We start from the raw sequence: 81,103 nt of genomic DNA on the forward strand, positions 1-81,103 counted from the left end.
GCTATCAAACGCGCTCGCTACCTGTCCCTGCTGCCGTACACTGATCGTCATCAGTAATCGGGCACGGTCCATTAATACGACTTTAAGAGGATAAGGTAATGCAAGTTATTCTGCTTGATAAAGTAGCAAACCTGGGCAGCCTGGGTGATCAGGTTAACGTTAAAGCGGGTTACGCACGTAACTTCCTGGTTCCACAGGGTAAAGCTGTTCCAGCTACCAAGAAAAACGTAGAGTTTTTCGAAGCACGTCGCGCTGAACTGGAAGCCAAACTGGCTGACGTTCTGGCGGCTGCTAACGCTCGCGCTGAAGCAATCAACGCACTGGGCACCGTTACCATCGCGTCTAAATCAGGCGACGAAGGTAAACTGTTCGGTTCCATCGGTACCCGCGATATCGCTGATGCAGTAACTGCTGCAGGCGTTAAAGTGGCTAAGAGCGAAGTTCGTCTGCCGAACGGCGTTCTGCGTACCACTGGTGAGCACGAAGTTGACTTCCAGGTTCACAGCGAAGTGTTCGCTAAACTGGTTGTTAACGTTGTAGCTGAGTAATTTTTACTCTGCTCACGTTGAAACGCCGGCCTTGTGCCGGCGTTTTGCTTTTTACAGCTCCGGGCCCTTAACGCGCCCTGATAAAACTGCCGTCTGGCTGGCGGGTAAACAGCACCTGTTGTCCGTTTCCTGTATCAATCGTTAATCCTGTCACCACACCGCTGGCATTCTGACGAACCTGCACCATCTGTCCATTCTGCAGGTTACTGAGCGGCTTACCTGCACCTTCTACCTTCGCCATGGCATATACGTCGGTTGGCGGCAGGTTATGGTCGCGGAACAGCTGTGCCAGGGTTTTGCCCGGCTCCACGCGATAGGAACGCCACTGTTGCTCAATGCCGGTAGGCTGTTGCGTCTGAGGCTGAGACGGGGCGGCGGCTTGATCCTGCGGCTGTTCATCCTGAATGGGCTCTGGCTCAACCGGTGCAACCTGACCCGGATCGTTAGACGGGGTGACAAGCTGCGTTTGCATCGGCTGTGCATCAGGCTGCGGTCGCGTCTGCGACTGAATGTCCAGTTGGGCATTCCGGGTAACGGGTACGGTATCGACATCATCGCTCCCGGAAGGAAGCAGGAAGCCCACGATCACCATCAGCGCGCCAATGATAATCCCTCTGCGATGCAGAGGAGGCAGCGGGTCCATGATGCGAAAATTGTCCGGCGCCTGCCAGATTTTCGCCAGGGTAGGTTTCAGTTCAAATCGCCCGGGCATGGCACTCCTCCTGCTCCGCGTCTTTTTTATCCTGTGTTCCGAAGTATAGTTTGCTAACTGCCTGAACGGCGTAGCAAACCCGACATCCGTGACATCAGTTCGGGATTAATCCTGGTTATCTCTATTGTTTCTGTTTCGTCGCGGTTTGTCACCTTAACTTCAGACAAAGTTTTACCCATAAGTGCATGGCTGATATGCTGCCCGCTACTTTAAATGTGATGGAAGGAAAACCCATGACCACCCCGACTTTTGACACTATCGAAGCGCAGGCAAGTTACGGTATCGGCTTGCAGGTAGGACAGCAGCTGAGCGAATCCGGCCTGGAAGGTCTGTTACCAGAAGCGCTGGTGGCGGGTATCGCTGACGCACTGGAAGGCAAACAGCCTGCCGTTCCGGTTGACGTTGTGCACCGTGCGCTGCGTGAAATCCACGAACGTGCTGACGCCGTGCGTCGTGCGCGCTTCGAAGAGATGGCCGCCGAAGGTGTGAAATATCTGGAAGAGAACCGTGAGCGTGAAGGCGTGAACAGCACCGAGTCTGGTCTGCAGTTCCGCGTGATCAATCAGGGTGACGGCGCAATCCCGGCGCGTACCGACCACGTTCGCGTACACTACACCGGTAAGCTGATCGACGGTACCGTGTTCGACAGCTCCGTGGCGCGCGGCGAACCGGCTGAGTTCCCGGTGAACGGCGTTATCGCAGGCTGGATTGAAGCGCTGACCCTGATGCCAGTCGGTTCCAAATGGGAACTGACTATTCCGCATAACCTGGCCTACGGCGAGCGCGGCGCTGGCGCGTCCATCCCTCCATTCAGCACCCTGGTCTTTGAAGTCGAGCTGCTGGAAATTCTGTAATCGACTTTTCTTATTTCCTCTCTCCGGTTGGGGAGAGGAAAATAGTGTTAAAACCTATAGTTATGGTGCAATCAACATTTTATCTTGCAAACGAAACTGTTGCGTGTATTTTTGTGAGCTGTTTCGCGCTGCATGAGTGATATGACACTCACTTTCAACATATTATTAACATAATATCTAAATCATAGTATTCATCCCGCCGATTCTTACCTAATATCGATTAGCCCTTACAAGGGAACGTCATCTTTTGACGTATTTAAAGGCCAGAAGAGCCTTAACAACACAGACAGGCATAAACAGGAAAATATCACATGGTAGATCAGGTTAAAGTCGTCGCCGACGAAGGGGCGTCGTCTGAACAGTCGCTACGACGCAATCTCACAAACCGTCATATTCAGCTCATTGCCATCGGGGGTGCCATCGGTACCGGGCTGTTTATGGGGTCAGGCAAAACTATTAGTCTCGCCGGGCCGTCAATCATATTCGTTTATATGATTATCGGTTTTATGCTGTTCTTCGTGATGCGTGCAATGGGTGAACTGCTGCTCTCGAACCTCGAATACAAATCCTTTAGCGACTTCGCTTCTGACCTGCTCGGGCCGTGGGCGGGCTATTTCACCGGCTGGACCTACTGGTTCTGCTGGGTTGTCACCGGTATGGCGGACGTCGTGGCGATTACCGCCTACGCGCAGTTCTGGTTCCCGGGTCTGTCGGACTGGGTCGCCTCGCTGGCGGTTATTGTTCTGCTGCTGAGCCTGAACCTCGCCACCGTTAAAATGTTCGGTGAGATGGAGTTCTGGTTCGCGATGATCAAAATCGTGGCCATTGTCGGGCTCATCGTGGTGGGCCTGGTGATGGTGCTCACCCACTTCCAGTCACCAACGGGCGTTCAGGCGTCGTTTACCCATCTGTGGAATGACGGCGGCTGGTTCCCGAAAGGCATCAGCGGCTTCTTTGCCGGCTTCCAGATCGCGGTGTTCGCGTTTGTGGGAATTGAGCTGGTCGGAACGACCGCTGCGGAAACCAAAGATCCGGAGAAGTCCCTGCCGCGCGCCATCAACTCCATTCCGGTGCGTATCATCATGTTCTACGTCTTCGCGCTGATCATCATTATGTCCGTGACGCCATGGAGCTCGGTGGTGCCAAGCAAGAGCCCGTTCGTTGAGCTGTTCGTGCTGGTAGGCCTGCCTGCTGCCGCGAGCCTGATTAACTTCGTGGTGCTGACCTCTGCGGCATCTTCCGCGAACAGCGGCGTGTTCTCCACCAGCCGTATGCTGTTTGGCCTGGCGCAGGAAGGCGTGGCGCCGAGCGCGTTCGCCAAGCTCTCTAAGCGTGCCGTACCGGCAAAAGGGCTGACCTTCTCCTGCATGTGCCTGCTGGGCGGCGTGGTGATGCTCTACGTGAACCCAAGCGTGATTGGCGCGTTCACCATGATTACCACGGTCTCAGCGATCCTGTTTATGTTCGTCTGGACCATCATCCTCTGTTCATATCTGGTGTACCGCAAGCAGCGCCCACATCTGCATGAGAAATCGATCTACAAGATGCCGCTGGGCAAGCTGATGTGCTGGGTGTGCATGGCGTTCTTCGTCTTCGTGCTGGTTCTGCTGACGCTGGAAGATGATACTCGTCAGGCACTCATCGTCACGCCGCTGTGGTTTATCGCGCTGGGGCTGGGCTGGGTGTTTATCGGTAAGAAACGTATGGCAGGCGTACGGTAAAAGCAAAACGGCAACTTCGGTTGCCGTTTTTAGTTTTTGCACCCTCTTCCGTGGCAGAGGGGCGGGGTGGGGGCATCAGGCCGCAGCGGCCTTTTTTATTCCCCCGCTAATGCCCGCGGGAACAGAACGTTGTTCTCGAGACTGATGTGTTCCATCAGGTCGTCAATCATCTCGTTAATGCCGTTGTACATCGCTTTCCACGTTGTGCACGCTTCTGGCGGCGGCGTAACGTTGTGGGTGGTGTGTTTGATCACTTCCAGCAGTTCGCCCGCGTCATCATGCTCGCTTTCCATCACGCTGATGGGCCCCATCGCCTGGCTTCCCATACCCTGTTTAATCATCGGGAAGAGGATCTGCTCTTCCTTCATCATGTGGCTTGAAAGCTCTTCGTGCAGCAGGGTCAGGTACTTTGCCAGACCGCGCGGTACGGAAGGTTTGTCGGCATGGACGCGCTCGACTTTGGTCGCCTGAAGAATCAGTTCCGGCAGTTGCTCACGGTGACGGTCATGATAACGCACGATGATATGGTCGATGATTTCCGCGAGCGGAGCGGTTCGCCAGTCTTTATCGACGGGCTGCTCGGCCAGCTGCGCCAGCTCTGCTTCAATAACCTCAACGTCCAGCTCTTTGCGTGAGGCCGCACGCTCCAGTGTTTGCTTACCGCCGCAGCAGTAGTCCATATCGTATTTACGGAACAGCGCAGAAGCGCGAGGAATGGAGAGCGCCAGCTCGCCAAGGGGTTGGTCGCGAAAGGCCATAGCAGTTACCTCGTCATCAATAATATAAAGTGCATATTAAATACATCTTTAGGCCAGCGCTATAACCCTTTAGAGGGAAGGGGGAAAGTGAGATGTGGATCACAAAAAAATCCCACTTTTAACTCTCTGAATGGGCTCAGGAAAGTGGTTTCGAAACTTTTTAAAGGTGGAGGAACAGTAAACAACCCGCCGCGCCTGCCGATATATCCACGTCAGACAAACCTGCATAAAACAAAGGCAACGCATGTTTAAACGTATAAAAGTCATTACCCTTCTGATTTCGGTGCTGCTTGTGCTCGGCATCATGCAAGTGATTTCCGCCGGTATCTTTATCAACGCCCTGAATAACGATAAAGACAACTTCACCGTGTCGCAGCTCTCCAGCAAGAACGTGGCGGAGTTTACCGATGCGTGGATCAGTCTGAACCAGGCTCGCGTCACCCTGAACCGCGGGATGCTGCGCCTGCAAAGCAGCATGGCCTCTCAAATTAACGGCGGTCAGCTGAATGAGCTGGTTACCACGGCGAAAAATCTGCTGACTGAAGCGCAGGTTCATTACGATAAATACTATGCCCTGCCGAACACGCCAGGCCTGGATGAGAACCTGACCAACCAACTCGAAGAGCAGTACCGCATCTACTCTGCAACGCTGACGCAAATGAACGTTCTGCTGAGCCAAGGCAATCTGGAAGATATGTTCAAGCAGAATGCCGAACAGAAACAAAACGCGATGCAGACGGTTTATCGTGAATGGCGCGAAGCGCAGGCAATGCTTACCGATAAAGGCATCCAGGACAATGAAAGCGACTACAAGCGCATCCTGTGGATCCTTTCTGCGGTTATGCTGCTGGTGATTGTGGTGATTATCTCCAGCTGGATCGCCATGCGCCGCGTGCTGCTGCTGCCTCTTGAAGAGGTGATTAACCATATTCGCGCCATTGCGGCAGGCGATCTCACCCAGCCGATTCAGGCAGACGGTAATAATGAAATGGCCATCCTGGCGCGCAACGTGCAGGAGATGCAAACTTCGCTGGCAAACACCGTGGGCGTGGTGCGTGAAGGCGCAGATACCATTTACACCGGTGCAGGCGAAATCTCTGCTGGCAGTAACGACCTCTCTTCCCGTACCGAGCAGCAGGCCGCGTCTCTGGAAGAGACGGCAGCCAGCATGGAACAGCTGACGGCGACCGTGAAGCAGAACGCCGATAACGCGCGTCAGGCTTCCCGTCTGGCACTGGATGCCTCCTCAACGGCGAAGAAGGGCGGTAACGTGGTTGAAGGCGTCGTGCGGACGATGGACGAAATCGCCACCAGCTCCAGCAAAATTGCGCAAATTACTAACGTGATCGACGGCATTGCCTTCCAGACGAATATCCTGGCGTTAAACGCGGCGGTGGAAGCCGCGCGTGCGGGCGAGCAGGGCCGTGGTTTTGCGGTTGTTGCAGGCGAAGTGCGTACTCTTGCCCAGCGTAGCGCCCAGGCGGCGAAAGAGATTAAAGCGCTGATCGACGACTCCGGTGAACGCGTGAACGCGGGCTCTCTGCTGGTTAACGAAGCTGGGGAAACGATGGCAGAAATCGTTAATGCGGTTACCCGCGTCACCGACATTATGGGCGAAATTGCTTCGGCCTCTGACGAGCAGAGCCGTGGTATCGATCAGGTGGGCCAGGCGGTAGCCGAGATGGACCGCGTGACCCAGCAGAACGCCTCGCTGGTGGAGGAGTCTGCGGCCGCGGCGGCGGCGCTGGAAGATCAGGCTGCACGCCTGAACGAAGCGGTGGCGGTGTTCAAAATTACCCGCAACCAGGCGGTAAAAGCGGCGCCGGTAAAAACCTATGTGCCAAAAGCGCAGCCTGTCGCGGCGGCGTCTGAAGGGAACTGGGAAACGTTTTAAGGGCTTGCCCGGTGGCGGCTACGCCTTACGGGGCCTACGGTTTTGTAGGCCCTGCAAGCGCAGCGCCGCCGGGCAATACTCACATCTCCGATGCCGGAACAACCCTCGGTTTTTCCGGCTTCGCTCTCACCGCCATCACTACCCCCACCACCAACAGCACGATCCCACAGGTCGTGAACAGCGGCGGTACGCTCTGGCGCATCAGAAAGGTATAAAGCAGTCCGGCCAGGGTTTCGAAGACAATCAGCGGCCCTAATATCACCGTCGGCAGCTTCTGGCTGGCAATATTCCAGCACAGCGCGCCCACCCATGAACACAGCACGGCGATCGCAACCATCAGCCCAATAAATACCCACGGTCTTGGCCCGAAGGGCTGGGCGAAGTCCGGCTGCTGATGGCCCAGCCAGAGGCATGCGCCGAGATATCCCACGACGGATACGGGCAACGTGACCAGCGCCTGCGCCGTCGCCCACATCATCGGATGTTTGTCCGGATTCTCCCGCAGCCAGCGCGCGTTGCGCAGGGCATACCATGCCCAGCACGCCACGGAAATGAACGCCAGCACAATGCCAGAACCGTAACGCCACAGGTCAACATCCGCCTGCCCATGACGCAGCTCGGCAATATTGACGCATACCAACCCCAGGGCGGTGCATATCAGCGCCGGCGCCATTTTAGTCCACGCCAGTTTGCCATCGCGCTGGCTGTAGAGCAGGTTAGCAAAGACGGGGATGACGACCGGCAGCGTGCCGATAATCATGGTTGATACCGGCGCACCGGTACGCTGAATGGCACTCGCGAGGCAAACGTAATAGATAAGATTACCCATCATGGTCAGCGCCAGCGCGGTCCCCCAGTCCTGACGGCTGAGCTGACGCAAGCGCGCGCGTCCCAGCCACGCCAGAGGCAGGGCAATCAGCCCCAGAGCCAGATAACGTCCGGTCGACTGCAATATTGCCGGATACTCGGGCACGATCAGCGGGCCGACGAAAATCAGCCCCCACATCATCCCGGCCAGCAGGGCATACAACACTCCACTAATCATTTTTCCATCCACAGATATTTACGCTGTATGCAGTGTAGGAGGGGAAAATACGCGCGTATTGTATGAGATTGCGCATTAGCGCCGGATGACCTGCTTCTGGTAGCGCACGGGCGTAATGCCGTAGCGGCGGGTAAACGCGCGGGTGAGATGCGACTGATCGGTCAGCCCGGTTGCGGCGGCGACCTCTGCGGCGGGCATGCCGTGCGTGAGGAATGCTTTGGCGCGCCAGAGGCGAATGGCCATCAGCATCTGATGTGGCGTCACGTGAAAATGGGCTTTGAACTGGCGCTGAAAATGATACGGGCTGAGTGAAACGACGCTGGCCAACTCGTCCAGAGTCAGGGGGTGCATGTAGTTGTCGTGCAGGTACTCGCGTACGCGTTCGAAGCGGTGCGCGCCCTCCTGAATCACCGGCGCGTGATGGGCCAGAGGCTGGAAGGTCTCAATCAGATCCAGCAGTAATCCTTTTTGCGCAAGCGGATCGTCCGTGTGCCACAGGCCGTAAATCAGCCTGCCGATTTGCTGTGAGCGCAACGGGTCATGGCGGGTCACGTCGCTAAACCACCAGTGCCTGAGGCCGGTCACCTCTTCAAGCAGATCGGGTTCGATATAGACCATCCGGTAGCGCCAGCCGCCCTCGGTGGCGGATTCACCGGTGTGGATCTCGTCCGGGTTCATGGTGACGACGGATTTTTCCGCCGCGAGATGCTGGGTACCGCGATAGCGAAAGCGTTCGGCACCGGTTTCAATCGTGCCGATCCCGAAGGCTTCATGGGTGTGAGGCTCAAAGGCGTAGTCAGAAATGTGCGCGTGATACAGTTCCAGTCCCGGCAGCTGCGCCAGATGGCGAAAGCGCGCGCTGTCTCTTTCATCATTAAACTGTTCCGGTACGCCTTGCACGTTGAGCCTCCTCGTGGTCATCTTTTCATTATCAGAGATGACCGGAGTTTATGCACTAAACATCTTTGCCCGGACGGTCTTACGGTAATCTCCCGGTGAAACCGTGGTTTTATGCTTAAACTGGCGATTAAAGTGCGCAATATCCTGATATCCCACCGCATTCGCGATCTCCTGAATGCACAGATTGGTGGATTGCAGCATTGTCATGGCGGATTCAATTCTGGCGGTTAATAAATACTGCAGCGGGGACATGTCGGTGGCATTTTTAAAGCGACGGTTGAAGTTGCGCAAACTCATGCCAGCCATAGCGGCAAGATTCTGCATGGATATATCCGAGGCGCAGTTGGCTTTTATCCAGGTTTGAATTTGAACAATATCTTCATCCGGATGCGGTTTGTTTTCTTCACTGTAACACTGGCGATCGAACTGACTACGAATTTCATGGAAAAATGTCCGTTGTGTATGTGTGGCCACACGTTTCCCGTATATCGTTTCGATAAAATGAATCGTCAGATCTGACAGGGCCTTAACGCTGGCGGCACAGTAAATATTATCGGCCTGCGTGAGAAAATGTTTGGTTTGTAATTTTACGCTGGGGTAGTCGCGCGAGAATTGTTTGAAGTAGTGCCAGTGGGTGGTGGCGGGCTTTCCGTTGAGCAATCCCGACTCCGCCAGAAAACAGCAGCCCGTTCCGACAGCGGCGATACGAGTTCCTCGCGCAGCCTGCTCGGTCAACCATTTCAGAAGTTCAGGCTGTTGTCTGACCACTGCTCGAGGGTTGCGCCACAGGGCAGGAAGATAGATAACGTCATAGTGCCTGTCTGCGGCAAGCGTGGTATCGGCGGTAATGCTAAACCCACTTTGCGTCAGGAGAGGCTCGTTATTTATGCCAATAGTATGAACTTTCAGTATATTCTCCGAACGACAGAGCCTGAACGCAGATGTCTCCGTTTTGTGCGTGTCTGCGTGGGATGTTGTTTTTTGCTCGGCTAAATAGCTGCTGGCTGCGGCTTTCCACATTTCAATCGGCAGACTGAGACCGGAACTTAGCATGCGTTCACATAACACAAATCCAATTTGCGTATTTGTCATTTTCGATTAATACCTGTTTTGACTATTATTTTTGGTGACTCATCGTTGCCCTGGCCAAAAAATTCAGCATTTTGGCTGGATTTTCATATTAGCTTTTGTCGGTAATTTGTAAACTAATATCTGAAATTATCGCACTTGCACAAAATAAATCTACGACCACTACAGGATGAGTTATGGTGAAATTACCCGTAATAACGGCTTTTGGCGGCTATAGTCCAGCTGGTCGTAGTTCTTTTCATCATGCATTTCGCCGAATGATTATTGATTCATTATCGGAAGAGGAAAGGCAGGAGACGTTATTATCGTTAGCTATTCTGATGGGCGTACTTAAATATGATGAAGGTGGGTATTGCGACATTTCAGGTAAAAGATTTACGCCCGCTCAGGCTGCCGCGCAGATAAAAGACGAGACGCTGGAAGGAACCCTTATCAGAATAATTACGCGCGACTATTTTGATGTCGATGCTATCACCAGCCATGCAAAATTGAATATGGTTTCTGGCGAAAAAGGATTCAGCTTTAATATCTCAGCCAGACAGTTACCGCATCCCTTACCGGCGGGATGGCAGGTTGAGGAATTACCGGATCGGCGCGTGCGTATTACCGTTCAGGGAGAAATGGACTGTAAAATTGAGGCGTTGTTGCGCACGGAGATTCAGGCTGCAGGTTTGCTGCCGCAGGGATTCCGGCCGGGTGACCATTACAATTCGCAGTTCCATCCGCGGGCGTTACAAATGGCGATTGTCGGGGCATCGGACGCCATCAACGCTCTGGGGATGCCGTGGCGCGAGATACAGGCAGCGATCGCGCCGGATCAGCTCGGGGTCTATTCGGGCAATATCATGGGACAGCTCGACGATTATGGCTTTGGCGGTATGCTCCAGTCGCGCCTGAAAGGCCAGCGCGTCAGCGCCAAACAGTGTCCGCTGGGCCTGAACAGCATGTGCGCTGATTTCCTCAATGCGTATGTGCTGGGTAGCGTTGGCCATACCAGCGCCACGCTGGGGGCGTGCGCCACGTTTCTGTATAACCTCAATGCGGCAGTCGAAGATATAAAAGCGGGACGCATTCGCGTGGCCGTTGTGGGCAGCGCCGAAGCGCCGGTCACCTCCGAAGTGATTGAAGGATTCGACGCCATGGGCGCCCTGGCAACGGAGAGCAAGCTTAAGCATATTGATGAAACGGAAACGCCCGACTGGCGCAGCAGCAGCCGTCCTTTTGGCGACAGCTGTGGTTTTGTGATCGCAGAATCCAGCCAGTATGTCGTGTTAATGGACGACGAGCTGGCGCTGCAGCTTGGGGCAGAGATCCATGGTTCGGTGGGGAATGTCTTTATCAACGCTGATGGCTTTAAGCGTTCTATTGCGTCACCAGGGCCGGGGAACTACATCACCATGGCGAAAGCCGTGGCTTCGGCAGTGTCGATGGTCGGAATGGAGGCGGTGCAAAAGGGATCGTTTATTCAGGCGCACGGTTCAAGCACGCCGAAGAATTGCGTCTCCGAAGCGGATATTTTTGACCGCGTTGCGCAAGCCTTTGCGATCCGCGACTGGCCGGTGACGGCGGTGAAATCGTATCTCGGTCACTCCCTGGGACCCGCTAGCGGCGACCAGCTCATCAGCTGCCTCGGCGTCTTCCGCTATGGCATTTTACCGGGAATTAAAAGCGTAACCCAGATCGCGCCGCAGGTGAATAACGCACGCTTATCCATTCCTCTTCAGGACTACAAATTAGAGGAAGGCCAGGGGCAAATTGCCTTTATTAATTCAAAAGGCTTTGGCGGTAATAATGCCACGGGGGTGGTTTACTCGCCAAAGCTTACCCATCAATGGTTGCGCAAACGCTACGGGGACGCGGTATTTGCGGATTATCAGCAGCGTAACCGCGAGGTGCGACATCAGGCGAACGCGTACGACGAGTCGGCTTCGCAGGGTGAACTCAACGTTATTTATCTGTTTGGCCAGCAGGGGATAAATGAGGAAGATATTGAGATTGACAGGGATGGCATCACCATTCCCGGATTTGAAAAACCGATAATGTACGCGACGGAAAAAGAATACCCGGACTTTTAATCGTTATATCTGTTTTTATTATTAATCAATATGTGTGGGCCGGGTAAGGGAAATCACCCGGCCGCAGGAAAGAACGGTGACACCGTTAAAGAATGGCTTTAATGCTCTGCGCCAGCGGCGTGGTGGCGCGCCCGATCAGTTTGCTCAGCGTATGGCTATCGTCAAACAGTCCCCCTTTGGATGCGCCCACATCGGAATCCGCCAGCATATCAGCCAGCCCGGCAGGCAGACCGACGCTTTTAAGCGCGGCGGCAAAATCTGCTTCACTGAGATTCTGATAGGTTACCGGTTTCCCGCTCTGTTTGCTGAGTTCAGCCGCCAGTTCGCTCAGCGTCCAGCCGTGGTCGCCCGCCAGTTCATACACTTTGCCCGCATGGCCCTCTTCAGCGATCACTTTGGCTGCCGCCGCGGCATAGTCTGCGCGGGTAGCAGAGGCAATTTTGCCATCGCCTGCCGCACCGATAAACACGCCGTGTTCCAGCGCAGGCGGCGCGCTCGCCAGATAGTTTTCGGTATACCAGCCGTTGCGCAGCAGGGCATAAGGAATGCCGGATGCCGCCAGCGCTTTTTCAGTGGCAACGTGTTCAGCGTGCAGGCCGAGCGGCGATGTATCCGCATGCAGCAGGCTGGTGTAGGCGATAAATTTCACGCCTGCCGTTTTAGCGGCGTTAATCACGTTCTGGTGTTGGGTCGCGCGCTGTCCGACTTCGCTGGAGGAGATCAGCAGAAGCTTTTCCACGCCGCTCAGCGCGGCGGCGAAGGTGGCTTCATCCGTGTAGTCTGCCTGACGCACCACAATACCCTGCTGGCTTAAGGCTTGCGCTTTCGCCGGGTTACGTACGATGGCCACAATCTGGCTGGCCGGTACGGTTTTCAGCAGCTGTTCAATAACGAGATGGCCAAGCTGGCCGGTAGCGCCGGTAATCGCGATCATGATGAATCTCCTTCGTGTTTGTCTGATGTTGTGGCACACTAGCACCATAGCTAACTTTTAGTAAGTACGTACAAAAAGGTAAGTATGAAAACAACGATACCGACGCTCAGCGAACAAATGCGCGATGGCAATCTTTTCGCGGAGCAGTGCCCTTCACGAGAGGTGCTCAAACACGTAACCAGCCGCTGGGGGGTACTGATACTGCTGGCTCTTCGCCAGGGAACCCACCGCTTTAGCGATCTGCGCCGCAAAATGGGCGGGGTGAGCGAAAAGATGCTGTCCCAGTCGCTTCAGGCGCTGGAGCAGGACGGGTTTGTCGATCGCGTATCGTATCCGGTCGTGCCGCCGCACGTAGAGTATAGCCTGACGCCGATGGGTATCGAGGTCAGCGAGAAAGTTGCCGCGCTGGCTGACTGGATTGAGGTGAATACGCCGAAGGTGATGGCGAATCGGGACGATCGCGCGGCCTAAAAGCCGGGCATGTGCGGCCCGATGCCCTCACCCTGACCCACTCCAACGGGGAGAGGGAACAAACACCAAAAGCGGCAACGTGTGTTGCCGTTTTGTTTTACTTACTCAAATCCACCTGATAAATCGCGAACCCAATATCATCCGTCGCGACCTGTTTCATCGGATACTGCGCCTTCTCCTTGATAAACGTGGCTGCCTTGTCGGATGGCGACGTTTCAAAGCGAATATCCAGTTTCGTATCGCTGTGGATCGGTGCCAGACGCCAGTTGTTATCCACCGCAGGATGAATTTCGCCCGCCTTCTTCGACTCCGCGCTGATCCACGCCGCAAGCACCGAGCGGTTCTCGTCCGGCGAGGCAAAGGCGATATGGCTATCTCCCGTACCGGCAAACTTACCGCCGTAGGCACGGTAGTTATTGGTCACCACCAGGAAGGTGGCATTCGGGTCGATCGCCTTGCCGTTGAAGGTCAGGTTTTTGATGCGCTCCGCCTGCGGGTTAACCGCCTGGCACTCGCCGTCATATTTCGCCGGCTGGGTGACGTCAATCTGGTAGTTCACGCCGTCGATCACGTCGAAGTTATAGGTACGGAAGCCGTCCCAGTTAATCAGCGACTGCGGCTTGCTGCTGTGGGGGTCAATCTGGTTAAACTGTCCGGCAGAACACTCAAGCCACTCTTTTACCTCTTTCCCGGTGGCTTTAACCACCACCAGCGTGTTCGGGTAGAGGTAGAGGTCGGCGGCGTTACGGAAGGTCAGCTGGCCCTTTTCGACTTCAACATAGCTGGCCGGGTCATTCTTACGCCCGCCCACTTTGAATGGCGCAGCGGCTGACAGGACCGGCAGTTTTGCCAGATCCGGATCGCCCTGCACAAAGTGTTCGGCATAGGCTTTCTGCGCCATGTTGACGACCTGAACGGTCGGGTCGTCCTGAACCAGCGCCAGGAAGCTGTACATGTTATCGGCGGATTTGCCGATCGGCTTGCTGACGAATTCGCGCGTGGCGTCGTGATCGTGCTTCAGCACGTTGACCAGTTTTTTATCTTCAGCCGCCAGAGATTTTTTCGCTGCAGCGTCGTAAATCGGGCGCGCTTCGGCTTTTGACTGCGTCACCTTCCAGCTGCCGCCGTCGTTATTCAGCACCAGATCCACCACGCCAAGATGGTCGCCCCACATGCCCGGCATCACTGCCGGCACGCCGTTGAGCGTCCCTTTCTCAATGTCAGCCCCTTTGATGCTGACGAAATCTTTACCCGGGAAGACCGCGTGGGCGTGGCCGAACAGGATCGCGTCGACGCCCGGAACTTCACTCAGATAGTAAACGGAGTTTTCTGCCATGGCCTGATACGGATCGGCGGAGAGACCCGAGTGGGCGACAACGACCACCAGATCGGCGCCTTTTTTGCGCATTTCCGGCACGTATTTACGCGCGGTTTCGGTGATGTCGTTGACGGTCACCTTACCGTCGAGGTTGGCCTTATCCCACGTCATGATCTGCGGCGGGACAAAACCGATATAGCCGATTTTGAGCGTTTGTTTTTTCCCGTCCCGATCGACAACCTCGGTATTTTTAATCAGGTATGGGGTAAAGAGCGGCTTTTGCGTTTTAACGTCGATGATATTGGCGTTAACGTACGGGAATTTCGCGCCGGCCAGGGCATCGTGAAGGTATTTCAAACCGTAGTTGAATTCGTGGTTGCCGAGGTTGCCGACGGTGTAATCCAGGGTGTTCATCGCTTTATAAACAGGATGGATCTCGCCTTTTTTCAACCCCCTGGTCGCCATGTAGTCCCCAAGCGGGCTGCCCTGAATGAGATCGCCATTGTCGACTAGCACGCTGTTTTTCACTTCGCCACGCGCCGCATCGATCAGGCTTGCCGTGCGTACCAGGCCGAATTTTTCCGTCGGGGTATCTTTGTAGTAATCGAAGTCCATCATGTTGCTGTGCAGATCGGTCGTTTCCAGAATACGCAGATCTATCGTCTCCGCCTGCACGCTCGCTGCAATCAGCGTCGCCAGAAGCGTTGCACTAAACTTAATCATCAGAGGAGTCCTTTTTTCGATGCAGACCACAAAAGAGTATGTATCTATAGCTTGTTGCTTACAGAAATGTGAATCCTGACAGAAAAAAGTAACCTGAAACCGGAATTGCTTCACAGATAGCGGAATTGTTCACATTACGATATAACTAAAACAAAGAGTTAACCTCACTGCGTTAACAAAGAGGTGGAAAATGCTAGAAAAAATTTGTCAGCTCGCACGGGATGCGGGAGATGCCATCATGCAGGTGTATGACGGTATTAAACCTATGGAGGTTGTCAGCAAAGCCGACGATTCTCCGGTCACGGCGGCGGATATTGCCGCGCATAAGGTGATCCTCAAAGGGTTACAGGCCTTAACGCCGGACATCCCCGTCCTGTCAGAAGAAGCGCCGCAAAGCTGGGACGAGCGCCAGCACTGGCAGCGCTACTGGCTGGTCGATCCGCTGGACGGGACAAAAGAGTTCATCAAGCGCAACGGTGAATTCACCGTCAATATCGCCCTGATTGAGAAAGGGAAAGCGGTGCTGGGTGTGGTTTACGCGCCGGTAATGAAGGTGATGTACAGCGCCGCAGAAGGGAAGGCGTGGAAGGAAGAGTGCGGCGTGCGCAAGCAGATCCAGGTGCGCGATGCGCGTCCGCCGCTGGTGGTAATTAGCCGCTCGCACAGCGACAGCGAACTGCAGGAGTACCTGCAGCAGCTGGGTGAACACCAGACCACCTCGATCGGCTCGTCGCTGAAGTTCTGCCTGGTGGCGGAAGGCCATGCGCAGCTGTACCCTCGCTTTGGGCCAACCAATATCTGGGATACCGCCGCCGGGCATGCCGTTGCTGCGGCCGCCGGGGCGCATGTTCATGACTGGCAGGGCAAACCGCTGGACTACACCCCGCGCGAATCCTTCCTTAACCCCGGCTTCCGCGTCTCTATTTATTGAGCCAGCAGCTTATGCAGCAGGTCGACAACCTGCTGCACCTCTTCCTGGGTCAGCGCCCCGTCTTTCACCCACTGCACGCGACCTTCCTTATCCAACACAATAATCGCTGAGCTTTCTTCCTCCAGCTGCCAGGCCTTACGGGTGACGCCGTTGCTGTCGACGATAAACTGCGACCACGGATAGAGCTTTTTATTGCTCTCAAGGCTTGAGCGCACAAACATCCCGGAGCCCGGAATGGCGTCATCGGTATTAACAATAGTGGTCGTCTGGTAGCGGTCGTGCGGGAATTTCGCGGCCTTGATCGCTTCCACCAGGTTGGCATTTTTCTCTTTTGCGGATGTACGACCGGCAATATGTTGTACAACTCTCACTTTGCCCGCGAGCTGCGCGCTATTCCAGGGTTTGTAGCTAAACTTATCATTGTCGAGAATCAATTCTCCCCGGTCAGCAATGCCGACTGGCGGTACACGTTGTCCTTTTTCAATGTTGTGAGCGGAAGCCCACAGAGGCAGCAGCAGGCAGGCTGCTGCAAGGATATTACGTAGGGTCATGGCGTTTCCTTATTGTTTGCAGGTGATCCGACCACTTGGTCTTACGCTTTAATCATAAGTGCGATCAATGTGGTTTTCCCGCAATCCCGATGCCAGTTTGCGGGTGAACGCACATATCCATGAAAAAACGACGGCTTATACTGCGCCCGGTCACGCTTTGCAAAGATTATTCTGAATAATTGTAATCAAACGGTAAATAAACTTATGCACACTGGGTAACACCGTAGTTCTGGTCTATAGTCATTGGGCATTAAAATTTGCGCTCAGGACAGTCGGGCCGATTGTGGCACCGCAAGAGCGTATGATTCGCAGGAGATACAAGAATGAAAATTTTCCAACGCTACAACCCGCTTCAGGTGGCGAAGTACGTGAAGATCCTGTTCCGTGGACGGTTGTATATCAAGGATGTTGGCGCTTTTGAGTTTGATAAGGGCAAGATCCTTGTCCCAAAAGTGAAGGACAAACAGCACCTGTCTGTGATGTCCGAAGTCAACCGTCAGGTTATGCGTCTGCAAACTGAGATGGCTTAACCAACGTGCTATGCAGTAGTTAAAAAAACGGCTCCCAATGGGAGCCGTTGATGTTTGTGGAGGCTGGAACCTTACGCCGATACCTTCTCTTCCGCATCCGGCAGCTTCGGAACCAGTACGGTCGGTTTGTTGTCGATGCGCGTCACCAGCAGCTGGTCGATGCGGTAGTTATCAATATCCACCACCTCAAACTTGTAGCCGGAGAACTTCACCGAGTCGGTACGTTTCGGGATTTTACGCAGCATAAACATCATAAAGCCGCCGATGGTCTCGTAGTTACCGGACTGTGGGAACTCGTCGATATCCAGCACGCGCATCACGTCTTCAATCGGCGTGCCGCCATCAATCAGCCATGAATTATCGTCACGCTGAACAATCTGCTCTTCCAGCCCCTGGCCAACCAGGTCGCCCATCAGCGTGGTCATCACGTCGTTCAGGGTGATAATACCCACCACCAGGGCGTATTCGTTCATGATAACCGCGAAGTCTTCCCCGGCGGTTTTGAAACTTTCCAGCGCTTCTGAGAGCGTCAGAGTGTCCGGCACAATCAGGGTGTTGCGGATCTGCACGCCGCTGTTGAGCGCCAGGCTCTGGTTTGCCAGTACGCGGTTCAGCAGGTCTTTGGAGTCGACGTAACCGATGATGTGGTCGATATCTTCATTACAGACAAGGAACTTAGAGTGTGGATGCTGCGCCACTTTGTTCTTCAGGCTCTGCTCATCTTCATGTAAATCGAACCAGATAATGCTTTCACGGCCCGTCATGGAAGACGGTACGGTACGGGATTCCAGTTCGAACACGTTCTCAATCAGCTCGTGTTCCTGCTTGCGCAGCACCCCGGCCAGCGCGCCGGCTTCCACTACCGCATAGATGTCGTCAGACGTGATGTCGTCTTTACGCACCATAGGCAGCTTAAAGATGCGGAAAATCACGTTCGCCAGGCCGTTGAAGAACCACACCAGTGGACGAAACACGTACAGACAGAAGCGCATCGGGTTGATGATACGCAAAGCCACAGCTTCTGGCGCAATCATACCGATGCGTTTCGGGGTCAGGTCTGCAAAGAGGATGAACAGGCCGGTTACCAGCGAGAAGGAGAGGATAAAGCTGAGCTGTTCGGCCAGTTCAACGGACATGTACTTAACAAACAGGCTGTAAAACGCCGGAGAAAACGCCGCATCACCCACGATACCGCCGAGTATGGCCACCGCGTTGAGGCCAATCTGCACCACGGTGAAGAACATGCCAGGGTTTTCCTGCATTTTCAGGATGCGGGTGGCATTGATGTTGCCTTCATCGGCAAGCAGCTTCAGTTTGATTTTACGGGACGCGGCCAGCGAGATCTCAGATATCGAGAAAAATGCGCTGACGGCAATCAGACAAAGTATTACTAAAATACTGTTTAACATAGTTTATCCGGCTTCTCGCCAGATCCTCAGAAGGGGAGTTGATACCATTTGTGTGAAAACACATTGAACACCAGCTCGTAGCGTTGAGCCGATTATTTCAGCGGGTAGTATAGCGTAAAGAGATGTAAATCTGCCAGAGGTCACATTTTGGCGAAGATAGCCGGAGGGGGCGGCCAACTCGTGGTGGTTAGGTTATGAGACAACGCTGTCGCTGCCGTGTGCGCCACGCTGTTCGCGTGGCGCTGGATCGGAAATCAGGCAAGCTGTGGCGGCAGGCAGACGCCGATGCCCCCGATACCGCAGTAGCCGTACGGGTTTTTATGCAGATACTGCTGGTGATCGTCTTCCGCATAGTAGAATGGTTTCGCGGTTGTGATTTCCGTCGTCACCTCGCGCGTGTCGCCCGCTTCACGCATGGCCTGCTGGAAACGCTCAAGGCTGGCGCGCGCTGCGGCATCCTGCTCCGGCGTGAGCGGATAAATGGCCGAGCGATACTGTGTGCCGTGGTCGTTGCCCTGACGCATGCCCTGCGCCGGGTCGTGGTTCTCCCAGAAGACCTGCAGCAGCTGTTCGTAGCTGATTACCGCAGGGTCATAGACCACGCGCACCGCTTCCGCATGCCCGGTTTCGCCGGAGCAGACTTCGCGATAGGTAGGATTCGGCGTGTAACCGCCCGTATAGCCAGCCGCCGTGCTGTAAACGCCGGGGAGTTGCCAGAAGAGGCGCTCAACGCCCCAGAAACAGCCCATGGCGAACAGGGCGATTTCCATTCCCTCCGGCACGTTGGTCATGGAATGGTTATTGACGGCGTGTAAGGTCGCCACAGGCATAGGGGTGTTGCGTCCCGGTAATGCATCAGCTTGTGAAACCAGATGCTTTTTGTCGAATAAACTCACGATGGGGCCTCCCGGGGTGCGATGTTTCAGTTAAGGTTGTCACGAAGCGTTTAATTGAACACAATAAATGCGCTGAATCAGTCTAGATTTAATCATAAGAAATATTTGGGTATTACACCCATTTTCAACCCGCGATTCGGGTTTTTGGCCACAGGCCGTATTTTGCCGCGGAGCGGCACTTCATTTGCTTCCAGGGTGGAAACAGGGATATTCAGGAGAAAACGTGACAAAAATCCGCCAGTTATGTTTAGTCAGTGTGTTGCTGACAAGCGGGATTGCCAGCGCGGCGAATGTCCGTTTGCAGGTTGAGGGGTTATCCGGGGCGCTACAAAAAAACGTGCGTGCGCAGTTGTCGACCATCCAGAGTGATGAGGTGACGCCGGACCGGCGTTTTCGCGCGCGCGTAGATGATGCGATCCGTGAAGGGCTGAAAGCGCTGGGGTATTACGAACCCACCATTGATTTTGACCTCCGTCCGCCGCCAAAGAAGGGGCGCCAGGTCCTTATTGCCCGCGTTTCGCCGGGTGAGCCGGTACTGATTGGCGGTACGAACGTCATCCTGCGCGGCGGGGCGCGTACCGACCGGGATTATCTGGACCTGCTCAGCACGCGGCCGAAAATCGGTAGCGTGCTTAACCACGGTGACTACGACCATTTCAAAAAAGAGCTGACGAATGTTTCCCTGCGTAAGGGCTACTTTGACAGCCAGTTCAATAAAAGCCAGCTGGGCATTGCGCTGGAGAGACGTCAGGCCTTCTGGGATATCGACTACGACAGTGGAGAGCGCTACCGCTTTGGCGACGTGACGTTTGAAGGTTCGCAAATTCGCGAAGAGTACCTGCAAAACCTCGTGCCTTTCAAAAAAGGGGATTACTACCAGTCGAGCGATCTCGGAGAGCTGAACCGACGCCTCTCCGCTACCGGCTGGTTTAACTCCGTAGTTGTCGCACCGGAATTTGAGAAGTCTCGCAAAACCAAGGTGTTGCCGCTGCATGGCGTTGTCTCGCCGCGCACCGAGAACACCATTGAGACCGGTGTTGGCTACTCGACGGATGTCGGACCACGCGTGAAAACCTCGTGGAAAAAACCGTGGATGAACTCGTACGGCCACAGCCTGACCACCAGCCTGAGCCTCTCTGCGCCCGAGCAGCAGCTGGATTTCAGCTACAAAATGCCGCTGCTGAAAAATCCGCTTGAGCAATATTACCTTCTGCAGGGCGGTTTTAAGCGCACCGATTTAAACGACACCAAGCAGGACTCTACGACGCTTGCGGTCTCCCGCTTCTGGGATCTCTCCAGCGGCTGGCAGCGCGCCATTAACCTGCGCTGGAGCCTGGACCACTTTACCCAGGCCAACGTCACCAATACCACCATGCTGCTTTATCCGGGCGTGATGATCAGCCGCACCCGCTCGCGTGGGGGCCTGATGCCGACCTGGGGCGACTCACAGCGCTACTCGATCGATTATTCCAACTCCGCCTGGGGCTCCGACGTGGACTTCTCCGTCCTGCAGGCGCAAAACGTCTGGATCCGCACGCTGTATGACAAACACCGCTTTGTGATGCGCGGCAATCTCGGCTGGATTGAAACCGGAGACTTCGAGCGCGTTCCGCCGGATCTGCGCTTCTTCGCCGGGGGCGACCGCAGCATTCGTGGATATAAGTACAAATCGATCTCACCTGAGAACGAAAAGGGCCAGCTAACCGGTGCGTCAAAACTGGCGACGGGATCGCTGGAGTATCAGTACAACGTCAGCGGAAAGTGGTGGGGCGCCATGTTTGTTGACGGCGGTGAAGCGGTGAACGATATCCGCCGCAGCGACTTTAAAACCGGCGCGGGCGTGGGCGTACGCTGGCAGTCGCCAGTCGGACCCATCAAGCTCGACTTCGCCGTGCCTGTCGGCGACAAAGATGAACACGGATTACAGTTTTACATCGGTCTGGGGCCTGAATTATGAGTTTATGGAAGAAAATAAGCCTCGGGGTGCTGATTTTTATCGTGCTGCTGCTCGGTACGGTGGCGTTTCTGGTTGGAACGACGACCGGGCTGCATCTGCTGTTTAACGCCGCGAACCGCTGGGTGCCGGGGCTGGAGATTGGTCAGGTGACGGGCGGCTGGCGCGATCTGCGTCTGAAGAATATCCGCTACGAGCAGCCGGGCGTGGCGGTGAACGCCGGGGAGTTTCATCTCGCGGTGAAGCTGGGCTGTCTGCGTGACAGTAAGCTCTGCGTCAACGACCTGTCGCTTAAAGACGTTAACGTGGCGATAGATTCGAAAAAAATGCCGAAGTCTGCGCCGGTCGAGGAAGAGGACAGCGGCCCGCTGAATCTCTCCACGCCTTACCCGATCGCGCTCTATCGGGTGGCGCTCGATAACGTCAATATCAAAATCGACGACACCACCGTGTCCGTGATGGATTTCACCTCCGGCCTGCGCTGGCAGGAGAAAAACCTCACCCTGACGCCCACGTCGTTGCAGGGCTTGCTGATCGCGCTGCCGAAAGTGGCCGACGTGGCGCAGGAAGAGATCGTCGAGCCGAAGATCCAGAACCCGCAGCCGGAAGAGAAGCCGCTGGGCGAAACGCTGAAAGATCTCTTCTCGAAGCCTGTCCTGCCGGAAATGACCGACGTTCACCTGCCGCTGAACCTCAATATTGAAGAGTTCAAAGGCGAGCAGCTGCGCCTGACCGGCGATACCGATCTGACGGTCTACAATATGCTGCTGAAAGTCAGCAGCATTGACGGCAGCATGAAGCTCGACGCGCTGGATATCGACACCAACCAGGGCTCGGTGAATGCGTCAGGCAATGCCCTGCTGCGCGATAACTGGCCGGTGGACATCACGCTTAACAGTGCCCTCAACATCGATCCGCTGAAAGGCGAAAAGGTGAAGGTTAAAGTGGGCGGAGCGCTCCGCGACAAGCTGGATGTCGGGGTCAATCTCTCCGGCCCTGTGGACATGGTCCTGCGCGCGCAAACCCAGCTGGCGGAAGCCGGGCTGCCGCTCAATCTTGAGGTGGTCAGCAAGCAGCTTTCCTGGCCGTTCACCGGCGAAAAACAGTTCCAGGCCGATGACCTGAAGCTGAAGCTGAGCGGCAAGATGACCGACTACACGCTCTCGTTCCGCACCGCGGTGAAGGGGCAGGGCGTGCCGCCCGCGAACATTACGCTGGATGCGAAGGGCAACGAACAGCAGGTCAACCTCGACAAGCTGACCGTCGCGGCGCTTGAAGGCAAAACCGAGCTGACCGCGCTGCTCGACTGGCAGCAGGCGATCAGCTGGCGCGGCGAGCTGAAGCTGACGGGCATTAATACCGCCAAAGAGGTGCCGGACTGGCCGTCAAAACTGGATGGCCTGATCAAAACCCGCGGCAGCCTGTACGGCGGTACGTGGCAGATGGACGTGCCGGAAATTAAGCTCACCGGGAACGTGAAGCAGAACAAGGTTAACGTTGAAGGCTCGGTGAAAGGCAACAGCTATCTGCAGTGGGTTATCCCAGGGCTGCACGTGGCGCTGGGCCGCAACACGGCGGATATCAAAGGCGAGCTGGGGGTGAAAGATCTCAATCTGGACGCCACCATCGACGCGCCGAATCTGGATAACGCCCTGCCGGGGCTTGGCGGCACGGCGAAAGGACTCGTGAAGGTGCGCGGCACGGTAGACGCGCCGCAGCTGCTGGCGGACATTACCGCCAATAACCTGCGCTGGCAGGAGCTGAGCGTTGCCCGGGTACGTGTGGAAGGGGATGTGAAATCCACCGATCAGATCGGCGGTAACCTGAACCTGCGCGTGGAGCGCATTTCTCAGCCGGACGTGAACATCAGCCTGGTCACCCTGGATGCCAAAGGGAACGAGAAGCTGCACGATCTCCAGCTGCGCGTGCAGGGCGAGCCGGTCTCCGGCCAGCTTCACCTCACCGGCAGCTTCGACCGCAAAGAGGAGCGCTGGAAAGGTACGCTGGATAACACCCGTTTCAATACGCCGGTCGGGCCGCTGGCGCTCTCGCGCTCCATCGCCCTGGACTACCGCAACGCTGAGCAGAAGATCAGCATTGGACCACACTGCTGGACCAACCCGAATGCGGAGCTGTGCGTGCCGCAGACCATCGATGCGGGCGCGGAAGGGCGGGCGCAGATCAACCTCAACCGCTTCGATCTGGCGATGCTGAAGCCGTTTATGCCGGATACAACTCAGGCGAGCGGCGTCTTCAGCGGAAAAGCCGATGTCGCCTGGGATACCACCAAAGAGGGGCTGCCGCAGGGTAGCGTCACGCTGTCCGGGCGTAACGTGAAGGTGACGCAGGAGGTCAACAACGCGCCCCTTCCAGTGGCGTTCGATACTCTGAACCTGAGTGCCGATCTGCATAACAATCGCGCACAGCTGGGGTGGACAATCCGCCTGACCAACAACGGCCAGTTGGACGGGCAGGTCCAGATTACCGATCCGCAGGGACGGCGTAATCTGGGCGGTAACGTCAACATCCGTAACTTCAACCTGGCGATGGTGAACCCGATTTTCGCCCGCGGGGAAAAAGCCGAGGGCATGCTGAACGCTAACCTGCGCCTGGCCGGCAACGCGCAAAGCCCACAGCTGTTCGGTCAGATGCGGCTTAGCGGCGTGGATATTGACGGCAACTTTATGCCGTTTGACATGCAGCCCAGCCAGATCGCGATGAATTTCAACGGCATGAGCTCGACGCTGAGCGGCTCGGTACTGACGCAGCAAGGGCAAATCAACCTGAGCGGCGACGCGGACTGGAGCCAGCTCGATAACTGGCGCGCGCGTATTGCCGCGAAAGGCAGCAAGGTGCGCATCACCGTACCGCCAATGGTACGCCTGGACGTCTCGCCTGATGTGGTCTTTGAAGCCACGCCAAGCCTCTTCACGCTTGACGGACGCGTCGACGTGCCGTGGGCGCGCATCGTGGTTCACGACGTGCCGGAAAGCGCGGTCGGCGTCTCAAGTGATGAAGTTATGCTCAATGAAAATCTGAAACCTGTCGAACAGAAGAGCGCGGGCATACCGATTAATAGTAATCTTATCGTGCACGTGGGGAATAACGTGCGGTTGAATGCGTTTGGGCTGAAGGCGAGGCTCACGGGCGACCTCAAGGTGGCGCAGGATAAACAAGGGCTTGGCCTGAACGGGCAAATTAATATTCCTGAAGGGCGTTTCCATGCGTATGGTCAGGATCTGATCGTCCGTAAAGGCGAGCTGCTATTCTCCGGTCCACCGGATCAGCCTCTGTTGAACATCGAAGCGATTCGTAACCCTGAAGCGACGGAAAACGACGTTATTGCTGGCGTACGCGTTACCGGTTCCGCCGACGAACCGAAGGCGGAGATCTTCTCTGACCCGGCGATGTCGCAGCAGGAAGCCCTCTCTTATCTGCTGCGTGGACAAGGTCTGGACAGCGGTCAGAGCGACAGCGCGGCGATGACCTCGATGTTAGTGGGTCTGGGGGTTGCACAAAGTGGGCAGGTTGTGGGTAAAATCGGCGAGACGTTCGGCGTAAGCAATCTGGCGCTGGACACCCAGGGCGTGGGTGACTCCTCGCAGGTGGTGGTCAGCGGCTATGTACTGCCGGGTCTGCAGGTAAAATATGGTGTGGGGATCTTTGACTCACTGGCAACACTCACGTTACGCTATCGCCTGATGCCTAAGCTATATCTGGAAGCAGTGTCCGGCGTAGACCAGGCACTTGATCTGCTCTATCAGTTTGAGTTTTAGCAATGCGAATATTTGTCTACGGCAGTTTACGAACCAGGCAAGGCAACAGTCACTGGATGACCAATGCCCAGCTACTGGGGAATTACGATATCGAGAACTACCAGTTGTACAGCCTGGGCCACTATCCAGGCGCGGTTCCGGGCGAAGGAACAGTACAGGGTGAAGTTTATCGTATTGATAACGCGACACTTGCCGAACTTGATGCCTTGCGCACCAGGGGCGGTGAATACGCACGCCAGTTGATCCAGACGCCGTACGGAAGCGCGTGGATGTATGTCTACCAGCGTCCGGTCGAAGGGTTAACGCGGATTGTAAGCGGTAACTGGTTAGACAGAGACCAGTACTGAAAAAAAACAGCGCCACCGTGAGGTGGCGTTGTTTTTTTGCGTCTCTTGCCGGGTGGCGCTGCGCTTACCCGGCCTACATGTTCACTGTAGGCCCAGCTGCGCGCCCGCCACAAAAAAAGCCCCGACGTGCGGGGCTTTCATCAATCGGCAGTAAGAATTACTTCTTAGCAGCGCGTTCGAAAGAGGAGATGATTTCCGCTTTCGCTGCTTCTGCGTTGTCCCAGCCGTCAACTTTAACCCACTTGCCTTTTTCGAGGTCTTTGTAGTGCTCGAAGAAGTGAGTGATCTGCGCTTTCAGCAGCTCTGGCAGGTCGTTCACATCTTTGATGTGATCGTACTCTTTGCTCAGCTTGGTGTGCGGTACCGCAACCAGCTTCGCATCTTCACCGGATTCGTCGGTCATTTTCAGCACGCCAACTGGACGGCAGCGAATGACGGAGCCTGGCTCCAGTGGGTATGGCGTTGGGACCAGCACGTCAACCGGGTCACCGTCCAGAGACAGGGTATGGTTGATGTAACCGTAGTTGCACGGATAGAACATCGCGGTAGACATGAAACGGTCTACGAACAGGGCGCCGCTCTCTTTGTCCACTTCGTATTTGATCGGATCTGCGTTAGCCGGGATTTCGATAACTACGTAGATGTCTTCTGGCAGTTCTTTACCCGCTGGGACGTTGAGTAAGCTCATGTCGGTGTCCTTTAAAATGGATGGTAAACAAGTGGCAGGTATTATAGCCAACTCGCGCTGAATGTCTCCGCCTGTTTTCGCCTTCTCTCCACGTTCTTCCCACTTTTCAGACCGATTCCATGACAGAAAAATCCATAAACTCAGCCGCATTTTTCATGGGGAAATGAAAGCGATTACAAACTTGTGATTAACGTTTTATTCACTTTTCTGAAGTGTGATGTAACGCAATTCGTTACATATTTCATGGGCTATAGTCATTCCGCAGAACATCTTTTAACCAACAATAACTCACCCTACGAGGACGTTCATATGTGGAAGCGCTTACTCCTGGTCACAGCAGTTTCGGCAGCCATGTCGTCTATGGCGATGGCCGCTCCCTTAACCGTAGGTTTTTCGCAGGTCGGCTCTGAATCTGGCTGGCGAGCGGCAGAAACCAACGTGGCGAAAAGCGAGGCTCAGAAACGCGGCATTACCCTGAAAATCGCCGATGGTCAGCAAAAACAAGAGAATCAGATCAAAGCCGTGCGCTCCTTTATCGCCCAGGGCGTGGATGCCATCTTTATTGCACCCGTCGTGGCAACCGGCTGGGAACCCGTCCTGAAGGAAGCGAAAGACGCTGAGATCCCGGTCTTCCTGCTCGACCGTTCCATCGACGTCAAAGACAAATCCCTTTATATGACAACCGTCACCGCTAACAACGTGCTTGAAGGGCAGTTGATTGGCGACTGGCTGGTGAAACAGGTCGACGGCAAGCCGTGTAACGTCGTTGAGCTGCAGGGCACCGTCGGCGCGAGCGTGGCCATCGACCGTAAAAAAGGCTTTGCTGAAGCCATCGCGAAAGCGCCAAACATCAAGATCATCCGCTCTCAGTCCGGCGACTTTACCCGTAGTAAAGGTAAAGAGGTCATGGAGAGCTTCATTAAGGCTGAAAACAACGGCAAGAATATCTGCATGGTTTACGCCCACAACGATGACATGGTAATCGGCGCGATTCAGGCAATTAAAGAAGCAGGCCTGAAGCCGGGCAAAGATATCCTCACCGGCTCTATCGACGGCGTGCCTGATATCTACAAAGCGATGATCGACGGCGAAGCCAACGCCAGCGTGGAGCTGACGCCAAACATGGCGGGCCCGGCATTCGACGCGCTGGAGAAATTCAAGAAAGACGGCACGATGCCGGAGAAAGTGACGGTTACCAAATCCACGCTCTACCTGCCTGACACGGCGAAAGAAGAGTTAGAGAAGAAGAAAAATATGGGCTACTAAGCCTGTCTGAACATGCCGGGGGGCGCTGCGCCATCCGGCTTGATGCAGGGGGAAACCATGACCACTGAACAACACCAGGAAATCCTCCGCACAGAGGGCTTGAGCAAATTCTTCCCCGGCGTAAAAGCGCTGGATAACGTTGATTTTAGCCTGCGGCGTGGGGAGATCATGGCGCTGCTGGGCGAGAACGGCGCGGGAAAATCGACGCTGATTAAATCCCTGACCGGCGTTTATCACGCCGACCGCGGCACCATCTGGCTGGAAGGCAACGCCATTTCGCCAAAAAATACCGCCCATGCCCAACAGCTGGGGATCGGGACGGTCTATCAGGAAGTGAACCTGCTGCCGAATATGTCGGTGGCGGATAATTTGTTTATTGGCCGTGAGCCGCGACGCTTTGGCCTGCTGCGCCGCAAAGAGATGGAGGCGCGGGCGACAAAGCTGATGGAATCCTACGGCTTCTCCCTGGACGTTCGCGAGCCGCTGAACCGCTTTTCCGTGGCGATGCAGCAGATTGTCGCCATTTGTCGCGCGATCGATCTCTCCGCGAAGGTACTCATCCTGGACGAACCCACCGCCAGCCTCGATACCCAGGAAGTGGAGATGCTCTTTACCCTGATGCGCCAGCTGCGCGATCAGGGCGTAAGCCTGATCTTCGTTACCCACTTCCTCGATCAGGTATATGAGGTGAGCGATCGCATTACGGTGCTGCGCAACGGCAGCTTTGTTGGCTGCCGCGAAACCCGCGAGCTGCCGCAGATCGAGCTGGTGAAAATGATGCTGGGTCGTGAGCTGGAAACCAACGCCCTCCAGCGCGCAGGGCGCACGCTGCTGAGCGAGAAACCGGTCGCCGCGTTCAGCGATTACGGCAAAAAAGGAGTGATATCGCCGTTTAACCTTGAGGTGCGGCCGGGCGAAATTGTCGGGCTGGCGGGCCTGCTAGGCTCGGGCCGAACCGAAACCGCCGAGGTGATCTTCGGGATCAAGCCCGCGGACAGCGGCAGCGCGCTGATCAAGGGCAAACCGCAAACCCTGCGATCGCCGCATCAGGCCTCCTGTCTGGGCGTTGGATTCTGCCCGGAAGATCGGAAAACGGACGGTATCATTGCCGCGGCCTCGGTGCGGGAGAATATCATTCTGGCGCTGCAGGCCCAGCGCGGCTGGCTGCGCCCGATCCCCCGTAAAGAGCAAAATGCCATAGCCGAGCGCTTTATCCGCCAGCTCGGCATCCGCACCCCGAGCGCGGAACAGCCGATCGAGTTCCTCTCCGGCGGCAACCAGCAGAAGGTGCTGCTGTCTCGCTGGCTGCTGACCAAACCGCAGTTCCTGATCCTCGACGAACCGACCCGCGGCATTGACGTGGGGGCGCACGCCGAAATTATCCGACTTATCGAAACCCTGTGTGCAGACGGTCTGGCCCTGCTCGTCATTTCGTCCGAGCTGGAGGAGCTGGTAGGTTATGCCGATCGCGTCATTATCATGCGCGATCGCAAGCAGGTGGCAGAGATCCCGCTGGATAAGCTGTCCGTTCCGGCGATCATGAATGCCATTGCGGCATAAGGAGTGAATCGTGATGTCCCGTTCGCTTTCGCAAACCGGTGAGTCAAAGCGCCGCTTCAGCTGGCCAACCGGCACGCCGCAAATCGCGGCGCTGCTGGTGGTACTGCTGGTTGACAGCCTTGTCGCACCGCATTTCTTCCAGATTATCGTGCAGGATGGTCGCCTGTTTGGCAGCCCGATAGACATCCTGAACCGTGCTGCGCCCGTGGCGCTGCTGGCCATCGGGATGACGCTGGTCATTGCCACCGGCGGGATTGATCTCTCCGTCGGTGCGGTGATGGCTATCGCCGGGGCCACTGCAGCCTCCATGACCGTGGCCGGGCATAGCCTGCCGGTGGTACTGCTGGCGGCCTTAGGCACCGGCGTGCTGGCCGGATTATGGAACGGCATTCTGGTGGCGGTGCTGAAAATTCAGCCTTTTGTCGCCACGCTTATCTTAATGGTGGCCGGGCGTGGGGTGGCGCAGCTGATTACCTCCGGCCAGATTGTCACCTTTAACTCCCCGAGCCTGGCGTGGCTTGGTAGCGGCAACCTTCTGTTCTTCCCGACGCCGGTGATTATTGCCCTGGCCACGCTCGTTGTCTTTTGGCTCTTCACCCGTAAAACGGCGCTCGGCATGTTCATTGAAGCGGTTGGGATCAACATTCGCGCCGCGCGCAACGCCGGGGTCAACACGCGGCTGATGGTGATGCTGACCTACGTGCTGAGCGGTATCTGCGCCGCCATCGCAGGGGTGATCGTCGCGGCGGATATCCGCGGAGCCGATGCCAACAACGCCGGGCTTTGGCTGGAGCTGGACGCAATCCTGGCTGTGGTCATCGGCGGCGGGTCGCTGATGGGCGGGCGCTTTAACCTGCTGCTCTCGGTGATCGGCGCGCTGATCATTCAGGGCATGAACACCGGGATCCTGCTCTCCGGTTTTCAGCCGGAACTCAACCAGGTTGTGAAAGCGGTGGTCGTACTCTGCGTGCTGATCGTCCAGTCGCCGCGCTTTGTCAGCATCATTAAGGGGATCCGTGGCCATGATAAAACGTAATTTACCGTTGATGATCACGCTGGGCGTATTTGTGCTGGGGTATCTCTACTGCCTCACCCAATTCCCCGGCTTTGCCTCGACGCGCGTGATCTGCAATATCCTGACCGATAACGCCTTTTTAGGCATCATCGCCGTCGGGATGACCTTTGTGATCCTCTCCGGCGGGATCGATCTCTCCGTCGGCTCGGTGATCGCGTTTACGGGCGTGTTCCTCGCGAAGGCGATCGGCTTCTGGGGGATCTCTCCGCTGGTGGCGTTTCCGCTGGTGCTGGCGATGGGCTGCGCGTTTGGTGCCTTTATGGGGCTGCTGATCGACGCGCTGAAAATTCCTGCCTTTATCATCACCCTCGCCGGGATGTTCTTCCTGCGCGGCGTGAGCTATCTGGTGTCGGAAGAGTCGATTCCCATTAACCATCCGGTGTACGACACGCTCTCCAGCCTGGCGTGGAAAATTCCCGGCGGCGGTCGCCTGAGCGCGATGGGGCTGCTGATGCTGGGCGTTGTGGTGATCGGCATCTTCCTCGCCCACCGTACCCGGTTTGGCAATCAGGTTTACGCCATCGGCGGTAACGCTACGTCGGCAAACCTGATGGGGATCTCGACCCGCAGCACTACCATCCGCATCTATATGCTCTCGACAGGCCTGGCGACGCTGGCGGGTATCGTCTTCTCGGTGTATACCCAGGCGGGCTATGCCCTTGCAGGCGTTGGCGTTGAGCTGGATGCGATTGCTTCTGTGGTCATCGGCGGTACGCTGCTTAGCGGCGGCGTGGGTACGGTGCTGGGGACGCTGTTCGGCGTGGCGATTCAGGGACTGATACAAACCTATATCAACTTTGACGGCACGCTCAGCTCGTGGTGGACGAAGATCGCCATCGGCATTCTGCTGTTTATTTTTATTGCCCTGCAGCGTGGCCTGACGGTGCTCTGGGAGAACCGTCAAAGCTCACCTGTTACCCGCGTAAACACATCGGTAACAGAGCGATAACACGCTGAATTTGCTTAAAGTCTAAACATTTTCCGGTAGCGGCCGATACTCTTTTTTTATGCCCAGAAATATCTCGCTACCGGAAATAATATCATGCTTAAAACGCTATCGATTCGTACCGGCTTGCTCTCTTTACTGGCCGTTATGACCCTTCTGCTGCTGATTGTCAGCGGCATTGGCATTTATGCCCTCACACAGAGTTCTTCTTCGCTGCAGCGCATTAATCACCTTCAGGGTGAGCAGATGGTGCAGCTAAATTCAGGCTATACGCTGATCCTGCGCGCCCGCAATGAAGCGGGTCAGGCCGTCCGCATGATGGAAATCGGCATGCTGGACGATGCGGCCAAAGCGGTAAAAAACATCAATCAGGAAGTTGCCCTGGCCCAGAAAACGCTGAAAGGCGTGATTGACGCCGGCGTGGCTGACGAGCAGGGGCAACATCTGCTCGACAAAGTGTCAGCCAGCCTGGCGACATATAACCAGCAGGGGATCAGCCCGATGTTGAAAACCCTGAACGACCAGAGCGCGGACGGGTATTACGATCTGCTGGAGAAGACGCTGATCCCGGTGGCAAAACAGTTTGATAACGATATGCAGGCGTTTCAGAAATGGAGCGAAGCGCGTGGTCAGGCGGAAGTAAGTGCCGTACAGTCGAGTAAAACCCGCGTGCTGATCCTGATTATCGTCGCAGCGCTGCTGACGGCGGGCATTATCGTGCTCGCGTGGCTGGTGCTGCGCCATATGCTGCTCCAGCCGCTCTCGGCCTCCATTGCTCAGCTGGAGAACGTGGCGGCGGGGGATTTAACCCATACGCTTGCCGAGCCCGCGAGTCAGGAGTTTAACCGCCTCAACGCGGTGATAGAGGAGATGCGACAGTCGCTGATGAACTCGGTAATGCGGGTACGCGATGCCAGCTCGCAAATTGACACCGGCAGCCGCGAACTGACCCTGGGAAACCGCGATCTTGCCGAGCGTACGGAATCCACCGCCACGTCGCTGGAGCAGACGGCGGCCAGCATGGAACAAATCACCGCGACGGTGAAACTCAACGCGGATAACGCCGAGCAGGCGCACCAGCTGGCGAAGTCGGTGTCCGATACGGCCGATCACGGCAGCGAAATGGTCTGCTACGTGATTGAAAAAATGCGCGATATCTCCGGCAGCTCGGCGCGCATCGCCGACATCCTGAGCGTGATCGACGGTATTGCCTTCCAGACCAATATTCTGGCGCTTAACGCCTCCGTGGAAGCGGCGCGCGCGGGCGAGCAGGGGCGTGGGTTTGCCGTCGTCGCGGGCGAAGTGCGAAACCTTGCCAGCCGCAGCGCCGACGCGGCGAAAGAGATCCGATCGCTTATCAGTGATTCGCAGACCCACGTTAACGAGGGCAGCGAGCTGGCTCAGCAGGCTGGCGAAACGATGGATGAGATCGCAACAGAAGTGCTGCGCATGACCAAACTGATGCGTGAGATTGCGACCGCGTCCCAGGAGCAAAGCCGCGGCATTGAGCAGGTGAATATTGCGGTGAATCAGATGGACGAAACCGCGCAGCAGAATGCGGCGCTGGTGCAGCAATCCTCCGCTGCGACCCGCTCCCTTGAGGAGCAGTCGCGTCAGCTTATGGAAGCGATGTCATCATTCAAAGTGACGACTCAGACCGCTGCATAATATTACTCAACCCCGGTACGTTCTGTGCCGGGGTTTTATTTTCCCCGGAATTAACTGCCGCAATATTATCGTGAATTTCACCCATTAATATTTCCAGCGAGCTGGTTAAGGCTAACGCTTTTTCCGTCGGTTCAAGATATAAACCTTTTCGGAAAAATAATGGTTCATCAAAGAGTTGATTAAAACGCTTTAAGGCCAGACTCACCGCGGGGCGTGACATCTCCAGACGCAAAGAGGCTTTTGCCATGCTACCGCAGCGGACGATTTCAATAAATACAGGGATAAGATTTAAATCAATGCCGGTATTAGCACGGGAATAATTGTTCATTGCGATTCTGCTCCACGAAATATCTGTCAAACTGTTATGGAAATAATGCAGGAGCAGTGGTGAATATTAAAGCATGTTTTTTATAAACACTTATACGGTAAAATATATAAATGACAGGGGAGCCAGAACGGCTCCCCTGAAGAGAGGTATTACGCGTCCGGGTACTCACGGATAAAACGTTCAACGTCTTCAACCATGTGGTTGTTACCGACGAAGAATGAACGGCGCTGGTGAAGACTTTCCGGCACGATATCCAGAATACGCTCTTTACCGTCGCTCGCCTTGCCGCCCGCCTGTTCGGCGAGGAATGCCATCGGGTTGCACTCGTACAGCAGACGCAGTTTCCCGTCCGGATGGCTGGCGGTGCTTGGGTAGAGGTAGATACCGCCCTTCAGCAGGTTACGGTGGAAATCCGCGACCAGAGAGCCGATATAGCGGGACGTGTAAGGGCGCTGAGTCGCTTTATCTTCTTCCTGGCAGAATTTAATGTACTTCTTCACGCCGTTCGGGAATCGGATGTAGTTGCCTTCGTTGATGGAGTAGGTGTTGCCCTTTTCCGGGAAGCGCATGCGTTCCTGGCTCAGGCAGAAAACGCCCAGTGAAGGATCGTACGTAAAGGCGTGAACCCCGCATCCGGTGGTATACACCAGCATGGTGGAGGAGCCATAAACGACGTAACCGGCAGCAACCTGATTAATGCCAGGCTGCAGGAAATCTTCTTCGGTCACCGGCGTGCCAACAGGCGTGACGCGGCGATAGATGGAGAAAATGGTACCGACAGAAACGTTAACGTCGATGTTTGAGGAACCGTCGAGCGGATCCATCAGAACAACGTATTTAGCGTGTTCACACCCTTCGAAAACAACAATTTCATCTTCTTCTTCAGAGGCGATACCCGCAACGATGTCGCGCGCGCGCAGTGCAGCTTTCAGTTTTTCATTTGCGAACAGATCGAGTTTCTGTTGAACCTCGCCCTGAACGTTCTCGGCACCGCTGGCACCCAGGATATCGACCAGACCGGCCTTGTTGATATCACGGTGGATGATCTTAGCGCCCAGCTTTATTGCCGACAGCAAAGCAGTGAGTTCACCGGTAGCATGAGAGAACTCGTGCTGCTTTTCGACAATAAATTCACCTAACGTTTTCATAACACTTTCCCTGCATCTTTGTGAGTAGAGCGATTGTATGTTCACTAAAACGACTAAAGCCCAACAATCTTAACAAATATTCAAATAGTAGCGCAGAGGTGAATCGCGCCAGCAACATACGGATTTACCTGAAATGCGTTTCACAGCCGCTAACATGTGAGTAAAATGTGCGCCACATTGAAGAAGGATAGTGACGTATGCGCATTCATATATTGGGGATTTGTGGCACTTTCATGGGCGGACTGGCAATGCTGGCGCGCTCGCTGGGCCATGAAGTGACAGGTTCGGACGCCAATGTGTATCCGCCAATGAGCACACTTCTGGAAAAACAGGGCATCTCTTTAATTCAGGGCTACGATGCCAGCCAGCTGGATCCCGAGCCGGACCTGGTGATCGTTGGTAACGCGATGACCCGCGGCAATCCGTGCGTCGAGGCGGTACTGGAACGCAATATTCCGTTCATGTCCGGCCCGCAGTGGCTGCATGACTTCGTCCTGCGCGACCGCTGGGTGGTTGCCGTTGCCGGTACTCATGGCAAAACCACGACCGCGGGCATGGCAACCTGGATCCTCGAAGCCTGCGGCTATAAGCCGGGCTTCGTGATCGGCGGCGTACCGGGTAATTTCGACGTTTCTGCGCGTCTGGGTGACAGCCCGTTCTTCGTGATCGAAGCCGACGAATACGACTGCGCGTTCTTCGACAAGCGCTCCAAGTTCGTGCATTACTGCCCGCGCACCCTGATCCTCAACAACCTTGAGTTCGACCACGCGGATATTTTTGACGATCTGAAAGCGATTCAGAAACAGTTCCACCATCTGGTGCGCATTGTTCCGGGTCAGGGGCGCATCATCCTGCCGGAGAACGATATCAACCTGAAGCAGACTCTGGCGATGGGCTGCTGGAGCGAGCAGGAGCTGGTGGGCGAGCAGGGCCACTGGCAGGCGAAGAAACTCAACGCCGATGCCTCCGAGTGGGAAGTGCTGCTCGACGGTGAAAAAGTGGGTGAGGTGAAGTGGGGCCTTGTGGGCGAGCACAACATGCACAACGGCCTGATGGCCATTGCTGCGGCGCGTCACGTCGGCGTTCTGCCTGCGGATGCAGCCAACGCGCTGGGCTCGTTTATCAATGCCCGCCGCCGTCTGGAACTGCGCGGTGAAGCCCACGGCGTTACCGTGTATGACGATTTCGCGCACCACCCAACGGCCATTCTGGCAACGCTCGCCGCCCTGCGTGGCAAGGTCGGCGGTACCGCGCGCATTCTGGCGGTGCTGGAACCGCGTTCGAACACCATGAAGATGGGCATCTGCAAAGACGATCTGGCGCCGTCGTTAGGGCGTGCCGATGAGGTCTTCCTGCTGCAGCCGCAGCATATTCCGTGGCAGGTGGCTGAAGTAGCCGATGCCTGCATTCAGCCTGCGCACTGGAGTGCGGACGTGGATGCGCTCGCGGATATGGTGGTGAAAGCCGCTCAGCCCGGCGACCATATTCTGGTGATGAGCAACGGCGGGTTCGGTGGGATCCATCAGAAGCTGCTGGACGGTCTGGCGAAGAAAGCGGAAGCGGCAGCCGACGCGTAAAAAAAAGCCCGGTGGCGCTCGCGCTTACCGGGCCTACGCTCTTTTCTCCCTCGCCTCACTGGGGTGAGGGGAACGAATTACTCTTCGTTCTCAGACAGCTCGCGCAGATACTGGAAAATCAGGCGCGCGGACTTCGGCGGCTTATTCCCTTCTTTCTCTTTCTTCGCGTTGCGGATCAAGGAACGCAGCTGCTGGCGGTCGGCATCCGGCCACAGGTTCAGCACTTCCGGCACGGCATCATCACCCTGTTCAATCAGACGATCGCGGATCTGCTCCAGCTTATGAAACAGCGCAACCTGCTGGTTGTGGCGGTTTTTCAGCTTGTCCAGCGCCTGGCGGATCGGATCGACGTCGCGCTGACGCAGCATTTTCCCGATAAGCTGAAGCTGGCGACGACGGCCTTCTTTTTTGATTTTCTGTGCCAGTTCAATGGCATCGCGCAGATCCTGGTCGAGCGGGATCTTGTCCAGCGCGTTTTTGCCCAGCTCTACCATTTCCGCGCCAAGCTGTTTTAACTCTTCGGCGTCACGTTTAATTTCACTTTTACTGACCCAGATGATCTCATCATCTTCGTCTTCGATGTCATCACCGGGAACGTCGTCGAGCCAGTCTTCGGGCTGCTTAGTCATGTCAGGCTCCTTAAAAAAAGAGGCTAATGTTACCAGTTAAGACGCGCACTGAAAAACGGTTCTCTGTTAGACTTCAGATAACTCTCTCTTACAGTATGGCATTTGCGATGAAAGTAACCTCACAAGTTGAAGCGCAGCGTAAGATTCTTGAAGAAGCCGTCTCCACCGCGCTGATGCTTGCTTCAGAAAAATCAGATGGCGCCGAAGTGGCGGTCAGCAAAACCACCGGCATCAGCGTGAGTACCCGCTATGGTGAAGTGGAGAATGTAGAATTCAACAGCGATGGCGCGCTTGGGATCACGGTGTATCACCAGAATCGCAAAGGCAGCGCGTCATCCACCGATCTCAGTCCGGATGCCATCGCCCGTACGGTGCAGGCCGCGCTGGATATCGCCCGCTACACCTCGCCGGATCCTTACGCAGGCGTGGCGGATAAAGATCTGCTGGCGTTTGACGCGCCGGATCTCGATCTGTTCCACCCTGCGGAAGTGAGCCCGGACGAAGCGATCGAGCTGGCCGCGCGCGCGGAGCAGGCTTCCCTGCAGGCGGATAAGCGCATCACCAATACCGAAGGCGGCAGCTTCAACAGCCACTACGGCATCAAAGTCTTCGGCAACAGCCACGGCATGCTGCAGGGCTACTGCTCTACCCGCCACTCGCTCTCCAGCTGCGTCATCGCCGAAGAAAACGGTGACATGGAGCGTGACTACGCCTACACCATTGGCCGCGCGCTGGGGGATTTGCAGTCTCCTGAGTGGGTGGGTAAAGAGTGTGCTGAACGTACGCTGTCTCGCCTGTCGCCGCGTAAACTCTCCACCATGAAAGCGCCGGTTATCTTTGCCAACGAAGTGGCGACCGGTCTGTTTGGCCATCTGGTGGGCGCGATTGCGGGCGGCTCCGTTTACCGTAAATCGACCTTCCTGCTCGACTCGCTGGGCAAGCAGATCCTGCCGGAATGGCTGACCATCGAAGAGCATCCGCATCTGCTGAAGGGGCTTGCCTCCACGCCGTTCGACAGCGAAGGCGTGCGCACCGAACGTCGCGATATCGTTAAAGACGGCATTCTGACCCAGTGGCTGCTGACCAACTACTCCGCGCGCAAGCTGGGGCTGAAAAGCACCGGGCACGCGGGCGGCATTCACAACTGGCGTATTGCCGGACAGGGCCTGAACTTTGAGCAGATGCTGAAAGAGATGGGCACCGGTCTGGTGGTCACCGAGCTGATGGGCCAGGGCGTAAGCGGCATCACCGGAGACTACTCGCGCGGCGCGGCGGGCTTCTGGGTGGAAAACGGCGAAATCCAGTATCCGGTGAGCGAAATTACTATCGCCGGCAACCTGAAGGACATGTGGCGCAATATCGTTACGGTCGGTAACGATATTGAAACACGTAGCAATATACAGTGTGGTTCTGTACTTCTGCCGGAAATGAAAATCGCCGGTCAGTAATACCCGTAATGGCGTTTTAATAATAAAAAAGGAAGTGAGCAATGCGTAAACATCTGTTAGCGATCGTCGCGGCTTCAACGCTGGTTCTTGGCTCTTCTGCGTTTGCTGCCGATCTTGAAGACGACATGGGCATCCTCGGGCAAAACCTGAAGGTGGTGCAGAAAACCGACAATGCGGCGGAAATGAAAGACGCGCTGACCAAAATGCGTGAAGCGGCGCTGGACGCACAAAAAGCGACGCCTCCAAAGCTGGAAAGCAAAGCGGCAGACAGCGCAGAGATGAAAGACTACCGCCACGGCTTTGACGTGCTGGTCGGCCAGATCGACGGCGCGCTGAAGCTGGCTAACGAAGGCAAAGTGAAGGAAGCCCAGGCGGCAGCCGAGCAGTTTGTGACGACCCGTAATACGTATCACAAGAAATACCGTTAACCGATCGCGCATCTGACAAACAACCAGCGGGGGCCAGCGGCCCCCGTTTTTTTTACGCGGTAATAAGTAAACCCTATCGCCATCACATTTTTGCGTCACCAGGCCTGAACGTTTCGTTTCCCCGGCGCGCGTTTTGCCGCTGGAATACGTGATATTCATCACGCAAATACCGTCATTAATTCAGATTCACCGCATTTATGTGGCACAGATCACTGCCGCGGCTCGCCTTTCCACTTCGAAGTGGAAAACAACTCGCTACAAACAATTCCCCCCCAACGTTAGTTTTATTCCAGAGCCATTAACGGGGTAAGACCAGTGATTAACGGAGCGGTAATGAACGACGTTGGGGAACAGGCGGAGCAAACAGAACAGCTCGCGAACACCATGCTGCAGCAGGTTTATGCCCTGCTGTCCCGGAACAACATCATCCCCAATGCGGTACAGGAGCAGATGCTCACCTCCCACGTGCGCGCCATGGCGCACCGGTCCGTGACCGGCGAGCCGCTGCCGGAGGTTGAAGCAGAGCTGTTTGACGAAATTTCACCGGATTCAATGCGGCTTGCCCGTGAAGTGGTCGCGCAGTTTGGCAACCTTCCTGATGAAGAAGCCTGGCTGCTCTCCGTTCACTTTGAAGTCGCGAAAGACAACCTTTAAGGAGCAACACATGGAACAGATTACAGTCGTGATTGGCGATCGCCTGGGTAAAGGTCAGAAAGTGGCTGCCGGTGTGGAAAAAGCAGGTGGACGCGCGGTTGTCGTACCGGGCATGGCGGCAGACATGAAGCTCGGCGACATGATGAAAGCAGAAAACGCCACCTTCGGTATTTCCTTTTGCGGCAGCGGCGGTGCGGGTGCCATCACCGCCCAGACCAAATACGGCTACAAGGCCAAATACGGCATGCGTTCCGTGGAAGAGGGCGTGACCGCCATCAACGAAGGCTGCAACGTGCTGGGCTTTGGCTTTATGGATAAAGAAGAGCTGGGCGAGCGTCTGGTGCAGGCGTGGCAGAAGAAATACGGCGCATAAGCATGAAAGAACAGTTCACAACCACGGTGAGAGTGAAGGGGAAGGGCGACGCCAAAGCGCGCGCCTTTGCCGACGCGCTCAACCACGTTCAGGCCGCGGTGATGAAAGCCTCACCGCATATCTTACTGCGTATTGAGCCACAGGATGTGCAGGTCGTTCAGGCGCAAGAAGCGGTGCGTAAAGAAGCGTTTCTGTTCTTCTTTCTGCGCCGGGAAAGACGCACCTACAGCGTGGAGCTGGATGTGACCGTCAACGTGACCGCTATCAATCTTGACCAGGTGGATTTCGTCACGCAACGCTGATTATTCATAAAAGGGCAGACTGATGTTCTTAATTATATTAATAAAATCGCTCATCATTGGCGGCCTGGTTGGCGTCGGTGTCGGAGCCGGGGCTGCACGCATGTTTCATGCGCCTACCACTCAGGGTATGGGCGCGTTTCGTACGTTAGGGGAACTGAACTCCTGTGAAGGGGATCCGGCGTCCCACTTCTCCTTTGGGTTAGGTTTCTTCTTTAACGCCTGGGCCTCTTCCGTAGCCGCAGGTGCCTTCACACAGGACGTTGACCACCGCATCATCCCGAACTGGGGTGCTGCTGCACTGATGATCAAAAACCGTAACGTCGGCGAAACGCTGCACGACCCGCGCAAAATGGCGATTGCCTGCGGCCTGATCGGCATGATTGTCGTGACCTTCCTTAACCTTACCGCCTCCTCCGTGCCGGCTGCCCTTCAGGTCACCGCTGTGAAGGTGCTGGTGCCTGCGGCAAACCTGCTGGTGAACACCGTGATGCCGGTGATCTTCTGGCTGGCGGCCATCGACGCGGGTAAAAAATCGGGCTTCTGGGCCACCATTTTTGGCGGCGCGGCGCAGCTGATTATGGGGAACGCCGTACCGGGCCTGGTGCTGGGGATCCTGATCGGTAAAGGCGTAGAAGAGAGCGGCTGGAACCACGTCACTAAAGTGATGATGGCGGCTATCGTCCTGCTCTTCGTGCTGAGCGGCTTCTTCCGCGGCTTCGACATGAAGATGATTGAATCCTTCCATCTGACCGTGCCGAACTGGCTCGACATGATCCACAACTCGCTCAGCGGTAAATAACAGGAGCCTCTACATGGAACAGAATAAAGGTTTTTGGTATGCCGACTGGTCGTTCCCGATCTTCGTTGGCCTGCTCTCCTCCGGCGTGTTTGCCGGGACGCACATGTACTACCTCTACGGCATCGGCGCGTTTAACGAAGTGGCCTTCGTGGCGATGCTGAAAGCGGGCATTGATACCGGCGTTTACGGCGCGGTGGCGGCGTTTGGCGCGAGCTTCCTGTTCGCCCGTATTATCGAAGGGTCGCTGGTTGGTATTCTCGACATCGGCGGCGCGATCCAGACCGGCGTGGGCCTTGGCGTTCCGGCGCTGCTGCTGGGCGCGGGGATCATGTTCCCGGTGACCAACTTCATTGCTTCGCTAATCACCGGCCTGGTGATTGGCCTGGCGATTGGCTACGTCATCATCCTGGCGCGTAAGTTCACTATCAACCAGAGCAACTCCACCTACGGCGCAGACGTGATGATGGGTGCTGGCAACGCCTCCGGCCGCTTCCTCGGGCCGTTGATTATTCTCAGCGCCATGACCGCCTCCATTCCAATCGGCGTCGGTTCGCTGGTGGGTGCGCTGCTGTTCTACATCTGGCAGAAGCCGATTACCGGTGGCGCTATCCTCGGCGCGATGATTCTGGGCTGGCTGTTCCCGGTCGCCCTTTAATACCCGCGGGCGCTCCGGCGCCCGCCTTTTCAGGAGATCCTCATGTTTGATTTACTCCTGCGCCGCGCGCGCCTCGCCGACGATACCCTGACCGATATCGCGATTCAGGACGGGAAGATTGCCGCGACGGGCGACATTGACGCTCCCGCTCGCAAGACGGTTGATCTTAACGGTGACGTGTTCGTCAGCGCAGGCTGGATTGACTCCCATGTACATTGCTATCCGAATTCCCCGATTTACCACGACGAGCCGGACAGCGTGGGCATTGCCACCGGCGTCACCACCGTAGTGGACGCGGGCAGTACCGGGGCCGACGACGTGGACGATTTCTATGACATCACCCGCAGGGCCTCCACTGAGGTCTTTGCCCTGCTGAACATCTCCCGCGTGGGGCTGATTGCCCAGAACGAGCTGGCCAACATGGCCAATATTGACGCCGACGCGGTGAAGCAGGCGGTGACGCGCCACCCTGATTTTATCGTCGGCCTGAAGGCGCGCATGAGCAGCAGCGTGGTCGGTGAAAACGGCATCACGCCGCTGGAGCGTGCCAAAGCCATTCAGAAAGAGAACGGCGACCTGCCGCTGATGGTTCATATTGGCAACAACCCGCCGAACCTTGACGAGATTGCCGAGCTGCTGAGTTCTGGCGACATTATCACCCACTGCTATAACGGCAAGCCTAACCGCATTCTTACACCGTCCGGCGAGCTGCGCGCCTCCATTTCCTCCGCCCTGAAGCGCGGCGTGCGTCTGGATGTCGGCCACGGTACGGCGAGCTTTAGCTTTGAGGTGGCGAAACGCGCCATCGCGATGGGTATTCTGCCGCACACCATCAGCTCGGATATCTACTGCCGCAACCGCATCAACGGCCCGGTGGGCTCGCTGGCAAGCGTGATGTCGAAGTTTCTCGCCATCGGCATGTCCTTACCGCAGGTGATTGACTGCGTCACCGCGAACGCCGCCGACGGCCTGCGCCTGGCGCGCAAGGGCCGCATTCAGCCGGGTCTCGACGCCGATCTGACGCTATTCACCCTCAAACATCAGCCGACGGTGCTGACGGATGCCGAAAACGACAGCCTGCAGGCTGAACACATTCTGGTGCCGCTTGCCGCGATCCGCGCGGGCAAGGGCTACATGACCGAACAAGGGAGCACGGAACATGCCTTCGATTTATGAGAAGTACCATTTAAAGCAGGTTATCAACACCTCTGGCCGCATGACGGCGCTCGGCGTTTCCACGCCGCGCCCGGAAGTCGTGCAGGCGGCGATGGACGGCATGAATCACTATTTCGAGATGAAGGATCTGGTCAACAAAACCGGGGAATACATCGCGAAGCTGCTGGACGTGGAAGGGGCGACGGTGGTTTCCTGCGCGTCGGCGGGCATTGCCCAGTCCGTGGCGGCGGTGCTGGTAAAAGACAGCGACTGGCTGCTGGAAAACCTGCACGTCACACCGATTGAAAATAACGAAATCGTCCTGCCGAAAGGCCACAACGTGAACTTTGGCGCGCCGGTGGGCACCATGGTGGCGTTGGGCGGCGGCAGGCTGGTGGAAGCGGGCTACGCCAACGAATGTTCCGCCGATCAGCTGGCGGCGGCGATTACCCCGCGCACGGCGGCGATCATGTACATCAAATCTCACCACTGCGTGCAGAAAAGCATGCTCAGCGTCGAGCAGGCGGCGGTTGTCGCACGTAAACACGACTTGCCGCTCATCGTGGATGCCGCGGCGGAAGAAGATCTGCACGCGTACTACCGTTCCGGCGCGGACCTGGTCATCTACAGCGGCGCGAAGGCGATCGAAGGCCCAACCAGCGGTCTGGTGATCGGCAAAACCCGGTACGTTGAGTGGGTTAAGCGCCAGACGGCAGGCATTGGCCGCGCGATGAAGGTCGGCAAAGAGGGCATTCTCGGCCTGACCTGCGCCATCGAACACTACCTGACGGCCACTAAAGAGAGCGGCGCCGAGATGGTGGCGAAAATGACGCCGTTTATCGAGGCGCTCAATACCCTGAACGGCGTTAGCGCACGTGTGGTCTGGGACAGCGCCGGACGCGATATTGCCCGCACCGAGATTAAGTTCGACGAAGTCACGACCGGCGTCGGCACGGGCGATCTGGTGGCGAAGCTGAAGCAGGGCGAATACGCCATTTACTTCCGTGGCTACAAGGCCAACGAAGGGATAATCGAAGCGGACGTGCGCAGCGTAAATGCTGACCAGCTGAACATCGTGTACCGCCGCATTAGCGAAGTATTAGGACAGGAGAAAAACGCATGAAACTGACCCCCAACTTTTACCGTGACCGCGTCTGCCTGAACGTGCTGGCTGGCTCAAAGGCCAACGCCAGCGCCATCTACGAGGCGGCGGAAGGCCACGTGCTGGTGGGCGTGCTCTCCAAAAACTACCCGGACGTGGCGAGCGCTGTTGCCGATATGCGCGAATACGCGAAGCTGATTGATAACGCGCTGTCTGTTGGGCTGGGCGCGGGCGACCCAAACCAGTCGGCGATGGTGAGTGAAATCTCCCGCCAGGTGCAGCCGCAGCACGTTAACCAGGTCTTTACCGGCGTGGCCACCAGCCGCGCGCTGCTGGGGCAGAATGAGTCCGTGGTCAACGGTCTGGTCTCTCCGACAGGCACCGTTGGCATGGTAAAAATCTCCACCGGCCCGCTGAGCAGCAAAGCGCCGGACGGTATCGTGCCGGTTGATACCGCGATTGCCCTGCTGAAAGATTTCGGCGGCAGCTCCATCAAATACTTCCCGATGGGCGGCCTCAAGTGCCGTGACGAGTACAAGGCGGTAGCGGAAGCCTGCGCCCGCCACGACTTCTGGCTGGAGCCGACCGGAGGTATCGATCTGGAAAACTATGAGGAGATCCTGCAGATCGCCCTCGACGCGGGCGTGAGCAAAATCATCCCGCATATCTACAGCTCGATTATCGACAAAGCCAGCGGCGATACGCGTCCGGAAGACGTGCGTACGCTGCTGGCGATGACGAAGAAGCTGGTTAAATAAAACAAAACTAAACCGCACATACCTGAAGGAGCCACCATGCACACCCGTACCCTGCTTGTCGCTTCACTCTCAATGTTCGCCACCGCCGCTGTCGCCCAGACGCAATACGCCTGGGTGGGCACCTATAATCCGAACGGTGAAGGGCTGTACCGTTTTACTGTTAACCCGCAAACCGGCGCGCTGAAAGATAAAGCGCTGGTGAGCAAACTGCCGAATGCGGCGCAGTTGACCCTTTCACGGGACGGCAGAACGCTGTATCTGGCAAGTGAAGTAGAGCAGGGCGTGGTGCAGGCGCTGCGCGTCGGCGATAACGGTGAGCTGAGCGAGCTGAATCAGGTGGCCTCCGGCGGTGCGGGACCGGTGTATCTCTCCCTGACGCCGAACGGCAAGCATCTTCTGGTGGCGAACTACGTCAGCGGATCGATTGCCATTTTACCCGTCAACGCAGACGGCAGCCTGGGTGAAGCCACGGACAAACGTCAGGATCAAGGCGAACCAGGCGCGGCGAAGCCGGAAGCTGCCGTCGAGGGCAGTTTCGCGATCAGCGATCATAACGGCCCGCATGCGCACATGATCGCCGCCGATCCGAGCGGGAAATACGTGTTTTCGACCGATCTTGGGCTGGATCGCATCTATCAGTACCGCTTTGACGATCGGACAGGAAAGCTGACGCCGAACGATCCGCCGTTTATCAGCGCCTCCTCAAAAGGGGCCGGGCCGCGCCACTTTGTCTTTACGCCGAAGGGCGATGCCCTGTGGCTGATTAACGAAGAGGCGTCTACGCTCACCCGGTATACCGTGAACGCCAACGGCACCTTAAAAGAGGGCAAAACGCTTTCAGCCCTGCCTGAAGGTTACAAAGGCACCAGCTTTGCTGCCGGTCTGGCGTTAAGCGATGATGGCAAACAGCTGTATGTGGCTAACCGTTTGCATAACAGCATCGGGCACTTTACCGTAACGGCGGAGGGCACGCTGACGCATCAGGATGACGTATGGACCCGTGGTGATTACCCGCGCACCCTGACGCTTGATAAGCAGGGACGCTGGCTGTACGTCATGAACCAGCGCAGCGACAACATTACCCGTTTCCGCGTGGCGCAGGACGGGAAATTGAGCTTCGAACCGGACTATACCCCGGTCGGCAGCCCATCCCAGATGGTCATTTCACCTTAAGCCGTAAGAGGACAACGACGTGCGATTTCCGAACCAACGTTTAGCGCAACTTTTCGAACTGTTGCAAAACGAGACGCTGCCGCAGGACGAACTGGCGCAGCGGCTGTCGGTTTCCACGCGAACCGTCCGTGCCGATATCACCGCCCTGAACGCGCTGCTGGCAAGCCACGGCGCGCAGTTTATCTTGAGCCGGGGCAACGGCTATCAGCTCAAAATAGATGATGCCCAGCGCTACCAGCAGCTACAGGCATCCCACCCGCGCGCGCTGCGTATCCCGCGGACCGGTCCGGAGCGCGTGCATTATCTGGTGGTGCGTTTTTTGACCTCGGCATTTTCTCTTAAGCTGGAGGATCTGGCGGACGAGTGGTTTGTCAGCCGCGCCACGCTGCAAAGCGACATGGCCGAAGTCCGCGAGTGGTTCCATCGCTATAACCTGACGCTGGAAACGCGTCCGCGCCACGGCATGAAGCTGTTTGGCAGCGAGATGTCGACCCGCGCGTGCCTGACCGATCTGCTCTGGGAGCTGGCGCAGCAGGACAGCCTGAACCCGCTGGTGACCGACGTGGCGCTAAATGCGGGTGTGGCGGAGCAGATGGTGCCGGTGCTGCACGACGCCCTGACGCGTCACCACATTCGCCTGACCGATGAAGGCGAGCTGTTCCTGCGCCTGTACTGCGCGGTGTCGGTACGGCGCATCAGCGAGGGCTATCCGCTGCCGGAATTCCACGCCGAAGACGTGGAAGAGAACGTGCGCGAGGCGGCTAAGGATATCGCCGTCACCATCCAGCAGCTGGCGGGCAAGGCGCTTTCGCCATCAGAGGAGAGCTGGCTGTGCGTGCACATTGCGGCGCGGCAGATTCAGGAGATCGCGCCTAGCGCCATTAACGCTGACGACGACGAGGCGCTGGTCAACTACATCCTGCGCTATATCAACACTCACTATAACTACAACCTGCTCAGCGACGCGCAGCTGCACGCGGATCTGCTCACGCACATCAAAACCATGATCACCCGCGTGCGGTATCAAATCATGATCCCCAATCCGCTGCTGGATAACATCAAGCAGCACTACCCGATGGCGTGGGATATGACGCTGGCGGCGGTGTCGAGCTGGGGCAAATACACGCCGTATGCGATCAGCGAAAACGAGATTGGCTTCCTGGTGCTGCATATTGGCGTCGGGCTGGAGCGCCACTACAACATCGGCTACCAGCGCCAGCCGCGAGTGCTGCTGGTATGCGACGCCGGTAACGCGATGGTCCGCATGATTGAGGCGGTGCTGCAGCGTAAATATCCGCAGATTGAGGTGACGCGCACGCTCACCCTGCGCGAGTACGAGGTTGCGGAAACCATTGGCGAAGACTTTGTGATAGCCACCGCACGCGTCAGCGAAAAGTCGAAACCGGTAGTAACGATCGCCCCGTTCCCGACCGACTATCAGTTAGAACAGATTGGCAAACTGGTGCTCGTGGACCGCACCCGCCCGTGGATGCTGGATAAATACTTCGACGCGGCCCATTTCCGCATTATCGACAAGCCAATCGATCAGCAGACGCTCTTCCGCGAGCTGTGTGAACAGCTTGAGGCAGAAGGCTTTGTCGGCGCGGAGTTTCTGGATTCGGTTGTTGAGCGTGAAGCCATCGTCAGCACCATGCTCGGCGACGGCATTGCGCTCCCGCACTCCCTCGGCCTGCTGGCGCAGAAAACGGTGGTCTACACCGTGCTCGCCCCGCAAGGCGTTCAGTGGGGCGACGAAACCGCGCACGTTATCTTCCTGCTCGCCATCAGCAAAAGCGAGTACGAAGAGGCGATGGCGATTTACGATATCTTCGTCACCTTCCTGCGCGAGCGGGCGATGTCGCGGCTCTCTAGCTGCGGAGATTTTGCCGGGTTTAAGGCGGTGGCTATGGAGAGTTTGAGTCGGTTTTGAGGTAAGGGCGGACGGATAACATCCGCCTTTGCTCATCGCAGATGATGCACTACCTGGTTACTGCTGCCGCGCCAGATCAAAGACGGGTCTTTTAAATCCTGCACGAACTTGCCGTCGACCAGCACGTTAATCAGATCCACCACTTCCATCTGCTGCGTATTCAGTTCATCCAGCCTGTAGCCTGTCCAGACCCAGATATCTTTTCCCGCACACTCTGCACGAATGCGCTTCACCAGCTTCAGGATATCCGGCACGTTTTGCGGGTGCAGCGGATCGCCGCCGGAGAGCGAAATCCCCTGGCGGTGAATACGCGTGTCATTCAGGTCGCTGATGATTTTATCTTCAATCTCCGCGGTGAACGGCATGCCAGAATTGAGTCGCCAGGTGCTTTTGTTGTAGCAGCCGGGGCATTCATGGACGCAGCCTGAAACAAACAGGGTGCAGCGGGTGCCGGGGCCGTTGACGATGTCGACAGGGTAGTACTGGTGATAGTTCATAGCGAATAACCACGCCGGGTGGCGCTGCGCTTACCCGGCCTACAAAAGAGAGCGGTCCGTAGGCCCGGTAAGCGCAGCGCCACCGGGCATTAACGTGGCTGAGGATTAACCGATCTGCCCATTCCCCAAATGCTTCACGCGACGCCTCACCTCTTCCTGCTTGCCGGCGTTAAACGGACGCGCGTCCGGGCTACCGAGATAGCCGCATACGCGACGGGTCACGGATACGCGGGCCGCATCGTGGTTGCCGCATTTCGGGCAGGTGAAGCCTTTACTGGTACATTCAAACTCACCGGTAAAGCCGCATTCGTAGCATTCGTCGATGGGCGTGTTGGTCCCGTAATACGGCACGTGCTGGTAGCTGTAATCCCACACGTCCTCCAGCGCCTTCAGGTTGTGCTGAATGTTCGGGTACTCGCCGTAGCAGATGAAGCCGCCGCTGGCGATCGGCGGATACGCCGCTTCGAAGTCGATCTTGTCGTACGGGTTGACCTTCTTCTCGACGTCGAGGTGGAAGCTGTTGGTGTAATACCCTTTGTCGGTCACGCCTTCCACAATCCCGAACTCAGCGGTGTCCAGACGGCAGAAGCGGTCGCACAGGTTCTCACTCGGCGTGCTGTAGAGGCTAAATCCGTAGCCAGTTTCCTCTTTCCACTGGTCTACCGCGTCGCGCAGGCGCTGAACGATGGCGATCCCTTTTTCGCGCAGGGCTTCGCTGTCGTACATGTGCGTGTCGCCAAACAGCGCGTTGATGGTTTCGTGAATACCGATATAGCCCAGCGAAATGGACGCGCGACCGTTTTTGAAGATCTCAGACACGTCATCGTCCGCTTTCAGGCGTACGCCACAGGCCCCTTCCATATAAAGGATCGGCGCGACGCGGGCTTTCACCCCTTCCAGACGGGCGATACGGGTCATCAGCGCCTTACGCGCCAGCTGCAGACGTTCATCCAGTAGTTTCCAGAACTCAGCTTCATTACCTTTCGCCTCCAGCGCGATGCGCGGCAGGTTGAGGCTGATGACGCCCAGGTTGTTGCGCCCGTCGTGGATCTGCTCGCCGTTTTCATCCTCGTACACGCCGAGGAAGCTGCGGCAGCCCATTGGCGTTTTAAACGAACCGGTAACTTTCACAACCTGGTCGTAGTTCAGGATGTCCGGATACATGCGCTTGCTCGCGCACTCCAGCGCCAGCTGTTTTATGTCGTAGTTCGGATCGCCAAACTTGTGGTTGAGGCCGTCGCGGATGGCGAACACCAGTTTCGGGAACACCGCCGTTTTGCGGTTCTTGCCGAGGCCGGAAATACGGTTGCGAAGGATCGACTGCTGGATCAGGCGTGATTCCCAGCTGGTGCCCAGGCCAAAACCGAAGGTCACAAACGGCGTCTGGCCGTTGGCGGTGTGCAGCGTGTTCACCTCATATTCCAGCGACTGGAAGGCATCGTAGCACTCTTTCTCGGTGCGGGAATGGGCGTAGCCGTCAGCGTCCGGGATCTGCCACTCTTCGGCCGTTTTACGATGCTTGTTGAAGCTTGCCGTCACGAACGGGGCCAGCACTTCATCAATGCGGTTAATGGTGGTGCCGCCATAAATATGGCTGGCGACCTGGGCGATGATCTGCGCCGTGACCGCGGTGGCGGTGGAGATGGATTTTGGCGGTTCAATCTCTGCGTTACCCATTTTAAAACCGTGGGTCAGCATCCCTTTCAGGTCGATCAGCATGCAATTGAACATCGGGAAGAACGGCGAATAGTCGAGATCGTGGTAGTGAATTTCGCCGCGCTCGTGCGCAGAGACTACGTCGCGCGGCAGCAGATGCTGACGGGCATAGTGTTTGGCGACGATGCCGGCCAGCAGGTCGCGCTGGGTCGGGATCACTTTACTGTCTTTGTTGGCGTTTTCATTGAGCAGGGCAGAGTTGGTCTGCTCTACCAGACCACGGATCTCCTGGTTCAGACGCCCGCGCTTCTCACGCTGCACGTCACGATCGTGGCGGTACTCAATGTAGGCGCGCGCCAGCTGCTTGTAAGGCCCCGCCATCAGCTGGTTCTCAACCGCGGTCTGGATCTCGTTGATATCGACCTGGCTGCGTTCGTTCATCTGGCTGCTAACGACTTCTGCGACGGTGGCGCAGTAATCTGCGTCATCGACTCCCGCTGCTTTAGCTGCACGCAGAATGGCTTCCTGGATGCGCTCTGATTTAAACGGCACTTTACAGCCATCACGTTTCATCACATGCGGTGTCATGATCACTCCATTTTTTGAAAACAGGTTATCCACAGAGGTGGAGAAGTCTTCTCCGGGCGTATTCCCCGCCAGGCCAAAGACTTCCCGCGTTCCCAGCTCGTGTTATCCACAATTCCGGCCAGCGTAAGCGCCGTCTTGTTGTTGGAATAGTAGACGATAAATACAAGATGTTGGGTTGGCGTGCATTTTAAGTGCTACATATAGTGATTTGCATCAAACATGTTTGCGATTTATTTGATGCAGAACAAAGTAAAAAAACGAGAGTACAAACGACGGGCGCTTCAGCGATTGTAAAGGCGCGAGAGAAAAATCTGATTAATTACTCAACAAAAACAGTTAAGTAAGCCGGGTGCTGAGCCACACCCGGCAGGGAATGCTACTGCTGTAACCACCAGACGGCTTCAAACGGACGCAGCGACGTCGTTTGCGGTGTCGGGTAGTTACTCATCAGCACCTGCAACTTACCGCTGAGAAGGTCTGTCTGCCATTCCTGAGGCGTATTACTCAGGTTTGCCGCAACAATCAGGGTCTGTCCCTGCCACTGGCGGCGATAGCACCACAGAGAAGGATGCTCCGGCAGGAGATCTTCATAATCTCCCCACGTCAGCACCGGCAGGGTTTTGCGCAGGCTAATCAGCGACTGATAGGTATAGAAGACGGAATCCGCATCGTCGAGCGCCGAGCGGGCGTTCACGGTTTCGTAATTATCGCAGACACCAATCCACGGTTCGCCCTCGGTAAAGCCCGCGTTGTGCGACGCGTCCCACTGCATTGGGGTTCGCCCGTTGTCGCGAGACTTACTCGCCAGAATCGCCAGTAATTCATCCGGCTCGCGGCCGCTGGCGCGCAGTTCCGCGAACATGTTCAGGCTTTCCACGTCGCGGTAATCGGTGATGCGGCTGAAGTGCGGGTTGGTCATGCCAAGCTCTTCACCCTGATAGATATACGGCGTGCCCTGCATGCCGTGCAGCACCATGCCGAGCATCTTCGCGGCGTAAACCCGGTATTCTCCTTCGTCACCGAAGCGCGACACGATGCGCGGCTGATCGTGGTTACACCAGAACAGCGCGTTCCAGGCTTTGTTGTGCATCCCCTGCTGCCAGTGGCGGAAGAGGGTTTTGAGCGCCACGAAGTCCGGCTTCGCCAGCGTCCACTTTTCGCCGCCCGGGTAGTCCACCTTCAGGTGGTGGAAGTTAAAGGTCATCGACAGCTCGCGCCCGTCGAGCGACGCGTACTGCTGGCAGTTTTCCAGCGAGGTCGAGGACATCTCGCCCACCGTCATCAGGTTGCGCGGGGTGAAGACGTCGCGGCTCATTTCCTGCAGATATTCGTGGATGCGCGGCCCGTCTGTGTAGAAGCGGCGACCGTCGCCCGTCTCGTCATTCGGGAAATCCTGATCTTTCGAAATCAGGTTAATGACGTCGAGGCGCAAGCCGTCGACACCGCGGTCGGCCCAGAACTCGCACACCTTTTTCAGCTCGGCGCGCACCGCCGGGTTTTCCCAGTTGAGATCGGCCTGCTCCGGCGCGAAAAGGTGCAGGTAATACTGCTCGCTCTCCGCGTGCCAGCGCCAGGCGTTGCCGCCAAACTTGGAGCGCCAGTTATTGGGCAACTGCTCCGGCGTGCCGTCTCGCCAGATGTAGAACTGGCGGTACGGGCTCGCTTTGTTCAGCGATTCGCGGAACCAGGCGTGCTGCGTGGAGGTGTGGTTAAACACCATGTCCAGCACGATGCGAATGCCGCGCGCGTGCGCCTCAGCGACCAGCTCGTCGAAATCATCCAGCGTGCCGTAGGCCGGGTCGATGGCGGTGTAGTTTGCCACGTCGTAGCCGTTGTCCACCTGCGGGGAGATATAAAACGGCGTCAGCCAGATGGCGTCGATGCCGAGGGTTTTCAGGTAGTCCAGACGCTGCGTCACGCCGCGCAGATCGCCGGTGCCGCTGCCGGTGGTGTCCTGGAAACTCTTGGGGTAAATCTGGTAGATAACGCCGTTTTGCCACCAGTGAGGAAGGGTATTCATAGTGTGTTCCTGCAAATGCGAAGGGGCGCAACTGCGCCCCGAAAGAGAGAGTTAAACAATCTGCAGCGAGCCCTGACGGAACTTACGCTGGTAAACCACGGTGGTCAGCGCCATTGGGACGATAATGGCGATGGCCATTGCCAGGGCGAACACCTGCCAGTAAGCGGGCTGGATGGAGAGGATGCCCGGCAGGCCGCCGACGCCAATCCCGTTTGCCATTACGCCGTTCAGTCCGCACACCAGGCCAGCCAGACCGGAACCGATCATCGCGCAGAGCATCGGGAAGCGGTATTTCAGGTTGATACCGTACATCGCCGGTTCGGTGACGCCGAGGTAGGCGGAGATGGCCGCCGGAACGGAGATCTCGCGTTCGTTGTGCTTGCGGCTGACGATAATGATGCCGGTCACCGCTGACGCCTGAGCAATGTTAGACAGGGCGATAATCGGCCAGACCGGTGTGCCGCCGAGGCTCTGGATCATCTGCATATCAATGGCTAGCGTGGTCTGATGCACGCCGGTGATCACCAGCGGGGCGTACAGGAAGCCAAACAGCGCGGCACCGATTGGCGCGAAGCTGCCGGTCATCAGGTGACGCACCGCGAAGGCCACGCCGTCGCCAATCATGCGGCCAAACGGACCGATAAAGGCGTGCGCCAGAAACACCGCCAGGATCAGCGAGCAGACCGGCACCACCACCAGATAGAGGTAATCCGGCACGATGCGTTTCAGGCGCGTTTCAATAAAGCCCAGCGCTAGACCCGCCAGCAGGGCCGGAATGACCTGAGCCTGATAGCCCACTTTGGCGATGGTAAACAGGCCGAAGTTCCACACCTCAGGCACCTGCTGACCAAGTAAGTAAGCGTTCATTAACTGTGGAGAGACCAGCGTGACGCCCAGCACGATTCCGAGAATCGGCGTGCCGCCCATTTTACGCACCGCGGACCAGCAAATCCCGACCGGCAGATAGAAGAAGATCGCCTCGCCAATCAGCCACAGGAAATCGTAAACGGTTTTCAGCGCCGGATACATCTGCGCCAGGGTTTTACCGTCGCTCATCGGCACATCGCCGATGACGTTACGGAAGCCTAAGATCAAGCCTCCGCTGATCAGCGCGGGCAGCAGCGGGAAGAAAATTTCCGCGAAGTGGGAAATCAGCTGCTCGTGCCACTTCATGTTCTGGCGCGCGGCCTTCTTCGCCTGCTCTTTATCGGCGGAGGAGTGCCCGGTTGTCGCCAGCAGAGCCTGATAGTAATCGCCCACTTCGGTACCAATCACGACCTGGAACTGACCGGCGTTGGTGAAGCAGCCTTTGACCATGGAAAGTTCTTCAATGGCCTTCGGGTTGGCTTTGGCCGGATCGTTCAGCACGAAGCGCAGGCGGGTAATGCAATGGCTGACGGTGGCGATGTTTTCGCGGCCGCCGACCAGGACGATCAGCCGATCGATATCTGCTTGTTTGACTTTACTCATCATGAAACCTCATGACAGATGGTGAGGGGGGGAATGACCTGAGCGCAAGCCTACTCCTTCAGCGTGACGGCGAAAATGGGAACGTTCCCGAAATCGGGCGAAGATCACAATAATCTGTTTTATGGCGATTACGAAAGGTGAGCGGGAATGACGATCTGACGCGGCTCAGCGCGCCCGTTTATCTGCTCGATCAGCTGCGCGGCGGCCTGTCTGCCGGATTCGGCGTAGCCCGGGTCGACGGTGATGATCTCCGGGTGCAGGAACTTCATCAGCGGCGTGCTGCCGACGCTCGCCACCTGCAGGTTATCGATACGCTGCTCCTGCAGATATTTGCTGGCACCCAGTGCAAGGGTATCCGTGGCGCACACCAGCGCGGTGGTCTGCGGCGTCAGTACGCTGGCGACCTGCTCGTAGCCCTGCTTCATGCCCAGACCCGGCAGGGAGGCCACGGCGGAAAGATTGTGCTTTTTGCAAAAGGCCAGGTAGGCCTCATGACGACGCTTGCCGGTGGTGACGTCCGCGTGCGGGACGCCGAGGAAGCTGATGTGGCGATGGCCTTCGTCAAACAGGCGCTGCATCAGGGTGATAATCGCGCCCTCGTCGTCATAGCAGACGGAGGCAAACCCGTGGGCATCGCGTGCCAGCAGAACCAGCGACGGCTGCCAGGGTTTTAGCATCTCGTCTTTGATGCCGGTAAAGCCGAACAGCACCACGCCGTCAATGTTGCGCCGCTGGAGCATGCCCAGATGCTCTTCCACCAGCTGTGGCGAGAACTGGCTCTCCATCATGATCGGATCATATCCCTGCTCGTAGAAGGCGGGCAGCATCGTCTGCACGGCGAGGTTTTCAGACAGAGAGTCCAGACGCGAGACAATGATGGCGACGACTTTGTCACTCTGCCCGCGCATGGCGCGCGCGGAGCGGGAAGGGGAAAAACCGTGCTGATTCATAACCGCCTCGACGCGCTCGCGGGTGCGTTCGCTGACGCCGCTTTCGTTATTCAGCACGCGTGAGACGGTCGATTTCCCCACGCCGCTTAAACGCGCGATGTCTTTAATCGTAAGACGGTTCTGCATGCTGTATTCCCTGTAACAACGACGATGTAGTGAATTGAGCCTAATGCTATAGCGCGATTTCGCTATGGGCAAAGTCTGGTTTACTTTCGGTTTATTTGCAGGGGGGTATAATACCGCCCGAATCGTCATAAAGGGTATGCCTAAATCCCTGGACTACGCGGCGACACCCTGTTTTTTACTTACCGGAGGCTTCATGGATCCCGATCCCACACCTCTCCTGAACGGGAGAATGCGTTCTTTCCGGTAAGCCAGCTTTTGCTGTCTCACCGGCGTGAGGCAGCAACGTCTTAAACGTTCCTGCTTGAAAAATTAAGTGCCTCTCAGGTACGGCTTTGCCACGCCTGAAGGAATTGCTGCATCCGCCCTGGCGGATGCGGAGGAATGACTATGTTTAAAAATATCACCCGGCAGCTGCAGGCCCTGCTGAGCCGCCACCTGCCACACCGTCTTGTTCAGCGCGACCCGCTGCCTAATGCCAAAAACATGGCGGGGGCGGCGATCCCCGCGTCCCTGACCGAACGCTGCCTGAACGTGGCGGCGATGGATGAAAACGAAGTCTGGAGGGCCTTTGGCGGACATCCGGAAGGGCTGAACGCGGCAGAAGTGGAAAAAATCCGCGCCGTGCATGGCGATAACCAGATCCCGGCGCAAAAGCCGTCTCCGTGGTGGGTGCATCTGTGGCTCTGCTACCGCAACCCGTTCAACCTGCTGCTGACCGTGCTCGGCCTCATCTCCTACGCGACGGAAGATCTGTTTGCCGCAGGCGTCATTGCCCTGATGGTGGGTATCTCCACGCTGCTGAACTTTATTCAGGAGGCGCGCTCCACCAAAGCGGCGGACGCCCTGAAGGCGATGGTCAGCAACACCGCGACCGTCTCGCGGGTGATTAACGATCTCGGCGAAAACGCCTGGGTGGAGCTGCCGATCGACCAGCTGGTGCCGGGCGATCTGGTGAAGCTGGCCGCGGGTGACATGATCCCGGCGGATTTACGCATCATCCAGGCGCGCGATCTGTTCGTCGCGCAGGCCTCCCTTACCGGGGAATCCCTGCCCGTTGAAAAGGTGGCGCGCAGCCGCGACCCGCAGCAGATGAATCCGCTCGAGTGCGACACCCTGTGCTTTATGGGCACCACGGTGGTCAGCGGTACGGCGCAGGCGATTGTCACCGCTACCGGGGGCAACACCTGGTTTGGTCAGCTTGCCGGACGCGTCAGCGAGCAGGAGAGCGAGCCGAATGCCTTCCAGAAAGGAATTGGCCGCGTCAGCATGCTGCTGATCCGCTTTATGATGGTGATGACGCCAATCGTGCTGCTGATCAACGGCTACACCAAAGGCGACTGGTGGGAAGCGGCGCTGTTTGCGCTCTCCGTGGCGGTCGGCTTAACGCCGGAAATGCTGCCGATGATCGTCACCTCCACGCTGGCGCGCGGGGCGGTGAAGCTCTCTAAACAGAAGGTGATCGTCAAACATCTCGACGCCATCCAGAACTTTGGCGCGATGGACATCCTTTGTACCGATAAAACCGGCACCCTGACGCAGGACAAAATCGTGCTGGAGAACCACACCGATATCTCCGGCAAAACCAGCGAGCGCGTCCTTCACAGCGCGTGGCTGAACAGCCATTATCAGACCGGGCTGAAAAACCTGCTCGACGTTGCGGTGCTGGAAGGGGTGGATGAGGAATCAGCCCGCACGCTCTCCGGCCGCTGGCAGAAGGTGGATGAGATCCCGTTCGACTTCGAGCGCCGCCGCATGTCGGTGGTGGTGAGCGAGCAGCAGGACGTCCACCAGCTGATCTGCAAAGGCGCGCTGCAGGAGATCCTCAACGTGTCTACGCAGGTTCGCTATAACGGCGACATCGTGCCGCTGGACGACACCATGCTGCGCCGCATCAGGCGCGTCACCGATAACCTGAACCGTCAGGGGCTGCGCGTGGTGGCGGTCGCGAGCAAGTTCCTGCCCGCGCGCGAGGGTGATTACCAGCGTATTGACGAATCCGATCTGATCCTCGAGGGTTACATCGCCTTCCTCGACCCGCCGAAAGAGACCACCGCACCGGCGCTGAAGGCGCTGAAGGCGAGCGGTATTACCGTCAAAATTCTCACCGGCGACAGCGAGCTGGTGGCGGCTAAAGTGTGCCATGAAGTGGGGCTGGACGCAGGCGACGTGGTGGTGGGGAGCGATATTGAACATCTCTCTGATGAAGAGCTGGCGAAGCTTGCCCAGCGTACCACGCTGTTTGCCCGCCTGACGCCGATGCACAAAGAGCGCATCGTCACCCTGCTCAAGCGCGAAGGGCACGTGGTGGGCTTTATGGGCGACGGCATTAACGACGCGCCCGCGCTGCGTGCGGCGGATATCGGTATTTCCGTCGACGGGGCGGTGGACATCGCCCGCGAAGCTGCGGATATCATTCTGCTGGAAAAGAGCCTGATGGTGCTGGAGGAGGGCGTGATTGAAGGTCGCCGTACCTTTGCCAACATGCTCAAGTACATCAAAATGACCGCCAGCTCTAACTTCGGTAACGTCTTCAGCGTGCTGGTGGCGAGCGCGTTTCTGCCGTTCCTGCCGATGCTGCCGCTGCACCTGCTGATCCAGAACCTGATGTACGACGTGTCTCAGGTGGCGATTCCGTTTGATAACGTGGACGACGAGCAGATCCAGAAGCCGCAGCACTGGAACCCGGCAGATCTTGGGCGCTTCATGCTGTTCTTTGGCCCGATCAGCTCCATCTTCGACATCCTGACCTTCTGCCTGATGTGGTTTGTGTTCCATGCCAACACGCCGGAACATCAGACGCTGTTCCAGTCCGGCTGGTTCGTGGTAGGCCTGCTGTCGCAGACGCTAATTGTGCATATGATCCGCACCCGCCGCATTCCGTTCATCCAGAGCCGTGCCGCGTGGCCGCTGATTGTGATGACGGGGATTGTGATGGCGCTGGGCATCGCGCTGCCGTTCTCACCGCTGGCAAGCTACCTGCAGCTGCAGGCGCTGCCGCTGAGCTACTTCCCTTGGCTGGTGGCGATCCTCGCCGGTTATATGGTGCTGACGCAGATGGTGAAAGGGTTCTATGCGCGTCGGTATGGGTGGCAGTAAGTTATGTTTGCCGGGTGGCGGCTTCGCCTTACCCGGCCTACTCCCGAAACGTAGGCCCGGTAAGCGCAGCGCCACCGGGCAATAGCTTTCCTCCCAAATTCAATAACCTGTGATCTCCGTCGGCGCATTCGCTTGACGACAAATTGAGCGCATGTTAACAGAATGTTTTGCCTTTATTTGGCCCGTCAGATAAGGAACATTCATGTTACGGTACAGTCTCTTAACCGCCGGGCTGATGCTCGGCGCCTCTGCCTTTGCCGCCCCGGCAGGGGATCTCCCTTTAATGCCCTGGCCTGCCAAGGTCGAACGCCCGACGACTCAGGGCGCGCTGGTGCTCAGCAACAACGTATCCATTAGCGTCAGCGGGGACGATCTCGGTGACGCCGTCAACCGCCTGCGCCAGCGCATCGCCCTGCAAACCGGCTGGACGCTGCAGCCTCAGGCTGAAAAGCCAGACAAACCAACTATCCGCATCGCGATTGCCAAAAAGGTCAAGCCGCAGCCGCTGCCGGACAGCGATGAAACCTATAAGCTCACGGTGGACGCCAGCGGGGTGAATATCTCCGCCAACACCCGCTTCGGCGCGCTGCGCGCCATGGAAACCCTGCTCCAGCTGATGCAGAACGGGGCGGAAAACACCTCGATCCCGTGGGTTACCATTGAAGATTCGCCGCGCTTCCCGTGGCGCGGGCTGCTGCTCGATTCGGCACGTCACTTTATCCCGCTGCCGGATATCAAACGCCAGATCGACGGCATGGCTGCGGCGAAGCTCAACGTGCTGCACTGGCACTTAACCGACGACCAGGGCTGGCGCTTCAGCTCGAAGCGCTACCCTAAGCTGACGCAGCTTGCCAGCGACGGGCTGTTCTACACGCCTGAGCTGATGCGTGAGGTGGTGCGTTACGCCGCCGAACGCGGTATCCGCGTGGTGCCGGAGATCGATATGCCGGGCCACGCCTCGGCGATTGCCGTGGCCTACCCGGAGCTGATGAGCGCCCCGGGGCCGTACGCCATGGAGCGCCACTGGGGCGTGCTGAAGCCGGTTCTCGATCCCACCAAAGACGCAACTTACGCTTTTGCCGACGCGATGGTCAGCGAACTGGCGGCGATCTTCCCCGATCCGTATCTGCACATCGGCGGTGATGAGGTGGACGATAGCCAGTGGAAAGCGAACCCGGCCATCCAGCAGTTTATGCGCGACAACAGGCTGGCGGACAGCCACGCGCTGCAGGCTTACTTCAACCGCAGGCTGGAAACGATCCTCGAGAAGCATCGCCGCCAGATGGTCGGCTGGGATGAGATCTACCATCCCGATCTGCCGAAAAGCATTCTGATCCAGTCCTGGCAGGGTCAGGACGCGCTGGGGCAGGTGGCGCAGAACGGCTACAAGGGCATTCTCTCCACCGGTTTCTATCTCGACCAGCCCCAGTCCACCGCCTATCACTACCGCAACGAAATTGTCCCGCAGGGGCTGAACGGCGTGGATGTGATTGCCGACACCGACAGCGTCCAGAGCTGGGCCTTTTCCATGCCGCGCCTGAAGGGCAAGCCGGTGGAGGGGAGCTTCACGCTGGTGAAAGGGGATGCCGGCTGGCGCGGGTTTATTGATTTTGCCGGGAAATCCCGCCGCGCGGTGCAGAACATCGAATGGCGCGATGATAGCCAGGTCACATTTACCGTTGATACGTGGATGGGCGAAACGCGCCCTGTCGTCACCGTCGATAACGACAAACTCGCCGGTTATTTCCTTGTCGGGAATACGCGCTACCCAATCAGCGGCACGCGTCTGGACGAGGTGCCGAAAGGCATTCCGCCGGTCGTGCCGGACGCGGCGAACCAGGCCAACCTGCTCGGCGGTGAAGCCGCGCTGTGGGCGGAAAACGTGGTGGCGCCAGTGCTGGATATTCGCCTGTGGCCGCGCACCTTCGCGGTGGCAGAGCGGCTGTGGTCCGCGCAGGACGTCAACGACGTCGATAACATGTACACCCGCCTGCAGGCGATGGACAGCTGGTCGACGGTGTCGGTTGGGCTGCAGCAGCATACCCAGCAGCAGGTGCAGTTCACGCGCCTTGCCGGTAATGCCGACACGCTGCCGCTGCAGATCCTCGCTCAGGCGGTAGAGCCCGCGCAGTATTACACCCGCCAGCACCTGAAGTTCCAGGCGGGAAATTATCATCAGTTCGAGCCGCTCAACCGCTTCGCCGATGCGCTGAACGCCGAAAGCGCCACCGTGCGCCAGATGCACAAATGGGCGGACCGTCTGGTGAGCGATGCGGAAGATACGGAAAGCGCCGACGCCCTGCGCCACGTGTTTAACCGCTGGCAGAGCAACACCAGCGACGCGCTGGCGTTAAGCGAAAACAGCTATCAGCTCAAGGCGATGAAGCCGGTGATCCAGGAGGTGGATAAGCTGGCCACGATTGGCCTGAGGCTGACGGATCTGGTGGCGCGCCAGGGGACGCTGGATGATAAAGAGATCGCGTCGATTCAGAGCGAGCTGGATAACGCGGCGAAGGTGCAGGACGAGGTGGTGATTGCGGCGGTATATCCGCTGGAGACGCTGCTCAGGGCGACGCGGAATCAGTAGCAAGCAACAAAAAAGGCAGCCTCGGCTGCCTTTTTTATCGCCAAAGCGAATTAGCGACGTACGGCGATCGCTTCGATTTCAATTTTCACGTCTTTTGGCAGACGGGCCACTTCCACGCAGGAGCGCGCCGGGAAGGTGGCGTTGTGCTCGGTGAAGAACGCTTCGTAGGTGGCGTTAACGGTCGCGAAATCGTTCAGATCTTTCACGAAAACGGTAGTTTTCACGATATCACCTACTTTCAGACCGGCAGATTCAACGATAGCCTGCACGTTTTCCAGCGACTGACGCGCCTGTGCCGCGACATCTTCCGGCACCGCGCCGGTTTTTGGGTTCACCGGGATCTGCCCGGAAGTGATGATCATGTTACCCAGATCAACGCCCTGAACGTAAGGGCCGATAGCCGCTGGTGCATTTTCCGTCGCGAGTACTTTGCTCATGTTTTCTCCAGAATTACAGCGTTAAGAATGTTCCCGGCCATTATAACAGCCGGGATTTCATTACCAACCTCAATTAGTTGGCCAGCACCACATAATGAGAAAACTCTTTTTCGCAGTATTTGCATTTGAGTGCGATGTCATCGGCGCGTTTTTTCACTGCAAAGCTGGAGGAAACCGGCTCAGCGTGACTGATGCAGTTGCTGTTCGGGCAGACCAGCACGCTTTCAATGCGATCCGGCAGGCTCGGGCGGGATTTACCGACCACTTCATACTCGTCGATGCGGTTGACGGTGGCGTCCGGTGCGTACAGCGACAGCTGGTTGACCTGCTCGTCGGTCAGGAAGGTATTCTCGATTTTAATCAGGTCTTTGCGGCCCATCTCGCCCGACGGTAGGTTCAGGCCGATGGTGATGCGCTGGTCGGTTTCCGTCAGTTTGAACAGCGTCAGCAGCTTAAAGCCCACCTGCGCAGGGATGTGGTCAATCACGGTGCCGCGCTTGATGGCTTCAACCTGGAGTTTGTTATCGTGTGTCATGGTCGTTTCCCCTTACAGTGCCAATTCGCGATTCAGAACCAGTGCCAGTAACGCCTGGCGGGCGAAGATGCCGTTCCCGGCCTGCTGGAAGTACCAGGCGTGCGGCGTTTTATCCACGTCTGTGGTGATCTCATCGATGCGCGGCAGCGGATGCAGGACCTTCATGTTGTCGCGCGCGCCCTCGAGGTCGCTGGCGCGCAGCACGAACTGCGCCTTCACGTTGGCATATTCGGACGGGTCCAGACGCTCTTTCTGCACGCGGGTCATGTAGAGAATATCCACGTGGCTCATCACCTCTTCGATGCTGGCATGCAGGCTCCACTGAATGCCTTTCTCGTCCAGCATGTCGAGAATGTACTGCGGCATCGCCAGCGCGTCCGGGGCGATGAAGAAGAAGCGGTTGCCGTTAAATTTCGCCAGCGCCTGGGTCAGGGAGTGAACGGTGCGGCCGTATTTCAGGTCGCCAACCATGGCGATGTTCAGGTTCTCAAGTTTGCCCTGCGTCTCCTGAATGGTGAACAGGTCCAGCAGCGTCTGCGTTGGGTGCTGGTTGGCACCGTCACCGGCGTTCAGCACCGGAATGCCGCCGGAGAACTCGGTCGCGAGGCGCGCCGCGCCCTCCTGTGGATGACGCATCACAATTGCGTCGACGTAGGTGCTAATCACTGAAATGGTATCCGCCAGGGTCTCGCCTTTTTTACCCAGCGACGTGTTGCTGCTGTCCGAGAAGCCCACCACGCTCGCGCCCAGGCGGTGCATGGAGGTCTCAAAGGAGAGGCGGGTGCGGGTTGAGGCTTCAAAGAAGCAGCTCGCAATCACCTTGTGCTTCAGCAGCTCCGGTTGCGGATTGGCCTTCAGTTTTGCCGCGGTTTCCAGAACCAGTTCCAGCTCTTCACGGCTGAGGTCGTTTATGGAAATGATGTGTTTTTGATAAAGCGGATTCATGTTTATCTCCTGACGCCGGGCAAAAAAAAGCCCCTCAAATGAGGGGCTCTGGGAATAGGTTTAGCAACGGGAAGAAAAACGGCAGGCCAGCGTCTGATTTCAGACGCGGTAAGACGTTATGTCGTACACGCTTGACCATGCTTCCTCCCGGCAAATTGTCGGGCATTATACGCAGCTCGCTTTTCGGATCAAGCGATTTAATGCACGCTTTACTCAATGCAAACGGTTCTTTGTGAATATTAATGCGTTCTGAGTAAATAATTAATTTGCTTATGCACCAGCGCGGTGCGCTTCACGAGCCGGGGAGCGACCCAGACGATACTGCTGCCGGCCACCACGCCTAAAATTTCCGGAAGCTGGTGATAATCCAGAATACGCGCCACCGCGCGGCCATATCCGGCGACGGTATGAACAAGGATAAACTCGCTATTATGCTCGACGCTGACCACCATTTCGGACACGGTACGCGCGGCGTCGGGGGCAGGGCGCAGCTGGGGATTCAGCGAATAAATCTTTAGCCCTTTGGCATTTCGAATTTTTATGACACCGAGCAATTTAAGCAGACGTGAAACGGTGGACTGGCTGATGGTCTCAAAACCACGCTCCTGTAAATCCCGGCGGATCTCCTCCTGAGAGAGGTAACTCTTTTCTGCGATCAGGCGCTGGCAGACCGTCAGCTGTAGTTGCTCTTTGGGAGAGTACTCTTCGTAATCCATCATAGTTCCCATATCAGTTCCCGAAATAACCGGTGGCACCGCACCGATCCGTAGGCCGGATAAGCGCAGCGCCATCCGGCAAATTACAACAACGCCCCCAGACTTAACGCCACCATAATCACCACCGTCAGGATCGCCAGCAGCGGCGCCACCCATTTCAGATAGCGCACGTAAGGCACCCGGGCGATAGCCAGCCCGCCCATCACGACGGCAGAAGTGGGCGTGACGAGATTAACGATGCCGGAGGCCGACTGGTAAGCCGTCACCACCAGGTCGCGGTTGACGTTAGCGAAATCGGCAAGCGGCGCCATGATCGGCATCGTCAGAACGGCCAGGCCGGACGAAGAAGGCACAAGAAACGACAGCACCACTTCCAGCCAGTACATCACATTGATGAACGCCACCGTCGACAACCCGCTGACCAGCCCTTCAGCGCTGTGCAAAATGGTGTGGGTAATCATGCCCTTATCCATGATGACTACGATACCGCGCGCGATGCCGATAATCAGCGCGACGCCCAGCAAATCTCGCGCGCCGTTGATAAACGTCGACGTCAGCTCCTCTTCGCTCATGCGGGCAATCAGGCCGACAATAATCGCGCTGGCGAGAAACACCGCGGAGATCTCCGCCATCCACCAGCCCAGTACCGCCACGCCGTAAATCATTACCGCGAAGGCGAGGGCAAAAATCACCAGGATGATTTTGCGCACCGGGGTGAATTCAAGCGACTGTTCGCCCTTGTTGCCGAGGAAATGGGCGCGGTTCTCTTCCTGTTTATCCGCGACGATCGACAGCGACGGATCCTGGCGGACTTTGCGGGCATAGCGCATCACCCACGCCACGCAAATGACCCAGCCGATGACCAGCAGCGCCACGCGCAGGGCGATACCGTTGGTAAAGGGGATCCCGGCGGCGTTGGCGGCGATCACCGTGGCAAACGGGTTGATGGTGGAACCCAGCGTGCCGATCCCCGCCCCGAGCAGCACGGTGGAGGCGGCGACAACCGGATCGAACCGGGCGGCCAGCATCACCGGCACCAGTAAGGTATAGAAGGGCAGTGACTCTTCGGCCATGCCGTAAATCGTGCCGCCCGCGGCGAACAGTGCCATCAGGATCGGGATCATCCACTCCTCCCGCCCGCGTAACCGGGTGGTGACGCGCTCGATCCCGGCGTCAATCGCCCCGGTTTTGGTGACGATCCCGAGGAATCCCCCGATGATCAGAATAAACAGCGCCACGTCGATCGCCCCGGCCTGGCCGGAGACCGGATCGTACAGCCCGGCGATGGGCGCCATCAGGACGGAAACCAGCCCCTGCGGATGTGCCGCCACGTGCGCGTAGGTGCCGGCAATCGGGACTTCTTTACCGAGGGTTTCGTTCATCGCCATCTGGTACTGACCGGCGGGGACGACCCAGCTCAGCGCCGCCACAACGGCAATCAGGAAAAAGAGAATGGTGTAAGCGGAGGGAAACTTGAACTTGCCCATGATGTTCTCCTTAAACCCGGCGCACCCGCGGCGCGCCGGGCGGTGATTAGTCGCCGAGTGTCGCCACCATGACCGCTTTGATGGTGTGCATGCGGTTCTCTGCTTCGTCGAAGACGATGGAATTCGGCGATTCGAAGACCTCTTCCGTCACTTCAAGCCCCTTCAGGCCGTACGCCATCTCGATCTCGCGGCCCACTTTGGTGTGTTCGTTGTGGAACGCCGGCAGGCAGTGCATGAATTTGACGTTCGGGTTGCCGGTGGCCTTCATTACCTGGGCGTTAATTTGATATGGCTTCATCAGGCTGACGCGCTCAGCCCAGGCTTCCTTCGGCTCGCCCATGGAGACCCACACGTCGGTGTAGAGGAAATCGGTCCCCTGCACGCCTTCTTCCACGTCGTCGGTGAGGGTGATGCGCGCGCCCGTCTCTTTCGCGATGGCGCGGCACTGCTCAACCAGCCCCGCTTCCGGCCAGAAGGATTTCGGCGCGACGAGGCGGATATCCATCCCCATCTTGGCCGCGCCTACCATCAGGGAATTGCCCATGTTGTTGCGCGCGTCGCCGAGATAGGCAAAGCTCAGCTCCGGCAGGGTTTTGCCCGGGGAGTGCTCCAGCATGGTCATCAGGTCGGCGAGAATTTGCGTTGGGTGGAACTCGTCGGTCAGGCCGTTCCACACCGGCACGCCCGCGTACTCGCCCAGCTCTTCGACGATGGCCTGACCATAGCCGCGGTATTCGATGCCGTCGTACATGCGGCCCAGCACGCGGGCGGTGTCTTTCATCGACTCTTTATGGCCAATCTGCGATCCGCTTGGGCCGAGATAGGTGACCTGCGCGCCCTGGTCGAACGCGCCCACTTCAAAGGCGCAGCGGGTGCGGGTGGAGGTTTTTTCAAAGATCAGGGCGATGTTTTTCCCGACCAGGGTTTGCTTCTCGCGCCCGGCTTTTTTGGCGGCCTTGAGCTCAATGGCGAGGTCGATCAGGTACTGGATCTCCGCCGGGGTGTAGTCCAGCAGTTTGAGGAAGTTGCGGTTTTTCAGGTTGATGGTCATGGCTAAATCCTTTTTAAAATGAGTGTTCAGTTACGAATCAACGTGCCTTTCTCGCCCGCGAGGATCTCCGCGCCGTCGGCCAGCGCGCCGATCCCGGCTATCCCATTGCAGGCTTCAACGAACTCGCGGCAGGCGGCCACTTTCGGCCCCATCGATCCGGCGTCGAATTGCATGCCTCTGAGCAGCTCCGGCGTGACCTGCGCCAGCGGGCGCTGGGACGGCTTGCCCCAGTCGAGGTACACCGCGTCGGCATCGGTCAGGATCAGCAGGGCGTCGGCCTCGATCTGGCGCGCCAGCAGGGCGGCGGAGAGGTCTTTGTCGATCACTGCCTCAATGCCGCGATAGCCGTTGGCGTGTTCCACCACCGGCACGCCGCCGCCGCCGTTGCAGATCACCAGGTGGTCACGCTGGATAAGCGCCGTGATGGCGTCGCTCTCGATGATGCGCTTCGGCTGCGGTGACGGCACCACGCGGCGGACGTAGCTGCCGTCGGCCTTAAACACCCAACCTTTCTCCGTCGCCAGCGTTTTTGCCTGGGCTTCGCTGTACACCGGGCCGATGTACTTGGTCGGGTTGCTGAAGGCCGGGTCGGCGGCGTCCACTTCCACCTGCGTGAGCAGAACGCTCACCTCCCGCTGCGGTAGATTGTTTTTCAGCGCCTGCTGGAGCATGTAGCCGATCATTCCCTGGCTTTCGGCGCCGAGAACGTCCAGCGGGTAGGGCGTGACTTTGTCGTAGGCGCTGTTCTGCAGCGCCAGAAGCCCGACCTGCGGCCCGTTGCCGTGCACCAGCACCACGCGCCACTGCGCCGTCAGCCCGGCGATGGTGCGGGCGGCCTGCTCGATGTTCTGGCGCTGGATCTCCGCTTCCAGCGGCTCGCCGCGCTTGAGCAGCGCGTTGCCGCCCAGGGCCACAACCAGAGTGGGTTTTCGTTCCATGATGGCTCCTTTAAATTCCGTCGCGTTCCAGCGGGCAGCTCATGCAGCGCGCGCCGCCGCGGCCGCGTCCGAGTTCGTCGCCCGGAATGGGCAGCACGGTGATGCCCGCTTTGTCGTACTTCTCGTTGGTCCAGACGTTGCGCTCGTAGCCGATCACCACGCCGGGGCGGATGGTCAGGACGTTGTTGGCGTCGTTCCACTGCTCGCGTTCCGCTTCAAAAGCGTCGCCGCCGGTGGTGATCAGGCGCACCTGGCTAATGCCGAGCGCTTTCTCGATGGCGTGGAGCAGGTCGGTTTCCTGGGTGCGCAGCAGGCCGCCGCGTCCGTCCGGGGTGAGCGTCCAGCACTGGGCGTCCTTGCGCACCACTTCCGGGTAGACGGAGAAGGTGTCCACGTCGATGTGGGTCATGACGGTGTCGAGGTGCATGCAGGAGCGGTGTTTTGGCAGCTCAACGGCGATCACGCGCTCGGCCTGGCGGTGTTTGAACAGGCTGTTGGCGAGGAACTCCACGCCCTGCGGGGTGGTGCGTTCAGACATGCCGATCAGGACCGCGCCGCGGCCAATGACTAATACGTCGCCGCCTTCTAAAGTGGCGTGGTCGTAATTAATATTCTCGTCGCCGAAATACTTAATAAAATCGCCGTCGGCGAACGCCGGGTGCCAGCGATATATTGCCCGCAGGTTATTGGTTTCACGCTGACGGGCCGGTTTGGCCATTGGGTTAATAGAGACGCCGTTATAGATCCAGCAGGAGGTATCGCGGGTAAATAAATGGTTCGGCAGCGGCTTCATAATAAAATCATTCGCCGTGTGGGTATCCACCACCATATTTTTAATGGCTGCCGGAATTTCACCGTAGGTTAATCCGCCGCTCAGCCTGCGCGCCAGTTCGCGGTGCGGCATATCCGCCAGCCAGCCGCGGACATCGCCGGCAAAGGTGGGGCCGAGGCGGTAGTCGGAGATTTGCGTATCCAGCAGCCAAGCCTTCGCCTCTGCAATATCAAGGGTTTGTGTCAGAAGGTCGGTCAACAGCAGGACTTCCACACCCTGCTCGCGCAGCGTGTTTGCGAAAATGTCATGCTCTTCACCCGCACGCTCAACCGAGAGCACGTCATCGAAAAGCAGCTCCTGGCAATTCGATGGCGTTAAGCGTTTCAGACTTAAATTTGGGCGGTGCAGCATAACGCTACGCAATTGACCAATTTCAGAACCGACGTAATGCTTTTCCATAATTATTCCTTTAACTGTTTTTCAGAATAAAAAGGGCATGCGCCATGTGATGAATTTAATTTCATGGCGGCTAAGCTCAATTGATTTCGTGATTCATACTAGGCAGTTAAATAATCTGTATTGTGATATTGCTCACGTGAAAATGGATATTAAGGGGTTTGTTTTCATTTGCATGATTCGCATCAGATAATGATTAATTTCATATTATTGAAGGGTGAATAGCTAAGCATGATCCGGTGGCATTATTTGAGGTTGTTATTATTTTGTAGACTTTAATATTTTGACATGTATTGTTATGTGGCTGATTTTAAACAATAAGTTTCATAGGAAAGAATGGCTATGCAATTAACGTAATTAACTATTTTTGACTTAAGAAAAATCAATAAATAATTATGGTTTTTTAGAGCAAATTATCAAAACAGTAAAGTGTGAGGCGGCAACGGGTTTTGTTAATTAAAGAGCATGATCAAGAGGTTAGAACAGCCGCGCGATAAGCGCCGATCGAGGTTATGCATAACCCCTGCATAATTGCCTGGGCAGGATTAACAGCAAATTAACACCATTCCCGATAAACATGCGCTCGCGCAAACCTCGTCCAAAAAGGGCTGGTATGGCAGACGGGATTCTCGTATAAAAGGTAAAAATGAAACGTTGTTTTATATCGAGGGTTTTCTGATGATTATCGGCAACATCCACCATCTGCAGTCCTGGCTACCTGACGAACTGCGACAGGCCATCGAGCATATTAAAGTCCACGTCACCGACGCGACGCCGCTCGGCAAGCACGACGTCAACGGCAACAGCCTGTTTTATCTTGTGTCAGAAGACATGACCCAGCCGTTCGCCGAGCGCCGCGCCGAGTACCACGCGCGCTATCTGGATATTCAGATCGTGATGAAGGGTCAGGAGGGGATGACCTTCAGCACCCTGCCGCCCGGCGCGCCTGATACCGACTGGCTGGCGGACAAAGACATCGCGTTCCTGCCGGAAGGCGAGCAGGAGAAAACCGTGGTGCTGAGCGAAGGGGATTTTGTGGTGTTCTGGCCGGGTGAGGTGCACAAGCCGCTGTGCGCGGTGGGCGCGCCGGCGAAGGTGCGAAAAGTTGTGGTGAAGATGCGAGTTGAGTAGTTTCCCCTCACCCCAGCCCTCTCCCAAGGGGAGAGGGTGTAAAAGTTCCCTCTCCATGTGGCAGAGGGTTAGGGTGAGGGCACCAGACCGCACCCTTAATATGTGATCCAGCTTAAATTTTCCGCACTCCCTCTTCATCTCTCATTTACCTGCACTTTTCCTGCGTCATAGTATGATCGTTAATTTAATGAACGCCGTTCTATAATGTAGAACAAAATGATTCAGCAAGGAGATCTCATGCCGCAGTCCGCGTTGTTTACGGGAATCATTCCCCCTGTCTCCACCATTTTTTCCGCCGATGGCCAGCTCGATAAGCAGGGCACCGCCGCGCTGATCGACGATCTGATCGCGGCAGGCGTTGACGGCCTGTTCTTCCTGGGCAGCGGCGGCGAGTTCTCCCAGCTCAGCGCCGAAGAGCGTAAAACCATTGCCCAATTTGCTATCGATCGCGTCGATCGTCGCGTACCGGTGCTGATCGGCACCGGCGGCACCAACGCCCGGGAAACCATTGAGCTCAGCCAGCACGCGCAGCAGGCGGGGGCGGACGGCATCGTGGTGATCAACCCCTACTACTGGAAAGTGTCGGAAGCGAACCTGATCTGCTATTTCGAGCAGGTGGCCGACAGCGTCACGCTGCCGGTAATGCTCTATAACTTCCCGGCGCTGACCGGGCAGGATCTGACCCCGGCGCTGGTGAAAACCCTCGCCGACTCGCGCAGCAACATTATCGGCATCAAAGACACCATCGACTCCGTCGCCCACCTGCGCAGCATGATCCACACCGTTAAAGCCGCCCATCCGCACTTCACCGTGCTGTGCGGCTACGACGATCATCTGTTTAATACCCTGCTGCTCGGCGGCGACGGGGCGATCTCGGCCAGCGGCAACTTTGCCCCACAGGTGTCGGTGAATCTTCTGAAAGCCTGGCGGGATAAAGACGTGGCGAAAGCGGCTGAGTATCATCAGACCCTGCTGCAAATCCCGCAGATGTATCAGCTGGATACGCCGTTTGTGAACGTCATTAAAGAGGCGATAGCGCTCTGCGGTCGCCCGATCTCCACGCACGTGCTGCCGCCCGCCTCGCCGCTGGACGAGCCGCGCAAGGCGCAGCTGAAAACCCTGCTGCAACAGCTCAAGCTCTGCTGAGCCGGACGATAACCATGGCCATCGAGAAAATTTTCACCCCACAGGACGATGCGTTTTATGCGGTGATCACCCATGCCGCGGGGCCGCAGGGCGCGCTGCCGCTGACCCCGCAGATGCTGATGGAATCCCCCAGCGGCAACCTGTTCGGCATGACGCAGAACGCCGGGATGGGCTGGGACGCCAATAAGCTGACCGGCAAAGAGGTGCTGATTATCGGCACCCAGGGCGGCATCCGCGCCGGGGACGGACGCCCGGTTGCGCTGGGCTACCACACCGGGCACTGGGAAATCGGTATGCAGATGCAGGCGGCGGCGAAGGAGATCACGCGCAACGGCGGGATCCCGTTTGCTGCCTTCGTCAGCGATCCGTGCGACGGGCGTTCTCAGGGCACAAACGGCATGTTCGACTCCCTGCCGTACCGTAACGATGCGGCGATCGTGTTTCGCCGTCTGATCCGCTCTCTGCCCACGCGGCGGGCGGTGATCGGCGTCGCCACCTGTGATAAAGGGCTGCCCGCCACCATGATTGCCCTGGCCTCGATGCACGACCTGCCGACCATTCTGGTGCCGGGCGGGGCGACGCTGCCGCCGACCGTGGGGGAAGACGCGGGCAAGGTGCAGACCATCGGCGCGCGCTTTGCCAACCACGAACTCTCCCTGCAGGAGGCCGCCGAGCTGGGCTGTCGCGCCTGCGCGTCGCCGGGCGGTGGGTGTCAGTTCCTCGGCACGGCGGGTACCTCGCAGGTGGTCGCGGAAGCGCTGGGGCTGGCGCTGCCGCACTCCGCGCTGGCTCCGTCCGGGCAGGCGGTGTGGCTGGAGATCGCCCGCCAGTCGGCGCGGGCGGTCAGTGAGCTGGATAACCGCGGCATCACCACGCGCGATATCCTTACCGACAAAGCCATCGAAAACGCGATGGTGATCCACGCGGCGTTCGGCGGCTCCACCAATTTACTGCTGCACATTCCGGCCATCGCCCACGCGGCGGGCTGCACGATCCCGGATGTTGAACACTGGACGCGCGTTAACCGCAGGGTGCCGCGCCTGGTCAGCGTGCTGCCCAACGGCCCGGACTATCATCCGACCGTGCGCGCCTTCCTGGCGGGCGGCGTGCCGGAGGTGATGCTCCATCTGCGCGATCTCGGCCTGCTGCACCTCGATGCCATGACCGTGACCGGCCAGACGGTCGGCGAGAACCTCGACTGGTGGCAGGCGTCCGAACGCCGGGCGCGCTTCCGCCAGTGCCTGCGTGAGCAGGACGGCGTGGAGCCGGATGACGTGATCCTGCCGCCGGAGAAGGCAAAAGCGAAAGGGCTGACCTCAACGGTTTGCTTCCCGACGGGCAACATCGCGCCGGAAGGTTCGGTGATCAAGGCCACGGCGATCGATCCGTCGGTCGTCGGTGAAGATGGCGTTTACCGCCACACCGGCCGGGCGAGGGTGTTTGTCTCGGAAGCGCAGGCAATCAAGGCCATCAAGCGGGAAGAGATCAAGCAGGGCGATATCATGGTGGTGATCGGCGGCGGGCCGTCCGGCACCGGCATGGAAGAGACCTACCAGCTTACCTCCGCGCTGAAGCATATCTCGTGGGGCAAGACGGTATCGTTAATCACCGATGCGCGCTTCTCGGGCGTGTCGACAGGCGCCTGCTTCGGCCACGTGTCGCCGGAGGCGCTGGCGGGCGGGCCGATTGGCAAGCTGCGCGATAATGACATTATCGAGATAGCCGTCGACCGACTGACATTAACGGGCAGCGTGAATTTTATCGGCACCGCGGACAACCCGCTGACGCCGGAGGAGGGCGCGCGCGAGCTGGCAATGCGGCAGACGCACCCGGACCTGCACGCCCACGACTTTTTGCCGGACGACACCCGGCTGTGGGCAGCATTACAGTCGGTCAGCGGCGGTACCTGGAAAGGCTGTATTTATGACACCGATAAAATTATCGAGGTAATTAACGCCGGTAAAAAAGCGCTCGGTATTTAATTATTTTTCACGCGATTGTCGTCTACGGAATATATTCCGTGGACGGCTTTTGCTTGTCTTTATTTTATCAATCTAAACAATAAGTTGAGATATATCGTTGGCGTCACAAAAGCAAAATAACGTAATTCAGAAATAAGATATGACCATTGCTGGTTAATTGAGCAGCTCATTACACTCCATTAACACGATGTTGTAATTCAGCACACTATATAAGGGTGTAATTCTGATGACGCAATTAACCATGAAAGACAAAATTGGCTACGGGCTGGGTGACACCGCCTGCGGCTTCGTCTGGCAGGCCACGATGTTCCTGCTGGCCTATTTCTACACCGACGTCTTCGGCCTGTCGGCGGGCATTATGGGCACGCTGTTTTTAATCTCCCGCGTGCTCGACGCCGTGACCGACCCGCTGATGGGGCTACTGGTCGACCGTACCCGCACGCGGCACGGCCAGTTCCGCCCGTTCCTGCTGTGGGGTGCCATCCCGTTCGGCATCGTCTGCGTGCTGACCTTCTACACGCCGGACTTCTCCGCGCAGGGTAAAATCATCTACGCCTGCGTGACCTACATTCTCCTGACCCTGGTCTACACCTTCGTTAACGTGCCGTACTGTGCCATGCCGGGCGTCATCACCGCCGACCCGAAAGAGCGCCACGCCCTGCAGTCCTGGCGCTTCTTCCTGGCGGCGGCGGGATCGCTCGCCATCAGCGGCATCGCCCTGCCGCTGGTGAGCATCATCGGCAAAGGGAACGAGCAGGTGGGCTATTTCGGCGCCATGTGCGTGCTGGGCCTGATCGGCGTGGTGCTGCTCTACGTCTGCTTCTTTACCACCAAAGAACGCTACACCTTTGACGTGCAGCCGGGCTCGTCGGTATCCAAAGATCTCAAGCTGCTGCTCGGCAATAGCCAGTGGCGCATCATGTGCGCGTTCAAGATGATGGCCACCTGTTCCAACGTGGTGCGCGGCGGGGCGACGCTCTACTTCGTCAAATACGTGATGGATCACCCGGAGATGGCGACCCAGTTCTTACTCTACGGCAGCCTCGCCACCATGTTTGGCTCGCTCTGTTCGTCCCGTCTGCTGGGACGCTTCGACCGCGTCACCGCCTTCAAGTGGATCATCGTCGCCTACTCGCTCATCAGCCTGCTGATTTTCGTCACCCCGGCGGAGCATATCGCCCTGATTTTTGCCCTCAACATCCTGTTCCTGTTCGTCTTTAACACCACCACGCCGCTGCAGTGGCTGATGGCCTCTGACGTGGTGGATTACGAGGAGAGCCGCAGCGGTCGCCGCCTCGACGGGCTGGTGTTCTCCACCTACCTGTTCAGCCTGAAGATTGGCCTGGCGATTGGCGGGGCGGTGGTGGGCTGGATCCTGGCGTACGTCAACTATTCCGCCAGCAGCAGCGTGCAGCCGGTCGAGGTTCTTACCACCATAAAAATTCTGTTCTGCGTGGTGCCGGTGGTGCTCTACGCGGGCATGTTCATCATGCTGTCGTTCTACAAGCTCACCGACGCCCGCGTGGAGGCCATCAGCCAGCAGCTGATCAAGCACCGCGCGGCGCAGGGCGATGCCGTTCCCGACGCTGCGACAGCCGCATCCCATTAACCGGAGGCAATATGGAAATCACTAACCCAATCCTGACCGGCTTCAACCCGGACCCGTCCCTGTGCCGCCAGGGCGAGGACTACTACATCGCCACCTCCACCTTCGAGTGGTTCCCGGGCGTGCGCATCTACCACTCCCGCGACCTGAAAAACTGGTCGCTGGTCAGCACCCCGCTGGATCGCGTGTCGATGCTGGACATGAAGGGCAACCCGGACTCCGGCGGCATCTGGGCGCCGTGCCTGAGCTACGCCGACGGCAGGTTCTGGCTGCTCTACACCGACGTGAAGATTGTCGACTCGCCGTGGAAAAACGGCCGCAACTTCCTGGTTACCGCGCCCTCCATTGAGGGGCCATGGAGCGAGCCGATCCCGATGGGCAACGGCGGGTTTGACCCGTCCCTGTTCCATGACGACGATGGCCGCAAATATTACCTCTACCGCCCGTGGGGGCCGCGCCACCACAGCAACCCGCACAACACCATCGTGATGCAGGAGTTTGATCCGCAGACCGGCACGCTCTCGCCCGAGCGTAAAACCCTGTTTACCGGCACGCCGCTCTGCTACACCGAAGGGGCGCACCTGTACCGCCACGCGGGATGGTACTACCTGATGGTGGCCGAAGGCGGCACCAGCTACGAGCACGCGGTTGTGGTGCTGCGTTCAAAAACCATCGACGGGCCGTACGAGCTGCACCCGGACGTGACGATGATGACCAGCTGGCACCTGCCGGAGAACCTGCTGCAGAAGAGCGGGCACGGCTCGCTGCTGCAGACCCACACCGGGGAATGGTACATGGCCTACCTCACCAGCCGCCCGCTGCGCCTGCCCGGCGTGCCGCTGCTGGCCTCCGGCGGGCGCGGCTACTGCCCGCTGGGGCGCGAGACCGGCATCGCCCGCATTGAATGGCGCGACGGCTGGCCGTACGTGGAAGGCGGCAAGCACGCGCAGCTGACTGTGAAAGGCCCGCAGATTGCCGAGCAGCCCGCTGCCGTTCAGAACGGCTGGCGGGACGATTTCGATGGCAGTACGCTGGACCCTGAACTGCAGACCCTGCGCGTTCCGTTCGATGATACCCTCGGCTCGCTCACCGCACGCCCCGGCTATTTACGGCTCTACGGCAACGACTCGCTCAACTCGACCTTTACCCAGTCGACCGTGGCGCGCCGCTGGCAGCACTTCGCTTTCCGCTCAGAAACGCGGATGCAGTTCTCGCCGGTCCACTTCCAGCAGAGCGCGGGGCTGACCTGCTACTACAACAGCAAAAACTGGAGCTACTGCTTTGTTGACTACGAGGAGGGGCAAGGCAGAACGATTAAGGTGATCCAGCTCGACCACAACGTGCCGTCGTGGCCGCTGCACGAGCAGTCGATTCCGGTGCCGGAACATGCGGAGAGCGTATGGCTGCGCGTGGACGTGGATACGCTGGTCTACCGCTACAGCTACTCGTTTGACGGCGAGACGTGGCACGCCGTGCCGGTGACGTATGAGGCGTGGAAGCTGTCGGACGACTACATCGGCGGGCGCGGCTTCTTTACCGGCGCGTTTGTGGGGCTGCACTGCGAGGACATCAGCGGCGACGGCTGCCACGCGGACTTCGACTACTTTACCTACGAGCCGGCATAACGGCTCAGGTCGGGTAGCCCAGCGCGCGTGACAGCTCGAGCCCGGCCTGCTGAAGCTGCTCGCGGAAGCGGGCCAGCTCGGCGTCGTCCACGCGGGAGGTCAGCGTCGACAGGCTCAGGGCGGCGATGACGCGGGATTCGTGGTTCCACACCGGCACCGCCACGCAGCGCACGCCCTGCTCGTTCTCTTCGCGGTCCAGGGCGTAGCCCTGCTCGCGGGTCTGCGCCAGGGCGGCCATTAATGCTTCGCGAGAAGCGAGGGTAGCGGGAGTAAAGGTGGTGTACTGATAGCCCTCCAGCAGGGCGTTCAGCTCGGTCTCGCCCAGCCAGGCAATCAACACCTTGCCGATGGCGGTGGCGTGAACCGGCAGGCGGCGGCCAATGCGCGAATAGGCGATGGCGGCCAGCTTGCCTTCAATCTTCTCGATATAGACTCCTTCACGCCCGTCCAGAATCCCCAGATGGGTGGTCTGCCCGGTACGTTGGGACAGCTCCGTCAGCCAGCCTTTCGCCTTCTGACGAATATCGATGGAGCCCACGACAAAATGACCGCGCTCGACCAGCTTCATGCCGAGGCGATATTTGCCGTTCTCCGGGTTCTGATCGATATAGCCGTGAAGCTGCAGGGTTTTCAGCAGCGAGTGGAGGGTACTCTTGCTCAGCCCCATCAGTTTGCTGATGTCGGTGATCTTAAGCTCGGTGGCCTGCTCGTTGAACAGGTCGAGGATCTGCAACGCACGTTCAACAGACTGAATAATCGGCATAATGCTGGCATGTCCACGCTGGAATTAAGGCGAAAACGTACCTTTTTCGGGGTGAAAAATCAATGAAATGGAGCCGGTGTTCTCCCTCTCCCCGTGGGAGAGGGCGGGGTGAGAGCTCCAGACCGCAGAGGAGCCCATCACTCCCCAAGCGTCGCCACCATCACCGCCTTAATCGTATGCATCCGGTTTTCCGCCTGGTCAAACACGATGCTCGCTGCCGACTCAAACACTTCGTCCGTCACTTCCATCCCGCCGTGCAGATCGAACTCTTTCGCCATCTGCTTGCCGAGCGTGGTCTGGTCGTCATGGAACGCCGGCAGACAGTGCAGGAACTTCACGTCCGGGTTGCCGGTGAGCGCCATCATCTGCGCGTTCACCTGATACCCGCGCAGCAGCGCAATCCGCTCCGCCCACTTCTCTTTGGCTTCGCCCATCGACACCCACACGTCGGTATAGATAAAGTCCGCGCCCTTCACGCCCGCCGCCACGTCTTCCGTCAGCGTGATCTTCCCGCCGTGCTTCTCAGCCAGCGCGCTGCACTCCGCCACCAGGCTCTCTTCCGGCCAGCAGGCCTTCGGAGCCACCAGGCGCAGATCCAGCCCGGTCAGCGCCGCCGCCTCCAGCATCGAGTTGCCCATGTTGTTGCGCGCGTCGCCCGCGTAGACCAGCGTCATCTCGTTAAACGCCTTGCCCGGCAGGTGCTCCTGCATGGTCAGCAGGTCAGCCAGCAGTTGCGTCGGGTGGAACTCGTTGGTCAGCCCGTTCCACACCGGCACGCCCGCATACTGCGCCAGCGTTTCGACCACTTCCTGGCCGTGACCGCGATACTGAATGCCGTCGTACATCCGCCCGAGCACGCGTGCGGTGTCCTTAATTGACTCTTTATGCCCAATCTGGCTGCCGCTCGGCCCTAAATAGGTGACACGCGCGCCCTGGTCAAATGCGGCAACTTCGAAAGAGCAACGTGTACGGGTCGAGTCTTTTTCGAAGATGAGCGCGATATTTTTACCGGTAAGCTTTTGTACTTCCTTGCTCTTTTTTTTATCGGCTTTGAGCTGTGCGGCAAGGGTCAGCAGAGAAGTGAACTGTGCAGGGGTAAAGTCGAGCAGTTTCAGAAAGTGTTTCTTGTATAAATCGGACATTTTATCCTCGCATGGCGAACGCCACTTATTGAATTAAAATTCACTTTATATGTGTAATTATTCATTTGCAACCCCGTTTCACAATTCTTTCTTACAAAGGTGGAGGCAAACCCGTCCGTGTGTGAAAATAGAAGTATCTGCCGCACTTTAAAGAGGATTGAGCCATGGCAAACCCGGAACACCTGGAAGAGCAACGCGAAGAGACGCGTCTGATTATTGAAGAACTGCTGGAAGACGGTAGCGATCCGGACGCGCTCTACACCATCGAGCACCATTTCTCTGCGGATGATTTCGACGCGCTGGAAAAAATGGCCGTAGAAGCCTTCAAGCTGGGTTACGAAGTGACCGAGCCGGAAGAGCTGGAAGTGGAAGAGGGCGACACCGTTATCTGCTGTGACATCCTGAGCGAAGGCGCGCTGAAGGCGGAGCTGATCGACGCGCAGGTAGAACAGCTGATGAACCTGGCCGAGAAGTTTGACGTGGAATACGACGGCTGGGGAACCTACTTTGAAGATCCTAACGGTGAAGACGGCGAAGAAGGCGACGACGAAGATTACGTCGACGAAGACGACGACGGCGTGCGTCACTAAGTGATTCAGGCGGTGGCGCACGCCACCGCTTTTTCAAGGCAGAACCATGGATTACCCGCAGATACTCGCCCCCGTACTCAACTTCCTCCAGTGCCCGACTCCTCAAGCATGGATTGATAAAGCCCGCGACCCGGCGAACCTGCCGCTGCTGCTCACCGACCACATGGTGTGTGAGCTCAAGGCCGCCCAGACCGCGCTGCTGCTGGTGCGTAAATACGTCGCCGACGAAAGCGGTGCCGACGCGCTGCTCGACTGGCTCAAACCCTACGAACAGTTCACCTTCCGCGACGGCCCGGAGCCGGACTTCATCGCCCTGCACAGGCAGATTGGCAAAAGCGTGATGCCCAAAACCGACGACCCGTGGGGCCAGCGGCTTATCGACAGCATGGTGCTGCTGATTAAAGAGGAGCTGCACCACTTCTGGCAGGTGCGCGAGGCGATGCTGGCGCGCGATATTCCCTACGTCAAAATTACCGCCAGCCGCTACGCCAAAGGGATGCTGAAGGAGGTGCGTACCCACGAACCGCTGACGCTGATCGACAAGCTCATCTGCGGCGCCTACATCGAAGCCCGCTCCTGCGAACGCTTCGCCGCGCTGGCTCCGTTCCTCGACGACGACCTGCAGAAGTTTTATCTCTCGCTGCTGCGCTCGGAAGCGCGCCACTATCAGGACTACCTGATGCTGGCACAGCAGGTGAGCGACGACGATATCTCACCGCGCATACAGCTTTTTGGCGAAATTGAAGCCACACTTATCTCGACACCGGACCACGAGTTTCGCTTCCACAGCGGCGTGCCGGTGTAAACCGGCACAACTCAAGGATAAGGATGCGAGATGAATAAAACTTGGACCCGTATTGTGATTGTCGTCGTCGCGGCCGCCGCCGTGGCGTTCTGGGTATTTTTCGATAAGCAGCGTGCTCCGGAACGGCAGATGGATAACGCCCTCAACGCGATGCCCGCCTGGCAGGTTATTAAGGAGCAGGAGCCCGCGCTGCATCAGCGTATCCTCGACCAGATGGCCGCCCTGCAAAAAGCGGGCGAGCCGGAGCAGCAGATTATCGACACCATCCAGCCGCAGATCCTGCATCTGCAGATGTCGCGCCTGCAAAACGCCCCGGATGCCAACGTGGTGAACTACATGACCATCAATATGGAGCAGACCGCCGCCATCCAGAAGGTGAGCGACGACGCCTGCTTCCGCTTCCTCTACCCAATGGTGAAGGGCGGCGTGAACCCGATGCGTATGCTGGATAAAGACCTGATGGCGCGGCGCATGCAGGCCGACGCTGACATGATGCGTGCGGCCTACGGCAAAAACCGCCACACCGTGACCCCTGCCGAACGCGAGGCGGCCGTCGAGGACGTGCGACCGATTATGAAGCAACTTGCCGATAAGTACGGCGAGGACATCCAGCTGCTGCAGATGCCGGAGAAGGCGGCGGGCAAAGAGAAGCTCTCCTGCGATATGGTGCAGGAAATGTGGGTTAAGGTGCTGGCGCTGCCGGAGCAGAAGGCAGCGAGGGTGATTCGACTGGCGGTGTCTGAGCTGGAGTGACAAAGGGCGCTGGTTTTTTGGGCACTTAGCGCGGGTTTAGCGCGTCGTCGCTTGCATGGCGGCGCGCGACAGGTATAATCCACAACGTTTCCGCATCCCCTTCAGTGCCGAAGTGGCGAAATCGGTAGACGCAGTTGATTCAAAATCAACCGTAGAAATACGTGCCGGTTCGAGTCCGGCCTTCGGCACCAAGTCACTAAATTCCTTTAAAAACAATGAGTTAGTGTGAAAAGCCTGCCTCATTTGCATATAAGAAATGTCAGTTTCCTATCAAGTACAAAAGCCACTGTGATTGTTAATGGCTTTGGTATGTTAGCACGCAGTGGCAAGTAGTTACCAGGCTCAACCTTGTACCGCTTTTCCTTTGAAGCCGGAAGACGTGCCGCCGTCTCAAAACTCCATACCAAAACAGATTGATCACACGCATTTAAGCCCGATGTGCGGCCTTATGAGCCACGTAAACAGGTTTATGGTGATAACGTACCTACAAACGATATGTAGGCTCTATCAGCGTTTCAACCACGCTCCCGCAAGGGTACACGGTTATCCTGATAAGGTGAGATCCCTCTGACAGTCTGATGAAGTCGCTACGCTCCGCTTGTTGCTGTATCACCAACGGGGCTTTATGGCTTCTATTGTCCAAAATCTGTTAGTTGCGCGTTTTATGCTCCCTGGATACCCTGATATAAATCATACAAGGAGGACAGTTTATGAGCGCACAGGCAGAGGAAGGAACATTACGCCGGATGACGTTAGGCGAGATTGCAATGGCTCGTAGGGTGTTCGGTGATTCGATAGTGTATAGCCGTGTCTGGATTCATTGCGACAGCTATTTACCGTTCGGACTACAGAAACAAAACTACGCGATGACCCCCAACGGGGAGTTGTGGTACAGAAAACAGATGTACAGGGAAGACTTTTCCGCAAACTCGGTTTTCGTTGAAGATAAATATGTTTTCATCCATGAGCTGGGGCATGTCTGGCAACACCAACACGGGCAATGGGTGAGAATGCGGGGAGCTTTTAGCTGGGCTGCTGAATATACCTACAGGCTGGATAAAGAAAAGCTCACTGATTACTCACTTGAACAGCAAGCCTCTATTTTAGCTGATTACTGGTTACTGCTGGTTTATGGGATCAGTAAGTGGTCTTACTATCAGAGAGCTGGGCGTATGGGGATGTACAGGGGCGTAGATATGTTGCAGGATGTCCCCTCGCTTTATCAGAAAATCGTGACAGGGAAGGGGCGTTAAACATGAAGAACAAAATGTTGCTGGGTGTTGTATTCCTTTTAACGGGATGTCCTGGGCCTGGTGATCGAATGGTAGATCGAGAATCGACAACAGCATTAATCAAAGATAATCAAGTTTGTGTGGTGTCACCACTGGAGCCACAGGAACGGATCACTGCTATCCAAATCAATGGCGATAGTAGCGAGTCTCTTCACAAGATTTTTGATGACAAGCCTGTTTATGTACCGAAGGGGGAGTGTCTTCCTGTATTCGGATTTAAGTTTACGCCTGGAGAGCGGTATAACTTCGCGTATGACGTCCAATCTGGTAAATCAGATTCGCATTTAGTCACTGCTGAACTTTCTTACCCTAAGGAATAAGGGGGGCAAACTGCCCCCTTATGTTATTTCTTCAAGTCACCAGTACATTGATACTCCATTGTGACCATTGTTTCCATACATCCGCTTGAGGATGGTTGAGAACAAACTGAAGTATAACCGCCGAACGGCTCTGCACCAGAATAGCCCCATGCAGCGCAACGCTGTGCTGCTGCTTGAGCGCCTTGCTGAACGTTCACTTTAGGGGATTCGAACATCCCGAAAGAGTAGCTCATTTTTACAGTCCCATCGGCCTTGCTACCGCCAGTAGGAACCAGTTGTTTCTGTACAGCACACCCAGAGAGAAGCAGAGTTGTAGCTACCAACACCAATAAACCTTTACTCATAGAAATCATCCCGATTGATTGTTTTATTTTGAAGCGTCTGCAATGGTAAAACATAACTTTAAGAAGTTTAAGTGGATTCTGATTGTGATGTGATGGCGGAAGTGAATCGCCACGGGTTTAACAGACACCTCAGAGTCATTTAAGATGACTTAAAGAGAGGTGCCCATGAGCGGTAAGCG

General features: G+C 57.3%; 74 protein-coding genes, 1 tRNA gene and 1 pseudogene (1 of these 76 cut by a window edge). 44 read left to right on the forward strand and 32 right to left on the reverse strand.

The annotated features are described in order from the left end of the window. Positions 1-57: the final stretch of a 30S ribosomal protein S18 gene (gene rpsR / locus F0319_RS15365; RefSeq protein ID WP_000135199.1), read on the forward strand. The gene continues 171 nt to the left of window position 1, outside the view; only the last 57 of its 228 coding nucleotides appear in the window; its start codon lies beyond the left edge, outside the window; the stop codon is at positions 55-57. 41 nt (positions 58-98) lie between these two features. Then, a complete protein-coding gene (rplI, locus tag F0319_RS15370; RefSeq protein WP_024907318.1) occupies positions 99-548 on the forward strand; it encodes a 50S ribosomal protein L9 in 450 nt (149 codons plus the stop codon). A gap of 67 nt (positions 549-615) precedes the next feature. Here rplI and F0319_RS15375 read toward each other — a convergent pair whose 3' ends face one another. Then, positions 616-1,260 (reverse strand): OapA family protein, encoded by a 645-nt coding sequence (locus F0319_RS15375; RefSeq protein WP_111965383.1) that lies wholly within the window; start codon positions 1,258-1,260, stop codon positions 616-618. Positions 1,261-1,493: 233 nt separating this feature from the next. Between F0319_RS15375 and fklB the strand changes: the two genes are divergently transcribed. After that, positions 1,494-2,114 (forward strand): BamJ family beta-barrel-assembly machinery protein, encoded by a 621-nt coding sequence (fklB, locus tag F0319_RS15380; protein ID WP_008502892.1) that lies wholly within the window; start codon positions 1,494-1,496, stop codon positions 2,112-2,114. A 311-nt stretch (positions 2,115-2,425) separates the two neighbouring features. Next, a complete protein-coding gene (cycA, locus tag F0319_RS15385) occupies positions 2,426-3,835 on the forward strand; it encodes a D-serine/D-alanine/glycine transporter (RefSeq protein WP_111965382.1) in 1,410 nt (469 codons plus the stop codon). A 95-nt stretch (positions 3,836-3,930) separates the two neighbouring features. On the opposite strand, the gene ytfE is transcribed toward cycA, so the two are convergent. Continuing rightward, positions 3,931-4,593 carry an iron-sulfur cluster repair protein YtfE gene (gene ytfE / locus F0319_RS15390; protein WP_143344566.1) on the reverse strand — a complete coding sequence of 221 codons (663 nt, stop codon included), beginning with the start codon at positions 4,591-4,593 and terminating at the stop codon, positions 3,931-3,933. Between the two features lie 244 nt (positions 4,594-4,837). On the opposite strand from ytfE, the gene F0319_RS15395 reads away from it, so the two are divergent. Next, positions 4,838-6,487 carry a methyl-accepting chemotaxis protein gene (locus F0319_RS15395; protein WP_149367313.1) on the forward strand — a complete coding sequence of 550 codons (1,650 nt, stop codon included), beginning with the start codon at positions 4,838-4,840 and terminating at the stop codon, positions 6,485-6,487. 79 nt (positions 6,488-6,566) lie between these two features. On the opposite strand, the gene F0319_RS15400 is transcribed toward F0319_RS15395, so the two are convergent. From F0319_RS15400 to F0319_RS15410, 3 genes are all read right to left on the reverse strand, one after another. Beyond that, the gene (locus tag F0319_RS15400; RefSeq protein ID WP_136195711.1) at positions 6,567-7,532 is read right to left on the reverse strand and encodes a DMT family transporter; all 966 of its coding nucleotides are present in this window, start codon (positions 7,530-7,532) and stop codon (positions 6,567-6,569) included. Positions 7,533-7,607: 75 nt separating this feature from the next. Beyond that, positions 7,608-8,432 (reverse strand): AraC family transcriptional regulator, encoded by an 825-nt coding sequence (locus F0319_RS15405; protein WP_143344569.1) that lies wholly within the window; start codon positions 8,430-8,432, stop codon positions 7,608-7,610. Between the two features lie 48 nt (positions 8,433-8,480). After that, entirely contained in the window at positions 8,481-9,524 is a 1,044-nt protein-coding gene (locus F0319_RS15410) for a GlxA family transcriptional regulator (RefSeq protein ID WP_240168106.1), read from the reverse strand. Between the two features lie 254 nt (positions 9,525-9,778). On the opposite strand from F0319_RS15410, the gene F0319_RS15415 reads away from it, so the two are divergent. After that, positions 9,779-11,596 carry a beta-ketoacyl synthase gene (locus tag F0319_RS15415; RefSeq protein WP_240168107.1) on the forward strand — a complete coding sequence of 606 codons (1,818 nt, stop codon included), beginning with the start codon at positions 9,779-9,781 and terminating at the stop codon, positions 11,594-11,596. An 85-nt stretch (positions 11,597-11,681) separates the two neighbouring features. Here F0319_RS15415 and F0319_RS15420 read toward each other — a convergent pair whose 3' ends face one another. Continuing rightward, positions 11,682-12,530: an SDR family oxidoreductase gene (locus tag F0319_RS15420; protein WP_149367315.1), complete on the reverse strand. Its 849-nt coding sequence runs from the start codon at positions 12,528-12,530 to the stop codon at positions 11,682-11,684. Between the two features lie 84 nt (positions 12,531-12,614). On the opposite strand from F0319_RS15420, the gene F0319_RS15425 reads away from it, so the two are divergent. Next, positions 12,615-13,001, forward strand: coding sequence for a winged helix-turn-helix transcriptional regulator (locus tag F0319_RS15425; protein WP_023331869.1), 387 nt, complete (start codon positions 12,615-12,617; stop codon positions 12,999-13,001). Between the two features lie 97 nt (positions 13,002-13,098). Here the strand turns inward: F0319_RS15425 and F0319_RS15430 are convergent, their stop codons facing one another. Beyond that, complete coding sequence (locus F0319_RS15430; protein ID WP_149367316.1) at positions 13,099-15,042, reverse strand: bifunctional 2',3'-cyclic-nucleotide 2'-phosphodiesterase/3'-nucleotidase; 1,944 nt, start codon at positions 15,040-15,042, stop codon at positions 13,099-13,101. 190 nt (positions 15,043-15,232) lie between these two features. Between F0319_RS15430 and cysQ the strand changes: the two genes are divergently transcribed. Further along, positions 15,233-15,973, forward strand: coding sequence for a 3'(2'),5'-bisphosphate nucleotidase CysQ (gene cysQ / locus F0319_RS15435; protein WP_111965373.1), 741 nt, complete (start codon positions 15,233-15,235; stop codon positions 15,971-15,973). Here the strand turns inward: cysQ and F0319_RS15440 are convergent. Beyond that, positions 15,967-16,524 carry a YtfJ family protein gene (locus tag F0319_RS15440; RefSeq protein ID WP_111965372.1) on the reverse strand — a complete coding sequence of 186 codons (558 nt, stop codon included), beginning with the start codon at positions 16,522-16,524 and terminating at the stop codon, positions 15,967-15,969. The two genes, cysQ and F0319_RS15440, sit on opposite strands and share 7 nt — an antisense overlap. A 323-nt stretch (positions 16,525-16,847) precedes the next feature. Here F0319_RS15440 and F0319_RS15445 point away from each other — a divergent pair, with 323 nt between their 5' ends. Continuing rightward, entirely contained in the window at positions 16,848-17,054 is a 207-nt protein-coding gene (locus F0319_RS15445) for a DUF1107 domain-containing protein (RefSeq protein WP_008501430.1), read from the forward strand. A gap of 71 nt (positions 17,055-17,125) precedes the next feature. Here the strand turns inward: F0319_RS15445 and paeA are convergent, their stop codons facing one another. Both paeA and msrA read right to left on the reverse strand, forming a co-directional pair. Beyond that, the gene (gene paeA / locus F0319_RS15450) at positions 17,126-18,463 is read right to left on the reverse strand and encodes a polyamine export protein PaeA (RefSeq protein WP_023310162.1); all 1,338 of its coding nucleotides are present in this window, start codon (positions 18,461-18,463) and stop codon (positions 17,126-17,128) included. A 254-nt stretch (positions 18,464-18,717) separates the two neighbouring features. Then, positions 18,718-19,359, reverse strand: a complete 642-nt coding sequence (gene msrA, locus F0319_RS15455) for a peptide-methionine (S)-S-oxide reductase MsrA (RefSeq protein WP_023310171.1) — start codon at positions 19,357-19,359, stop codon at positions 18,718-18,720. A 223-nt stretch (positions 19,360-19,582) separates the two neighbouring features. Here msrA and tamA point away from each other — a divergent pair, with 223 nt between their 5' ends. The 3 genes from tamA to F0319_RS15470 are packed head-to-tail and all read left to right on the forward strand — an operon-like array spanning position 19,583 to position 25,436. Further along, on the forward strand, positions 19,583-21,316 hold the full coding sequence (tamA, locus tag F0319_RS15460) for an autotransporter assembly complex protein TamA (RefSeq protein ID WP_149367317.1): 1,734 nt from the start codon (positions 19,583-19,585) through the stop codon (positions 21,314-21,316). After that, positions 21,313-25,089 carry an autotransporter assembly complex protein TamB gene (tamB, locus tag F0319_RS15465; RefSeq protein ID WP_149367318.1) on the forward strand — a complete coding sequence of 1,259 codons (3,777 nt, stop codon included), beginning with the start codon at positions 21,313-21,315 and terminating at the stop codon, positions 25,087-25,089. The genes tamA and tamB overlap by 4 nt, the downstream gene beginning before the upstream one ends. 2 nt (positions 25,090-25,091) lie before the next feature. Beyond that, positions 25,092-25,436 (forward strand): gamma-glutamylcyclotransferase family protein, encoded by a 345-nt coding sequence (locus F0319_RS15470; protein WP_111965369.1) that lies wholly within the window; start codon positions 25,092-25,094, stop codon positions 25,434-25,436. Positions 25,437-25,593: 157 nt separating this feature from the next. On the opposite strand, the gene ppa is transcribed toward F0319_RS15470, so the two are convergent. After that, complete coding sequence (ppa, locus tag F0319_RS15475; RefSeq protein ID WP_111965368.1) at positions 25,594-26,124, reverse strand: inorganic diphosphatase; 531 nt, start codon at positions 26,122-26,124, stop codon at positions 25,594-25,596. A gap of 309 nt (positions 26,125-26,433) precedes the next feature. Between ppa and ytfQ the strand changes: the two genes are divergently transcribed. From ytfQ to F0319_RS15500, 5 genes are all read left to right on the forward strand, one after another. Continuing rightward, positions 26,434-27,390: a galactofuranose ABC transporter substrate-binding protein YtfQ gene (gene ytfQ, locus F0319_RS15480; protein ID WP_014882271.1), complete on the forward strand. Its 957-nt coding sequence runs from the start codon at positions 26,434-26,436 to the stop codon at positions 27,388-27,390. A 57-nt stretch (positions 27,391-27,447) separates the two neighbouring features. After that, a complete protein-coding gene (gene ytfR / locus F0319_RS15485; protein ID WP_008501421.1) occupies positions 27,448-28,950 on the forward strand; it encodes a galactofuranose ABC transporter, ATP-binding protein YtfR in 1,503 nt (500 codons plus the stop codon). Positions 28,951-28,960: 10 nt separating this feature from the next. Next, positions 28,961-29,986, forward strand: a complete 1,026-nt coding sequence (gene ytfT, locus F0319_RS15490; RefSeq protein WP_188035109.1) for a galactofuranose ABC transporter, ATP-binding protein YtfT — start codon at positions 28,961-28,963, stop codon at positions 29,984-29,986. Then, on the forward strand, positions 29,973-30,974 hold the full coding sequence (yjfF, locus tag F0319_RS15495; RefSeq protein WP_023293434.1) for a galactofuranose ABC transporter, permease protein YjfF: 1,002 nt from the start codon (positions 29,973-29,975) through the stop codon (positions 30,972-30,974). Before ytfT ends, yjfF begins: the two co-directional genes overlap by 14 nt. 93 nt (positions 30,975-31,067) lie before the next feature. Continuing rightward, positions 31,068-32,639: a methyl-accepting chemotaxis protein gene (locus F0319_RS15500; RefSeq protein ID WP_149367320.1), complete on the forward strand. Its 1,572-nt coding sequence runs from the start codon at positions 31,068-31,070 to the stop codon at positions 32,637-32,639. Here the strand turns inward: F0319_RS15500 and F0319_RS15505 are convergent. After that, positions 32,611-32,967, reverse strand: a complete 357-nt coding sequence (locus F0319_RS15505) for a helix-turn-helix domain-containing protein (protein ID WP_149367321.1) — start codon at positions 32,965-32,967, stop codon at positions 32,611-32,613. The genes F0319_RS15500 and F0319_RS15505 overlap by 29 nt on opposite strands. A 149-nt stretch (positions 32,968-33,116) precedes the next feature. Then, on the reverse strand, positions 33,117-34,115 hold the full coding sequence (fbp, locus tag F0319_RS15510) for a class 1 fructose-bisphosphatase (RefSeq protein WP_023310178.1): 999 nt from the start codon (positions 34,113-34,115) through the stop codon (positions 33,117-33,119). 197 nt (positions 34,116-34,312) lie between these two features. Here fbp and mpl point away from each other — a divergent pair, with 197 nt between their 5' ends. Then, positions 34,313-35,692 (forward strand): UDP-N-acetylmuramate:L-alanyl-gamma-D-glutamyl-meso-diaminopimelate ligase, encoded by a 1,380-nt coding sequence (mpl, locus tag F0319_RS15515; protein WP_111965364.1) that lies wholly within the window; start codon positions 34,313-34,315, stop codon positions 35,690-35,692. Between the two features lie 77 nt (positions 35,693-35,769). Here mpl and yjgA read toward each other — a convergent pair whose 3' ends face one another. After that, positions 35,770-36,321 (reverse strand): ribosome biogenesis factor YjgA, encoded by a 552-nt coding sequence (yjgA, locus tag F0319_RS15520; RefSeq protein WP_008501414.1) that lies wholly within the window; start codon positions 36,319-36,321, stop codon positions 35,770-35,772. A 95-nt stretch (positions 36,322-36,416) separates the two neighbouring features. On the opposite strand from yjgA, the gene pmbA reads away from it, so the two are divergent. The 12 genes from pmbA (at position 36,417) to F0319_RS15580 (ending at position 47,098) form a co-directional block, all read left to right on the forward strand. Further along, complete coding sequence (gene pmbA, locus F0319_RS15525; RefSeq protein ID WP_047652092.1) at positions 36,417-37,769, forward strand: metalloprotease PmbA; 1,353 nt, start codon at positions 36,417-36,419, stop codon at positions 37,767-37,769. Between the two features lie 41 nt (positions 37,770-37,810). Beyond that, a complete protein-coding gene (cybC, locus tag F0319_RS15530) occupies positions 37,811-38,197 on the forward strand; it encodes a cytochrome b562 (RefSeq protein WP_008501412.1) in 387 nt (128 codons plus the stop codon). Between the two features lie 315 nt (positions 38,198-38,512). After that, a complete protein-coding gene (locus F0319_RS15535) occupies positions 38,513-38,851 on the forward strand; it encodes a glycine dehydrogenase (RefSeq protein WP_115876605.1) in 339 nt (112 codons plus the stop codon). Between the two features lie 10 nt (positions 38,852-38,861). Then, entirely contained in the window at positions 38,862-39,224 is a 363-nt protein-coding gene (locus tag F0319_RS15540; RefSeq protein ID WP_010427372.1) for an SFCGS family glycine-rich protein, read from the forward strand. A 2-nt stretch (positions 39,225-39,226) separates the two neighbouring features. Beyond that, on the forward strand, positions 39,227-39,526 hold the full coding sequence (locus tag F0319_RS15545; RefSeq protein WP_006810338.1) for a DUF4312 family protein: 300 nt from the start codon (positions 39,227-39,229) through the stop codon (positions 39,524-39,526). A gap of 22 nt (positions 39,527-39,548) precedes the next feature. Next, entirely contained in the window at positions 39,549-40,325 is a 777-nt protein-coding gene (locus tag F0319_RS15550) for a DUF4311 domain-containing protein (RefSeq protein WP_024907277.1), read from the forward strand. Positions 40,326-40,338: 13 nt separating this feature from the next. Continuing rightward, the gene (locus tag F0319_RS15555) at positions 40,339-40,980 is read left to right on the forward strand and encodes a DUF4310 family protein (RefSeq protein WP_003856081.1); all 642 of its coding nucleotides are present in this window, start codon (positions 40,339-40,341) and stop codon (positions 40,978-40,980) included. Between the two features lie 42 nt (positions 40,981-41,022). Continuing rightward, positions 41,023-42,156 (forward strand): amidohydrolase/deacetylase family metallohydrolase, encoded by a 1,134-nt coding sequence (locus F0319_RS15560; protein WP_149367322.1) that lies wholly within the window; start codon positions 41,023-41,025, stop codon positions 42,154-42,156. Beyond that, positions 42,140-43,258: a DgaE family pyridoxal phosphate-dependent ammonia lyase gene (locus tag F0319_RS15565; protein WP_149367323.1), complete on the forward strand. Its 1,119-nt coding sequence runs from the start codon at positions 42,140-42,142 to the stop codon at positions 43,256-43,258. Before F0319_RS15560 ends, F0319_RS15565 begins: the two co-directional genes overlap by 17 nt. Then, complete coding sequence (gene dagF / locus F0319_RS15570) at positions 43,255-43,995, forward strand: 2-dehydro-3-deoxy-phosphogluconate aldolase (RefSeq protein WP_149367324.1); 741 nt, start codon at positions 43,255-43,257, stop codon at positions 43,993-43,995. Before F0319_RS15565 ends, dagF begins: the two co-directional genes overlap by 4 nt. A 36-nt stretch (positions 43,996-44,031) precedes the next feature. Continuing rightward, entirely contained in the window at positions 44,032-45,168 is a 1,137-nt protein-coding gene (locus F0319_RS15575; protein WP_149367325.1) for a lactonase family protein, read from the forward strand. A gap of 19 nt (positions 45,169-45,187) precedes the next feature. Beyond that, positions 45,188-47,098: a BglG family transcription antiterminator gene (locus F0319_RS15580; RefSeq protein ID WP_111965357.1), complete on the forward strand. Its 1,911-nt coding sequence runs from the start codon at positions 45,188-45,190 to the stop codon at positions 47,096-47,098. A gap of 32 nt (positions 47,099-47,130) precedes the next feature. On the opposite strand, the gene nrdG is transcribed toward F0319_RS15580, so the two are convergent. From nrdG to treR, 5 genes are all read right to left on the reverse strand, one after another. Then, complete coding sequence (nrdG, locus tag F0319_RS15585; RefSeq protein WP_111965356.1) at positions 47,131-47,595, reverse strand: anaerobic ribonucleoside-triphosphate reductase-activating protein; 465 nt, start codon at positions 47,593-47,595, stop codon at positions 47,131-47,133. 105 nt (positions 47,596-47,700) lie between these two features. Next, positions 47,701-49,839, reverse strand: coding sequence for an anaerobic ribonucleoside-triphosphate reductase (gene nrdD, locus F0319_RS15590; RefSeq protein ID WP_149367326.1), 2,139 nt, complete (start codon positions 49,837-49,839; stop codon positions 47,701-47,703). 376 nt (positions 49,840-50,215) lie between these two features. After that, a complete protein-coding gene (gene treC, locus F0319_RS15595; protein ID WP_149367327.1) occupies positions 50,216-51,859 on the reverse strand; it encodes an alpha,alpha-phosphotrehalase in 1,644 nt (547 codons plus the stop codon). A gap of 51 nt (positions 51,860-51,910) precedes the next feature. Then, positions 51,911-53,329, reverse strand: a complete 1,419-nt coding sequence (gene treB, locus F0319_RS15600; RefSeq protein ID WP_029739268.1) for a PTS trehalose transporter subunit IIBC — start codon at positions 53,327-53,329, stop codon at positions 51,911-51,913. 128 nt (positions 53,330-53,457) lie between these two features. Then, on the reverse strand, positions 53,458-54,405 hold the full coding sequence (gene treR / locus F0319_RS15605) for a trehalose operon repressor TreR (RefSeq protein ID WP_032651468.1): 948 nt from the start codon (positions 54,403-54,405) through the stop codon (positions 53,458-53,460). 387 nt (positions 54,406-54,792) lie between these two features. Here treR and mgtA point away from each other — a divergent pair, with 387 nt between their 5' ends. Both mgtA and F0319_RS15615 read left to right on the forward strand, forming a co-directional pair. Further along, a complete protein-coding gene (mgtA, locus tag F0319_RS15610) occupies positions 54,793-57,501 on the forward strand; it encodes a magnesium-translocating P-type ATPase (protein ID WP_149367328.1) in 2,709 nt (902 codons plus the stop codon). 202 nt (positions 57,502-57,703) lie between these two features. Then, positions 57,704-60,088 carry a beta-N-acetylhexosaminidase gene (locus tag F0319_RS15615; RefSeq protein WP_149367329.1) on the forward strand — a complete coding sequence of 795 codons (2,385 nt, stop codon included), beginning with the start codon at positions 57,704-57,706 and terminating at the stop codon, positions 60,086-60,088. 50 nt (positions 60,089-60,138) lie between these two features. Here F0319_RS15615 and ridA read toward each other — a convergent pair whose 3' ends face one another. The 4 genes from ridA to F0319_RS15635 all read right to left on the reverse strand — a co-directional run bounded on the left by ridA (position 60,139) and on the right by F0319_RS15635 (position 62,144). Further along, entirely contained in the window at positions 60,139-60,525 is a 387-nt protein-coding gene (gene ridA, locus F0319_RS15620; RefSeq protein WP_111965351.1) for a 2-iminobutanoate/2-iminopropanoate deaminase, read from the reverse strand. 73 nt (positions 60,526-60,598) lie between these two features. After that, the gene (pyrI, locus tag F0319_RS15625) at positions 60,599-61,060 is read right to left on the reverse strand and encodes an aspartate carbamoyltransferase regulatory subunit (RefSeq protein WP_023310197.1); all 462 of its coding nucleotides are present in this window, start codon (positions 61,058-61,060) and stop codon (positions 60,599-60,601) included. A 12-nt stretch (positions 61,061-61,072) separates the two neighbouring features. Further along, the gene (pyrB, locus tag F0319_RS15630; RefSeq protein WP_023310198.1) at positions 61,073-62,005 is read right to left on the reverse strand and encodes an aspartate carbamoyltransferase; all 933 of its coding nucleotides are present in this window, start codon (positions 62,003-62,005) and stop codon (positions 61,073-61,075) included. Positions 62,006-62,039: 34 nt separating this feature from the next. Next, complete coding sequence (locus F0319_RS15635) at positions 62,040-62,144, reverse strand: pyrBI operon leader peptide (protein ID WP_022646880.1); 105 nt, start codon at positions 62,142-62,144, stop codon at positions 62,040-62,042. Here F0319_RS15635 and F0319_RS15640 point away from each other — a divergent pair. Continuing rightward, a pseudogene (locus F0319_RS15640) lies at positions 62,124-62,241 on the forward strand (hypothetical protein). The gene F0319_RS15635 and the pseudogene F0319_RS15640 sit on opposite strands and share 21 nt — an antisense overlap. Positions 62,242-62,244: 3 nt before the next feature. On the opposite strand, the gene F0319_RS15645 reads toward F0319_RS15640, so the two are convergent. The 5 genes from F0319_RS15645 to arcA all read right to left on the reverse strand — a co-directional run bounded on the left by F0319_RS15645 (position 62,245) and on the right by arcA (position 67,428). After that, on the reverse strand, positions 62,245-62,724 hold the full coding sequence (locus F0319_RS15645; RefSeq protein WP_111965418.1) for an arginine repressor: 480 nt from the start codon (positions 62,722-62,724) through the stop codon (positions 62,245-62,247). An 80-nt stretch (positions 62,725-62,804) separates the two neighbouring features. Further along, a complete protein-coding gene (locus tag F0319_RS15650; protein WP_149367330.1) occupies positions 62,805-64,208 on the reverse strand; it encodes a YfcC family protein in 1,404 nt (467 codons plus the stop codon). A gap of 46 nt (positions 64,209-64,254) precedes the next feature. Further along, entirely contained in the window at positions 64,255-65,259 is a 1,005-nt protein-coding gene (argF, locus tag F0319_RS15655; protein WP_008501386.1) for an ornithine carbamoyltransferase, read from the reverse strand. 26 nt (positions 65,260-65,285) lie between these two features. Next, positions 65,286-66,197 carry a carbamate kinase gene (gene arcC / locus F0319_RS15660; protein WP_149367331.1) on the reverse strand — a complete coding sequence of 304 codons (912 nt, stop codon included), beginning with the start codon at positions 66,195-66,197 and terminating at the stop codon, positions 65,286-65,288. 10 nt (positions 66,198-66,207) lie between these two features. Then, entirely contained in the window at positions 66,208-67,428 is a 1,221-nt protein-coding gene (gene arcA, locus F0319_RS15665; RefSeq protein ID WP_042717403.1) for an arginine deiminase, read from the reverse strand. Positions 67,429-68,103: 675 nt separating this feature from the next. Here arcA and F0319_RS15670 point away from each other — a divergent pair. The 5 genes from F0319_RS15670 (at position 68,104) to F0319_RS15690 (ending at position 74,915) form a co-directional block, all read left to right on the forward strand. Next, positions 68,104-68,556, forward strand: coding sequence for a YhcH/YjgK/YiaL family protein (locus tag F0319_RS15670; RefSeq protein ID WP_149367332.1), 453 nt, complete (start codon positions 68,104-68,106; stop codon positions 68,554-68,556). A gap of 237 nt (positions 68,557-68,793) precedes the next feature. After that, positions 68,794-69,702: a 2-keto-3-deoxygluconate aldolase gene (yagE, locus tag F0319_RS15675; protein WP_149367333.1), complete on the forward strand. Its 909-nt coding sequence runs from the start codon at positions 68,794-68,796 to the stop codon at positions 69,700-69,702. A 14-nt stretch (positions 69,703-69,716) separates the two neighbouring features. Beyond that, positions 69,717-71,684: a xylonate dehydratase YagF gene (gene yagF / locus F0319_RS15680; protein WP_149367334.1), complete on the forward strand. Its 1,968-nt coding sequence runs from the start codon at positions 69,717-69,719 to the stop codon at positions 71,682-71,684. Positions 71,685-71,910: 226 nt separating this feature from the next. Continuing rightward, positions 71,911-73,293: an MFS transporter gene (locus tag F0319_RS15685; RefSeq protein WP_111965346.1), complete on the forward strand. Its 1,383-nt coding sequence runs from the start codon at positions 71,911-71,913 to the stop codon at positions 73,291-73,293. An 11-nt stretch (positions 73,294-73,304) separates the two neighbouring features. Then, positions 73,305-74,915, forward strand: coding sequence for a glycoside hydrolase family 43 protein (locus F0319_RS15690; RefSeq protein WP_149367335.1), 1,611 nt, complete (start codon positions 73,305-73,307; stop codon positions 74,913-74,915). Between the two features lie 4 nt (positions 74,916-74,919). On the opposite strand, the gene xynR is transcribed toward F0319_RS15690, so the two are convergent. The 3 genes from xynR to argL all read right to left on the reverse strand — a co-directional run bounded on the left by xynR (position 74,920) and on the right by argL (position 76,885). Beyond that, on the reverse strand, positions 74,920-75,678 hold the full coding sequence (gene xynR, locus F0319_RS15695; RefSeq protein ID WP_111965344.1) for a DNA-binding transcriptional repressor XynR: 759 nt from the start codon (positions 75,676-75,678) through the stop codon (positions 74,920-74,922). 137 nt (positions 75,679-75,815) lie between these two features. Next, positions 75,816-76,820 carry an ornithine carbamoyltransferase gene (argF, locus tag F0319_RS15700; protein WP_149367336.1) on the reverse strand — a complete coding sequence of 335 codons (1,005 nt, stop codon included), beginning with the start codon at positions 76,818-76,820 and terminating at the stop codon, positions 75,816-75,818. Next, the gene (argL, locus tag F0319_RS22385; RefSeq protein ID WP_213328991.1) at positions 76,790-76,885 is read right to left on the reverse strand and encodes a putative translational regulatory protein ArgL; all 96 of its coding nucleotides are present in this window, start codon (positions 76,883-76,885) and stop codon (positions 76,790-76,792) included. Before argL ends, argF (F0319_RS15700) begins: the two co-directional genes overlap by 31 nt. A gap of 99 nt (positions 76,886-76,984) precedes the next feature. Between argL and rraB the strand changes: the two genes are divergently transcribed. The 6 genes from rraB to F0319_RS15730 all read left to right on the forward strand — a co-directional run bounded on the left by rraB (position 76,985) and on the right by F0319_RS15730 (position 80,580). Then, positions 76,985-77,410: a ribonuclease E inhibitor RraB gene (gene rraB / locus F0319_RS15705; RefSeq protein ID WP_006810300.1), complete on the forward strand. Its 426-nt coding sequence runs from the start codon at positions 76,985-76,987 to the stop codon at positions 77,408-77,410. A 46-nt stretch (positions 77,411-77,456) separates the two neighbouring features. Continuing rightward, the gene (miaE, locus tag F0319_RS15710; RefSeq protein ID WP_111965339.1) at positions 77,457-78,215 is read left to right on the forward strand and encodes a tRNA isopentenyl-2-thiomethyl-A-37 hydroxylase MiaE; all 759 of its coding nucleotides are present in this window, start codon (positions 77,457-77,459) and stop codon (positions 78,213-78,215) included. Positions 78,216-78,245: 30 nt separating this feature from the next. Next, a complete protein-coding gene (locus tag F0319_RS15715; RefSeq protein WP_149367337.1) occupies positions 78,246-78,968 on the forward strand; it encodes a topoisomerase II in 723 nt (240 codons plus the stop codon). A gap of 106 nt (positions 78,969-79,074) precedes the next feature. Continuing rightward, positions 79,075-79,159: transfer RNA gene (locus F0319_RS15720), tRNA-Leu, on the forward strand. 519 nt (positions 79,160-79,678) lie between these two features. Then, positions 79,679-80,221, forward strand: a complete 543-nt coding sequence (locus F0319_RS15725; RefSeq protein WP_047646522.1) for a type IV secretion protein Rhs — start codon at positions 79,679-79,681, stop codon at positions 80,219-80,221. Positions 80,222-80,223: 2 nt separating this feature from the next. Then, entirely contained in the window at positions 80,224-80,580 is a 357-nt protein-coding gene (locus tag F0319_RS15730; protein ID WP_149367338.1) for a putative T6SS immunity periplasmic lipoprotein, read from the forward strand. A 23-nt stretch (positions 80,581-80,603) separates the two neighbouring features. Here the strand turns inward: F0319_RS15730 and yecR are convergent, their stop codons facing one another. Beyond that, complete coding sequence (gene yecR / locus F0319_RS15735; RefSeq protein WP_149367339.1) at positions 80,604-80,924, reverse strand: YecR family lipoprotein; 321 nt, start codon at positions 80,922-80,924, stop codon at positions 80,604-80,606. Between the last annotated feature and the right edge of the window lie 179 nt (positions 80,925-81,103).

It is taken from the genome of Enterobacter vonholyi, from assembly GCF_008364555.1.
Classification (GTDB): domain Bacteria; phylum Pseudomonadota; class Gammaproteobacteria; order Enterobacterales; family Enterobacteriaceae; genus Enterobacter; species Enterobacter vonholyi.

Bases quoted from the DNA above. Each gene is read 5' to 3' on its own strand.
- F0319_RS15400 (WP_136195711.1), bottom strand. From the start codon at position 7,532: ATGATTAGTGGAGTGTTGTATGCCCTGCTGGCCGGGATGATGTGGGGG.
- arcC (WP_149367331.1), bottom strand. From the start codon at position 66,197: ATGGAACGAAAACCCACTCTGGTTGTGGCCCTGGGCGGCAACGCGCTG.
- pmbA (WP_047652092.1), top strand. From the start codon at position 36,417: ATGGCATTTGCGATGAAAGTAACCTCACAAGTTGAAGCGCAGCGTAAG.
- F0319_RS15670 (WP_149367332.1), top strand. From the start codon at position 68,104: ATGATTATCGGCAACATCCACCATCTGCAGTCCTGGCTACCTGACGAA.
- paeA (WP_023310162.1), bottom strand. From the start codon at position 18,463: ATGTTAAACAGTATTTTAGTAATACTTTGTCTGATTGCCGTCAGCGCA.
- treR (WP_032651468.1), bottom strand. From the start codon at position 54,405: ATGCAGAACCGTCTTACGATTAAAGACATCGCGCGTTTAAGCGGCGTG.
- F0319_RS15615 (WP_149367329.1), top strand. From the start codon at position 57,704: ATGTTACGGTACAGTCTCTTAACCGCCGGGCTGATGCTCGGCGCCTCT.
- F0319_RS15425 (WP_023331869.1), top strand. From the start codon at position 12,615: ATGAAAACAACGATACCGACGCTCAGCGAACAAATGCGCGATGGCAAT.
- ytfQ (WP_014882271.1), top strand. From the start codon at position 26,434: ATGTGGAAGCGCTTACTCCTGGTCACAGCAGTTTCGGCAGCCATGTCG.
- ytfR (WP_008501421.1), top strand. From the start codon at position 27,448: ATGACCACTGAACAACACCAGGAAATCCTCCGCACAGAGGGCTTGAGC.
- F0319_RS15645 (WP_111965418.1), bottom strand. From the start codon at position 62,724: ATGATGGATTACGAAGAGTACTCTCCCAAAGAGCAACTACAGCTGACG.
- F0319_RS15550 (WP_024907277.1), top strand. From the start codon at position 39,549: ATGTTCTTAATTATATTAATAAAATCGCTCATCATTGGCGGCCTGGTT.
- nrdD (WP_149367326.1), bottom strand. From the start codon at position 49,839: ATGACACCGCATGTGATGAAACGTGATGGCTGTAAAGTGCCGTTTAAA.
- F0319_RS15375 (WP_111965383.1), bottom strand. From the start codon at position 1,260: ATGCCCGGGCGATTTGAACTGAAACCTACCCTGGCGAAAATCTGGCAG.
- F0319_RS15635 (WP_022646880.1), bottom strand. From the start codon at position 62,144: ATGGTCAAGCGTGTACGACATAACGTCTTACCGCGTCTGAAATCAGAC.
- pyrB (WP_023310198.1), bottom strand. From the start codon at position 62,005: ATGAATCCGCTTTATCAAAAACACATCATTTCCATAAACGACCTCAGC.
- miaE (WP_111965339.1), top strand. From the start codon at position 77,457: ATGGATTACCCGCAGATACTCGCCCCCGTACTCAACTTCCTCCAGTGC.
- yjfF (WP_023293434.1), top strand. From the start codon at position 29,973: ATGATAAAACGTAATTTACCGTTGATGATCACGCTGGGCGTATTTGTG.
- F0319_RS15415 (WP_240168107.1), top strand. From the start codon at position 9,779: ATGATTATTGATTCATTATCGGAAGAGGAAAGGCAGGAGACGTTATTA.
- mpl (WP_111965364.1), top strand. From the start codon at position 34,313: ATGCGCATTCATATATTGGGGATTTGTGGCACTTTCATGGGCGGACTG.
- nrdG (WP_111965356.1), bottom strand. From the start codon at position 47,595: ATGAACTATCACCAGTACTACCCTGTCGACATCGTCAACGGCCCCGGC.
- F0319_RS15500 (WP_149367320.1), top strand. From the start codon at position 31,068: ATGCTTAAAACGCTATCGATTCGTACCGGCTTGCTCTCTTTACTGGCC.
- cysQ (WP_111965373.1), top strand. From the start codon at position 15,233: ATGCTAGAAAAAATTTGTCAGCTCGCACGGGATGCGGGAGATGCCATC.
- argF (WP_149367336.1), bottom strand. From the start codon at position 76,820: ATGTCCGATTTATACAAGAAACACTTTCTGAAACTGCTCGACTTTACC.
- tamB (WP_149367318.1), top strand. From the start codon at position 21,313: ATGAGTTTATGGAAGAAAATAAGCCTCGGGGTGCTGATTTTTATCGTG.
- pyrI (WP_023310197.1), bottom strand. From the start codon at position 61,060: ATGACACACGATAACAAACTCCAGGTTGAAGCCATCAAGCGCGGCACC.
- fbp (WP_023310178.1), bottom strand. From the start codon at position 34,115: ATGAAAACGTTAGGTGAATTTATTGTCGAAAAGCAGCACGAGTTCTCT.
- F0319_RS15690 (WP_149367335.1), top strand. From the start codon at position 73,305: ATGGAAATCACTAACCCAATCCTGACCGGCTTCAACCCGGACCCGTCC.
- F0319_RS15725 (WP_047646522.1), top strand. From the start codon at position 79,679: ATGAGCGCACAGGCAGAGGAAGGAACATTACGCCGGATGACGTTAGGC.
- F0319_RS15505 (WP_149367321.1), bottom strand. From the start codon at position 32,967: ATGAACAATTATTCCCGTGCTAATACCGGCATTGATTTAAATCTTATC.
- arcA (WP_042717403.1), bottom strand. From the start codon at position 67,428: ATGGAAAAGCATTACGTCGGTTCTGAAATTGGTCAATTGCGTAGCGTT.
- ridA (WP_111965351.1), bottom strand. From the start codon at position 60,525: ATGAGCAAAGTACTCGCGACGGAAAATGCACCAGCGGCTATCGGCCCT.
- dagF (WP_149367324.1), top strand. From the start codon at position 43,255: ATGAAACTGACCCCCAACTTTTACCGTGACCGCGTCTGCCTGAACGTG.
- ppa (WP_111965368.1), bottom strand. From the start codon at position 26,124: ATGAGCTTACTCAACGTCCCAGCGGGTAAAGAACTGCCAGAAGACATC.
- argL (WP_213328991.1), bottom strand. From the start codon at position 76,885: ATGAATAATTACACATATAAAGTGAATTTTAATTCAATAAGTGGCGTT.
- ytfE (WP_143344566.1), bottom strand. From the start codon at position 4,593: ATGGCCTTTCGCGACCAACCCCTTGGCGAGCTGGCGCTCTCCATTCCT.
- F0319_RS15565 (WP_149367323.1), top strand. From the start codon at position 42,140: ATGCCTTCGATTTATGAGAAGTACCATTTAAAGCAGGTTATCAACACC.
- F0319_RS15650 (WP_149367330.1), bottom strand. From the start codon at position 64,208: ATGGGCAAGTTCAAGTTTCCCTCCGCTTACACCATTCTCTTTTTCCTG.
- cycA (WP_111965382.1), top strand. From the start codon at position 2,426: ATGGTAGATCAGGTTAAAGTCGTCGCCGACGAAGGGGCGTCGTCTGAA.
- F0319_RS15560 (WP_149367322.1), top strand. From the start codon at position 41,023: ATGTTTGATTTACTCCTGCGCCGCGCGCGCCTCGCCGACGATACCCTG.
- yecR (WP_149367339.1), bottom strand. From the start codon at position 80,924: ATGAGTAAAGGTTTATTGGTGTTGGTAGCTACAACTCTGCTTCTCTCT.
- mgtA (WP_149367328.1), top strand. From the start codon at position 54,793: ATGTTTAAAAATATCACCCGGCAGCTGCAGGCCCTGCTGAGCCGCCAC.
- rraB (WP_006810300.1), top strand. From the start codon at position 76,985: ATGGCAAACCCGGAACACCTGGAAGAGCAACGCGAAGAGACGCGTCTG.
- F0319_RS15395 (WP_149367313.1), top strand. From the start codon at position 4,838: ATGTTTAAACGTATAAAAGTCATTACCCTTCTGATTTCGGTGCTGCTT.
- F0319_RS15440 (WP_111965372.1), bottom strand. From the start codon at position 16,524: ATGACCCTACGTAATATCCTTGCAGCAGCCTGCCTGCTGCTGCCTCTG.
- xynR (WP_111965344.1), bottom strand. From the start codon at position 75,678: ATGCCGATTATTCAGTCTGTTGAACGTGCGTTGCAGATCCTCGACCTG.
- yagF (WP_149367334.1), top strand. From the start codon at position 69,717: ATGGCCATCGAGAAAATTTTCACCCCACAGGACGATGCGTTTTATGCG.
- F0319_RS15420 (WP_149367315.1), bottom strand. From the start codon at position 12,530: ATGATCGCGATTACCGGCGCTACCGGCCAGCTTGGCCATCTCGTTATT.
- rplI (WP_024907318.1), top strand. From the start codon at position 99: ATGCAAGTTATTCTGCTTGATAAAGTAGCAAACCTGGGCAGCCTGGGT.
- F0319_RS15715 (WP_149367337.1), top strand. From the start codon at position 78,246: ATGAATAAAACTTGGACCCGTATTGTGATTGTCGTCGTCGCGGCCGCC.
- F0319_RS15545 (WP_006810338.1), top strand. From the start codon at position 39,227: ATGAAAGAACAGTTCACAACCACGGTGAGAGTGAAGGGGAAGGGCGAC.
- F0319_RS15685 (WP_111965346.1), top strand. From the start codon at position 71,911: ATGACGCAATTAACCATGAAAGACAAAATTGGCTACGGGCTGGGTGAC.
- F0319_RS15445 (WP_008501430.1), top strand. From the start codon at position 16,848: ATGAAAATTTTCCAACGCTACAACCCGCTTCAGGTGGCGAAGTACGTG.
- yagE (WP_149367333.1), top strand. From the start codon at position 68,794: ATGCCGCAGTCCGCGTTGTTTACGGGAATCATTCCCCCTGTCTCCACC.
- F0319_RS15430 (WP_149367316.1), bottom strand. From the start codon at position 15,042: ATGATTAAGTTTAGTGCAACGCTTCTGGCGACGCTGATTGCAGCGAGC.
- treC (WP_149367327.1), bottom strand. From the start codon at position 51,859: ATGAATACCCTTCCTCACTGGTGGCAAAACGGCGTTATCTACCAGATT.
- yjgA (WP_008501414.1), bottom strand. From the start codon at position 36,321: ATGACTAAGCAGCCCGAAGACTGGCTCGACGACGTTCCCGGTGATGAC.
- F0319_RS15540 (WP_010427372.1), top strand. From the start codon at position 38,862: ATGGAACAGATTACAGTCGTGATTGGCGATCGCCTGGGTAAAGGTCAG.
- F0319_RS15555 (WP_003856081.1), top strand. From the start codon at position 40,339: ATGGAACAGAATAAAGGTTTTTGGTATGCCGACTGGTCGTTCCCGATC.
- F0319_RS15730 (WP_149367338.1), top strand. From the start codon at position 80,224: ATGAAGAACAAAATGTTGCTGGGTGTTGTATTCCTTTTAACGGGATGT.
- treB (WP_029739268.1), bottom strand. From the start codon at position 53,329: ATGAGTAAAGTCAAACAAGCAGATATCGATCGGCTGATCGTCCTGGTC.
- argF (WP_008501386.1), bottom strand. From the start codon at position 65,259: ATGACCATCAACCTGAAAAACCGCAACTTCCTCAAACTGCTGGACTAC.
- F0319_RS15410 (WP_240168106.1), bottom strand. From the start codon at position 9,524: ATGACAAATACGCAAATTGGATTTGTGTTATGTGAACGCATGCTAAGT.
- F0319_RS15470 (WP_111965369.1), top strand. From the start codon at position 25,092: ATGCGAATATTTGTCTACGGCAGTTTACGAACCAGGCAAGGCAACAGT.
- cybC (WP_008501412.1), top strand. From the start codon at position 37,811: ATGCGTAAACATCTGTTAGCGATCGTCGCGGCTTCAACGCTGGTTCTT.
- F0319_RS15575 (WP_149367325.1), top strand. From the start codon at position 44,032: ATGCACACCCGTACCCTGCTTGTCGCTTCACTCTCAATGTTCGCCACC.
- fklB (WP_008502892.1), top strand. From the start codon at position 1,494: ATGACCACCCCGACTTTTGACACTATCGAAGCGCAGGCAAGTTACGGT.